Genomic DNA, 115343 nt, shown 5'->3' with positions numbered 1-115343 from the left:
GGTACCTATACCCCTCGGTTGGACGACAAAGGGCGACTGACGTTGCCTGCGAAGTTCCGGGACGAGCTGGCGGGAGGGTTGATGGTCACGAAGGGACAAGACCACAGCCTTGCCGTGTATCCCAAGGACGAGTTCACCGCGCTCGCGCGGAGAGCCGCGGCCGCTTCCCGATCGAACCCGCAGGCCCGCGCATTCGTCCGGGCCTTGGCGGCTTCCTCCGATGAGCAACGTCCGGACGCACAGGGCCGGATCATGCTGTCGCCCGAACACCGCCGCTACGCCAATCTGACCAAGGATTGCGTGGTGATCGGCTCGGTCGACTTCCTCGAAATATGGGACAAGACGGCGTGGGATTCCTACCTCGCCGAGCACGAGGAGGATTACTCGCAGGCCAGAGACGAGTCGCTGGGCGGGATCTTCTAGCCCGCAGCGAGGCGAGTGCCCTGCGGCCTCTGCCCGACACCGACCCTGACGTACTTCCCCAACGCCAGGTGCGGTGCTTCGGTCAGAGACCACGGGGCATTCGCGTAACTTTCGAAGGTCCGATTCGCAAGCGACCCTGCGCGGCCGTGCGAAGAACGTGAGGCAGGAAATTCCGGGAGGTCCAGGTGCACCGAGGCAGTGACGGCCCCCGCCATGTTCCGGTTCTCCTGCATCGCGCCGATGAAATCCTCGGTCCCGCACTGCATTCCGATGGCGCGGTCTACATGGACTGCACCCTGGGCCTCGGTGGTCACGCCGAGTACTTCCTGCGGACCTATCCGAACATCCGCCTGGTCGGCCTGGACCGCGACACCTCCGCGCTGAAGCTGGCCGGGGAGCGACTATCCCCGTTCCGCGACCGGATCACCCTGGTGCACACCAGGTACGACGGCATCGCCCATGCCCTGGAACAGGCCGGACTGCCCGAGAAGTCCTCGGTCAACGCCATTCTCATGGACCTGGGTGTGTCCTCCATGCAGCTGGACGAGGCCGAACGCGGCTTCGCCTACTCCATCGACGCGCCCCTGGACATGCGGATGGACTCCAGCACCGGCCCCACCGCCGCCGACGTGCTCAATACCTACAGCCACGGCGAGCTGGCCCGGGTCCTGAAAATCTATGGCGAGGAACGCTTCGCGGGCAAGATCGCCTCCGAGGTGGTCCGCCGCCGCCAGCGCACGCCGTTCACCACCAGCGCGCAACTGGTGGAACTGCTCTACGACACCATTCCCGCCGCCGCCCGCCGCACCGGCGGGCATCCGGCCAAGCGCACCTTCCAGGCGCTGCGCGTCGAGGTGAACCGGGAGCTGGAATCGCTCGAGGCCGCCCTGCCCGCCGCGCTGGACGCGCTGGCGCCCGGCGGTCGGATCTGCGTCATGAGCTATCAGTCCCTCGAGGACCGCGTGGTGAAGACCGAGCTGGCCAAGCGGTCGGCCTCGCGCACCCCGCTGGACCTGCCGGTCGAATTGCCCGGCATGGGACCGGAATTCAAGATCCTGACCCGCGGCGCGGAGAAGGCGACCCAGCAGGAGATCGACGAGAACCCGCGCGCCGCCCCCGTGCGTATGCGGGCGGCGGAACGGATAGCAGGGGAGGACAATTCGTGAGGCTCGGCGTACACACGTGGCGAGGGACGACCCGCTGGATCGGGGCCGCGCTATGACGATTCAGAAGCAGGCGGCGGGCCGGGGGGCTCGCCGGGTGCAGGCCGCCGAGCGCGTGAAATCGGGTGCGGCCCAACGCGCCTACGCCAAGCGGCGCAATCGCGAGGGCGGCAGGACCGAGATCCCGGGTATGCGCCGCGGCCGCCGCAGCGACACCGTGCCGCGTGGCCGCATGTCCTTCGTGGCCACCATCATCGCCCTGCTGGGCTGCGGTCTGGCCCTGACGCTGCTGCTCACCACCCGCGCCACCGAGGACTCCTACCAGCTCGGCGATCAGCGCCGCGCCAACCAGAAGCTGTCCGACGAACGCGACGCCCTGCAGCGCGAGGTCGCCGCCGCCGACTCGGCCCCCGAATTGGCCCAGCGCGCCGCCGAACTCGGCATGATCCCGGCCAAGGACCCGGCCCGCCTGCTGATCGGCCCCGACGGCCAGGTCACCGTGGTCGGCACTCCGCAACCCGCCCAGGGCTCCCCGGTCCCGCCGCTGAACACCACCCCGCCCGCCGCCACGGTCGCGCCCCCGAAGCCGGGCCAGCCCCAGGCCGACCGCGTCGTCCCGGTGACGACCACCCCGGCCCCGTCGAGCACCCCGGCCGCCCCGACCACCACCGCCGCGAATCCCGTTCCGGCGGCGACCATCCCGCAGAACCCGCAGGTCCAGGCGAACGGGGCACCGCGATGACGAACGGACTCGCTTCATGAGCCCTACCCGCGCGGGGCGCGGGCGCGACTCGGGGCGCGGCAGGACGACCACCACCCGCAGCCGAAGCGGTTCCGGCCGTGCGGGTTCCGGTCCGGGCCGCCAGTCCAGACCGCGGCCCGCTCCGGGCCTGGATTCGGGTACGCGCTTCCGGTTCGGAGTGGGCCGCGTGGTCATGCTGGTGGCGTTGGCCGTGGCGGCCATTCAATTGCTCTGGGTGCAAAGCATTTCCGCGCCGAAACTGTCGGCGGAGGCGGCCAGTCAGCGCACCGTGAAGGTGGCCGATCCCGCGACCCGCGGCGCCATTCTGGACCGGTACGGAAAATCCCTCGCCTTCACCATCGCGGCCAAGGCCCTGACCTTTCAGCCGGTGCGGGTGCGCAAGGATCTGTCCGACGAATACGACAAGAAGCCCAATTCCGCGCCCAAGCCCGATGATCGACTCGCGGCCATCGCCAAATACATTCACGACAAGCTCGGTAAGGACGCCCCCGAGAAGGACATTCTCGACAAGCTGAAGAGCGACGAACCGTTCGTATACCTGGTGCGGAATGTCGATCCCCGGGTCGCGGCGGATATCAATCTGCAGTTCCCCGAGGTCGGTTTGGAACGCCAGGACATGCGCGAATATCCCGGTGGCTCGCTGGCCGCCAATGTGATCGGCGCGACCGGCTGGGACGGGCACGGTCAGATCGGCCTGGAGTCCTCGATGGACGCGCAGCTGGCCGGATCCGACGGTTCGCTCACCTACGACCGCGGCTCCGACGGCGCGGTCATTCCCGGCTCGTGGCGCGACCGCCAGCCCGCGGTCAACGGCTCCGGCGTCGAGCTCACCCTGGATTCGGATCTGCAGTATTACGTGCAGCAGCAGGTCCAGCAGGCCAAGGATCTCTCGGGCGCGGGCGCGGCCTCGGCGGTGGTGCTGGACGTGCATACCGGCCAGGTGCTGGCCATGGCCAACGACAACACCTTCAATCCGGCCATGGATCCGAACACCTGGTCCACCACCGATCTGGGCAACCCGTCGGTGCAGGAGGTCTTCGAGCCCGGCTCGGTGAACAAGATCGTCACCGCGGCCGCGGCCATCGAATACGGTGTCACCACTCCCGATGAGGTGCTGGACGTTCCGGGCAGCATCAGCATGGGCGGCGTCACCGTGCACGACGCGTGGGTGCACGGCAACGCGCCGTACACCACCACCGGCGTCTTCGGTAAGTCGTCGAACGTGGGCACCCTCATGCTGGCCCAGCGGGTCGGCGAGGATCGCTGGTACGACATGGTCAAGCGTTTCGGCATCGGTCAGCGCACCGGCGTCGGACTGCCCGGCGAGAGCGCGGGCGTGCTGCCCGCGCGCGATCAGTGGTCGGGTTCCACCTTCGCGAACCTGCCCATCGGCCAGGGCCTTTCGATGACCACCCTGCAGATGACCGCCATGTACCAGGCCATCGCCAATGACGGCGTGCGGATTCCGCCGCGCATCGTGAAGGCGAAGATCGCCCCCGACGGCGTCCGCACCGAAGAACCCCAACCCGACGGCGTCAAGGTGGTGAGCCCGCGCACCGCACAGACCCTGCGGCAGATGTTCCAGGCCGTGGTGCAGAAGGATCCCAATGGCGGCAACCAGGGTGGCACCGGCGTCCCGGCCGCCATCGAGGGCTATCAGATCGCGGGCAAGACCGGCACCGCCCAGCAGGTCGATCCGAAGTGCCACTGCTACTCCAGCGACCGCTACTGGATCACCTTCGCGGGCATGGCCCCCGCCGACAATCCGCGCTATGTGATCGGCATGATGCTGGACGCGCCGGTGCGCAGCTCCGACGGCAGCGGTGGCGGTTCGGTCGCGCCGCTGTTCCACAGCATTGCCTCGTGGCTGCTGCAGCGGGATCGCATCCCGCCGTCGCCGCCCGCCAAACAGCTGATTCTGCAGGCGAGTTAGAGCCGAGTTAGAGCAAGGAACACATGATCGTGATGTACGCCGCCGCCGGTGTGGGTACCGGCGGGTGACCGAACTACGCCGTGCCGATCGCACGGCGATCGAACACAGGTAACCTGACACGTCGATCCGGTCAGCCGGACGATTCATGCATATGACAGTCACCCCGGAGAGGAGCTTCGTGCCCGCGCAGTCCAGCCCGCAGGTGCTTCGGCCCGCTGCCAACGCAGCGACCAGCCTGCGTCAGGTGGCAGAACTGACAGGGGCGCGCAGCGCTGACACCGCGGAGGTGCTGGAGAACATCCAGGTCACCGGCATCGAGCAACGCTCCAATGCCGTTCTGCCGGGCGATCTTTTCGCGGGCCTGGCCGGGGAGAAGGCCCACGGTGCCCGCTTCGCCCACGACGCGGTCGAGCGCGGAGCCGCCGCCATCCTCACCGATCCGGCGGGCGCGGACCTGATCGGCGCGATCGCCGTCCCCGTCCTGATCCACGACACCCCGCGCGCCGTGCTCGGCGAGTTGTCCTCGGCTCTTTACGGTGACCCGTCTCGCAAACTCCGCATCGTCGGCATCACCGGCACTTCCGGCAAAACCACCACCTCGTATCTGGTGGAGGCCGGGCTCGCCGCCGCCGGGCTGCGCACCGCGCTCATCGGCACCATCGAGACCCGCATCGGCGGTGTCCGGGTGCCCTCGGCGCTGACCACGCCGGAAGCGCCGCAGCTGCACGCCATGTTCGCGCTCATGGTCGAGCAGGGCGTGGACGCGGTCGTCATGGAGGTGTCGAGTCACGCGCTCGCGCTGGGCCGGGTGGACGGGGTGTCCTTCGCGGTGGGCGCGTTCACCAACCTGTCGCAGGACCACCTCGACTTCCATTCCGACTTCGAGGATTACTTCGCCGCCAAGCGCCGCCTGTTCATTCCGGACGGCCGCTCGGAGGCCGCCACCGCGCGTCCGTCGGTCGCCGCGCGCAAGGCCGTCATCTGCATCGACGACGAGTGGGGACAGCGCCTGGCGGCCGACGTAACCGACACGCTCGCTGCGGAATCCGGCGACACCGCCGCGCGCCTGCTCACCGTGGCGACGCGCGCCGATGTTCCGGCCGACTGGACCGCCGGTACCTCGACCACCGGACCCGGCGGCACCCAGGAATTCACCGCCGCGGGCCCGGGTGTCAATGTGGATGTGCGCCTGCGGCTTCCGGGCGCGTACAACATCGCCAATGGCCTGCTGGCCGTCGCGGTCTGCGCGGCGGCCGGGGTCGACGCGGAGACCGCCGCCGCGGCGCTCGGCGACGTCGATGTCCCGGGACGCATGCAGCGGGTGGACCGGGGTCAGGAGTTCTTGGCCGTGGTGGATTACGCGCACAAGCCCGCCGCGATCGAATCGGTCGTGGCGACCCTGCGCGCGTGGTTGGCCGAGCAGGGGGAGGGGCGTCTGGCGGTAGTGGTGGGCGCGGGCGGTGATCGCGATACGGCCAAGCGGCCCTTGATGGGTGCGGCGGCGGCGCGCGGCAGCGACCTGGCCATCATTACCGACGACAATCCGCGCAGCGAGGACCCGGCGGCCATTCGCGCCGCGGTGCTCGCCGGTGCCGACCAGGTGCCGGGCGCGGAACGCGGTGAGGTCCGGGAGGTTGGGGACCGGGCGGCCGCGATCAAGGCCGCCGTCGACTGGGCCCGGCCCGGCGACGTGGTGTTGATCGCGGGCAAGGGACATGAGACAGGGCAGGAGATTTCAGGCGTGAAGCATCCGTTCGACGACCGCGAGGTACTCGCGGCCGCCCTGTCGGAAAAGACGAGGGACCTGACGCATTCATGATCGAGATGACTTTGCGGGAGATCGCGGAGGTCGTCGGCGGCACGCTGCACGACGCCCCGGACCCCGAGGCGAAGGTCACCGGCGCGGCCGAATTCGATTCGCGCCGGGCGGGTTCGGGTGACCTGTTCCTGGCGCTGCCGGGCGAGCACGCCGACGGCCACGACTTCGCGGCGCAGGCCGTGGCGCGGGGCGCGGTCGCGGTGCTGGCCGCCCGGCCGGTCGGGGTCCCGGCCATCGTGGTGGCGCCCCGGCCCGGCAATACGCGTGCCATCGCACTCGCTCACGACACCGACGGCTCGGGTGCGGCCGTGCTCGACGCCCTGGCCAAACTGGCCCGCGTCAGCGTCGACCGCCTGGTCGCCGCGGGCACCCTGACCGTCGTCGGAGTGACCGGCTCCTCGGGCAAGACCTCCACCAAGGATTTGATCGCCGCCGTCCTGGCCCCGCTGGGACCCGTTGTGGCCCCGCCCGGTTCGTTCAACAACGAGATCGGCCATCCCTGGACCGCCCTGCGCGCCGACGCCGACACCCGCTTCCTGGTGCTCGAGCTCTCCGCGCGCGGTCCCGGACATATCAAGGCGCTCACCGAGATCGCCCCGCCCAGCATCGGCGTCGTGCTCAATGTGGGCACCGCGCACCTGGGCGAGTTCGGCAGCCGCGAGGCCATCGCGCAGACCAAAGGCGAACTCGTGGAAGCCCTTCCGGCCGACGGCCTGGCCGTGCTGAACCTCGACGACCACCTGGTCGCGAAGATGGCCGAACGGACACAGGCCCGGGTGGTCACCGTCGGCCAGGCCTCGAACGCCGATGTGCGCGCCTCCGACGTCACCCTCGACGATCAGGCCCGCGCGCGATTCACCCTGCACGCCAACGGCGAATCCGCCGATATCCACCTGGCCGTGCACGGCGAGCACCAGGTCGGCAACGCGCTTTCCGCAGCCGCTGTCGCCCTGGGCCTGGGCGCGGACCTCGCCACCGTCGCGGACGCGCTGTCCGGCGCGACCGCCGCCTCGGCCCGCCGCATGGACGTGCGCACCCGCGCCGACGGCGTCACCGTGGTCAACGACTCCTACAACGCCAACCCGGATTCGGTGCGCGCGGCCCTCAAGGCGCTGGTCACCATGTCCAAGGCGGGATCCGAGCCGCGCCCGAGCTGGGCGGTACTCGGCGAAATGGGTGAGCTGGGCGAGGAATCCGTCCTCGAACACGACAAGATCGGCCGCCTGGTGGTGCGCCTGGACGTGGATCGCCTCATCGTCGTCGGCCAGGGCCGACCGGTGCGCGCCATGTTCCAAGGCGCGGTGCAGGAGGGCTCCTGGGGTGAGGAGGCCGTCCACGTGCCCGATATCGACGCGGCCATCGCGCTACTCGACGAGGAGTTGGAGCCCGGTGCGGTGGTCCTGGTGAAAGCCTCGAAGTCCGTGGGTCTGTGGACCGTCGCCGAGCATCTGCTGGAGGCCGCGCGATGACCCAGATCCTGCTGTCGGCGGCCATCGCGCTGACCGTCTCCATCCTGCTGACCCCCGTGGTCATCCGCTACTTCGCCAAACAGGGCTTCGGACAGGAGATCCGGGTCGACGGCCCGGAGAGCCACAAGGCCAAGCGCGGTACACCCACCATGGGCGGCGTCGCCATCATCATCGGCATGTGGGCCGGATACCTGGGCTCGCACCTGATCTCCATGACCTACGGCGAACCCGGCCCCTCGGCCTCGGGCCTGCTGGTCATGGGCCTGGCCACCGCGCTGGGCTTCGTCGGCTTCCTCGACGACCTGATCAAGCTGCGCAAGCAGCGCAATCTGGGGCTGACCGCGGCGGGCAAGTACATCGGCCAGCTCACCGCGGCCGTCGTCTTCGGTGTGCTGGCACTGCAATTCAAGAACATGCACGGCCTCACCCCCGCCGACAAGCACCTGTCCTACACCCGCGACATCAATACGGTGTCGATGGCCGTGGTGATCTTCCTGGCCTTCGTCTGCCTGCTGGTGGTGGCCTGGTCCAACGCGGTCAACCTGACCGACGGCCTGGACGGTCTGGCCGCGGGCTCCATGAGCCTGGTGCTCGGCGCGTACATGATCATCACCTTCTGGCAGTGGCGCAACGCCTGCTCCGCGCACGCGGTGGCGGGCTGCTACAACGTGCGCGACCCCCTGGATCTGGCGCTGGTGTGCGCCGCGGGCGGCGCGGCCTGCATCGGCTTCCTGTGGTGGAATGCCGCGCCCGCCAAGATCTTCATGGGCGACACCGGCTCGCTCATGCTGGGCGGTCTGCTCGCGGGTCTGTCCATCACCACCCGCGCCGAGCTGCTCATGGTCGTGATCGGCGCGCTGTTCGTGGCCGAGGCCGCGTCGGTGGTGCTGCAGGTGGCGGTCTTCCGCACCACGCGCAATCGCCTGTTCAAGATGGCACCGTTCCATCACCACTTCGAGCTGAGCGGGTGGGCCGAAACCTCGGTGATCATCCGGTTCTGGTTGCTGGCCGGCATGGCCTCGGCAATCGGTCTGGGCCTGTTCTACAGCGAATACCTCTCTGCGGCAGGGTGAGTGAGCAGCAATGTCCGAACATTCTCCGAGGGTCCTGCGTTCACCGGGGCCCATGCTGGAATTCCTGCGTGGCCGTGATGTGCTGGTGGCCGGTTGGGGCGTCTCCGGGCGCTCGCTGATCGAGCCGCTGCAGGACATCGGCGCGCGACCCATCGTCACCGACGGCGGCGGCAAGGCCCTCGCGGAGGCCGCCGAACTCGGCCTGGGCACCGCCACCACCGCCGATCTGCTCGAACCCGACGCGCTGCGCCGCTTCGCGCTGGTCATCACCAGCCCGGGCTGGCGGCCGGACTCCCCGGTCCTGGTTTCCGCTGTCACCGAGGGCATTCCGGTGTGGGGCGATGTGGAGTTCGCCTGGTGGGTGGATCAGGCCCGCATCTACGGTCCGGTCCGCAAGTGGCTGGTGATCACCGGCACCAACGGCAAGACCACCACCACGCAGATGACGCACTCGATTCTGCGCGCGGCGGGCATCCCGTCGGTGGCATGCGGCAATATCGGCCTGCCCATCCTGGACGCGCTGCGCCGCAATCCCGGTCCGCAGGTGCTGGCCGTGGAACTCTCGTCCTTCCAACTGCATTGGGCTCCGTCGGTGCGGCCGGAGGCGGGTGTCGTGCTGAACGTGGCCGAGGACCACCTCGACTGGCACGGCGGCCTCGACGCCTACGCCGCCGCCAAGGCCCGCGCCCTGACCGGACGCGTCGGCGTGGTCGGCCTGGACGACGCGGTCGCCGCCGCGCTGGCCCGAAAGTCCAAGGCGCGCCGCACCGTCGGCTTCCGCATCGGCGTGCCCGCCGACGGCGAGCTCGGCGTGGTGGACGGCAAACTGCTCGACCGCGCCTTCACCAAGGCCGCCATTCTGGCCGAGACCGGCGATATCAGCCCGCAGGGCCCGGCCGGGGTGGCCGACGCGCTGGCCGCGGCCGCGCTCACCCGATCCATCGACGTGGCACCGCAGTTCGTCAAGGAGGGCCTGCAGGAGCACAAGGTCGGCCCGCATCGCGCCGCCTTCGTGCGCGAGCTGTCCGGCGTCGAATTCGTCGACGACTCCAAGGCCACCAACCCGCACGCCGCGCGCTCCTCGATCCTGGCCCACCCCAATGTGATCTGGGTGGCGGGCGGTCAGCTCAAGGGCGCCAGCGTCGAGGACCTCATCGAGGAGTGCCGCGAGCACCTCGTCGCGGCCGTGCTGTTCGGCCAGGACGCGCCGGTGATCGCGGCCGCACTCGCGCGACACGCCCCGGATGTCCCGGTCGTGGAGCTGAATTCGGGGGACGATGCTCGGATGGGTGACCCCTTCACCGAGATCGAACCCGAAGCGGTGATGGCACGCGCGGTGCGCGTGGCGGCCGGATTCGCCAGTCGAGGCGACACCGTGCTGCTGGCCCCGGCCGCGGCGTCGTTGGACATGTTCGCCGACTACACGCACCGCGGACGCGCCTTCGCGGCCGCCGTGCAGGCCCTGGACGAGAAGGACATCGGGAGAACCGAATGACGACGGCGACGCCGCGGCGGGTCGGAAACCAGGCACCGCGTGCGCGAACCGGATGGTTCGGAGCATGGCTGGCCCGCCCGCTGGCGTCGTATCACCTGGTGGTGACCATCGCGGTGCTGCTCACCGTGCTGGGCCTGGTCATGGTGCTCTCGGCCTCGAGCGTCGAGTCGTATACCGGTGGCGGATCACCGTATTCGCTGTTCATCCAGCAGGCGATGTTCGCCGCACTGGGCGCGGTGCTGTTCTACATCGCCCTGCGCATCCCCATGCGGGTGATGCGCGCGCTGTCCTTCCCGGTGTTCGCGCTGTCGGTGGTCCTGCTGGTGCTGGTCCTCATCCCCGGCGTCGGCACCAAGGTCCAGGGCTCGCAGCGCTGGTTCGACCTCGGGTTCGTGTCCGTGCAGCCCTCGGAGATCGCGAAAATCACACTGGTGGTGTGGGGTTCGCACCTGCTGGCCTCCCGGCAGAGCGAAAGGGCCGGGTACAAGGACATTCTCATGCCGCTGGTGCCCGCGGGCCTGCTGGTGTGCGCGCTGGTCATGCTGGAACCCAACCTGTCCACCACCATCGCGCTCGGCATCGTCATGTCCGCGCTGCTGTGGTTCGGCGGGCTGCCGCTGCGCATGTTCGTGACCATCGCGGTGTCCGGCGGTGTCGCCGCAGCCATCCTGGCGCTCTCGTCGGGATACCGCTCCGACCGCATGCGCGGGTTCTTCAGCCCGGGCGACGATCCGCAGGGCATCGGCTACCAGGCCCGCCAGGCCATGTATTCGCTGGCCGACGGCGGCATCTGGGGGCGCGGGCTGGGCCAGTCGCGCGCCAAGTGGAGCTATCTGCCCAACGCGCACAACGACTTCATCTTCGCCATCATCGGCGAGGAGCTCGGATTCCTCGGATGCGCCCTGGTGCTCGGGCTTTTCGCGCTGTTCGTCTACACCGGTCTGCGCATCGCCTCGCGCTCGGTGGACCCGTTCATTCGCCTGCTCACCGCCTCGGCCACCACCTGGATCACCGGCCAGGCCCTGATCAATGTCGGCTACGTCGTGGGTTTGCTGCCGGTGACCGGCCTGCAGCTGCCGCTGGTCTCCGCGGGCGGCTCCTCGCTGGCCATCACCCTGTTCATGTTCGGCATCATCGCCAATGCCGCCCGCCACGAACCCGAGGCGGTGGCGGCGCTGCACGGCGGCGGCGACGGCCGCTTCAGCCGTCTGCTGCGGCTGCCCAAACCCGAAATGTATTCGCCCACACGGGCGAACGCGGCCCGCGCCCGAGCCAAGGCCAAGCCCAAGCCGAAGGGCAAGGTCAAGCCCCCGCCGCAGAAGCGCGCGCTACCATCGGGCCGAGGCCGGGGCGGCTCGGAAGCGGCGTCGCGGCGATCGATAGATTCGGATTCGGCCCGGCGCAGCAGCCGCTCCACGGAATCGTGGCGCAGCACTCGCGCCTGGGAACCCAACTATCCGATGAAACACGCCAGGGAACGGGGTAATTCGAGGTGACAGTGGAGCGGCCGGACAGCGATGCGCCCACCGCGACGCAGCCCAGCGCAGGAGTGCACACCGATTTACCCGACCATCTGCGACGCGTGCACATGATCGGCATCGGTGGGGCCGGTATGTCCGGTATCGCCCGAATTCTGCTGTCGCGTGGCGGCATGGTGTCCGGCTCGGACGCCAAGGAGAGCCGCGGTGTGCTGGCCCTGCGGGCGCGCGGCGCCCAGGTGCGCATCGGCCACGACGCCGGGGCCCTGGATCTGCTGCCCGGCGGACCCACCGCCGTGGTCACCACCTACGCCGCCATCCCCAAGACCAATCCCGAACTGGTGGAGGCACACAAGCGCGGCGTGCCCGTGCTGCTGCGCCCGGCCGTGCTGGCCTCGCTCATGCAGGGCCACAAGACCCTGCTGGTCTCGGGCACGCACGGCAAGACCTCCACCACCTCCATGCTCGTGGTGGCGTTGCAGCACTGCGGACTCGACCCGTCCTTCGCGGTCGGCGGTGAGCTCAACGAGGCGGGCACCAATGCCCACCACGGCACCGGCGGCATCTTCGTGGCCGAGGCCGACGAGAGCGACGGCTCGCTGCTGCAGTACGCGCCGGATGTCGCGGTGGTCACCAATATCGAATCCGACCACCTGGACTACTTCGGCACGGACGCGGCCTACGTCCAGGTCTTCGACGACTTCGTGGATCGGCTCGAACCGGGCGGGCGGCTGGTGGTGTGCCTGGACGATCCGGGTTCGCTCGGCCTGGCCCAGCGGTCGGTCGCCAAGCTGAAGGACGATCCGCGCGGCATTCAGGTGATCGGTTACGGCTCGGCCGACATCGCCGATTCCGGTGTCCCCGTCGGCGCGCGGCTGCTGTCCTGGGAACCCCGCGATGTCGGCGGCGTGGCCGTATTCCAGCTCTCCGACGAGTCCGCCCCGCGCACACTGCGCCTGTCGGTGCCCGGCCGCCACATGGCCCTCAACGCGCTCGGCGCGCTGCTGGCCGCCCGCGCCACCGGGGCCGATATGGGCGAAATCATCCAGGGCCTGGAGGGTTTCGGCGGTGTGCACCGCCGCTTCCAGCTCACCGGCCGGGAGAACGGCGTGCGCGTCTTCGACGACTACGCCCACCATCCGACCGAGGTGCGCGCGGTGCTCTCGGCCGCCGCCGAGCTGGTCGCCCAGGAGGCCCGCGACGGCGCGCGCTCGCGGCCCGGTCGGGTGATCGTGGTCTTCCAGCCCCACTTGTACAGTCGCACGGCCACTTTCGCGACCGAGTTCGGCGCGGCGCTCTCGCTGGCCGACGAGGTCGTGGTGCTCGACGTGTACGGCGCGCGCGAGGAGCCGCTGCCCGGCGTGAACGGCGCGCTGGTGGCCAATGCCGTCACCAAACCCGTGCACTACCAGCCGGATATGTCGCGGGTCGGCAAGCAGGTGGGCGCGCTGGCGCGGCCCGGCGATGTGGTGATCACCATGGGCGCGGGCGATGTGACCATGCTGGGCAGCCAGATCCTGGACGGTCTGCGCGCGCGACCCGGCCACGGGCGGTGAGCCGGAGATGAGCGAGGGCGGGGGAGAGGACGCCGGGAGCGAAGACGTCACGTATCGGCCGAGCGCCTGGCGATCCCGCCGAGTCCGTCTCGGCGCGCTGGTCGGTGTCGTCGTGCTGATCGCCTTCGGCCTTGTCGCGTATTTCACTCCGCTGCTGTCGGTTCGGACCGTCCGCGTCGATGGTCTGGCCGCCGTTCCGGAGCAACAGGTTCTGGACGCACTGCGGGTACCGGACGGTCGCTCGATGCTGCGGCTGGACACCGACGCGCTGGCCGAACGCGTCGCGCACCTACCCAAGGTCCGATCCGCCCGCGTCCAACGGGTATTCCCGTCGACCGTGCGGGTGACCGTGGTCGAGCGCACCCCGGTGTTGTACTTCGACAGCCCGGATGGGACACATCTGCTCGATTGCGACAGCGTGGAATTCGCGATCGAGCCGCCGGGACCCGGAGTGCCCAAACTCATTACCGACCATCCGGGCGGTTCGGATCCGGTGACCAGGGCCGCGGTCGCGGTCATGGCCGCCATTCCGATACCGCTGCGTGACCAGTTGGGCGTGGGAGCGGTTGTGGCCCGCTCGGTTTCGGATATTGCCCTGGAGTTGCGTGACGGCCGTACGGTGGTGTGGGGAGGAACCGCGGACTCCGCGCGCAAGGCGGCGGTGGTCGGACCCCTGCTTTCCCAGCCGGGCAAGGTATTCGATGTTACGAGTCCGAATCTGGTCACGGTAAAGTGAGCGATACCCATTGGGCCGCCGAAATTTTCGGTGGTTTGCCGGAAGGGCACCGTCGGTTCCGATCCAGGACCGGAGGGCAACCGTCCACGATACGATGCTCAGGTGGGTCGGACGAGGCGAATCACACAAGATTCTGACACTCGTTTCGGCGCGCCTGCGCTAGTAACGCGGTGGCTGCGAATACCGTTCCGCACCAGTCGGATACTTGACATAACGCTGAAGCTATGGTTGAGGGTTTATCGGACCGAGACCATAACGCCGGAGTTTTGCCAGTAACCGAAGACGACAAGCTGTTTCAGATCGAAGGAAGGCGAGAGCCCATGACGCCCCCGCACAACTACCTTGCTGTGATCAAGGTCGTCGGTATCGGCGGCGGCGGCGTGAATGCCGTCAACCGGATGATCGAACAGGGACTCAAGGGAGTCGAGTTCATCGCGGTCAACACCGACGCGCAGGCTCTGCTGATGTCCGATGCCGACGTGAAGCTCGATGTCGGCCGGGAATTGACCCGCGGCCTGGGCGCCGGTGCCGATCCCGAGGTCGGCCGCAAGGCCGCCGAGGACCACAAGGACGAGATCGAAGAGGTCCTCAAGGGCGCGGACATGGTCTTCGTGACCGCCGGTGAGGGCGGCGGCACGGGCACCGGCGGCGCGCCGGTCGTGGCCTCCATCGCCCGCAAACTCGGCGCGCTCACCATCGGCGTGGTGACGCGGCCGTTCTCGTTCGAGGGCAAGCGCCGCAGCAACCAGGCCGAGGCGGGCATCCAGGCCCTGCGCGAGTCCTGCGACACCCTCATCGTCATCCCCAACGACCGCCTGCTGCAGCTGGGCGACGCGGCCGTCTCGCTGATGGATGCCTTCCGTTCCGCGGATGAGGTGCTGCTCAACGGTGTTCAGGGCATTACCGACCTGATCACCACCCCGGGCCTGATCAATGTCGACTTCGCCGACGTCAAGTCGGTCATGTCCGGCGCGGGCAGCGCCCTCATGGGCATCGGTTCCGCGCGCGGCGAGGGTCGTTCGGTCAAGGCGGCCGAGGCGGCCATCAATTCGCCACTGCTGGAAGCCTCCATGGACGGCGCGCACGGCGTGCTGCTCTCCATCGCCGGTGGTTCGGACCTCGGTCTGTTCGAGATCAACGAGGCCGCCTCGCTGGTCCAGGAGGCCGCGCACATCGAGGCGAACATCATCTTCGGTACGGTCATCGACGATTCCCTCGGCGACGAGGTCCGCGTCACGGTGATCGCGGCCGGATTCGACGGCAACGGCCCGTCGCGGCGCATCGAGCCCTCGGTGAGCCGCTTCAGCAGCACCGCCTCCACGACCAGCTCGGCCTCGGCCGGATCGGTCAGCCGCGCGAGCGAATACAGCTCGACCCGCGCCGCCGAGCCCGCCCGCCCGGTGGAACCGCCGCAGGCTCCGGCCACCCCCGCCCCGGCCCCCGTGGCCGAGCGCGGCCCCGCGCCGTCCTACAGCGCCCCGCGGCCGTCGGTCGATCCGACCATCGGCGGCAACAGCCGCGGCCACATCCAGCCGCCGGACGCGGACGACGACGATGTCGACGTGCCGTCGTTCATGCGTCGATAGGCCAAGGCAGACACTGGAATTCGTCGCGAACGCGCCCGCCCCCACCATGGGGGCGGGCGCGTTTTTCGGATAGCCCGCCGGTGGCTACTACCCTCGAACCCATGACATCAGCGGCACCTGTTTTCCGGACCAGACGGGTAGTGACCACGCGCGCGGGCGGCTTCTCCGCGGCCCCCTACGACTCGTTCAACCTGGGCGACCACGTGGGCGACGATCCGGAGGCGGTGCGGCGCAATCGAGTTCGCCTGGCCGAGAATCTCGGCCTGGCACCCGATCACCTGATCTGGATGGAACAGATCCACGGCCGCAACGTCGAGATCGTCGACGGCCCGCGCACCGAGCCGGTACCCGCCACCGATGCGCTGGTGACCACCCGGCGGGATTTGGCGCTGGTGGTGCTGACCGCCGACTGTGTGCCGATCCTGCTTTCCGACGACGAGGCCGGGGTCATCGCCGCCGTGCACGCGGGCCGCATCGGCGCGCGCATCGGCATCGTCCCGAAGGTCCTCGAGGCCATGGTGTCGGTGGGCGCGCGACCCGAGCGCATCGGCGCGTTCCTCGGCCCGGCGGCCAGCGGTCGCCAGTACGAGGTGCCCGCCGCCATGCGCGCCGACGTCGAGGCGCACCTGCCCGGCAGCGCGACCACCACGGCCAAGGGCACGCCCGGTCTGGATCTGCGCGCGGGCATTCGGCGACAGCTGGAAGCGGCCGGTGTGGGCGCGGTGGCCGTGGACCCGCGCTGCACCATCGAGGACAAGACGCTGTTCTCGCACCGCCGCGGCGCGCCGACGGGGCGACTCGCCGGTGTGATTTGGATGTCATCCGAAGGGGTTTCAGAATGACCGAGAGTTCTACCGGCACAACGGGATCGGTTGCGACGGGAGTCACAGGCCACGGGGACCGCGTCGAACAACTGAAGACCTCGCTGTCAGCTCTCATCGAGCGAATCGACGCAGCGTGCGCGGCCGCGGGGCGTGACAGGGGCTCGGTCCGCCTGCTGCCGGTCACCAAGTTCTTCCCCGCCTCGGATATCGAGATCCTCTATCACCTCGGCCGCCGCGAGTTCGGCGAATCCCGGGAACAGGAGGCCGCCGCCAAGGTGGCCCAACTGGGACACCTGTCCCAAATACGTTGGGAATTCATCGGCCGCCTCCAGCGCAACAAGGCCAAAGCCGTTGCACGCTGGGCAGATACGGTCTATTCGGTCGATTCGGACCGGCTGGCCAGTGCCCTCGACACGGGCGTCAAGGCCGCTCTCGACGACGGCACCCGCACCACCCCCTTGCGCGTGCTGCTCCAGGTCTCCCTCGACGCCGATCCCGCCCGCGGCGGCGTCCGCGACGCGGCCCTGCACGCCCTCGCCGATCAGGTCGCCGCCTCGGAATCACTGCAGCTCGCGGGCCTGATGGCGATCCCCCCGCTGGATGTCGAGCCCGATGCCGCCTTCGAGCAACTGGCCCGCATCCACGCCGCATTAACGACCGTCCACCCCGAAGCTATGGAACTGTCGGCGGGCATGTCCGGCGACTTGGAGTCGGCCATCCGCCACGGATCCACGTGCGTGCGTGTCGGTACTGCCCTGATGGGCGCGCGACCGATAACCTCGGCGTAGCAAAGAAACCTCACCAGTCACATTTGAAACATATGCTTGGTGACAGATGAGGTCTGAGCAGGACAACACCCCAGGCCAACCGGGGCCGAAGGAAGGTCGACCAGATGAGCACGCTGCACAAGTTCAAGGCGTACTTCGGGATGGTTCCGCTCGAGGATTACGAAGACGACTACGTCGACGACCGCGGAGCCGCCCGGAGCGCCGATGAGCGTGGCCAGCGTCGTCCCCGCGCCTACGGGGAACGCGAGCGCGACTACGACCGGTACGCCGAGGACCGCTACGACGACGAGCCCGCCTACGAGCCGTCGTACAAGGCCCCCTACAAGCCGGGCTACAGTGCCGTCTCCCGCCGCGACGACTACGTCGACGACCTCCGCGAGCGCGATCACCGCGACCGCTACGACGCCGACGACCGTTACGAACCGCCGCGCCGTCCCACCCGCATCGACACCGCCCCGTCCAGCCGCACCCGGTCCGTGGGCGGCAGCGCGCCCATGGTGCGCGGCAGCACCCGCGGCGCGCTCGCGATGGACACCGACGCGGAGCGTCGCATTGAGGAGCTGCGGGAGCAGGAGCGCCGGATCGAGGCGGCCCGCCGTCCCCAGATCTTCGAGGACGGAGGCACCTTGTCCAAGATCACCACGCTGCGCCCGCGCACCTACGCGGAGGCCGCCATCATCGGCGAGCGCTTCCGCGACGGCACCCCGGTGATCATGGATCTGGTCGAGATGAGCAACTCCGACGCGCGTCGGCTGGTGGACTTCGCCGCGGGTCTGGCCTTCGCCCTGCGTGGTTCGTTCGACAAGGTCGCCACCAAGGTCTTCCTGCTGTCGCCCGCCGACGTGGACGTCTCCGCCGAGGAGCGCCGCCGCATCGCCGAAAACGGCTTCTACAACCAGAAGTAACGGGACCCAACTCTCGGGATTCGCGGGGCCGCGCCCACGGCGGGTGCCCGGGAGTCGGGTGGGGTGAGAAGTAAACCGAGGCAACGAATTACGTTGCGTCTATGGGGGTTGCGACTTTGTCGCGGGGGATTGCGCGGGGAGGCGCGGGGGATTGTGGGGGAGTCTTGTGCCCGAGTTGTCCGGGTATCCGAGTGCCACAGTGTGTGTCGGTACGTCCGACCGGTAGTCATAGGCTGTCGGCCCAGCTGTGACCGGGGCGATCAGTGTTTCTATTTTGCCGATCATGAGATCTGAGGCAGAGTGGTCGGGTGGACCTGTTGACGGTGTTGAACCTGCTGCTGTTCATCTTTTGGCTGCTGCTGATCAGCCGAGTCATCGTCGAGTTCATCCGCAGCTTCGCGCGAGACTGGCGTCCGACTGGCTTCGTCGTGATCCTCCTGGAGGTGATCTTCACGATCACCGACCCCCCGGTGAAACTTCTGAGGCGTTTGATACCCCCAGTGAATCTTGGGGGAATTCGGCTCGATCTGTCCATTATGGTCCTGCTCTTTATCGTGTTCATCTTGATGACGATCACGGGCCAGGCAGGGCAGTCGATAGCTCAGGTGTGACAGAATGGGCCGAAAGAAAGCTTGCCCAGATCTACCGCTAGATCTCCATACGAAGCGTGAAGGGATCGTTCCATGCCGCTGACCCCCGCCGATGTTCATAACGTCGCGTTCAGCAAACCACCGATCGGGAAGCGCGGATACAACGAGGACGAAGTCGACGCCTTCCTCGACCTGGTCGAGCAGGAGCTCTCACGCCTCATCGAGGAGAATGCTGATCTTCGCCAGCGCGTTGCCGAGTTGGACGCGGAACTGGCTGACGCCAAGAAGAATCGGGGCCCCGCGGTCCAGACCGTGAAGGCGCCCATCGCGCCGGAGCCCATCAAGGCCGCCCCGCCCGCGCCCCCGGCTCCCATGCCCGCGCCCGCCCCGGTCGCCGCCGTCAAGCAGGACGCCCCCTCCGCGGACGCGAATCTGCAGGCCGCCAAGGTGCTTTCGCTGGCTCAGGAGATGGCCGACCGCCTCACCTCCGATGCCAAGACCGAGGCCGAGCAGCTGCTGGCCAACGCCAGAGCCAACTCGGAGCGACTGGTCAGCGACGCGCGCACCCGCTCCGAGGCCATGATCGCCGACGCCCGCCAGAAGGCCGAGGCCATGCTGTCCGACGCGCAGACCCGCTCGGATTCCCAGCTGCGCCAGGCCAAGGAGAAGGCCGACGCCCTGCAGGCCGACGCCGAGCGCAAGCACACCGAGATCATGGCCACCATCACCCAGCAGCGCAGCGTGCTGGAGAGCCGCATCGAGCAGCTCAAGACCTTCGAGCGCGAGTACCGGGTGCGGCTGAAGTCCTACCTGGAGTCGCAGCTCGAGGAGCTGGAGAACCGTGGCTCCGCGGTTCCGGTCGACGGCGGCGAGTTCGGCGCCGACGCGTCGGGCAACGGCGCACTTCTCAAGGGCAGCAAGTAAAGTCGTAACTACGGCCCGCGATGCCGCGTCGCGCCGGGTGACAGCCCGGTCGGTGCGTCATCGTCGCCAACCTTTCCCGTCCTTCGATGGCCGAGCCCGCAACGGCCCGAGCCAGCGAAGCCCAGCGAGGGGGTGGTGCACTTGCTCGTGGTGACGCTCGCGCTCGCCGCCGTGGGTTTCGGCCTGCTGGTGACCGCACTGACCACCGGTTCGGTGATCTGGGCATGGGGCTGCATCATCGTGTGCGTCATAGGCGCGGTGCTGCTGCTCGTCAGTGCGTTGTCGCTGCGGACCGAGAACGACGAGGAAGCCTCGTCGAGACCGGGTGGCAGGCACGCGAAGCACTGAGCAAAGCTTCTATGGAGACTGTCGGGGTGGGTCCGCGGAATAACCGCTGGACTCGCCCCGCTAGTATGGAGACAGCTTTACGGCGTTGATCCGGCTATCACCGGGGAGTCTTCGGAAGAACGGCGGGCCTCCCGCTCAGTAGAACCGAACGGGTGAGCCCGTCATAGCTCGCAACGAGAGGCTTGGTCGCACAAGGGTTTTCGCTCCGAACGACCGGGCAAGCGGGGTGGTACCGCGGTTGCGGCGCACGGAGCGCCGGGATCGTCCCCGTGCCCACACGTGATGGCACGAGGAGACGAGAGGCCGCCATGGCGGACGAGACCACCACCCGAAGCGCGTACCCCCGCGTCGAGCTCAGCAAGACGACCGGCCAGGTGTCCTTCCCCGAGCTGGAGCAGCGGGTCCTCGACTACTGGGCCGCCGACGACACCTTCCGTGCCAGCATCGAGAACCGTTCCGATGCAGAGGAATTCGTCTTCTACGACGGTCCACCCTTCGCCAATGGGTTGCCGCACTACGGTCATCTGCTCACCGGATACGTCAAGGATTTGATCCCGCGATTCCAAACCATGCGCGGGAAGAAGGTGGAACGACGATTCGGTTGGGATACTCACGGCCTCCCGGCGGAAATCGAAGCCGAGAAGCAGCTCGGTATCACGGACAAATCACAGATCGATGCCATGGGCCTCGCGGAATTCAATGCCGCGTGCAAATCCTCGGTGCTTCGCTACACCAACGAGTGGCGTAACTATGTGACGCGTCAGGCGCGCTGGGTCGACTTCGACAACGACTACAAAACCCTCGACCTCGACTTCATGGAATCGGTCATGTGGGCGTTCAAGTCGTTGTACGACAAGGGGCTGATCTATCAGGGCTTCCGGGTGCTGCCCTACAGCTGGTATGAGCAGACGCCGCTGTCGAATCAGGAGGCGCGCCTCGACGACTCCTACCGGATGCGCCAGGACCCGGCGGTCACCGTGGACATGGTGCTGCGGGTGGCGGCCGATCATCCGCTCCACCAGCTCGACGGCGCGAACGCGCTCATCTGGACCACCACACCCTGGACCCTGCCGTCCAACCTGGCGATCGCCGTGCACCCGGACCTGACCTACGTGCACGTCGAGGGCAAGGACGGCAAGCGGTACGTGCTTGCCGCCGAACGGCTCTCGCACTACACCCGCGAGCTGGGCGAGGAGCCCACGGTGCTGTCCGAGCATTCGGGCGCGGCGCTCGAGGGCCTGGACTATCTGCCGCCGTTCGACTTCTTCCGCGGCCATCCCCGTGCCCACCGCGTGCTCAACGCCGACTACGTGACCACCGACTCCGGCACCGGCATCGTGCATCTTGCGCCCGCCTTCGGTGAGGAGGACATGGATGTCGCCTCCGCCAACGGGATCGAGATCGTGCAGCCCCTCGACGCGGGCGGCAAGTTCACCTCCATGGTGCCGCCGTACGAGGGCCTCATGGTCTTCGACGCCAACCCGGTCATCATCAAGGACCTCAAGGCCGCCGGAAAGCTGTTGCGGCACGAGACCATCGAGCACTCCTACCCGCACTCGTGGCGGTCGGGCCAGCCGCTGATCTACATGGCGGTGCCGTCCTGGTTCGTGGCGGTCACCAAGTTCCGCGACCGCATGGTGGAGCTCAACAAGGAGATCACCTGGGTCCCGGAGCACATCCGCGACGGCCAGTTCGGCAAGTGGCTGGAGAACGCGCGCGACTGGAACATCAGCCGCAACCGGTACTGGGGCGCGCCCATCCCGGTGTGGATCTCCGACGATCCGGCCTACCCGCGCGTGGACGTGTACGGCTCGCTCGATGAGATCGAGCGGGACTTCGGCGTGCGGCCGGAGGATCTGCACCGGCCCGGCATCGACGAGCTGGTGCGCCCGAATCCCGATGACCCGACCGGGAAGTCGATGATGCGGCGCACGCCCGAGGTGCTCGACTGCTGGTTCGAGTCGGGCTCCATGCCGTACGCGCAGGTGCACTACCCGTTCGAGAACAAGGAATGGTTCGAGGGCACCGCCGACGCTCCGGCCCACAGCCCCGGCGACTTCATCGTCGAGTACAACGGCCAGACCCGCGGCTGGTTCTACAACCTGCACGTGCTGTCCACCGCGCTGTTCGACCGCCCGGCGTTCAAGTCCGTTGTGGCGCACGGCATCGTGCTCGGCGACGACGGCCTGAAGATGTCCAAATCCAAGGGCAACTACCCGGACGTCAACGAGGTCTTCGACCGCGACGGCTCCGACGCCATGCGCTGGTTCCTCATGGCCTCCCCGGTGCTGCGCGGCGGCAACCTGATCGTCACCGAGCGCGGCATCCGCGAGGGCGTGAGCCAGGCGCTGCGTCCGCTGTGGAACGCGTGGACCTTCCTGCAGCTGTACGCCTCGACCCCCGGCACCTGGCGCACGGACTCGAAAAACGTGCTGGACCAGTACATCCTGGCCAAGCTCGCGCAGACGCGCGATGTCATGACCGACGCGCTCGAGGTCTACGACATCGCCACCGCCTGTGACGAGCTGCGCACCTTCGCCGACGCGCTGACCAATTGGTATGTGCGCCGGTCGCGTTCGCGCTTCTGGGAAGAGGACCGCGACGCCATCGACACCCTGCACACGGTGCTGGAGGTGACCACCCGCCTGGCCGCACCGCTGCTGCCGCTGCTGACCGAGGTGATCTACCGCGGCCTCACCGGCGAGCGCTCGGTGCACCTGGCCGATTGGCCGAAGGCGGACGAACTGCCCCACGACGCCGAGCTGGTGTCGGCCATGGACGAGGTCCGCACGGTCTGCTCCACGGTCCTGAGCCTGCGCAAGGCCCAGAATCTCCGTGTGCGCCTGCCGCTCTCGGAGGTCACCGTGGCCGCCGCCGACGCGGAACGCCTGCGTCCCTTCGTCGACCTGATCGCCGACGAGGTGAACGTCAAGCGCGTCGACCTCACCACCGATGTGGCCGCCCACGGCCGCTTCGAACTGGTGGTCAACGCCCGCGCCGCGGGCCCGCGCATCGGCAAGGACGTCCAGACGGTCATCAAGGCCGTCAAGGCCGGGGAGTGGACCGAGGCCGCCGACGGCACCGTCTCCGCCGCCGGAATCGCCCTGCTCCCCGAGGAATACACCCAGCGCCTGGTCGCCGCCGAGCCCGACTCCACCGCCGCCCTCCCCGGCAATGCCGGTCTGGTGGTGCTGAATTCGCTCGTCACCGAGGAACTCGAGGCCGAAGGCTGGGCCCGCGACCTCATCCGCGACCTCCAGGAAACCCGAAAGTCCCTGGGCCTCGACGTCTCCGACCGCATCACCGTGATCCTCGACGTCCCCGCCGAGCGGTTGGCGTGGGCCGAAACCCACCGCGACCTCATCGCGGGCGAAATCCTCGCCACCACCCTGAATTTCGGTGCGGCAGGCGCAGACGCCCCCGAAATCGTCGGCGGCGTAAAGGTCTCGATCACCAAGGCATAGTCGCCACGACCACGTCGGGCGGGGCCGAAATCGGTCCCGCCCGACGCGTTTTCACACCGGGCGCGGGCGCAGGCCGTCGAGAATCGGGTCGACCAGGCTCGCGACGTCCAGGATGTCGCCCTGGCCGAGCAGGAACCTCAGATAGACGGGGCCGTAGAGCATATTGGTCATGGTCAGGATGGGGAGGTCGTCGCGAATCTGACCGGCGCGCATGGCGGTTTCGAGGCGGCGCGCGGCGTTCCGCGCGCGGGGCTCGGTGAAGGTGTCGCGGACGGTCTGCAGGAGTTTCGGATCGTGCTGGGCCTCGGCGATGACGCCTCGGTAGACGCACCCGACGTCACCGGCGAGCATGCGCGACAGTCCGGTGATCTGGGTCTTCAGGTCGGCGGCGATGTCGCCGGTATCGGGAAAGTCCGTGGCGGAACCGATTTGGTCGTTGATGGCCTCGAGGGCGATCGCGCCCTTGGAGGGCCACCAGCGGTAGATGGTCTGCTTGCCCACGCCCGCTTTGGCGGCGATGGCCTCGATGGTGAGTTTGCCGTAGCCCTTGCTCACCGCGAGTTCGAAGGTCGCGTCCAGGATCGCCTGATGGGACTTGGGATTGCGCAGTTCGGGCTTGGGGGGCTGGGGCATGGGTTCAGCATACTCGCGAACGAGACGGAACGTCTCGTCTTGACAAGCGTTGGGACGCGGCCTAATTTACTTCATGAGACGAGACGGACCGTCTCGCCGGAAGTTCGGAACACGGTCGCTAGGAGCGAACAATGACCACCATCGCCACCACCCCCGCCGCGAATGTCGCCACCCCCGTTGTGGTTCCGTCGGTGCACCGGCGCGCGCTGATCACCTGGCTGGCCGTGTACCCGACCATCACCATCGCCCTGGCGCTGCTGGGTCCGGAGATGGGCAGCCTGCCGGTCTTCGTGCGGACGCTGATCCTGACCGCGATCGTGGTGCCGGTCTCGGCCTACCTGCTGATCCCCCTGCTGATGAAGGCCAACCACCACCTGACCCTGCGGTGGAACCGCTGATCGTCGGCAAATCTCGAGCGGCCCGTCTGGATTCCAGACGGGCCGCTTCTTCATGCCAAGTGACATGCCTCTCGAGACACGCCAGCCAAGGTTCTCTTGTGACGCATGTTGCACGTGCGATACAACGGCTATTAGCTAGCTAACGCTCATGTTCGAAGGCAGTTCCCGCGGTATCGCCGATGAAGGGGCGCGCACATGGCTCGAAGGCAGCTCGGAAGAGTCCGGAACATCGTCACGACGATGGCGGCACTGGCCGTAGCGGGGGCACTGTCGGTGGGAACCGCGTCTGCGGATACCGGCTCCGCCTCGGGTTCGTCCTCCGGTAGCGCCTCCGGCTCGGCCTCCGGCAGCGCGAGCGGCTCGGCGCAGATCCCCCTCGCGAGCCCTCGCGCCATGGTAGCCCTCGGCCTGGCCACCACCCAGACCGGCAAGCCCTACCGCTGGGGCGGCACCGGCCCCGACGACTGGGACTGTTCGGGCCTGGTGCAGTGGGCCTTTCGCAGCGTCGGCATCGATATGCCGCGCACCACCTGGCAGCAGGCCGACGCCGGGCTCGAAGTGCCTTTCGGCGCACTGCAACCCGGCGATGTGGTGGTCCTCAACGACGACGCCTCCCACGTAGGCATCTACGCGGGAGGCGGCAATATCTTGAACGCGTACGGCTTGGGTGTGCCCGTCGGTCTGACCCCGCTGGATCAGTTCGACATCTACACCATCCGCCGCTTCTACTGAATCGTCTTACTCGACAACGAGTTCCACCGGGATGTTGCCCCGGGTGGCCTTCGAGTACGGGCACACCTGGTGCGCGGCCTCGACGAGCTCGCGGCCCTTCTCGTTCTGCAGTTCCTCGGGCAGCTCGACGCGCAGCACGACGGAGATGCCGAAACCGGTCTCCTCGTCCTTGTTCAGGCTGACGTCGGCGGTCACCGAGGTGTCGCCGATCGAGACACCGGCATTGCGGGCCACGACCTGCAGCGCACCCGCGAAGCAGGCCGAGTAGCCCACCGCGAACAGCTGCTCCGGGTTGGTGCCGTCACCGCTGCCGCCGACCTCCTTGGGCTGGGCCAGCTTCAGGTCGAGGTAACCGTCGGAGCTGACCGAGCGGCCCTCGCGGCCGACGGAGGTGGCGGACGAGGTGAAGAGCTTAGGCATTTCGAATCTCCCTAGACAGACTTGTCTGTTCCGACGAAATCCAGGGTAGACAGATCTGTCTGCTATCGTCAATACCGAAACCCGCTTGCAAAGCGAGACGATCGGGGAAGGAGTGGGTCGAGCCATGAGCGAAGCCCGTGATCGCCTGCTGGACACCGCCACTCGGCTGTTCTACGCCGAGGGCATCCACACCGTCGGCATCGACCGCATCATCGCCGAGGCGGGCATCGCGAAGGCCACCTTCTACCGGCACTTCAAGACCAAGGAAGACCTGGTCGTCGCCTACCTGGTCCGCGAGTACGCCCGCCAGCGGGAGACGCTCGAGTCCATCCCCGGCGAGGGCACCGAATCCATCGTCGGCATCTTCGAGCGGCTCGGCGAGCTCAGCCGCGGGCCGGGCTTTCGCGGCTGCCCGTTCCTCAATGCGGCCGTGGAGTTTCCGCAGTCCGACCATGCCGTGCGCAAAGTGGTCGACGACTATCGCGGCTGGTTCCGCGACCTCATGGCCGACCGGCTGCGCGCGGCCGGACACACCGACGTCGACGACGCCGCGCGCATGCTCCTGATGACCCGCGACGGCGTGACCATCAGCGGGGGAGTGGGAGACAACGAGACGGTCCGGGTGGGCATCCGGACCGCCTTGTCGCAGTTGGGTATTCGGTCGAACTAGACGCCGACGGCCTCTTCCATCTCTTCCTCGGCATCCTCGCTCCGTACGACCGGGGCCGCGTGCCGGGGCTCGGAAACCGCTGCGGCCTGGCGCTTTTCCGCGGCCGCCGCAATGGCCATCAGCACCACGCCCGCCGCGAACCAGATGACCAGGCTGGCGATCCGGCTGCCGAGGCCCGCGCTGTCGAAGTACAGCAGGCTGCGCGCGCCCTCGACGAATCCGGCCCCGTTCCAGAAGTGGTGCAGCGTCCCGAAGAAATCGTTCTGCAGCCACGGGCTGTAGACGCCGCCGGAGCTGGTGAAGTTCAGCATGACGAACAGCACCATCATGCCCAGGGTGGTCCACCGCTTCAGGAAGGTGTGCAGGCCGATGCCGATGGCCAGGATGCCCGCCGAGTACAGCCACGACATGGCCCAGATCGCGGCGGCGTCATGGTCGACCACGTGGAAGACCGGACCCGCCAAGACCAGTCCGATCAGGCTCACCAGCAGCGAGGTGCCCAGTCCGATCAGCGCGCGCACCCGCATGGACAGGCCCGCGCCCGCCGCGCCGATGGCCGCCACGCTGCCGTAGGACCCGATGCTCAGCGCGACCAGCAGGAAGAAGATGCCCTGCGCGGTCGGGTCGCCGGAGCTGGGCGTGGTCACGTCGGTGGTCGTGGGCTGGGTGGCACCCTGCTGGACGGACACCTGATGAAAGACCGCTTCGACCGCCATGGCCGTCGTATCCGATCCGGCCTTGGCGACCAGCACTTCCGGCTTCTGCGGATCCGGCACGTACGCCCCCGCCAGATCCCGGTGCCGCAGCTGATCGACCGCCTCGTCCCGGCTCGGCACGGTGATCACGTCCAGCGCGTCCCCGCCCTTGTCCTTCATGGTCTGCGCCAGCACCTTCACCTGCGGGCTGTCGCCGACCACGGCCACGGCCAGATGATTGGGCTCGGGCTGATGGAACGCGCCCAGATACGCCAGTCCCATGCCGAGGCACATGAGCAGCGGGGTGAGCAGGTGGGTGGCGACATGCCGGATCTGATGCGAGGCCATAGGTTTCTTCTCCAATAGTTGGTAAATACAACCAAGCGAGGTTGTAGTCTACAACCATGAATGGTCACCCGGCATTCCCCGGCCGCGCCGATGCGATCGAGGTCATACAGCGCGAGCTCACCGCCTTTGCCCGGAGAGCCCGCGGGCGCGCCACCGAACTGCACCCGGAGCTGTCGCTGGTGGCCTCGAGCATCCTGGACCTGGTGATCGAGCGGGACGGCTGCCTGGCCGCGGATCTGGCGGGGCACTTCCACCTGGACAAGTCGACGGTCAGCAGGCAGGTGGCGGCGCTGGAACGGGACGGGTACCTGGCGCGGGACGTCGATCCGTCCAATCGCCGCAATCTGGTGCTGCGGGCGACACCGGAGGGCAAGCGAGTCGCCCGCGCGGCTGCCCGGAGTCGGACGGCCGCCTTCGCCGAACGGTTCCGCGACTGGGACGACGCGGATATCGACCGGCTGGCGCAGTACCTGGTCCGCTACAACGCCGCCGACGAATAACCCCGCGGCTCAGTCTGTTTCGGGCAGGTCCAGTCCCTTGGCCAGCACCGGCCACGACGCCCGCAGCGCGTCCTGCCAGTACCCCCACGAATGCGTCCCCGGCTTGGCGATGTCGAAGGTCGCCGGAATCTGCAACTCCCGCAGTCGCGTCTTGAGGTTCCGTGCGCACCAGTCACTGGCCGCCTCCAGAATCCCGCCCACCAGGATCTGTTGCGGCAGACCGCCGTCCGCGGGCCCGAGGCTGCGCACATCGGCCACATTGTCGTGCCGTCCGGGCAGGCCCGAGCCGTTGGAGACGTAGATTCCCATGCCGCGCAGCGCCTCCGCGTGCACGTAGGGGTCGTTGGCGGCCCACTCCGGATCATCCATCGGCCCGTACATGTTCACCGGATTGCCGCCGCCGATGGAGATCACCAGATTGGCGAACTTCTGGCCGACCGGATCGCTGATCTGCGCGCACCCGCTGTAGGCGGCGACCGCCCCGTACAGGCCGGGCGCGGCGATGGCCAATTGCAACACCGAGGTCCCGGACATGGACATGCCCGCGATGGCGTGAATCCCATTGGTGTCCAAGGCCGCGTCGACCAGCGGCGGCAGCTCCTCCGTGAGGAAGGTCTTCCATCTGGGCTGCCCGAGCTTGGGATCGGGTGTGCGCCAGTCGGTGTAGTAGGTGAACGCGCCGCCGATGGGCATCACCACGTTCACGTTCTTGTCCTCGAAGAACTGCGTGGAGTCGGTGTTCCGCTTCCAGGTGGCCGTATCCAGGCCGCCGCCAGCGCCATTGAGCAGGTAGAGCACCGGCCGCGGCTGGGAGGTGTCGGCGGGGCGCTGCACCTCCACCGTGATGTCGGTGTCCATGGCCGCCGAATGCACGTGCAGCGTCAGATTGCGGGCGTCGTGCACCTCGAAGGACCGAATGCTGGAACCGTCGTCGGCGACCGGGGTCGCGGCCAGGGTGGCGGTACTGGTGATCGGGTCGGGCGGTGCCCCGGAGGCCGTGCCCGCGGGCAGGGCCATGGTGAAAGCGCTGACCAGAGAACAACTTGCCGCCGCGAGCGCTGCCGCTCGGGTACCCAAACCGCCTAGCAAAACCGACCTTCGATCCACCGGGTGTCCCGACCCCGGATGGATGATCGCCGAAACCTGCCCCCATGTTTCGGGTTTCGACAAAATCGGTGATGTGATCTATTCGGCTACGAGTTGACGCAAGAGCGGACCGTACTCCGGATGCGCCAGCGCCGAGGCGAATTGGGCGGTCAGATAGTCGGCCGGGTTGCCGGTGTCGTACCAGCGACCGCGAATCACCTGCCCGTACACCGGGTTCGAGGCGGCGAAGATATTGATGGCGTCGGTCAGGTAGACCTCGCCGGTGCGGTGGGTGTACCAGTCGTCGACCTGCTTGCGCAGTTCCTTGATGATGCCCGGCGTGACCACGTAGCCGCCGATGGCCGCGAACGACGACGGCGCGTCGGCGGGCTTGGGCTTCTCCTTGAGGCCGCTGATCCGCATGAGCCCCTCGCTCACGGTCTCCTCCACCACCGGCACGCCGTAGCGCTGCGATTCGGAGGGATCCATGGGCATGAGCGCGAGCACCGGCGCACCGGTCTTCTCGTAGGCGTCCACGAGCTGCTGGGCGCGCGGCACCTCGGCGACGAACACGTCGTCAGGCCACAGCACCAGCAGCGGCTCGTCCCCCAGGTGACGCGCGGCATTGAGCACGGGCGTGCCATTGCCGTAGGGGCCGTGCTGGTCCAGGTAGGTGATGTGTCCGGCCCGGCCGAGCTCGCCGACCTCCTCGACGGCATCGGCGTAGGCGGCCTTGCCGTCGGCACGCAACTGGGCGACCAGCGCGGGGTTGGGGCGGAAGTGATCCTGGATCAACGACTTTCCACCGCTGACCACGATGGTGATGTCGGTGACGCCGGAGGCCACCAGTTCGCGGACGGTGTGTTCGATGACCGGCTTGTCGCCGACGGGGAGCATTTCCTTGGGAATCGCCTTGGTCAACGGCAGCAGCCGCGAACCGATACCGGCGGCGGGAATCACGGCCTTGCGAATGGTCATGGCTCGATCATCACACACGTCGCAGGTCGTACCTGTCGGTAGCCGGGCGTAAATTTCCCGTTGTGAACACTGCCGCCGCTGCCGCAAACCGGGACATTGTGCCTGGTGGAGCCGGTAATTCGGGGTCGCCGGGGGTGAGCGTGTCACTGGACACACCGGCAGCGGACTCGCGGCAAACCACCGGCGGACTCCGAGTTTCGGGCCAGCGCCGCTGGGTGCTGCACATAGATATGGACGCGTTCTTCGCCTCGGTCGAGCAGCTCACCCGCCCGACGCTGCGTGGCCGCCCGGTCCTGGTCGGCGGCATGGGCGGGCGCGGGGTGGTGGCGGGGGCCAGTTACGAGGCGCGGGTGTACGGTGCGCGCTCGGCCATGCCGATGCATCAGGCCAAGCGGCTGGTCGGGGTCTCGGCGGTGGTGATTTCCCCGCGTGGGGCGGTGTACGGCGAGCTCAGCGGTCAGGTCTTCGAGACCCTCCGGACGAAAATCCCCGTCCTGGAAACCCTCTCCTTCGACGAGGCGTTCGGTGAGCCCGCCGAACTGGCGGGCGCCACCCCCGACCAGGTCCTCGAATTCTGTGAGGCCCTGCGCACCGCCGTGCGCGAGCGCACCGGCCTGGTCGCCTCGGTCGGCGCGGGCAGCGGCAAACAGCTCGCCAAAATCGCCTCCGGCCTGGCCAAACCCGATGGCGTGCGGGTGATTCCGGCCACCGAGCAGGACAAGTTCCTCTCCGCCCTCCCGGTCCGCAAGCTGTGGGGCATCGGTCCGGTGGCCGAAAGTCGTTTGCGCTCATTGGGAATCGAGACGGTGGGCGCGCTGGCCGCGCTCCCGGAGTCGGAGGCGTCCTCGATTCTGGGCGGCAGCATCGGCGTGGCCCTGCACCGGCTCGCCCGCGGCATCGACGACCGGCCGGTGGCCGAGCGCGCCGAGGCCAAGCAGATCAGCGCCGAAACCACCTATGAGACCGACATTCTCAATCTGGCCCAGCTGCGGCCCGCGATCGAGGCCATGGCCGCCTCGGCGCATCGGAGGCTGACCAATGACGGCCGGGCGGCACGCACGGTGGTGCTCAAGCTCAAGAAGACCGACATGAGCATCGTGACCCGCTCCTCGACATTGCCCTATGCCACCGAGGATCTCGCCACCCTCACCGCCGCCGCCCAGCGCTCGGCCCTCGATCCCGCCGAGATCGGTCCGATTCGCCTGGTGGGCGTGGGTTTCGCGGGCCTGTCCGAGATTCGCCAGGAATCCCTGTTCCCCGAACTGGATCAGACCGTGGACCCGATCGGCGCGGTCTCCGAGGAACCCACCCTCGCCCTGCCGGACAGCCCGGATCCCGTGGTACCGCCCGCGACTCGCTCCTACACCACCGGAACCTGGTACCCGGGGCTCGATGTCGAACACCCGGAATTCGGTCACGGCTGGGTGCAGGGCGCGGGCCACGGCGTGGTCACCGTTCGCTTCGAAACCCGTTCGACCGGACCGGGTCCGGCGCGCACCTTCCCGGCGGATGATCCCGACCTACGCAGGGCGGACCCCCTCGACAGCCTGCGTTGACGCTGTTAAGACAGGTTTGCGCCAATTATGAGGATTCGGACTGAAAATGGCGCGTTATCGCTTGCGAAGGCGGCTTCTTCGACCCCGCGTTGGTAGTGTCGCGCTCGTTGTCGAACGGACCTACTCGAACGCAAAGGACGAGCAGTTGAAGCTTCAGAAGACTGGACGCATCGCGGTCGCCGCACTCGCGGTGGTGACCGTCCTCGGGCTGTCGGCGTGTGGGAGCGGTGACAAGAAGGACAGCAAGCCCACCAAGGCCACCACCTCGAAGACCACGGCCGCGCAGACGAGCTACCCGGCGGCCCCGACCGCCGCGGATCTGAACGCCGAGCTGCAGAAGGCGCTGGATCCGAATGTGCCGGACTCGCAGAAGCTGGACATGATGCAGGGCGTCCAGGCCGATCCGAGCCTGCCGAGCCGCCTGGCGGACGCCTACAAGCAGAACAACGCCACCATCACCGTCACCAATGTGACCGATCTCGGCAATGGCACCATCACCGCCGACGCCCAGATCGCGGTCAACGGTGGCCAGCCGCAGCAGGCCGTCGTGCCGTTCGTGGCCGAGGACGGCAAGTGGAAGGTCCAGAAGGAATGGATCTGCAACGCCCTGTCGCTGGCCAACCAGACCTCCCCGGCCTGCAGCTAGTCCCCAGGTGACGGGCCCGGCATCCGAAATCCGAGATGCCGGGTTCGTCCTCTCTTAGCGGACGATTATGAACTCCGCTTAGGATCTCCGGTCGTGACCGACGTGTTGGAGAAGGCGGGGCAGGATTCCGCCGGGAGTGCTGGTGCTGAACCCGAGAGACGAATCCGAGGGGGATGGGCCCGGCCGCTCGCTCTGATCGCCGGATTGATCGCCGTTGTTTCCGCGCTGGCCGTGCCGCTGCTACCGGTCGTCGTGGATCACACGACTCTGACGTGGCCGCAAGGCAATTCGACGCAGAGCATCGAGGCTCCGCTGGTGTCGTACGCGCCCGCCGCTTTCGACGCCACCATCCCGTGTTCGGCTGTGACACAGCTGGGTTCGAAGGGCGGCACGCTGGCCGCGACCGCGCCGAACGGTGCGCCGGATCTCGAACGGTACGGCTTCGTGGCGCGGGTCACATCGGGTGGCAAGCTGGAAGCGATCACGCACCACAAGACGCTGGTGAGTGTTCCGGTCGAGGAGCTGCCCGCGGGGTGCGCGCTCACCGTCCACTCGGACTTCACCTCCACCACCGCGACGCTGTCCGGTTCCACGGTCGCACCGGTCACGCTGAACGGCGATTACCGCCCGCAGATGGTCGGCATCTTCTCCGATCTGACCGTCTCCGACGGGGCCAAGGTCACCGCGCAGGTGGACAGCCGGTTCAGCTCCACGCCGAGCACGATCAAGAAGATCGCCATCTGGACCGCGATCATCGGCACGATCATCGCCCTGTTCGCGGTCTCGCGACTGGACCGGTTGGACGGACGGCGCAATCGTCGCTTCCTGCCGCAGCATTGGTGGACCTTCAAGCCGGTCGACGCGGTGGTGCTGGGAACGTTGATTCTCTGGCACTTCATCGGCGCGACCACCTCCGATGACGGCTACCAGTACGGCATGGGGCGGGCCTCGATTCACGCCGGGTACATGGCCAACTACTTCGGCTACCTCGGCGTGCCCGAAAACCCGGTCGGCACACCGTATTACGACCTGATCGGCCGCCTGGCGCAGATCTACTCGGCCAGCGCGTTCGTGCGTCTGCCCGCGCTGCTGGCAGGCATTGTCATCTGGCTGGTGCTCAGCCGCGAGGTGATTCCCCGGCTGGGCGCGCGGATTCGGCGCGACCGGGTCGCGGTGTGGACGGGTGCGCTGGGCTTCCTGGCGATCTGGCTGCCCTACAACAACGGTCTGCGGCCGGAACCGCTGGTGGCGCTGGGGCTTTTGCTGACCTGGGTGTCGGTGGAACGGGCCATCGCGACCGGTCGATTGCTGCCCTACGGCATCGCGATCACCTTCGGCGCGTTCGCCTGCACCGTCGGTCCGTCGGGAATCATTTGCTTCGCACCGCTGCTCGCCGGTATCCGGCCGATGTGGCGGATACTCGACCGGCGCGCAAGCGCATTGAGCAAGGCCGTTCCCGCCGGTTCGGGCGGCTTCACGGTCCTGCGCACCCGCTTCGGCGCGTATCTGACCCTCGCCGCGCCGCTGGTCGCGGCCGGTGCGGTGGTGCTGTCGATCATGTTCGCCGATCAGCCGCTGGCCTCGATGTTCGAGATGAGCCGGGTACACGACCTGATCGGTCCGAATGTGCACTGGGACGCGGAATACATTCGCTACCAGTACCTTTTCATGCCCACCATCGACGGCTCGCTGGCGCGGCGCTTCGGGATGTTCGCCTTCTGGATCGGCCTGCTGGTGTGCGCGTTCGTGCTGCTGCGCAAGGGCGGCCGGATCCCGTTCACCGCGCCCGGACCGGTCCGGCGCGTGCTGGGCACCGGTGTGGGCGTCATGCTGCTGATGATGCTGACACCCACCAAGTGGACCCACCACAACGGCATCTACGCCGGAATCGCCGGTGTCGTAGCGGTTTTGACGGCCGTCGCGGTCGGTCCGAAGGTCATGCGCTCGCCGCGCAACCGCGCGCTGTTCGCCGCCGTCATCGCCTTCGCCCTCGCGATCTCGTTCGCGAGCATCAATGGCTGGTGGTACGTCTCGAACTGGTCGATCTCCTGGAACGACAAGTCGCCGGTGCTGGCCGGGATCGAGGTCGACAAGATCCTGCTCGTGGCCGCCGTGGGCCTGCTCGGTCTGGCCGGTTGGTTCCATGTGCGGGCACCGCAACAGCCCGGCCCGCACCGGATCTCGAAGCTGGGTTGGCGCTTCGTCTCTATCCCACCCCTGACCGTGGCGGCGGCGTTCATGGTGCTGTTCGAGGTGGCCTCGCTGGCCAAGGGCGCGATCGCCCAGTACCCCGCCTACTCGCTGGCCCGCTCGAATATCGATGCGGTGCTGGGCAAGCCGTGCGGTCTCGCCAATGACGTGCTGGTGGAGGAGAACCCGAACAAGAGCATGCTGAAGCCGCTCAACGGCGACGCGCTCGGCACCTTCACCGCGGACGCGGTCGGCTTCACCCGGACGGGCATCGCCACCGATCTGCGCGCCGATGACGAGGTCGACACCGGCGGCAATGTCTCGGCGGCCGTCAGTGGCCGCTCCAGCACCACGGTCGACGGAACCACCACCGCGCCACTGCCTTTCGGACTCGACGCCGACACCCCGGTGCTGGGCAGCTACAACAGCACCGAGGCGGTCTCGACCCTGACCACCGGCTGGTACGCCCTGCCCGCGCAGCGCGACAGCGCGGGCATCATCGCCATGGCCGCGGCCGGACGCATCTACTCGGTCAACAAGGACGGCGTGGTGACGCCGGGCCAGAAGGTCGAGATCGAGTACGGCGTGCCCGGTCCCGACGGTTCGGTGGAACCGCAGGGCCGGGTCCTGCCCATCGATATCGGTCCCGCGCCGACCTGGCGGAACCTGCGGGTGCCGCTGAGTCAGATTCCGGCGCAGGCCACCGCGATTCGCGTGATCGCCGAGGATCGCGATAGCGACGGCAAGCAGTGGGTGGCGCTGACCCCGCCGCGCATTCCGCAGACCGTCACGCTCGAGGACTATGTGGGCCGGGACAAGCCCGTGCTCCTGGATTGGGAAGTGGGACTGCAGTTCCCGTGCCAGCGGCCGTTCGATCACCTGGACGGGATCGCCGAGGTGCCGGACTACCGCATCCTGCCCGACCGCGGCGGTGCGGCCATGACGACGCTGTGGCAGAGCCATGACGGTGGCGGCGCGTTGGGCTGGAGCTCGATGCTGTTGCGGCCGGTCACCCTGGCGACCTTCCTGGCCAACGACCCGCGCAACGATTGGGGCGAGTTGCAGATCCTGGATCGGATCGATCACTCGGCGCAGACGGCCAAGCCGATCGTGACGACGGAGACGCATTCGGGGTTGTGGAATCCGGGTCCGATCAATGTCAATGGCTGGCAGTAGGCCGTAAAACGAGCCGCCCCCGTCTCTTCGCGGAGACGGGGGCGGAGTCGTATTCGGGTCCTGTGTCTTACGGCCCCGCCGCCCCCTGCAACTTGCGCACCTGCGCCGCCGTCATCGCGCTGAGCTGTTGCGGGTCGGGCTCTTTCGAGTCCGAGTACGCGATCTGCACCACCGTCGAGCCGACCAGAACAATGGTCACGTCGGTGTACAGCGTCATTCCATCACTGGTGGTTCGCACCTGGAACGAGGTCGACCCGTCCCCGGCCTGCGGCTGATTCAACCCACCCAGCCGGAAGTCCACCTTCGTATTGTCGGCGTCCTTCCCGGAGTACTTGGTACACCCGGCGAGCAGCCCCTGCGCGGTGGAAAACGCCTGCGCCGCTCCGCCATTCGCGTACGACGCGGCATCGATGTCCACCGACGCGAAGTTCGAGCCCGCGAACTGCGCCGCGACCTGCGCGACCGCCCCCGGTGCCTGAGTCCCGATCTCCGCCAGCACCTTCGCGCACGGGGCCGGATCGGTCTTGGCTCCCGCGCCACCGGTGTTGCCCGGCGGCGGGTCGTCCAGCGCCGTGAATCCGGCGGGCAGCTGCGACACGTCCAACAGATCCGACCGCAAGGTGTACTGATCCAACGCCGGTGCCGCCGTACCCGGCGTCTTGGGCGTCACCGTCGGCCCCAGGCTCGGCAGCGGCGGCGCGGAATCCTTGTTCCCGCAGGCGGTGACCGTCAGCGCCAGCGCACCGGCCAGCAGCGCCAGCCGTGTCACGCTCCCCACTGCACCTCCGTGCGCAGGGTCTGGCGCAGCGTCACCGCGCTGCGCGGGTCGCGGTAGGTCTGATTGCCGCCCACCTCGACCGCGCCGGAAACCGGCAGCGGCAGGCCGAGATCCACGGTGACCTGTCCGGTGCCGTGCATGAGGTAGTCCACGATCTCGAGTTGGCCCGCCTCGTTGGGCAGCTTCCAGATGGTGGATTTCGGCGTCTGCGTCACATTCAATTCGATGGTGAGCAGGTTGCCGTCGCGGGCGGTGAGGGTGGCGGTGGTCACCTGCTCCAGCGGCACGGTGTCGGAAACCTGTTGCCGCACCGTCCATACCGCGCCCACGCCGACGGGCTCCTCGGGGAAGGCGATGGACTGGTACACCGCCTGATAGAACGACTGTTCCAGCGCGGCGCGCGCGGTATCGGAGGTGGCGGGCTTGGGGGCCAGCTTGAGCGCGGTGATCGCGCCCAGTTCGTTCACGTCGAAGCCGACCTGCGAACCGTCGGCGGGCAGCAGCGCCTTCGCCAGGTTCGGATCGGGGGAGGTGACATTGCCGAGGGTCAGTTCCACGCCGTCGTTACCGGCCGCCGCCACCAACGGAATGGTGACCGCGGGCGGGGAGATATCGCGCAGCGCCTGATTGTTGATCTGCTGCTCGATGTGGTGGTTGGTGCTCAGCGTCACCTGCTGCGAGGTGCCGGGCTCGAGCGTGCGCCGCAGCGGCGAGCGCGGCTCCGCGCCGGGATCGACGACGGTGGTGGTCACGGCCTCGATGGGCATGGTGACCTCTTTGTTGAACCCCACCGGCTCGGTGCCGTCGGATTCGACCGTGCGCTCGGAGACATCGCTGCAGCCGACGCCGAAGGCGGTCAGGGTCATCGCGAGTACCAGCAGCAGAACCCCCGTCCGGGTGTTGTGCGACCTGGTCCGCACCGGGGATGAAGACAACACCGTCACGTCGAACAGGTTACGGCGCGATCCTGAAAAACAGCTGGGATCACGAGGGGGACGGGTATTCGGCGTTGCTCTTCGGGGATGAGGAATGATGTCAGGGTGAGTACCGACCGGCCGCGCGAAACCGACGCAGAGGATCCAGCCGAGAATCAGCCTTTGGAGCAGCGACCCCGTCGCCTGCGGACCTTGCTGATCGTCGCGGCTGTCCTACTCGGTCTGGACCTGCTGACCAAGACCATCGTGGTCGCCACCATGACCCCGGGGAAGCCGATCTATCTGATCGGCGACTGGGCGCGACTGACGCTGACCCGCAATCCGGGCGCGGCGTTCTCCATGGCCACCGGCATGACCTGGCTGCTGACCCTGGTCGCGGCGGCGGTCGTGATCGGTGTCATTCGGATCGGACGCACGCTGCGTTCGCTGCCGTGGGCCATTGGGCTGGGCATGGTGTTGGGCGGTGCGCTCGGCAATCTCATCGACCGGTTGTTCCGCGCGCCGGGGCCGCTGCAGGGGCATGTGGTCGATTTCGTGGCGGTCGGCTGGTGGCCGATATTCAATGTGGCCGATTCGTCGATCGTGTGCGGGGCGATTCTGCTGGTCGCCTTGACGGTGTTCGGGTTCGAGCCCGACGGCTCCCGCATGCGTCGCGAGCACGCGTCGAGCGCGGAAGGGGAGGCGGCATGAGGGAGACCCGCAGCATGCCGGTGCCGGACGGGCTGGACGGCATGCGTGTCGATGCCGGGCTGTCGCGGTTGCTCGGGCTCTCGCGTACGGCCGTGGCCTCGATGGCCGAGGAAGGGGCCGTGCAGCTGGACGGGGTCGCGGCCGGGAAGTCGGATCGGCTGACCGCCGGGTCCTGGCTGGAGGTCGAATTCCCGGAGCCCAAGCGGGAACTCACGGTGGAGGCGACGCCGGTGGAGGGGATGAAGATCCTCTACGCCGATGACGACATCGTGGCGGTGGACAAACCCGTTGGGGTGGCGGCGCATACGGGTGTCGGGTGGACCGGGCCCACCGTGGTGGGCGGGCTGGCGGCCATGGGGTACCGGATCTCGACCTCGGGAGCCCATGAGCGGCAAGGGATCGTGCATCGGCTGGATGTGGGGACCTCCGGTGTGATGGTTGTCGCGCAGTCGGAGCACGCCTATACGCAGTTGAAGCGGGCCTTCAAGTACCGGACGGTGGAGAAGAAGTATCACGCGTTGGTGCAGGGGCATCCGGATCCGTCGAGCGGGACCATCGACGCGCCGATCGGGCGGGCGCGGGGGAACGACTGGAAGTTCGCGGTGACCGCGGACGGGCGGCCGTCGGTGACGCATTACGACACCATTGAGGCGTTTCAGTCGGCGTCGTTGCTTGACATTCATTTGGAAACAGGTCGTACGCACCAGATTCGGGTGCATTTCTCGGCGGTTCGGCATCCCTGCTGTGGCGATCTGACCTATGGTGCTGATCCTCGGCTGGCCGAGCGGCTCGGGCTGGAACGGCAGTGGCTGCATGCTCGGCAGCTGGGGTTCAACCATCCGGCCGATGGGCGGTGGGTGGAGATCACCAGCGAGTACCCGGCCGACCTGGAACACGCGCTGGACGTGCTGCGCGCGCACTGAGTTCAGTGGGCGTCGAGCACTGAGTTCGACGGGAGAATCCGTGGAGGCACCGACGCTGCGGCGGGCGGGGATCGCGGCCGTGGCGGTGGTGGTCGCGGTGGTGATCGTCGTGCTGGGGTGGGCGATTCCGCCTCGGGCGGCGGTGATTTCGACCGATCGGTTGGGGCCGGAGAGCGGGGAGGCGGTTTCCCGGTATTTGGATCGGGCGCGGGAGTCGTTGCGGGGAAACGACGGTGGCGGGCATTGGGCGTTGCTGTCGTTCACGCAGGGGGTCAGTGCGGAGCGGATTCCGGAATTCAGTGGGGGGCTGCGGATCTCGCAGGTGCTGTATCACGTGGCGGTGGATCGGGTGGCTACGCCGATCGTCGCGATCGGGGTGCCTGACGGCGAGCGGGTGGCGGTGGAATCGGTGAAATCCGCTGCGGCGCAGATGGAAGCGACTCCTACCTTCGATGAGCGGTCTACTCGGGTGGCGAAGCTGGTGGGTGCGCGGCTGCGGGGGAACTGCGCGTGTGTGGTGGGGATCGTTCTTCAAGGGAACCTCGATCAGCTGCGAGATCTGGCTGCTCTGAACGGGGTTCGGGCGGTGCAGGCGCTTCCGGGGGATGCTTCGGCGGGGGTTTTCGCTGTGTCGCCGTTGTTGCCGGAGCAGGTGGAGTCGGCGAGTCCCGCACCCGATGATGGGCCCGTTCCCGACAACTGACTAGGGCTGGATGGCGAAATCTCTTGGTAGCTGGGGATTTACACAGCGTGTTGCTTTGATCGTGCTGTCGTGTCATGGGGGTCGAAAGTATGATCGAAATATGACCGGGATCGCTGATGACGTGCTCTTCGCCACCGAGGTGGTGGAGGAGCTGCGCGCGGTGCACTCGGAGATTGCTGCCTTGCAGGCCAAGGAAGTTGAGTTGATGACGCTGCTGTATCAGGTGCGGCGTGCGGAGCAGCTGGATCTCGGCGTGGGGGAGTTGTATGCGGGTGAGGACGCGGCCACCGAGATCGGGATTGCGCTCAAGGTGTCGCAGCGGTCGGCGGATGGGCTGATCGGGCTCGGGTTGGGGCTGGAGAACCGGTATCCGCACACCCGGGAGGCCTTCGCGGCGGGGCGGATCGATCTGTCGCAGGTGCGGGCCATCAGTGACACGTTGACCAACGCCCCGGAGGACATGCTCGCGGAGTTGGAGCCTCGCCTCGCCGACTACGCGGAAAAGTCTGAGCCACAACGAATCCGACGGACTGGACGCCGCTGGATGCTGGAGTCCGATCCGGAGGGCCAGGCCCTGCGGCGCAAGGAGGCCGAGGCCGAGCGCTTCGTATCCGTTCGCGCCGCCGATAACGGCACCACCGAACTCGACGGTGTCCTGACCGCCCATGGCGGCCGCACCCTCTACGAGCGCCTGCGCGAAATGGCCGTCACCGAATGCTGCGGCAACGACCCCCGCACCATGAACCAGCGCCGCGCCGACGCCCTGGTCGCCCTCGCCGACGGCAGCGGCCGCCTGATCTGCCAATGCGGCAACCCCGACTGCCCGCGCCTGCCGACCGAGCCTGTCCCTACTCCGCGCAAAACCCTTGTCCAGGTGGGAGTCTCGGCCGAAACCCTGGCAGGCCTGCAAGACAACCCCGCCCTCCTCTCAGGTTTCGGCGCGATCGACGCCGACCTGGCCCGCCAACTCGCCCGCCTCGCCAAGATCGACCTGATCCCCGAGAACCCCACCGCTGAAATGACTTCCGAGTCCACCGGAAAGTCTTTCGTGTCCACCGGACGGACTTCGAACGCGACCGGACAGCCCTCCACCGCGGAGCACCGCTATCGCCCCTCGGCGCGCCTCACCGCCCGTGTCCGCGCCCTCGACGGAACCTGCCGCGCCCCAGGCTGCCAGGTCCCGGCCGCAGACACCGACCTCGACCACCAAGACCGATTCGACCACCACAACCCCACCACTGGCGGCCCCACCACCGAATCCAACCTCGGTGCCCGCTGCCGCCGCCACCACCGCCTCAAGACCCTCGCCGACAACGGCGCGAACCGCTGGCAGATCACCCACCGCCCGGACCGCGTGGTCGAATGGTGCACGCCCTCAGGTGATTCCACCACTACAACCCCCGAGGGAACACCCTTCCTCTTCCCTTCGGTGCCGGTACCACCCGTCACCGCCGCCGGTGTCCCGGACGTCCAACCCACCGGCTCCCTCCTCGACCCGGGTCCTCTCGTCAACGAGTTGATGGACCTGGTCCAGGCCTACTGCACTCCCTCCCAACGCCGCGCTCACCGCCGCGCCCGTCACAACATGTGATTCACCCGCCCGAGGCCGTGTAACTCGGGGGAAGACTACTTGCGTGCATGTCTGCCAACGGGCTTGCTCTCGGAGTGCAGGTACCGGAAGTGTGGTCACCTCGCCTGCCCTACCGCACTTGGGCTGACGCCCGGCTGGGAGCCGCAACTCACCTCCCAGCCCACGGACTGCACGGATCACCTTTTAGAGATTTACGCCAGACGGACACTCTTGGATTCCCAAGCGGTGGTGAACATCTCGTGGAGGGGGATGGGGGGATGGATGGTGGTGAAGGGGGCGATTATCTCTTTGTCGTCTATGCGGACCAGGTGGGTGGGGAGTTTTGCGGTTTCCATGGGGAGGTGGGGTTTCGGGAGGTTTTCTGTCCACGGGCCGGGGATGAAGGCGGTGCGTCCGGCTCGTGGGCGCTTGTCTTCTACGGCGAGGCCCAGGGAGGTCAGTTCCTTCTGAGCCTTCTTGTGTACGGCGGGGGTCCAACCGTTCCAACGGCGGACATTGCGGTCGGTGGGGCGGGCGAGGGTGAGCAGTTGGAGGTAGAGGGCTGCGGCGTCGGAGGTGGTACCGGTCGCGGCCGATACCTGTTGTACCAGTTCGGGGACGCTTTGGCGGGGGTTGGCTTCGTAGTGGCCGGGCGCGACGGGAGTGGTGGCGGCCCTCTCGACCATTCGTGCCAAGCCCGTGAGAAGGGTTTCTTCGCAGCGGATGTCGTGAGCCACTTCGGTGTATCCATGGTCCGTGCACGTCCGCAGGCTCGCGGAAAGTTTCTCCTGATCGGTGAGGGCTGCGGGACGGAGGAAGATCGACCTTTGCCAGTCGTGTCCGTCGACTATGACGAGACCATCGTCGTAGACGATCCGGTCATAGGGCGCGTCATCGTGGGTGTTCGGCCCGAAATGCTCGGGGGTGACACGTGTTCGGCTGAGCGTCACGAGCAGTTTCGGGGCTTGCAGGCGCTCGTGTAGGCGCTCGTACAACTCGGCGATTCCGGTGCTGGCAGGGTCGCCCACGGGACGTTCGGTGAGTGCCCATGCCAACGCGGTGGCCAGGTCGCGGTATGGATTCCAGCGCCCGAAGTTCTGACGGTGGGAACCAACCTGAAACACCTGCAGCCAGCTGTCCCGGTACAACCGCAGCTCGCACCGCGTATCGGTCTTGGCGATCGGTGACGCGCCGGGATGCGCCAGTGCCAGTGCGTAATTCGGGTGCAGGCTCGTGGTGGCCTCGAGTTCGGCCGTGAGGTCTTCGGGGACGTGTAGCCGCGGACCGATAATGTCGTTCCAGACTTCGGCCATGCGTTCCGCGGCCGCGAGTTCGCCTGCCTCGGTCCACAATTCGGCCGGGTCGTCGGGTATTCCGGCGGCGAGGATGCGGCGACGGCCGGACCATCCGAGGTTTGCGGTCAAGCGTTCGTGGAGGTCGGCGACCTCGCGGGTGGCGCGGTATGGCTTGGTGCGCAGCATCTTCTGGTGCTCGTCGTACAGGTGCGCGTAGCCGCCGCCGAAGTGGCAGCGGCGGGGGAGGCCGTCAAGGACCAGGCGGGCGATTGGTTCGCGCATGCCGGTGCGCTCGGCGAAGAGTTGGACGGCCTTCTCGCCGGGGATGCGCGGGCCGTTGTGTGCCAGGAGGTCCAGGATTCGCTCGATACGGGTGGCGTCGTCGCGGGCGATCGTGACGGTGTCGGAGGATCCCAGCCGCCACTCGCCGGGCTGCGCGAACGGTTGTGCGGCCCAGGTGCGTAGCAGTGCCACCAGGGCGGTGCGGTGGTCGTCGGGCGTGCGGCCGTTGATGGCTCGCCAGGCGACGGCGTCGATATGGCCCAGGAGTGGCGTCCAATCGATCGGCGGGGCGGGCGGGCTCATGCGGCGCAGGGTCTCGTCGATGGCTCCGGCCAGGAAGCGGCCGTCCGCGGCGATGGCGGTGATGGTGGCGGGCAGGACGCTGGGCTGGGCGTCTCTGGGTTGGTCGAGCAGGCCGAGCAGGGCGGGGAGGAGATCGGAGTCCGGTGCGGCGGCGGGTGGGGTGATGAGGTTTCCGGAGCGCATGGTCGCGACCCGCTGGGAGAGTCGTTCGCGAGCTTGGGCCAGGCGGGCGGCCCGGTCGACTTGGCCGCGCACGTCGTCGGCGAGTGTGGGGTCGGTTATGCCGGGCGGAAGGACAGCGTCGGTGAGGAATGCGCGTACGGCCGCATCGTCCAGGGTCCGCAGTGCTCGGGAGCCCTCGGTGTCGCGGGGAGTCAGGAAGTGCCAGAACGCGGGTGGTGGGTAGGAGGCTACCGACCCGGGGTCGGCGCGGACCTCCCAGAGCGGACTCGAGCCATCGTGCACGCGCATCGGGGCTATACCGCTGGTGCTGTAGGTGGAGCCGTAGTCCAGGAGCAGATCTGCTTCACCCTCGGGGAAGCGGACGATGGCGATGGGATCGGGCGCACCACGTCCGCCCGCGTAGGTGGCGCGGCGGCCGTCGGTGCCCTCGAGGACGTAGCCGGTCCAGCCACCACGGTCCCGGAGGACTCGGTAGCCGGTCATACCGGCCGCCGCGCCGAGCGGGGAGGAGGTGACGCCCTCGGGTAGCCGGGCGTAGGACAGCAGCTGGTTGACCAACTCCTTGTCCGCGGGGACGTCGTATTCGGTGAAAAAGGCTGGTGGAGAACCGAGTTCCGCGCGGGTACCGGTGGTGGGATCGATCTCGGCCCAGTACTGCAGGCCGGACCGGTAGCCTTCGAGGCTCCAGATCCGTTCGCCGTCGCTGAGCTGGAACACAGTGTCCGCGACGCCGATGCGGTCGCCGGGGCGGAGGATCCGCTGGCCGTCGTGTCGACCGTCCGGGGTCGCGAATTGGTACCCGAGCCCGCCGTCGTACTTGTGGTGACACGAGGCCATGCGGTAAGACTCCGCGGGCGAGAAGACCTCGCCGGGTGCGCTGGCCCAGAATGCCTGTTCGGCATAGCGTTTGGTGGCGCTGTAACCGATCAGGAAGTCGCCGCCCGCGTAGAACACCACGTGTGACTCGGTTTCGCAGGGGAGCGTGAAGCTGGTCTCGGCCACGATGCCGTGCGGGTCGATGACTACGGCGCGGTCTTGGCCGTAGAGGGTGAGCATGGGCCAGGTGGCCGTCATGCCGTGGACGCGGCCGAGCGTGGCGAAGGCCTGTTCCCAGGCGGGCCAGTGGAATTCGGCGGGAATCCCGGCGCGGAGGGTGCGCAGGAGCGGGCCGGTGCCGTCGAGGGCGGCCAAGGCCTCTTCGATGCCGTCCAGTGCCTGTACGGTCGGCAGGTCCAATAGGTCGTCGAGTTCGGTGAGGGCCAGTTCGGCGTCGAGGAGGCCGCCGTTCGCGACCCGGTCGATGAGGGCGACGATGCGGGCGCGTACCGAGCGTTCGATGCCGGGATTGTGTGGCAGCCGGACGATGGCGGTGCTGGTGGTTTCGCGATCGGCGTGCACGGTGCTCTCGAGTCGCGGGCCGAGCACCGGATCGGCCGCCAGCGCGATCAGGTCGCGCTGGGATTCCGCTCCCCAGAAGTGCAGTTTCTCGCCGTCCGAAACGTCCACGCCTACGCCTGCCGCCAGCAGTGCGTCGGCGACGTCCGCGTCGATGTGGACGTGCCGGTATCGGCCCCACGACAGGGAGACACGCTCGCCGGATTCCTTCAGGCGCGGGCCGATTCGTTCGATCAGGTCGAACAGTTCCGGCGGCATGGGCTGTTTGGTAACGCCACCGTAGGACACCTGCACATAGCAGTACATTCCGAAGAAGCGGCTGATCCAACCGGCCAGTCCCGCCGGGGGAAGGACCGTTCCGTCGGCCATTCGGTCGATGGCTCCGGCGGCGTCCAGCAGGCGAATGAGCGCCGCGCCGTCGGTGGCGGTGGCCGGGAAGAGATTCAGCAGTGGCGCTACGTCGTCCACCGGGCATTGGGCGAAAACCCTTGCCGCACCGTCGAGCAGGCCGTCGGGGACCTTGGCCGACGTGCACACCCCGAGCACGTCGGCCAGCACCCTGGCGTCCTCCTCGATACCGAGTTCGGCCGCCTTCGCCGAGGCGCGTACTCGCCGGTGCAGATCCGCGCCCAGCGCCGCACCGCCCTGCGCGAGGGCCATCAGTAACCGCACGAACTCGTGATGAGCCTCGGCGGCGGATCCCACGGTCGCCAGCCAACGCTGGTGCACCGCCACCTCTTTGACCGGGAGCGTCCCCGCACGGGCGAAGAGCAGCGTGTTCTCCCGGTGGTAATCCACGTGCACCGGTAGCGAGTGTTCCCGCTCCGCCGCCCTCGCGAGGCCATACACGCTGATCGCCGCGGTCCGGTACCGCGTGTCCCACTGCGAATGGCCCGCGCTGGCACTCATCCAATGCCCGACCATGTCCCAGAACCACGGCCGATGTCCCTCGGGCAGTTCCCGTGCCCGCCAACTGATCTCATCCACGAAAGCCCCCGGCTTCCGGGCCTTCCGAAACCCAGCGACAAGCGTCTCGACCAGTTCCTCGGCACTGTCGATCACCCCCGGATCGAACTGTCGTACCCACTCCAGATAGAGCCTCGAGTTCAGCGGATCGGACGGCGGCAAGATCGACATGCCGCGAATTCTCGCAAAGGGGACCGACATTCAGGATCCGCGTCGCGACCTACCCGCGCCGACGGCTAGGTCACGGCGAAGTGCCAGCGGGTTGCGCCGTGGGGTTCGGTTAGGGCTACGCCTACTGCTGTGTGGGGGGTGAAGCGGTAGAGGTGCCAGGGGGCGGGGCCTGCGCTTTGGGCGCTGTAGGGGGCCGTTACCGTGTCGCCTTCGCGTTGGGCGGGCCAGCCGGAGGCTCGGTAGGCGGCGGTTACGCGGTCTAGTTCGGTGGGGTCGGTGATGCGGTGGGCTTCGCCGGTGAGGGTTAGGTCGACGTCGGGGAAGCGGAAGGACAAGGTGCAGGCGGGGTTTGTGGTTAGGTTGCGGGATTTGCGGGTGGTGGGGCCGCTGGTGAAGTAGAGGTGGCCGCCCGATTGGATGCAGCCGATGCCTGCGGAGCTGGGTTTGCCGTCGGGGGTTACGGTGCCTAGGAATTGGGGGGTTTCAGGGAGGCCCACTCCCTTTTCGACTGCCTGTTGTACCTGCTCCCAGGGTAATTCGCCGGTGCCGTAGATGTTGAGGTCCTGGGCTGATATCGGGTCTGGGAGCATCGGGTCCTCCTCGAATCAGAAGGTGGCGGGGCGGAGTTGGGCTATGGCGCGGGTGTCGCCGTCTACCGCGAACCAGAGGGTGATGGCGTCGTTGGTGCGGGCGGTGTGGATGTCCAGGGGCTCGCCGTAGCGGATGGGCTTGTTGTATTCCAGCACGAAGCGGTGGGGGGATCGGGTGAGTTCGGGTGTGTCGGCGGTGAATTCGTGGACGGCGTGCCAGTAGGCGGTGTTGGTGATGTGTTGGAAGTGGTCGGTGTCGGTGCGGCGCAGGGGGAATCGGGTGCCGGGGGTGGCGGGGAGGGGGGTGTCGAGCCATTGACGCCAGCGCAGGCGGTGGTCGTCGGTGGTGGTGCACATGAGGTCGAAGAATTCGTCGGCCACGCGGGAGGGGGCCATCGTGTCCTTGTTCATGTGGATCCAGAAGCCCTCGGTCTCGATGAGGCCGCCGGTGTCGGAGTCGATGCGTACCCGCATCGTGCACCAGCGTGGGGAGATGCCCGAGCACCAGCGGCGGATGCGGAGTTGGGACGGCCAGGTCACGGGGCGCAGGACGTCGATGACGGTGCGGCGGCAGATCCAGTGCGGATGCGACTCGAGGGCGTCGCAGTGGATCAGGTGGTCGACGCCCGCGTCCTGGAGGTGGCGGGCGATGCCGTCGACGCGGAGGTATTGGTGCTCGTCCATGTCAACGGTGCCGAGGCGGCGGGTGACGTCGAAGATGTGGCCCGAGGTGGGGACGGGGGCCAGGGCCCGGGTGATCGGGTGGGAGTCCATCAGGGTGGGACGGTCTTCGAGCTGGTTCATCATGGGCAGAACCTCCGGATCATCCATCCGTCGTTTTGTGCCCCCGAGCGTAGTGTGCCAGCCGTCCGGACCCCTGCCGCCCTGCCGAGTAACGTCGTGGTTGATCGATGTGGACGCATCGGAGCGGAAGAGGCGAGCGCACATGGAATTGACGCCGGAGCAGGCCGATCGGGCCGCGGGGGTTTTGCTGGGCACGGCGGCCGGTGACGCGTTGGGGGCCGGGTACGAGTTCACGCATCCGGGGCCCGAGGTGGAGATCCGGATGAAGGGCGGCGGGGCGTTTCGGTGGGCTCCGGGGGAGTGGACCGATGACACCGCCATGGCGGTCGCGGTGGCGCGGGCGGCGGCGAAGAACGCGGACATCTGTGGTCCGGAGGGGCTGGACGCGGTGGCGGCGGAGTTCGTCGCGTGGTGGGATTCGAAGCCCAAGGACATCGGTAATCAGACGCGGCAGGTGCTCGAGTGGCGCGACCGGAGCGGGCGGGCCATGCAGATGCGGGCCCACGATCTGGACGGACTGAAGGCGGGCAATGGGTCGCTCATGCGGACCGCGCCGGTGGCGCTCGCCTATCTCGACGATGCCGAGAAGTGCGGGAAGGCAGCGAAACTCGTCAGTTCGCTGACCCATTACGACATGCAGGCCATGCAGGCGTGCAAGTTGTGGACGCTGGGCATTCGGCACGCGGTTCTGTACGGCACCTACGACGGTTTGCGGGAGGCGCTCTCGCAGGTGGACACCGGATTCTGGGAACCGTTGCTGGACAAGGCGGAAACCGGCAGCCCGGCGGATTTCCCCAAGAACGGGTGGGTCGTGCACGCCCTGCAGACGGCCTGGTGGGCCATTACGCATGCCGAAACCCTGCCCGGCGCACTGGAACTCGCGGTGCGGGCGGGTGGGGACACCGATACGACGGCCGCCATCGCGGGCGGGCTGTTGGGGGCGCGGTGGGGTGCGTCGGCGGTTCCGGCCGAGTGGGTGGAATTGCTGCACGGGTACCCGGGGTATCGCGCCGATGATCTGGTGGCGTTGACGCGGCAGATCACTCAGCGCTGAATGTCCTAGTCCGGCAGGCGAACTACCCCGTCCAGGTAGCGGCGGCAGCGTCCGGTCAGACGGACGCGGTCGTCGGACAGGTGGCAGCGCAGGGAGCCGCCGCGGCGGCTGAGCTGGCGGGCGGTGAGGGTGGTGCGGCCGAGTTCGCGGCTCCAGAGCGGGGCCAGTTGGGCGTGGGCGGAGCCGGTCACCGGATCCTCGGGGACGCCCTGGCCGGGCGCGAAGACGCGGGAGACGAAATCGACCTCGTCGCCTTCCGCAGTGAGGATGGCCGCCCGCTTCATGGCCGGGAAGATCGAGAAGTTCGGGCGGGCGTCGCGGACTTCGTGTTCGGCGGTGAGGAACAGGATCACGTCGGTGCCCTCGAAGGCGCGCAGGGGCCGGACGCCCAAGGCGTGGGCGAGTTGCTTCGGAATATCCTCGTGCACATCGATTTCCACCGACGACACCGACGGCAAATCCAAGACGAGATCATCGCGGTCGCGGTCCACGCGTAACCAGCCGCTGCGCGTGTAGAAGTGGACGCGGTCCGCGCCGGGATGCATATCGTCGAGGATCTGCGCGGCCGCGGCCATGGTGGCGTGGCCGCACAGCTCGACCTCGACGCTGGGGGTGAACCAGCGCAGGTGGAAGGCGGGCGAGTTGTCCGGCGGCGCACCCGCTTCCGGCGGCAGGGCCGAGGTGTAGAAGGCCGTCTCCGCGAGGTTGTTCTCCTCCGCTAGCCGCTGCAGCAACTCGTCCGGCAGCCAGGACAACAGCGGCATGACCGCCGCGGGGTTGCCCGAGAAGGGGACGTCGGCGAACGCGTCGAGCTGATGCAGCAGGACCTCCATGGGGCACAAGGTACCGGCGAAATACACGCCTGCCCAGGACGATGCCGCCCCCGGCGAGCCAAACCATGCGACCAGTTTGGATGTTAAGCGCGTCAGTCCTTTTCGACGAGTTCGGGGTGTTGGGTGTGCGGCGACTCGCCGAGGAACTTGGCGCTCAGCCACCACGCCGCCTCGACCAACACGATGCCGATCGCACCGCAGACCACCGCCGAGGTCGTCAGCGCCACGTTCGACGGATCCAGCTTGAAGAAGTGTCGAGTGAACGGCACCGTGAACAGGATCAGGTATCCCGCAACGGAACCCGCGACGAGCAGGATCTTCCACCAGTTCCACGGGCGCGCCACGATGGCCAGCACCCACACCGCGATGATCAGCAATGTGATGAGCGCGGTAGTGCCCGCCTGCACCTTCGCGGTGGTGCCCGCGTCCGGACCCTTGTAGGCGATCAGGTACGAAATGAACGTCATCACGCCAATCACCAAACCGGACGGTACGGCCAATCGCATGACGCGGCCGACGAATCCGGTGCGGGCGCGCTCGTTATTCGGCGCGAGGGACAGGATGAAGGCCGGGATGCCAATGGTGAACCAGGCGGCGATCGTCACGTGGCGCGGCAGGAACGGATAGCCGATGGCCTTGTAGTGGAAGATCTGCGAACCGATGCCCGCCACGCCGACCAGGAACGCCAGCACCACCGAGTAGACGGTCTTGGTGAGGAACAGGTTCGAGACCCGCTCGATATTGCCGATGACGCGGCGGCCCTCGGCGACCACATAGGGCAGGGTCGCGAACTTGTTGTCCAGCAGCACGATCTGGGCCACCGAGCGGGTGGCGGGGCTGCCCGAACCCATGGCGACGCCGATATCGGCGTCCTTCAGCGCGAGCACGTCATTGACGCCGTCGCCGGTCATGGCCACGGTGTGGCCGCGCGACTGCAGCGCGGAGACCATGGCGCGCTTCTGATCCGGGCGGACTCGGCCGAAGACGGTTTGGTGGTCGAGGACGTCGGCCAGTTCGTTCTGGTCCTCGGGAAGCTTGCGCGCGTCGACCGGGTGGTCGCCGCCCGGCATGCCGAGCGAGGTCGCGACCGCGCCGACGGAGACGGCATTGTCACCGGAAATGACCTTGGTAGAGACGTTTTGGGACGCGAAGTAGTCGAGGGTGGCCTTGGCGTCGGGGCGGACCTTCTGCTCGAGCACGACCAGGGCGGCGGGGGTGACCGTGCCCGGCGCGTCCTTGGCGTCGACCGGCCGGTCGCTCTGGGCCAGCAGCAGGACGCGTAATCCCTTCGCGCCGATTTCCTGTGCGGTGGCGGCGATTTCGGAGTGCGGGTCGAGGAGCACGTCGGGTGCGCCCATGAGCCAGTTGCCGTGGTTGCCGTAGGACATGCCGGACCACTTCTTGGCCGAGGAGAAGGGGGCGATGGCGGTCGAGGGCCAGCCGGGGGAGGTGGGTTCGGCTTCCTTGATGGCCAGGACGCTGGCGTTCGGCCGGGGATCGTCGGCGGCGATGGCGGCCAGGACCTGGCGGAGTTCGGATTCCGGAATATCGCCCACCGCACGGACTTCCGACAGGCGCATGCCGTTCTCGGTCAGTGTCCCGGTCTTGTCCGCGCAGACCACGTCGACTCGCGCCAGCCCCTCGATCGCGGGCAGCTCCTGCACCAGGCACTTGCGCGCACCCAGCCGGACCACGCCCACCGCGAACGCGATCGACGTCATCAGTACCAGGCCCTCCGGCACCATCGGCACCAGTGCGGCCACCATGCCGTTGACCGCGGGCCGCCAGGACTCCTTCGACGAGACCAGCTGGTTGTAGATCGACAGCAGTCCCGCCGGAATCAGCAGGTAGGTAATGACTTTCAGGATGGTGTCGATACCGCTGCGCAGCTCCGACTTGACCAGCGTGAACTTGCTGGCCTCATCGGCGAGCTTGGCCGCGTAGGCGTCCTTGCCGACCTTGGTGGCCCGGTACGCGCCGCTGCCCGACACCACGAAACTGCCCGACATGATCGGCGCGGCAATGGTTTTGTCGATGGGGTCGGCCTCGCCGGTGAGCAGCGATTCGTCGACCTCCAGAAGTTCGGATTCGACCACCTCGCCGTCGACCACGATCTGATCGCCGGGGCCGAGCTCGATAATGTCGTCGAGCACGATCTCCTGCGGCGCGACCGCGGTGGCCTTGCCCTCGCGGCGCACCATCGGCTTGGCCTGCCCGACAATGGCCAGCTTGTCGAGGGTGTTCTTGGCGCGGATCTCCTGGATGATGCCGACCGCGCTATTGGCGATGATCAGCAGGCCGAACATGCCGTCGATGATCGAGCCGGTGGCCAGCACCAGGATGAACAGCACGCCGAGGATGGCATTGATGCGGGTGAAGACGTTGGCCCGGACAATGTCGCGGACCGACCGGCTGGCCCGCTCGGGCACGTCATTGGTCAACCCGTCGCGTCGCCGCTGCTCGACCTCGGCGGCGGTGAGCCCCGGGGCGGGTGGACTAGCTGCCTGCGCAGTAATCGACATGCCCTCCACAGTAAAGGGCGATCAAAGAAACTGGGCTGTTGCTGGGCGTCACGCGCCGGGCGGGGTGTGGGGATGATCCTATGAATCGGCTGTCGTGAGGTTCATTGCGCGGGCTAACGTAATCGGGTGGCCGAAGGACGAGTGAGCGTCGATAGCGCGCGGGCAGAGAGTCATCTCCAGCGAGACTCGGGCGTCGCCTTCGGGGTCGGGGCCTATTTCATCTGGGGGTTGTTCCCGGCGTTCTTCGGATTGCTGTCGTTCGCGAGCCCGGGGGAGGTGGTCGCCGAACGAATCCTGTGGACGCTGGTCGTGTCGCTGTTGGTTTTGACCCTTGCCGGGCGGCTGGGTGAGCTGCGCCGCATCGATGCCCGGACCTGGCGGCTGGCGGCCGCGGCGTCGGCGGCCATCTCGATCAACTGGGGTGTGTACGTCTACGGCGTGATCTCGCATCACGTTGTCGAGTGCGCGCTGGGGTACTTCATCAATCCGCTGGTCACGGTCGCGTTCGGGGTGGTCATCTTTCGTGAGAAGCTGCGTGCGCCGCAGTGGGTCGCGTTGGGGCTGGGTGCGGCGGCGGTGATCGTGCTGACCGTGGATTACGGGCGGCCGCCGTGGATCGCGTTGATCCTGGCGTGCTCGTTCGCGACGTACGGGCTGGTGAAGAAGGTGATCCGGCTCGATGCCCTGCCCGGTCTCGCGGCCGAGGGGTTGGCGGCGGCTCCGTTCGCGCTGATCGTGGTGATCGTGATCGCGCTGACCGGGAATGCGACGTTCGGCACCTCGGTCTCGCACACCGGGCTGCTCATGCTCACCGGGCCGGTCACGCTCGTGCCACTGGTGCTGTTCGCGCTGGCGGCACGGCGAGTGCCGTTGTCCACCATGGGAATTCTGCAGTACCTCACACCCGCGCTACAGCTGACCTGGGGTGTCGCGGTGGGGCACGAACCCATGCCCGCGTCGCGGTGGGCCGGATTCGCGTTGATCTGGTTGGCGCTGGTCGTTTTCACCGGCGATGCGGTCCGGCGTTCGCGTCGCACGGTGCCCGCCTGATACGGCGAAACCGCACACCCCTCATCGGATGTGCGGTTCCGCCGGGCAGGTCAGGGTTTACGCGCGCCCTGCGCCTTCTCCACGAACTCGTTGGTGTAGGTGGCATCCAGATCGATGCGATCCTTCACCGGCGACACATTGCGCGAATACTGCGACAGGATCCGCAGCACGTTCTCCGCCCCTTCGCGTTTCATCAGTCCGTCACCGTTGAACATGCTGATCGAATCGGTGATCGACTTGACGTACAGCTTCGGATCCCCGCCCGCGTACTGCGCGGGCATCTTGGCGGCGATCTCCTCCGGCGTGTGCGACTTGATCCAGCCCAGCGTCTGGACGAAGGCGTTCGCCAGCTTCTGCACGATGTCCGGATGGCTCGCGACGGTCTCGCAGCGCATGTACAGCGAGGCGGCGGGGTAGAGGCCGCCGAGCGCCTCGCGGGTGCCCTGCTCCTTGCGCATGTCCACCAGGATCTGGGCGTCCCCGGAGGTGACCATCTTGGCGACCGTGGGGTCGGTGGTCATGCCCGCGTCGATGCCATTGTGGTTCATGCCCGCGATGAACGTCTGTCCCGCACCGACTTTCACGCGGGTGTAGTCGGAGGTCTGCAGTCCGGCCTGCCCGGCCAGGGCCTGGGTGAGGAAGTCGGTGGACGAGCCCAGCGACGTGACACCCAGATTGCGGCCCTTGAAGTCCTTGGGGGACTTGATGTCCGCGGCGTCCTGCTTGGACACCAGCTCGACTTCGCCCGGCACATCGGCGAATTGCACGACCGTCTTCAGACACTGGTCCTTGGCCTGCAGGTCGATGGTGTGGTCGTAGAAGCCGACCACGGCCTGCACGTCGCCGGTGAGCAGCGCCGTTTCGGCGGTCGCACCGGACTGCTCGCCCAGCAGCTTCACGTCGATGTCATTGGCCTTGAAGAAGCCCAGCTTCTCGGTGAGCATGGCGGGCAGGTAGATGACCTTCTCCAGGCCGCCGACCATGATGGTGATCTGCGGGCGGCCATTGGCCATCGGGATCGTGCGGGAGTCGCGGCAGCCGGTGACCAGCAGCAGCGAGCTGATCGCCAGCAGGATCAGGGCGAGATGCTTGCGGTACCTCATGGCTCAGATCCCGTGCGCCGAGGACGACTGCGAGGGACGCCATTTCAGCAGGCGGTTCTCCGCCAGGCCGATCAGCCACTCCGCCACCAGCGCGACGACGGTGATGATGATCATGCCCGCGTAGATGCCCGCCGCGTCGAAGGTGCCCTGCGCATTGCTGATCAGCAGGCCCAAACCCTTGCTGGCACCGGCGTATTCACCGACCACCGCGCCGATGAGCGCGAAGCCGAAGGCGGTGTGCAGCGACGACAGGATCCAGGTGGTGGCGCTGGGCAGGACGATGGAGCCCAGCACCTGGCCGCGGCTCGCGCCCAGGATGCGGGCATTGTTGATGACATTGCCGTCGACCTCACGCGCGCCGGTGAAGGCGTTGAAGAACACCGCGAAGAACACCAGGACCACGACCGTGGCCACCTTCGACTGCAGGCCCAGACCGAACCAGATGATGAACAGCGAGGCCAGCACGATGCGGGGAACCGCGTTGAGCGCCTTGATGAACGGGGCCAGCACATCGGCCCAGTAGCGGGAGCGGCCCAGCAGCACGCCGAGCACGACACCCGCGACGGTGCCGATGGCGAAGCCCAGCACGGCCTCCTGCACGGTGGTGTACAGCTGTAGCCAGATGGAGCCGAATTGCGTTCCCTTGGTGAACCATTCGACCAGGCGGTCCCAGATGAGGGAGGGCTTGGAGTAGAAGAACGGGTCGATCCAGTAGGTGGCGGTGAGCTGCCAGGAACCGAGCCAGGCGAGCACGATCAGGGCGCGCAGGGCCCAAGTGCGGATCTTGTTCTTGCGGGCGTTATTACGAACGCGGGAGAGGATCTGGTCCTCGGTCTCCACCTCGAATTCGGGTGCGGTGGCGGCGGTCTGCTCGATGACGTTATGCGACACGAGACGCTCCCTTCGTGCGCGCCGCCTCGACCTGATCGCGCAGCGTTTCCCAGATTTCCTTGTAGAGGTCGCGGAATTCCTCGGTGAGGCGGACTTCCTCGACATTGCGGGGGCGGTCGAGGGTGACCTTGAAGTCACCGCAGACCGTCGCGGGGGAGGCGGTCATGACGACCACGCGGTCGGCCAGGGCGATGGCCTCTTCCAGGTCGTGGGTCACGAAGATGACCGCGGCGTTCGTACCCGACCACACGCGCAGCAGTTCGTCCTGCATGAGCTGGCGGGTCTGCACGTCGAGCGCGCTGAACGGCTCGTCCATGAGGATGATTTCCGGGTCGTTGACCAGCGTCTGCGCCAGCGCGACGCGCTTGCGCATGCCGCCCGACAGCTGATGCGGGTAGTAGTTCTCGAATCCGGCCAGGCCGACCGTGCGCACCCCGCGGGCCGCGCGCTCGCGGGCCTCGGCCTTGGTGACGCCCCGGAACTTCGGTCCCAGCGCCACATTCTCGAGCACCGACTTCCACGGCAGCACGGCATCCTGCTGGAACATGTAGCCGACGCCGTCCGGGATGCCGCGAACATCCTTGCCGCGCACCAGGGTTCGACCGGCCGAGGCGGGCTCGAGGCCGGAGACCAGCGACAGCGTGGTCGACTTGCCGCAGCCGGTGGGGCCGACGACGGCGACGAATTCGCCCGCGGCGACGGTGAAGTTGAGATCGCGGACGGCGGTGTGAATGCCGCCGTTATTGCCGGGGAACCGCTTGGTCGCGCCACGCAGTTCGATCAAAGGCGCGTCGTTGCGCTCAGTGGTCGGTGTGCTCATTACTGCTCCTGTTTCCAATGCCACTTTCGCGGCGTTGGACAGAAGCTACGTGCGCCGGGTCACACTCGGCCCGGTTGTGTGCGCAAGTCACACAACTGACGATTCGACCGTTTTGTGCATTCTGCTCAGGCGTTTGCGCGCTGTTGTCTACACTGTCGCCCGTGTTCTCGCTCGGCCCCCGCTCCGTCCGTCTCCGGACCCAGATCCTGCTCTTGCAGATCGCCGTGGTGGGGCTGACGCTGGGACTGGCATTCGGGGTCTTCGCCTACGTGAGCGGTGAGCGCCTCTCCAACGAATACGGCCAGCGCGCCCTGGCCATCGCCCGCACCGTCGCCTCCGACCCGCAGGTCCGCGCCGAGGTCGCGCGCTACGCGGACAGCCCGGTGCAGACCGGACCGGCGCTCAGGCAGGAACTCGCCGCCGGGAATTTAGAAGGCATCGCCGAGAGCGCGCGCCTGCGCACGGATGCGCTGTTCGTGGTGATCACCGACGATGCGGGCATCCGCCTGGCCCACCCCGACCGCTCCCGCCTCGGCGAAAAGGTCAGCACCGACCCCTCCCGCGCCCTGGCCGGATCCGAGGTCGTCATCCAGGAACACGGCACCCTCGGCGAATCCGTCCGTGCGAAAGTCCCGGTCCTGCGGCCGGATTCAGTATCCGCGCCCGCGCCTGCGGCCCAGAACGCGCCCGGGGCTGCGCCCGCGCCCGAGACTGGATCTCCGGGGACTGGAACTGTGCCCGCGCCAGGGGCGGGGGCCGAATCGAGCACCGCGGCCGCGCCCGCGGGCCAGCCTCGGGAGCGCGTGGTGGGCGAGGTGAGCGTGGGAATCTCGACGGCGGCGGTGCGGGATCAACTCCTGCGGGACCTCCGCCGGGCGGGGCTGCTCATCGGTGGCGCGCTGCTCGCCGGTATCGCCGGATCGGTGTTGCTGGCCCGTCGCTGGCATGGTTTGACGCTCGGTTTGGAACCTTCCGATCTGGCCGATCTTGTGCGTGAGCAAGATGCGGTTCTGCACGGCATTGGCGAGGGTGTGGTCGCCGTCGACTCGAGCTGGCGGATCACCGTCGTCAATGACGAAGCCCGCCGCCTGCTCGGTATCGACCCCGCGCCGGGCAGCGAGGTCGATGCGATCGGGCTGACTCCCCGTGTGCTGCAAGCCTTCCGGGACGCGGATGGTGAGCCGGTGCAGGCGGCGGTGGGGGAGCGGATCGTGGTGGTCACGGCGCGCACCGTCACCCGCGACTCGCGAGCCCTCGGCGCGGTCCTGTCCGTCCGCGACCGCACCGACGTGGAATCCCTGACCCGCCAACTCGACGCGGTCTCCACCATGAGCACCGTCCTACGCGCCCAGCGCCACGAATTCGCCAACCGGCTACATCTGCTCAGCGGGCTGCTGCATACCGACCGGCCAGACGAGGCCACCCGCTACCTTGACGACCTGCTCGGCACCGGCCCGCTGGGTGCGACCCTGCCGGGCCTCGACGCCATCCGTGATCCGTACCTTCAGGCGTTCCTCGCGGCCAAGGCCGCGCATGCTCGCGAGCGCGGCGTCCAGCTCCGGCTCGGCCCGAACACCTGGGTCGACGCGAATCTCTCTGCCCCCGTTGATGTCACCACCGTGCTCGGCAACCTGATCGACAACGCCATCGACGCCGCCGCGGCGGACGGCGCGTCCGAACCGGTAGTCGAGGTCGAGTTGGTACGGGATGGGGAGACCTTGCACATCGCGGTCGCGGACAGTGGGGCGGGCGTCGCGGCCGAATTGATGGATTCTCTGTTCGCCGAGGGAGTTTCGACCAAGGCCGGTGGCGGCCCCGGCGGGCGGGGGCTGGGTCTGGCGCTGTCTCGGCAGGTGGCGCGGGCTCGGGGTGGGGATGTGCGGTTGGCCGATCCGGGTGGTGATGCCCGCCGTGATGCGGGCCCGGACGAGACCCCTTTGGCCGGAGCGGAATTCATTGCCCGGATGCCGGGTGTGTTATCGGAAGAGGAGGCGGCGTGGGCCGCGGAGAACTGAGCGTATTGGTCGTCGATGACGACTTCCGCGTGGCGAATTTGCATGCCGGGATCGTCTCGGCCCTACCGGGATTCACGGTCGAGGCGACGGTGAACAGTCTGGCCGCCGCGCGGGCCGCGATTGCCGAGCACACCTTCGATCTGGCACTGGTGGATGTGTATCTGCCCGACGGGTCGGGTGTCGAGTTGGTGCGCGAGATCGGGTTCGACGCCATGATGCTCACGGCCGCAACGGAATCGGGGACGATCCGGGCGGCATTGACGGCCGGGGCGCTGGGGTATCTGGTGAAGCCGTTCGATCACGCCGCCCTGGCCGCGCGACTGGCCGGATACGCGCGGTACCGGCGGATCCTGTCCGCCCCGGAGGTGACCGCGGCCGATGTGGATCTGGCCCTGGCGGCGCTGCGTCCGCAGGCGGCTGCGACCGCCGGTGGCGTGACGCTCGCACCCGCCTCGCACACGAAAGACCTGGTGCTGGAAGCGGTTCGGGCCGCCGACGTACCCATGTCCGCCGCGCAGGTATCGGCGGCGATCGGCATCTCCCGCGCCACCGCCCAGCGCTACCTGGCGACCCTGGTCGGTGCCGGTGACCTGCGGATGCAACTGCGCTACGGCTCCACCGGCCGCCCCGAGCAGGAGTATTCCGCGCCCCGGCGAGTGTGATCGTTCGCACGGGAGACTTGGCGAATTCCGTGGCGAATGGTTAACGTCGAAGCGGTGGCGATGCTCCTGTCGGCCGACTTGTACCGGTCCAGGGTCGGGATCGTCACGAGTACAGGAGAATTCCTATCACTATCCAGTTCAACCACACGATCGTCGCGAGCAAGGACAATCGAGTCTCCGCCGAATTCTGGGCGGACATTCTCGGGGTGGAGGCGGGCAAGCCGTATGGTCCGTTCATTCCGATTACCGTCGGTAATGGCGTCACCTTCGACTTCGCCAACCTGCCACCGGGTTTCGAGGGCGAGCCGCAACCGCAGCATTACGCCTTCCTGGTGTCCGAGGACGAGTTCGACGCGGCCTACGACAAGATCAAGCGGTACGGCATGACCTATTGGGCCGATCCGCGTCAGCAGGGCGTCAATCAGATCAACCACAATGACGGCGGCCGCGGGATCTATTTCCTCGACCCCGTCGGGCACTACATGGAGCTGATCACCGTCCCGTACGGCGGCTGGCCGCAATAGGATTCACGCGGATACCGCCGTGCCGATCACGCGGATACCGCGACGCCCAGCGTGAGCGCACCCCACGGTTTGGGGCCGTCGGGCTGGTAATAGCGGTCGATATCGCGGATCTCGAATCCCGCGGATTCGATCAGGCCGCGAATATCGCGGTTGAGGTGGCAGCCACCGGCCACCGCCTTCTGGAGCGGATTCAACCGGTTCTGCCACTTCGCCACACCGGCATCCGGTGCGAGACCGTGCTCGACGAAATGAAAAGTGCCGCCGGGCACCAGAACCCGGCGCACCTCGGCGAGCGCGGTCTCCGCATCGGGAATGGTGCACAGCGTCCAGGTGGACAGGGCCGAATCGAAGCTGTTGTCCGCGAACGGCAGGTGTTGGCCGTCCAGGCCGGACCGCTCGACCGGCACCGGCGAGGCCGCCACCCGCTCGGCGGCCATGCGCCAGCCGAGATCGGCGGGCTCGATCGCGCTCACGGATTTCACCGTGTCCGGATAGAACGGCACATTGCGTCCCGAGCCGAAGCCGATCTCGAGCACCCGCCCGTGCAGGCCGGAGCAGATGCGCTGGCGTTCGGGATTCAGGTGCTTGGTGCCGCAACACAGGTCGACGAGGTGCGGCAGCACCCGGTCTTCGTAAATTCCCACGCCACCACTCTGCCCGAAATGTCAGTGTGCGGGCGGGAAGCGCTGGGTCAGCCAGTCGGTGACATAGGTCAGCACCTGCGGATCGATGGTGGTCTCGATGGTGGCGTACTCCTTCGGGCTGCCCGTATCCGCGGGCTGCATCAAATGATTGAGCCCGTCGAAGACGTGCACGGTGGCGTCCGGGTCCGCGGCCAGCAGGCTGCGGGCCGGGCCCTCGCTCTGGGAGGCGGGCACCTGCAGATCCTTGGTGCCGTAGAAGGCGAGCACCGGCATGCGCAGGGCCCGCAGCGCCGGGGCCGGGTCATAGCCGACGAGGGCGGCCATGTAGGGCGTCACCAGCGCATTGATGTCGTCCTCGGAAAGCTTCTTGTCGACCGGGAGCTCGTCATTGTGCTGTCGCACATAGTTCTTGGCGGCCGTCAGATCCCCAGACCGCAGCAGCGTGGCCAGGGTGTCGGAGAAGCCGACCTGCTTGTCGACCTCCTCGGGGCTCGCGCCCTCGGCGGTGAGGATGAGCCGGTTCTGCAGCACCAGCACATCCGAGCCGGGCACCGCCGGGCCCGCCATCATGATCACGAACGCCACGCCGCTGTCCGGCCGCGAAGCGTAGAGCGGACCGAGGTAACCGCCCTCGCTGTGGCCCAGCAGACCGATCCGTTTGGCATCGATCTCGGAACGCCCACGCAGGAAGGTCATTCCGGCGGCGATGTCATCGGTCAGATCCTGATAGGTCGACGTGTCCAGGTCCCCGCCGGTCTTGCCCACGCCGCGCTTGTCGGTGCGCAGCACCGCGTACCCGGCGCGGGTGAGGGTGTCGGACAACAGCAGGAACGGCTTGTGGCCCAGGATCTGCTCGTTGCGGTCGTTCGCCCCGCTGCCATTGATCAGCACGACCGTCGGGAACGGGCCGCCGGTGGTGGGTTCGGTCAGTGTCCCGGCAATGGTGATATCGCCGCTGCGATAGCTGACGTCCTCGGACTTGTACGGGAACGGCGGCTTCGGCTCCTGCGGGCGCGGCGGTGTCTCGACCTTGCCGCGGTCCAGGTTCAGCGGGAACGACTTGCCCGCCTGGGTGAACGTGCCCGTGATGCGGTCCGCGCCCTTATCGTATTTGCCCTGGTACGAGGGGTTTCCCGGAAACTTCGTGATCGAGAAGGACACGGCGTCGGCATCGGCCTTCACATCGCTGAGCGATTTCTCCTGCACACCCTGCGCCGGAATGTCGATGGTGGCCTTGCCATCGTTCGCGAAGCTGACCCCGACGGCCAGCGGATGGTCGGGGATCTCGATGTTTCCGTGGAAGTCGCCGGTCACCCGGGGTGGGGCGGCCGCCTCCTGTTTCGTCGAGCACCCTGCCACCAGGGCGACGACGGCGAACACAGCCAGCAGTACCGACCGCAGCGTACGCATGGAGTTCAGCGTACGCACCCGCGCGCGATAACGAGCCCATCCCGAACCGGACACTCGAAATAACCACTGGGGCAACGGCAATAACTTCCGCCCCCGCGTCATTGCCCCGCCTCACCCACCGCTCGTACCGTGGGATGGGTGAGCAATGACGCTTCCTCGACGGGTCTCGTGGACCTGCCCGGCTCGGTGCGCGGCTACGCCAGCGCCGAATTCGGTCCGCTGGTACGCACTTTCGCGCGGCTGGTCGGTGGTCGTCCCGGCGCGGGCGGCGCGCTCACGGTGCATCTGCGGGGTGAGCCGCTGGTCGAGATCTGGACCGGCGAGGCCGCGCCCGGCCGGGAGTGGGACGCCGACACCGGCTCCATCGTCTTCTCGGCCACCAAGGGTATTTCGGCCACGGTCATCCACCGGCTCGCCGACCGCGGGCTCATCGACTACAACGCCCCCGTCGCGCACTACTGGCCCGAATTCGCCGCCAATGGCAAGGAGCGAATCACGGTGCGGCAGGTCCTGTCCCACCGGGCCGGGCTCTACGGGCTGCCCGCCATCGCGCGCGGACTCGACGACGTGCTCGATCACCGCATGATGGAAGCGCAGCTGGCCGCGGCCAAACCCGATCACCTGCTGGGGATTCCGACCTATCACGCGCTGACCTACGGCTGGCTGCTGGCGGGTCTGGCGCGGGCGGTCACCGGGCGCGGGATGGCGGAATTGTTCCGGACCGAGGTCGCCGAACCGTTGGGGGCGGAGGGAATTCACCTGGGCATGCCGCCCGCTGGCTCGCCGACGCGCGCGGCGGTATTGCAGGGGAACAAGCTGTCGGCGGTGGGCACCAACTACGTCTCGCTGGTCCTGGGTCGCGCCTACACGCTGCCCGGCGCGCTGGGCGCCGCCGCGCGCGCCCTGTTCCTGCCCGGCCTGGATCTGCTGCTCGAGGGTGATGAGCCGCCCATCCTGCGCACCGAACTCGGTGCGGGCAATGGCGTCTGCACCGCCACCGGTCTGGCCACGGTGTACGGGGCGCTCGCCAATGACGGTATGCACCGGGGTCGCCGGTACCTCTCGCCGGAGACCATCCGGGCCATGCGGCACGTCGAGACGTACGCGCTCGACCACGCCCTGTTCTACATCCCGATGATGTGGCACATGGGATATCACTCTCTGCCCGTCCCCGGTGCCCGCGCGGGCTTCGGGCACATCGGTCTCGGCGGATCCTTCGGCTGGGCCGATCCGCGGCAGGGACTTTCGGTCGGATTCGTGCACAACCGCCTCGGCATCGGTGCGCAGAGTCTGGACCAGATCGCGTCGGCATGGGTGCTGCCGCTGGTGGTGCGGGGCGCTCGCGCGGCGCGCCGCACCACAACCCAGATCGAGCCCGCGGCGGCGTCGGTGGCCTAGCGAGCGGTGCGATCGGTGGCCCAGATCACGACACGCGCACACCGCCACGCCGATCTCGTGACCCGCCCCCGCGTGCCTTCGGAACCTGTCGGCGGGTGCCCTTAAGATGGCCGAGTGTCAGCCTCGTCGGGATCATTCGTTCATCTCCACAACCACACCGAGTACTCGATGCTCGACGGCGCGGCGAAGATCACGCCCTTGTTCAAAGAGGCGACCCGGCTGGGTATGACCGCCGTCGGCATGTCCGACCACGGCAATATGTACGGCGCCTCGGAGTTCTACAACTCCGCCAAGAAGCAGGGCATCAAGCCGATCATCGGCATCGAGGCGTACATCGCTCCGGAGTCCCGGTTCAACACCAAGCGCGTGCTGTGGGGCGACCCGTCGCAGAAGTCCGATGACGTCTCCGGTTCGGGTTCCTACACCCACATGACCATGGTCGCCGAGAACGCGACCGGTCTGCGCAACCTGTTCAAGCTGTCGAGCCTCGCCTCCATCGAGGGTCAGCTCGGCAAGTGGGCGCGCATGGACGCCGAGATCATCGCCGAGTACGCCGAGGGCATCATCGCCACCACCGGCTGCCCCTCGGGCGAGGTGCAGACCCGCCTGCGCCTGGGCCACGAGCGCGAGGCCCTGGAAGCCGCCGCCAAGTGGCAGGAGATCTTCGGGCCGGAGAACTTCTTCCTCGAGGTGATGGACCACGGCCTGTCCATCGAGCGCCGGGTGCGCGAGGGCCTGCTCGACATTGGCAAGAAGCTCGGCATTCCGCCGCTGGCCACCAACGACTGCCACTACGTGCACGAGTCCGACGCGGCCAATCACGAAGCGCTGCTGTGTGTTCAGACCGGCAAGACGCTCTCGGACCCGACCCGCTTCAAGTTCGACGGCTCCGGCTACTACCTCAAGTCCGCCGAGGAGATGCGCGCCATCTGGGACGCGGAGGTCCCCGGCGCGTGCGACAACACCGTGCTCATCGGCGAACGCGTGCAGTCCTACGAGGACGTCTGGAAGCATCGCGACCGGATGCCCATCTTCCCGGTGCCCGAGGGCCACACCCAGGCCAGCTGGCTCGAGCACGAGGTGATGAAGGGCCTGGACCGCCGCTTCCCGAGCGGTCCGCCGGAGGAATACATCCAGCGCGCCAAGTACGAGCTCGGCGTCATCAACGAAATGGGCTTCCCCGCCTACTTCCTCGTCGTCGGTGACCTCATCACCTACGCCCGCAGCGTCGGCATCAATGTCGGCCCGGGCCGTGGTTCGGCGGCCGGTTCGCTGGTCGCCTACGCCATGGGCATCACGAACATCGACCCGATTCCGCACGGTCTGCTGTTCGAGCGCTTCCTCAACCCGGAGCGCGTGTCCATGCCCGATATCGATATCGACTTCGACGATCGCCGTCGCGGTGAAATGGTCCGCTACGCCACCGAGAAGTGGGGCAGCGACAAGGTCGCCCAGGTGATCACCTTCGGCACCATTAAAACCAAAGCGGCGCTGAAGGACTCGGCGCGCGTGCAGTTCGGCCAGCCGGGTTTCGCCATCGCGGACCAGATTTCGAAGGCGCTGCCGCCGCCGATCATGGCCAAGGACATTCCGCTCTCGGGCATCATGGATCCCGAACACGAGCGGTACAAGGAAGCGGCCGAGGTTCGTGAGCTCATCAATACGAATCCGGACGTCAACAAGATCTACGAGACCGCGCGCGGGCTCGAGGGTCTGATCCGCAACGCGGGCGTGCACGCCTGTGCGGTCATCATGTCCAGTGAGCCACTGACCGACGCGATCCCGGTCTGGAAGCGCGCGCAGGACGGCGCGATCATCACCGGGTGGGATTACCCCTCCTGCGAGGCCATCGGCCTGTTGAAGATGGACTTCCTGGGCCTGCGCAACCTCACCGTCATCGGTGACGCGCTGGTCAATATCAAGAACAACCGCGGCATCGAACTCGACCTCGACACGCTGCCCCTCGAGGACCCGGCCACCTACGAATTGCTCGCGCGCGGTGACACTCTCGGCGTGTTCCAGCTCGACGGTGGCGCCATGCGAGACCTGCTGCGCCGCATGATCCCCACCGGCTTCGAGGACATCGTCGCCGTGCTCGCGCTGTACCGCCCGGGTCCCATGGGCATGAACGCGCACAACGACTACGCCGACCGAAAGAACGGGCGGCAAGAGGTCAAGCCGATTCACCCCGAATTGGAAGAGCCACTCAAGGACATCCTGCGTGATACCTACGGCCTGATCGTGTATCAGGAGCAGATCATGCAGATCGCGCAGAAGGTCGCCGGGTACTCGCTCGGTCGAGCAGACATTCTGCGTCGCGCCATGGGTAAGAAGAAGGCCGAGGTCCTCGAGGCCGAATTCGAGGGCTTCGAAAAGGGCATGCTGGAGAACGGTTTCTCCAAGCCCGCCATCAAGGCGCTGTGGGACACGATTCTCCCGTTCGCCGGGTACGCGTTCAACAAGTCGCACGCCGCCGGATACGGTCTGGTCTCCTTCTGGACCGCCTACCTCAAGGCCAACTACCCCGCCGAGTACATGGCCGGTCTGCTCACCTCCGTCGGTGACGACAAGGACAAGGCCGCCGTCTATCTCGCCGACTGCCGCCGCCTGGGCATCCAGGTGTTGCCGCCCGACGTCAACGAGTCCGAACTCGAATTCGCCTCCGTGGGCAAGGACATTCGCTTCGGCATGGGCGCGGTGCGCAATGTCGGCGCGAACGTGGTCGCCTCGATCATTCAGGCGCGCAAGGAGAAGTCGAAGTTCACCGACTTCTCCGACTACCTGAACAAGATCGACGCCATCGCCTGCACCAAGAAGGTCACCGAATCCCTCATCAAGGCAGGGGCTTTCGACTCGCTCGGGCATCCGCGCAAGGGCCTGATGCTGGTGCACTCCGACGCCATCGACGCGGTCATGTCCACCAAGAAGGCCGAGGCCATCGGGCAGTTCGACCTGTTCGGCGGGCTCGACGAGGGTGACGAGTCGATCGCCAGCGTCTTCAATGTGAAGGTCCCCGACGAGGAGTGGGAGACCAAGCACAAGCTCGCGCTGGAGCGGGAAATGCTGGGCCTGTACGTGTCCGGGCATCCGCTCAATGGCGTCGAGCACGTGCTGGCGGCCCAGTCCGACACCCAGATTCCGGCCATTCTCGAGGGCGAGGTCAAGGACGGCGCGCAGGTCACCATCGGCGGCATCTTCGCCAATGTGACGCGGCGCGTGAACAAGAACGGCCTGCCGTGGGCGTCGGCGCAGCTCGAGGATCTCAGCGGTGGCATCGAGGTGCTGTTCTTCCCGCAGTCGTACTCGGTGTACGGCATGGACGTCACCGAGGACGCCATCGTGCTGGTGAAGGCGCGGGTCAGCGCGCGCGACGACCGGGTCTCGCTCATCGCCAACGACCTTGTGGTGCCGGACCTTTCGTCGATCGGCGTGGACAAGCCGGTGTCGGTGGTGATTCCGACCCGGCTGTGCACACCGGACAAGATCGGTGAGCTCAAGCGGGTGTTGAACCGGCATCCGGGCACCGCCGACGTGCACATCCGGCATGTCGGCTCCCGCGACCGCACCACCACGCTCAAGGTCGCCGACAATCTCCGCGTCTCGCCGTCCTCGGCCTTGATGGGCGATCTGAAGGCACTGCTGGGCCCGGGCTGCCTGGGCGGCTGACGCGGTTACCGGGAGATAGCCCGGTACCCCGGTAGGGTGCTGGACATGGCGACAATTGGGCGTTTGCGCTGTCTCGTCGGAATTTTCGCCGTCGGGTTGCTGACTGGCTGCGGGAGCAGCCAGCCGCACCATGTGGTCACCACGTCACTGCCGCAGCAGCCCTCGGCCAGCGCACCCGCCGCCCCGGCCGCGGTCACCGCGAGCCCGAACGGTCTGCTGCTGCACGGACAGCCGTGGTGGCCCGCGGGATTCAATGGCCCGCAGCTGCCCACCGACTACTCGGTGAACTTCGGCTGCGGGGCGCAGGTGGATCTGGACGCGTTCTTCGCCAAGGTGCCCGAGCACGCGCTCATCAGGTTCCCGCTGTTCCAGGCGTTCGCGGTGAACAAGAATTCCAGCGCGCTCGACTTCGGGCCCACCGACCGGGTCTTCGCGGCCGCCGAGAAGTACGGCCGCCTGCTGCTGCCGGTACTCGCGGCGCAGAGCGGCGACTGCGGCGACGAGGTGTTCAAGCAACGGCAGTGGTACGTGGACGGGTGGAAAACCACCAGCCACGTGCCCGGCCGCGCGGTCATGAGCTTCCAGGACTGGGTGCGCACCGCCGTGGATCGCTGGCGCGGCTCGCCGGTGGTGGCGGGCTGGGAGCTGGTCGGCGAGCCCGAGCCCAGCGTCTGCCGCGGCACCCAGTGCGATCTGCGATTCCGCACCTGCCCCAACGACTCCCAGCAGGTGCTGCGCACGTTCATGGACGAGGCGGGCAAGGACGTACGCGCGCTCGATCCGCACCGGCTGATCTTCGCGGGCTATGTCGGCGGCAGCCAGTGCGGCACCGCCGGTGACGCGTTCAGCTATGTCAGCGCGTCGCCGAATATCGATGTGGTCGAATTCCACGACTACAACGAGGACGGCGTCCCCCTGCCCGGCGGCCCCAACAATGGCCTGGCGCGGCGGCTGACCCAGTCGCGCGACCTCGGAAAGCCCTTGCTGGTGGCCGAGATCGGCGAGTACGCCGGGTCCTGCGAAACTCTCGACGACCGCCGCGACAGTCTGGCCCGCCGCATCGACGGCCAGCGCCAGGCGGGTACGGCGGGCGCGCTGTTCTGGGCGTTCGTTCCCGACCCGCGACCGGACCAGTGCACCTACGACATCGGTCCCGACGATCCGCTGTGGGGGCTGGTCGCCGAGCGCACTACCGTCGGCTGATCAGCTGCCGATCACCCGGTACAGTCGCCAATTCGGCTGACCGGCACCGTCATTGGGGACCTCCAGCTCCAAGGTGGCGATCTGCGCGCCGTTCTCGTACATGGTCGGGTAGCGGCGATTCACCGCGTCGGAGGTGCCGCGGCCGGAGTTCGGCACCGCCAGAATGTATTTCACGCCTCGTTCCAGCGGGCGGTTCAGGGTCTGCACGAAATCGCGGTCGGAGGGAATGACGAAGCGGTCCGGGTGTTTCGACGCGATCTGCACCGCGAAGCCGTAGACGGTGTCCATGACAATCGAGCCGCGCGGAAGATTCATGGCGTCGAGGTGGTCGGCCAGTCGGCGCTCGGCGGCGAAGGTGTAGGCGATGTGCTCGGCGTCGAGATACTTGTTGCTGGTGTCGGTGGGGTCGGGGAAGAGCACGGCGCGCAACGCGTACTCCTGCACCGCCATGAGCTGACTGTTCATGCCGCGCGCGGTGATCGGCAGCGACACCACGAGCACCAGACCTACCAAGGCGGCGGCCATGGTCGCGAGGCTCGACGATCGCGGCTCGTCGTCCACCGGTGGTTGCGGTTCGGTCGCGAACGCGCCGAGCCTGCGGCTGGGTACGGACCCTCGGGCCGGTGAAATCAGCAGCGCCAGTATCACGGTCAGCGGGATCACGGCCACATAGAACCGCAGGAACGCGAAGGTCGAACCGGTTGCGTAACTGAGCATCTGGAAGCCCAACACCGATCCGCACAGCAGCATCGGCACCACCGGCGTCAGCTCCCGCCGCCGCATGGCCAGCGCCCCGACGATCGGCAACAGCAGCGGCAGCGCGGGCGCGAGGATCAGCATCGCCCCGATCGAGTACTGCGCCGCCGCCAGCGGATGGTGCGGCCCCGTCGCCCCCTCCTGCGCCAGGATCGCGGAATTGCCGTACTGCGAGGTGAACTGCTGGAACGCCTGCCCGGTAATGAGCCAGCTGGTGGCCGCCCACACCACGAACGCCAACGCGACCGGGGCCGCGACCAGCACCAGATCCATTGCCGCGCCAGCGAATCGGTGATCGACGCCACGACGTCGGTAGTAGCTGAGCGCGAAGACGAACACCCCCGCGGTGGCGGCCGGGGCCAGGGCGTCGTAGCGGGTCAGATAGCCGAGGCCCAGCGCGATCCCGCACGCCACCAGATCGTGCACACCGTCGGTGGTCACCCAGCGCATGAGCCGCCGCACCGCCCAGCACAGGCAGAACAGGAACAGCGCCTCGCTCATCCCATTGCCGCCGTAGAACACCACCATCGGATTCAGCGCGAACACGGCGGTGACGAGCGCGCACAGCCACACCGGCACACCGCGATCCCGGCCGATGCCCCACACCATGACCACCGCGCCCGCCATGAACAACGAGGTCATCAGCACGCCCGACAGCCCCCAGCGGGTGATCGCCGGAACCCAGCGCGCGAACGCCACGAACGGCAGCTGCGCCAGCGCGGTGAGTGGGGTGAACACGAACCCGATGGCCGACAGGTGCGGATCCCGGCTGAACAGCGCCGAATCCGTGGCCGAGACGCGGCTGAGCGCATCGCCCATCAGATATCCGCGACCGGCGGTGAGGAAGCCGCCGGTGATCACGTACAGCAGCGTCGACGCGGCGAAGATCGCGCGCGGCACCCGGTCCATGCTCACTCGGCGGCCTCCGTGGACGTGCCCAGCCCGTGAAAGGTCTTCTCCCAGTAGGACGGATTGCGGATCAGCTGCCAGCAGCCCTTGGTCGCGGCAATGGCCATCAGGAGCCAGTAGCCGGGCGAGACCAGACACGCCACCAGCAGGTCGGGGCGTCCGTTCTCGCGGCAGGCGATCAGATTCATGTACACCGTCACCGCATTGCCGAGCACCAGCGCGATGAGCGCCGGGAAGTACACCGCGGCCGGGAACACCTGCTCGATGATCTGCGGCTGACCGAAGATCCAGGCCAGGGTGACGAACCAGAACAGCAGATTCAGGCAGGCGATGATCGGCGTGCCCGCCAGGAACAGCGTGAAGCGCAGGAACGCGATCGGCCCGATCTTGCGCCACAATTCGACCGGCCGCCGGGCGTGCACCAGCCAACTCTGCAGATAGCCCTTGTACCAGCGCGAGCGCTGCCGAATCCAGTTGATCGGATCCGGGTTCGCCTCCTCCAGGGTGGTCGAATCGATGACGGCCGTGGAGTAGCCGCGCGCCGCGATGCGCACGCCCAGGTCGGCGTCCTCGGTGACGTTGTAGGGGTCCCACGCCCCGATGGCGGTGAGCACATTGCGCCGGAAGTGATTCGAGGTGCCGCCCAAGGGAATCGGCGCGCTGCTGCGCATCAGCCCCGGCAGCAGGAACCCGAACCAGAGCCCGTAATCCATGGTGAACCAGGCGGTGAGCAGATTCTGCCGGGCATTGTGGAACGCCAGCTTGGCCTGAATGCACACCACCGACCGCGGCAGCTCGGCGAAAGCGGCCACCACGCGGCGCAATTGGAGCGGATCCGGGATGTCCTCGGCGTCGTAGATGGTGACGATATCGCCGGTGGCGGCGTGCAGTCCGTAGTTGCACGCCTTGGGTTTGGTGCGCGGGTCGGCGGCGGGGACCAGCACGATGGTGATGTGTTCGCTTCCGGCCGAACCGATTCCGGCGGCGTGGGCGGCCTCGATGGTCGGGGTGTCGTCCTCCTCGAGCAGCAGCAGGGCCTGCAACCGGTCGCGGGGGTAGTCCAGGCCGTTGAGGGCCGCGATGAGATCGCCGACCACCTCGGGCTCGCCGTAGGCCGGGACCAGAATCGTGTACGGCGGCAAGCGATCCTCCGGGAACTCCCGGGCGCGATCGTCGTCGACGTGCAGGATGGCGTCGCGCGGCATGCCGCGCGCGAAGATCACCACGCGGTCGACCATGACGGCGGTGTAGCCGAGCGTGCAGGCCGCGACCAGCGCGACCAGGGTCCATTTCGGGGCCAGCACCGCGCACACCGCCACCACCGCCACGCCCGCCAGCACCGTATTGCGTTGCCACGGGAGAAAAGCCACCGACGCCGAGGACATCGGGTCCGTCTCGCGCAGCCCGTGCACGGCGGCGTGCAGCGCGTGTGAGCGCTCGGACTCCGTGGCGAGACCCGCGAGCTCGGCGCTCATCCGCCCGCTCCGAGGCGGACGATCTCCCGGGCCACGGTGGTGAGCATGTCGCGGTCCTTGTACTCCGACTCCGCGTCCTGCTTCTCGGTCTCCGGATCGATGGACACCGCGTTGCCGCGCAGGATCTGATGCAGCATGTTCTCGGTATTGCGCGCCACCGACGGCTCGGGCCGGGGGAATTCGGCGTCGGGCAGGTGATTGTCGGCGGAGATGAGGCTGATGCGTTCCGCGCCGCCCCGGCCGCGCCAGCGCCAGCTCAGCCAGGTCCAGCTCAACAGTCGGCGATCGTCGACCACGGTATTGAGTCGGCCGGTGACGCTGTGGCCCAGGTCGATGCGGATCGGGGCGCTGATGCGCGGCTGGGCGAGCGAGTACAGCACGAACTGCGGAAGTCGCTCGATGTCATTGGGATTGGCGGAGCGCTCGATGTCGACCACGATCCGGCGGCGACGGGATTCCTTGTCCCAGTCGGGGTTACCGCGCAATGCCACCATGAAACGGCGCGTCCAGGAGGTTCCGGGACCGAAGTAGCGCGGTGCCCAAGGGTATTCGCGCTCGCTGAGCACCTGCCACCCCGGCGGCACGGCGGGTGCGTCGGCGATCACCAGCGCGGCGAGGTCCGGATAGTCCACACCGTATTCGTGTGGCACCGGAATGGGCGCGATCAAGGCCGTCGCCACCACGGCCGTCGCCAGCGCGCCTCGCGAATACCCGGCGGTGAGCGGGCGCACCGGACGATCGAGCGGCTTCACCGTCGACCAGTTTCGATGGTTCAAATACATGATCGTGGTCGTCAGGTACACCGCGAGAATGGTCGGCACCGCCTGATACACCAGCAGCGGCGCGTTCGGGAACCACCGCCACAGCACCACCAGCGCGACCGCGCCCAGCGCGAGGGTGAGCACGGCGGCCACCAGCGCCCGCCGCCAGGTGCGGCCGGATCCGATCGCCGCGGCCGCCGCCCCGAGCAGCAGCGTCGCCGTGCCGTCGGCGACCTCGCTGCCGCCCAGCAGGACCACGACCTGCCGGTAGGGCGGGGGAAACGCGGCGAGCAGCAGCAGCCAGGCGGGCCAGAATCGGAACACCGGCCGCAGCCCGAACGCCAGAATGCTCACGCTCATCAGGAACAGCGGGGCCGCGATCAGATCCAGGTGCAGCACCTCGTACTGGTAGGGGTAGCGCAACACCAGCAGCCCGAGCAGCGCCCCCGACAGGGTCAGACCGATCAGGCCCACGATGACATCGGTCTGGCGGTCGTAGATGGGCAGTTCGTCCCGGTGCCGCAGGGCGATTCCGATGGCCGCGAACACCGTGACCACGGCCAGCACGAAGACGTACCCGATATCGGAATCGTGGCGCAGGTCGCCGATCAGCTCGAGCCAGGTGTACCCGAACGCGATCAGCGTGCACAGCAGCACGATGACGAACCGGACCATCGTGCGCCAGTGCAGGCCGTCCCACAGGTGACGGGCCCGCGCCTGCGCCTCCAGGCTCGCGGTCACGCTCATGTCAGCGAGAACGCTTGCGCGGCAGCAGGATCACCAGCGCGGCGAGCAGACCCACCGCCAGTGCGATGCCGCCCGCGAGGGCCAGTCGGGCGGCCACCGGAATGGGGGAGTCGCTCTTACCCGCCGCCGCGATCTGCTCGCTGATCCCGGCCGCCGGATCGAAGAACTCCGGCTCGCGGTCGCCCGCCTGCAACAGCACCGGGCCGGACAGGCGGAAGGATCGATCCGGGTCCGCCAGCAGCCAATTCAGCAGGCGGTCCAGATGTTCCGGCGCCTGGGTCGAGGTGCCGACCAGCACGGTGCGCTTGCCGGTCCAGGTGGCCTGCAGGGAACCGAACGACAGGGGCGGGCGCAGCTCGATCTTCGTCTCCAGATCGGCGTCGTCGCCGTACACGATCAGGGTGTCGCCGCTGCGGTCCAGCGGCAGCACGATCGAACCCGGTACGCCGCCGTTCGACGCCACCAGCACGGCCGGTCGGTCACTGCCCGCGGCGGTATCGAAGGACACCAGCTCGGGTCGCAGCGGCACCGAGGTCAGCCGCTGCACCGCCACCAGCATCTGGACGGCACGGACGGTGTCGGCGAAGCCGGGCGTCTGCAGGCCGACCTGCACGCCGGGCATCAAAGCCTGTGGCACCGCGCCCAATCCACCGGGCACCGGCGGCCGCGCCGCACTGCTCTGGACCTCGCCGTCGGGGTTGATGGTCAGCGTGACCGGTTGCTCCAACCCGCACCCGTGGGTGAGACCGGCCTGCTGCAGGGTGACCGTCACCGTCGTGAACCGGGACAGCAGCTCGTTGGGAATGTCGACCCACTGGTCGAAGCGGCCGGACGGATCCACCGGCCACGCCGCGATCTGGCGATCGCCGATGGTCACGGCCAGCTGGCCGTTGAGGGTGTCCGGCAGCGGAGTGTGGTTGCCGTGCAGGTTGACTCGCACATTCTTCGACGGGCGGCCCAGCCGGGTCATGTCCAGCGCGAAATCCACCCGGACATAGCCGATGGCGGTGGCGCTGAGGCGATTCTGGCCGAGCTCGGCCAGGGTGAGCGCGTCCGGGGCCAGCTGCGGAGTCACCGGGACGCCCAGCGCGGTGGCCGAACCGGCCATGGCGGCCCGGGCCAGATCGCTGGTGAGCAACTGGATCTGGGTGGGCAGCGAGGATTTGTCACCGGAGACGGTCAGCAGTGGCGTGGGACCGCCGGTGACCGAGATTCCGGCATCGGAGCCCTCGTGGATCGCGATCTGGCGCTCCAGGAACGCGGGCGGGTGGTCGGGACCGGTTGCGCCCGAATCCATTCGGCGCACCTCCACCGCGACCGGCTGATTGGCGTAGCGGGCGACGGCGGCCGTGGTCAGCGACAGCGCCGCGGAACTCTCGAGCTGCGAGGGGTTGGGCGGGAGGTAGACGGTCAGCCGATCCAGGACCGGCGGCAGGAATTCGGCGACGGTCGTGGGCTGGCGTTCCTCGCCGAAATAGGTGACGGCCACATCGCTGAGCGTGAGCGGCTGGCCGATCCAGTCGTCGGGGCAGATACCGGGCTCGGGCAGCAGCGAGGAGGTCAAAGTCACCGGGACCGCGTCGCCTCGAACCTCCGCCCCCGCCAAGGGGATTCGAATGGGCGCGCGCGGATCCTGCGGCAAGTTCACCCGTTCCAGCAGCCGCTGCCCCGAATGCGCCTCCAGGGTGCCGCGCGCCAGGGTGGGCGGGAGCTGCACGGTGCCGGTGATCGCGGTGGGGGCCAGGCCGGGCAGGATCGGCAGGCTCAGGGCGATCTCGTGGGTCCGGCCCTGGAATTGCAGGGTCTTGCCGAAACCCAGGCTGGCCAGGGGAATCGCGTGATCGCCCGGGTCGGCCTGGGCCGGATGCGGGAGGGCGATCATCGGGAGCGTGGCCAGCAGCAGGGTGAGCAGGGCGGCACGCACTCTCATGAATGGTCTCCTGTGTGGGCAACCGCGGTGGTATCAGCGCCGGACGGGTGTGTCAGCGCCGGACGGGGTGTCAGAGCCAGGTGGGATCGCCGAAAACCGCTCCGCTGTCATCGGTTTCGGCGGACTTCGCGTAGATGTAGGTGTACTGCCGGATGGAAACCGGTCCGGCGCACTGATTCACGGCGATATGGAAATCGCGAATGATGACCTGCACCGTCTTGCCCGGAATCAGGTCCTTGGTCGCGATCTCGAGATCCTTGACCTCACCCGGGGCGAGGTTGACGGTCACGGGCACCTGGATATTGGGGCCGATGATCGCCAGCGAGGGTGTCTGCCCGACCGTCGCGCTCGGCAGGTAGACCTGCGGAATGGCGCCGAGGCTGCTGTTGGGCAGGGTGACCGAGCAGCCCACGTGATAGCCGGTCTTGAGTTGGCCGCCCGCGATGCCGTCGACCCGGGCGTAGGCCATATTGCTGACCAGGGCCTCGCGGGTGGTGCCGACCTGGTTCAGGGGCGCGATGCGATTGATGAACTCGTCGCGGTCACCGACGGTGAAGCTTCCGAAGGTCGATTGATAGGTCCGCTCGTGCGGGGCCAGCGTGATGATGTCGGCCCCCGCGGGCTGCGCGCAGCACAGGGCGGCCCCGACGGACAGCAATGAAACGCCCACAGTGGACAGCCGCATGCCCTGACGGTAATAGGCAAAAGGAATAACGTGCCCGAATGACACGTAACGGAATCAGGCGCGGGCGAAGGCCAGCAACCAGCGGGCAGCGGCCACGGTCGCTCCGGCGAGCACCGCGATCTGCACCGAACCGGTGATCAGGGCGAGCGTCAGGCACACCACCGCGCCCGCGAACAGGGCCTCGAGCTTGTACATCGGCCAGGCTGTCCCGGCGATGTCCACGGTCGGACGCGCGGGGGCCCGCTCGGTGTCCGTAGGGTGAACCACTGCCATACGGTCAGGGTAGACGGTGACACAAAGTTCGGGCAACCGAACTTGCTGTCGGGAACAACACACGGCGGGCAATGGTTACGCAGGTCATGCCACTTAACGGAGAGTACGAACCCAGCACGTCCGACTGGGCCCGTGAACAGGCCGAACAGTACGAGGAATCGCAGGGGGCCGAGGGCACCAGCCTGCGCGGCGTTCCGGTCGTGCTGCTCACCACCGTCGGCAACAAGTCCGGCAAGCTCCGCAAGACCCCGCTCATGCGCGTCGAGCACAACGGCGAGTACGCGGTCGTCGCCTCGCTCGGCGGTGCGCCCAAGCATCCGGTCTGGTACTGGAACATCAAGGCCCAACCCCACGTCGAGCTGCGCGACCAGGACGTGGTCAAGGACTATGACGCCCGCGAGGTCACCGGCGAGGAGAAGGACCTCTGGTGGAAGCGCGCGGTCGAGGTCTGGCCGGATTACGCCGAATACCAGAAGAAGACCACCCGCCAGATCCCGGTCTTCGTCCTGACCCCGCGCGACTGAGCTTCGCCCGCCGCGATACCGGGAAGCGCGGCGGTCGATGGAAGATGCCCCGGCCGCATCGCGGCCGGGGCATCTGATTCCAGCGCGGCGCGTGCTCCCAGCTAGCATGTTCGGGTGTCTGATCCGCTCGCTGTAGCTGAGAAAGTGTCCGGTCCGCTGCCCGAATTGAGCGCGGACGAGATCGACGCGGCTGCCAAGCGAATTTCGGACATTATCGAGCCGACGCCGCTGCAACGGATTCCGCGGCTGTCGGCGCTCACCGGGGCCGAGGTCTACCTCAAGCGCGAGGATCTCACCGCCGTGCGCAGCTACAAGCTGCGCGGCGCCTACAACCTCATGATGCAGCTCACCGCGGCCGAGAAGGCCGCGGGCGTGGTCACCGCCAGCGCCGGAAACCACGCGCAGGGCGTGGCTTTCGCGTGCAAGGCCATGGGCGTGCGCGGCCGCATCTACGTTCCGACCACCACCCCGAAGCAGAAGCGCGACCGAATCCGCGTCCACGGCGGCGAATTCGTGGAACTCATCGCCATCGGCGACACCTATGACGCGGCCGCCGCGGCCGCCGCCGACGATGTCGCGCGCACCGGCGCGACCATGGTCCCGCCCTTCGACGATCCGCGCACCGCGGCCGGGCAGGGCACCATCGCCGCCGAATTCCTCGAACAGCTCGGCACCCAGCCGGATCTGGTGGTGGTCCCGGTGGGCGGCGGTGGCTGCCTCGCGGGCATTGCCACCTATCTGCGCGAACGGTCGCCGCGGACCGCGATCCTGGCGGCCGAGCCCACCGGTGCGGCCTCCATGACGGCCGCGCTGGTGGCCGGGGGTCCGGTGACCCTGCCCGAGATCGATCCCTTCGTCGACGGCGCGGCCGTGCGTCGCGTCGGCGCGGTCGGGTATCAGGCGGTCGTGCGCTTCGGCGGCGCGGTGCGCTCGCACGCCTCGCTGCCTTTACTGACCAGCACCGAAACCCGCACCGGCGCAGGGTCTTTCCGCATGATGCATGTGGACGAGGGTGCGATCTGCACGGCCATGCTGGAGCTGTATCAGAACGAGGGCATTGTCGCCGAGCCCGCGGGCGCGCTGGCGGCGGCGGCCCTGCGCGAGGTCGAGGTCGAGCCGGGATCGACGGTCGTGGTGCTGCTGTCGGGCGGCAACAACGACGTCTCGCGCTACGGCGAGGTCATCGAGCGGTCGCTGGTGCATCAGGGGCTGAAACACTATTTCCTGGTGGACTTTCCGCAGGAGCCCGGCGCGCTGCGGCGCTTCCTGGACGAGGTGCTCGGGCCGGACGACGACATCACCCTGTTCGAGTACGTCAAGCGCAACAACCGCGAAACCGGTGCGGCACTGGTCGGTATCGAACTCGGGAGCCCGGAGGGGCTGGAGTCGCTGCTCAAGCGCATGGACGAGGCGCCGATCCAGTGCGAGCGGCTCGACCCGAACTCGCCCGCCTATCGGTACCTGACCTGAGCGAGTATCCGACCTGACTCACGCGTGGAGCAGGTAGCCCGCCGCCGAACTGTGAATGATCTGCGGCTCGCCCAACTTTCGGTCGAGCCGCGTCATCACCTCGTCGATGCCGGTGGTCGAGGTGGGGTCGGCGCAGAAGGCGGCGATCTCGGCCGAGGTGACGAGGGTTCCGGCGCGGGCGGCCAGCAATTCCAGGGCGCAGAATTCGCGCGTCGTCATGGTCAGCAGCACGCCGCTGCGGCGCACCCGGCGGCGTAATCGGTCCACCACGAGGTCGCCGACGGTCAGCACCGGCGTCGGCTGCGGCTTGCGCAGCGTGCACAGGGTACGGACCCGGGCGGCCAGTTCGGCGAGCGAAAACGGTTTGGGCAGATAGTCGTCCGCGCCGCCCGCATAGCTCTCGGTGCGGTCGGCGGGGCTGTCGCGCGCGGTGAGCAGCAATGCGGGTGTGCGAACACCCGATTCCCGTTGCCGCCGAACCAGATCCAGGCCGTCGCCGTCGGGTAGCCCGCGATCCACGATCAGGCAGTCGTAGAGCCGGGCCCCGATCTGCGCGCTGGCGTCGGTGAGATTGCGGGTCAGATCGACGGTGAATCCGGCCCCGCGCAGTCCGTCGGCGACCCGTTCGCCCAGCTTCTCATCGTCCTCACACACCAGAACGAATACGCTGCGGGCGGTCACTCCATCGTCGGACATGGGCCTACGGTGCCACAGTGATCATGAACGAATCGTGAGCGATCGCGGAGCGATCGGCGGTTGTTAACACCGAACGGGCGGGTACTTGTCCGGGCGCGTATTCGAGTTAACGGGTGCGTGTCGGGGGGACGATTAATCGGGTAGTTCACTACGCGTGAAACCGAACGGTCAGGACGGGAGGCTGGCGTTCATGAAAAGGCTGGTGGTGTGCTGTGACGGCACGTGGAAAGCCGAGTCGAGCACGACGGTGTCGAACATCGTCAAGATCGCGGAGACGGTGCGGCTGACCGGGGCGGACAGGGAGGGGAAGTCCGTCGGTCAGCGCATCTACTACGTATCGGGGCCCGGCTCGCGCGGATTCATGTCGGATCGGTTGCTCGGCGGGGCCTTCGGGCTCGGGCTCGAGGCCAACCTGTCGGCGGCGTATTGGCAGCTGGCGCTGAACTGGGAGCCGGGCGACGAGATCTTCATCTTCGGCTTCAGCCGGGGCGCGTACACCGCGCGCAGCCTGGCGGGGATGATCAATCGGCTCGGAATCCTGAAGTACGACGCCATGATTCACGGCAAGTACCCGAAGGCGCTCGAGATCTACAAGACGCGCAAGAAGGATCCGAAGGCCGCCGATCCGCCGGAGTGGGAGGAGTTCCGTTCCCAGTACTCGCATCCGGAGCGGCCGACCATCAACTTCCTCGGGGTGTTCGACACCGTCGGCGCGATGGGGGTGCCGGGGCTGACCGCGTGGAAGCACCGGTTCCACGACGTGAACCTGTCGCCGATCGTGCTGTGCGCGCGGCAAGCGCTGGCCATCGACGAGCGGCGGCGGGAATTCGCGCCGTGCCTGTGGGAGATTCCGGAGGAGGACAGGCGGCTTCACGACCGGCCCGACCGGGTGAAGCAGGTCTGGTTCGAGGGCGTGCACAGCGATGTCGGCGGTGGCTACGCCGACTGCGGGCTGTCCGACATCACCCTGCGGTGGATGATCGCCGAGGCCGAGGCCGAGGGGCTGGCTTTCGACCACGACCGCCTCGACACCCTGCTGGCGGAGTGCCCGTTCGACGCCGCCCACCTGCACGATTCGCTGAGCGCCGGATTCCGGGTGCTCAACTACGTGCGGCTGGCGGTGAGCTGGAACAGTCCGCGCTTCTACCGCGACTCGTGGCGCAAACTGTTGCAGCCGGAGGATCAGGACAGCTTCCTGGCCTCCACGGTCCCGGACCGAAAGGGCTACCGCCCGGCCAATATTCACCGCTGGTGTGAGCACAGCCGCGGCCCGGTGCCGCCCGATCTCATCGAACCCATCGACCTGGTTCCGCTCCCGCCGACGGATACCCGAGTGTTGTCGAGCTAGTCATGCTGATTTCCTCGCTCCGGACCGCCGTCGCGGGGCTCTCCTCGCATCGGCGGACTCCGGGGGGAGGTGTGCGCGGCATGGGCGCGACCGGGTTGGTCGCCGGGTCCGTCCTCGCCGGGTATGTGATTCAGCGTCGGCTGGGCGAGGGCGGGATGGGGACCGTGTACCTGGCCAGGCATCCGGAGTTGGCGATGCCGGTGGCCTTGAAGGTGCTGAAACCGGTGGTGGCCGATGCCGCCGGGGCCGCGCAGTTCCGGCGCGAGGCGCAGTTGGTGGCGAATCTTCAGCATCCGAACATCGTGGATATCAAGGACTTCGGTGACGATCACGGAACGCTGTGGATGGCAATGCAGTACGTGCCCGGCGGCGACCTGGCCGAGTTGATTGCCCAGCATCCGCGCGGCATCGAACCGGGGCGGGCGGTGCGGATGGTCGCGGCGGTCGCGGACGCGCTCGACTACGCGCACGCCCACCAAATAGTGCATCGGGATGTGAAGCCCGCCAATATCTTCCGAACCACCGGGACGGGTGATGCGGACTGGATCCTGATCGGTGACTTCGGTATCGCGCGCAGCCTCGCGGAGGGGGACACCGTGACGGCCAGCGGGCGATGGGCGTTCTCGCAGCCATACGCGCCACCGGAGCAGCGACTTGGATGCCCCGCGGGCCCCCGCGCGGACGTCCACGCCCTAGCGGTCACCCTGTACCAATTGGTAACCGGCGAGCTACCTCGCCAACTACCCCTTCCCGCCCGAGATTCCGGCCTCCCCGGCACCCTCGGCCCGGTCCTGGCCAAGGCCACCGCGTGGAACCCGGCCGACCGCTACACCAGCTGCGGCGACCTGACCCGAGCGGCCGCCGCCGCCATTCGCCCCGGCGGTTCGAGACGCAGGCTCATGACCGCTATCCAAACCGCCCTTCGCGTGTGACGCGTGGACCCCGTCGGGTGTGACGCGTGGACCTCTTCGGGTGTGACTCGTGGACAATGTCCCCATGGTCGAACTCGTGCTGGTGCAGGGCGATATCACCGAGCAAGCGGTGGATGCCGTCGTGAATGCCGCGAACTCCTCCCTGCTCGGCGGCGGCGGTGTCGACGGAGCCATCCACCGCAAGGGCGGCCCGGCGATCCTCGCCGCCTGCCGCGACCTACGCGCCTCGCACTACGGCAAGGGCCTGCCGACCGGGAAGGCCGTGGCCACCCCCGCCGGAAACCTCCCCGCCCGCTGGGTAATTCACACCGTCGGCCCCGTATGGTCGCCCCAGGACGACCGCTCGGCGCTACTGGCCTCCTGCTACCGCGAATCCCTCCGAGTAGCAGACGAACTGGGCGCCCGCACAGTGGCCTTCCCAGCCATCTCCACCGGCATCTACGGCTGGCCCCTCGACGACGGCGCCCGCGTAGCCATCGAAACCGTTCGCGCCGCCGACACCGCAGTCCGTGAAGTCCGCTTCGTCCTCTTCAGCCCCGACGCCTACAAAGCCTTCACCGCCGCAATCTAACCCCGCCCCTCCGCCCTGGCCGTTCCGTTCGCTTCCGGTCCGGAAAACCGGGCCATAGGCGCTGACGTGCGAAAACCGACCTACCGGAGACATCGGACATACCGGTACCAATCCGCATCGCCCAACAATCGAAACATGTTGAACCACATGCGATTGCGCAAACTCACCACGCGGATAACAGGAATCGTCGCGGCCGCAGCCATGGCTGGGATGGCGGTATTCGCCGCCGTCGACGAAGCACCATTGGCACGCGCCGACGTCCCGGGCGACTGCCTCGTCGTCGACAACGAGACAGGCGCCTTCCAACACGTCACATTGAACTACCCCTACATCAGCGGCAGCTGGGACATCACCCCCGGCGAACGATCAATCCTCTTGGCAGACGGCACTCCCGTGATCTCCTCGGACGGCTACTGGGATGTTGGCAGCAGCCCTTACTACAGTGGCACCTGGACCTACGACCCCTACGCCAACACCACCTGGGGCTGCAACGGCTCCGCCGTCCTCACCTGGTACAGCTAGCGAATCGGCCCACCAGTGCAGGACTTTCGGCGGGCCGAGATAGCCTCGGCCCGTTAATCTTCGATCGCATCCGGCCCGGGTGATGCTTACGGAATCGCGATCATCTCGGGATGCAGCAGGATAGTCGCCGCGGCGTTGGTGAGGTCTTCGTATCGGCCGAATGTCGTGTCGAAAAAGGTTCGCAAGTAGGCGCGTTGCAGATCGAGCGAGTCCTGCGGGGCGATGGTGCCGACCACCTTGGCGGCGAAATCAGCGGGCATGATGCCCGCAGCAGTTAGCGCGGGAACGATCGCCTGGTTATCGCAGAACGAGAGGTGCTGCGAGCCGTCGAGCCGGAGTTCCATTTTCGGTCCGCGATCGTTGGCCCAGAACTGCTGCCAGCTGGGATCCTGGGCGCGACCGTGATCGGTACTGCCGATCAAGACGAACGGGCGGTCCAATCCGTCTGTGAGCACCGAACCCATCAGGGTGCCATCCAGATCCACCCCGGCGGCCACGCGCCGATCGTCGTGCATCACTTGGGCTGCGGTGGCGCCCCCGAGTGAGTGCCCGAACATCGCTATCTTGGAAAGGTCCAGTATTCCGGCAAGATTCGCGGGCAGCGGATGCCCGTCGGCGTCCGGGTCGATACCGGCGCTGATGTCGGTCAAGCGGTCGAGAATGAATCGAGTGTCAGCGACGCGGGTCTGGATCGCCTGCCCGATCTGCGCGTTGACCTCGTCGGCATCCGCTCCTGGTAGCAGCACGCTCTTTTCGAGCCGTCCGCCGGGGAATTCGGTCGCCATCGATTCGTAGGTATGACTCATGGTGACCACGACGAATCCGTGGCTGGCGAGATCCTCGGCCTGTGCGGTGCTGGTCTCCCGCGGCAGGCCCATGCCGGGAGAGAACAAAACGATCGGCCGCCGCCCAGCAGCGCTGTTCGCCGCCGCGTCGACGTGACCGTGGCTCGATCCCAACGGCAACGATCCCACGATCGGCAAGCCAGCCTTCGCCAACCCATCGGTGTAGACCCGCCACATTTGCTCGGAAACCCAAGGCCGCAACGGTATCGCCGCCGAATCGGCAGCGGGATACCAGATGCTGACCATCAACTCGCGTGCCCGCGCCGGGACGTACGGATCGAGACGAGACGCGTCGACCAGATGGAGATCGACCACGCCGATCGATTCCGAGCCAGTCGCCTCAGGCAGCGTGATGAGGGACGATTCCTGTTGCGCCGCTACCGGTTCAGCTCGGCCAGCAACACCGAACACTGCACACGCCGAGCACAGCAGGACTATCAACAATAATCGAAAACCCCTGTCCAACACGCTGATCCCCTCCTCAGTCCAGGCGTTGCTCGCCATCGCCCGGCTCAGCCTAGCCGCGTCTCTACACAGACGGCTTAGCCTGAAGGCCACGCGTCGATGGGACGTTCGTCGGGCGCTCCACAACTTTGTTCGACCCAGGCGCCGGACGAGCGCAGATCGTCATCGAGGAACGCGCGGAACTGCCGGACCCCGCGGACTCCAGGGCCCCGACAACGTCGACGATTTCGGGGGGGCGCACCTACTTGATCTTCGGATGCCGATCATTGGGCGGTAGTCAGCCGAGCTCCTTCAGTAGGTAGCAGTCGGTCTCCACCAAATCCTTCTTGACTCCAAATTCATCCCACACGCTGTACTCGGTAGTTGCCACGAGGCCGGTGTCGATATACCCGAGTCTCTTATAAAGGCGGAGTGCGTCTGCGTTGGTGACCTCGACTGCCAGACCGACATGAGTGAGGCCACGGGCCAGGACGCGTTCCTCGACGGCCGCTATTAGTGCCGTGCCGATCCCCTGGTTGCGCGATACTGCCGCGATCTGCAGGAAGCAGAGTTCCGGACAGTCAGGGAATGCGACGCGCGCGGCGGGATGAATGGGACCGGTCCAGTTGATGACGCAAGTGCCGCATGGCATCTCGTCGATCCACGCGACCAAAAGGGTCCCCAACCCTTGCTGCTGGCGTCGGAAATGGGCCTCGTGCGCCCGATTCTCGCCGGTCGGCAGGCAGTGTTCCAAGAACTCGAGGTCCTGCTCTCCGCACTCGCGGATCATCACCTGAAGGAGGCTACCCTGCCACGGCAGGTACTTCGGTCGTGCGGCCTGGCGAAGAGTTCGCCGATCACTGCCGTCAGGGTTCACCTGCGTAGCCACTCGGGTAGGACGGGGTGGGTGGTGTCTACCGTATGGTCTGTTGGGTCATGTTGATCTTCTTACTGGCGGTTGCGGGGTTCGCCTTCCTCGATTCTCTTCATGTTCTGAACATAGGGATCACTGCGGCGGTGATTGTGGACAGTCGGCTGAGTCGTCGCTCACCTGTGCCGGGGGTGTTGAGCTTCATTGCGGGGATCTTTGTCGTCACAACCGCTTTCGGGATCTTTACCGTACTTGGGTTGAGCTTCCTGACAGATCTCGTCCATTTCGACATCACCCCGACTGTTCGCTACTGGGCAGAGCTCGTCGTCGGTGTCGTCTTGCTGGTTCTCGGCGGAATTCGGTTACCGGGCGGTGCTGGTGGAGCGATGCCGCCTTGGGTGATCGAGGCGCGACGGAAACCTTTGCTGCTCGGGCTGGTTGGCGCCGGTATCGGCCTGGGGCAGGCGCCGACTGCGGTCCCGTACCTGGCCGCGCTGGCGATGCTCACAATGAGAGAACCACGTCCTATGCTGTGGCCGTTGATCGTGGCTGGGTACTGCCTGATCGCGCTGTTGCCGCCGATTCTCGTGTTGTACACCGCGACACGACGTTCAGCCCGTGCGCGGCAGTTCTACCGCACTTTCATCCGGGCGTTGAACCGTTTCGGTCCGATATCGGTTCGTGTGCTCTTCCTGATCTTCGGCACCCTGCTCGTTGTGGACGGGCTCCGGAATTACTCGGCGCTGTACTGATCCCCGTGGGCTCGGTGCCAGGCAGGTCGTTCTGATTTCGGTTTGTGAGAGAGCTCTGTGGCGGCACTGATGAACCGGACAGAAATGGTCGATTCGTGTGCGGCGGAGGTGTTCTGCGTTCGGTCTCGCCCGTAGCGTCGGAGACCGCGCAGCGTTGCCGCCTGAATGGCTGTCATGCTGCGCGACAAGCCGTTTCGGGTGAACAGGGGAGTGCGTTGTCTGCGACGGGAGATTTGTGATGTTCATCCGTCTGGGAGACGTGGTTCATCGGTTTCGTTGGGTCGTCATCGGGGTCGTCGTGGGTGCGCTGCTCGGTCTCGGTGCCTATGGGCTGGGACTGGATGACCACCTCAGCCCGGGCGGGTTGGATGATCCGACATCGCAGGCGGCCGAGGCCGCGCAACTCAAGGACCGTGCGTACGGACGCAGCCATCTCTCCGATGTGCTGGTCCTCTACACCGCTCCTGACGGCGGCAGCATCGATGATCCGGTGTTCAGTCAGAAGATCGTCGACAATCTCAACCGGTTGCCGCGCGAGCACCCCGACCAGATCAGCAAAGTCAACGGTGCCTATTGGAAGACCGACACCGGCGAGTACGCGCCCAAACTGATGGGCTCGCCCGACAAGCGACACGCCTTCGCCTCGATCGCCATCAAGGGCGAGGACGACGCGACGACCATGCGGCATTTCCGGGAAGTCAAGGGCGTCTTCGCTATCGACGGTGTCACGGTGCAGGTCACGGGTCTGCAGCCGATCGGGGGCGCGCTGTTCGACACGATGGCCCAAGACCAGCGGCGGATGGAAGTGCTGGCGTTGCCTGCGGTGGCGATTCTGCTGTTCGTCGTCTTCGGTGGCATTGTCGCCGCGTCGCTTCCGTTGATCGTCGGCGGCCTCACCATTGTCGGCGCCACCGGCATCGTCATGGTGATCACGAAATTCACCGACGTGAATTCCTTTGTCAGCGCAGTCGTTTCGATGATCGGCTTTGGGCTGGCCATCGACTACGGCCTGTTCATCGTCAGCCGCTTCCGCGAGGAACTCGCCGACGGCTACGACACCCGCGCGGCGGTACGCCGCACCGTGATGACCGCCGGGCGCACGGTCGCCTCGTCGGCCACGATGATCATTGCCGCCAGTTCGGGCATGCTGCTGTTCCCGCAGGGATTCCTCAAATCCGTCGCCTACGGGACCATGGCGGCGGTGCTGCTGGCGGCGGTCACCGCGGTGACGCTGCTACCGGCCATGCTGTCGGTACTGGGCCCGCGCGTGGACGCATGGGGATGGAAACGACTGCGCAAGACCAAGACTGCTCACGAAGTCGAGAGTGGCTTCTGGGGTCGGCTCACCGCCTGGGTGATGCGTCATCCGCTCAAAGTGATGGTCCCGCTGACGATCGGGCTGCTGCTTCTGATCATCCCGGTCAAGAACCTGGCCTTCGGCGGACTCGACGAAACCTACCTACCGCCGAACAACCCGACCCGAGTCGCACAAGCCGACTTCGACCGAAATTTCCCTCTGCGCAAGGCCTACCCGATCGAACTGGTCATTGTCACCGACAACCCGAGCAAGGTCGGCCCGATCCTCTCCCAAGCCAACCAGGCACCCGGGCTCGCGCCACGCGCCGCGTTCGCCATCGACCAAACCCCGCCCAGGGGCACCAACGTTTGGACGACCTCCGCGGCGCTTGCCGACAGCAACAACGCCGGTACGACCATCGAATACCTGCGGTCGATGGACGTCCCCGACGGCGCACAAGTACTCGTCGGTGGTCAGCCCGCCATCCAATACGACAGCGTCGACACGCTGGTCTCGCGCCTACCGTGGATGATCCTGCTCGTTGTCTCCATCACCATGCTGCTGATGTTCTCGACCTTCGGCTCGGTCGTGTTGCCGATCAAGGCCGCATTGATGAGCGCCCTCGGACTCGGCTCCACTCTCGGAATCCTGACGTGGATCTTCATCGAAGGACACGGCGCATCGCTGCTCAACTTCACCGCAGAATCGATCACCTCGCCGGTGCTCGTGCTGATCATCGCGATCATCTACGGCCTGTCGATCGACTACGAGGTCTTCTTGCTCTCCCGCATGGTCGAAGCACGCGCCCGCGGCGCGAGCACCACCGAAGCCGTCCGCATCGGCACCGCGCAAACCGGCCGCATCATCACCGCGGCCGCCCTCATCCTGCTCGTCGTCACCGGCGCTTTCGCCTTCTCAGATCTAGTGATGATGAAATACATTGCGTTCGGCATGGTCTCGGCCCTGTTCATCGACGCCACCGTGCTACGCATGCTGCTGGTGCCGGCCACCATGAAACTGCTCGGCGACGACTGCTGGTGGGCACCAGAATGGATGAAGAAGATCCAACAGAAAATCGGCCTCGGCGAACCGATCCTCGACGACGAACTCCCCGGCGGCGGCCAAATGATCGACCTGGTCAAGACCACCCCAATCACCGACCCTGTCACCGAGCAGATCGCACTCCCTCCCGAAGGGTCCGCTATGTGGTTGTAGGGAGTTGGTGTCTCCCAGTGGCAGGCCATGCTCGGGTCAGCGGACTAGGAGGGCTATGGGGAGGCGGGCGAAGAGTTTTTCTAGGCGGGCTCGGCCGGAGAAGGTGTGGCCGGTGAGGCGATCGGTCCAGTGGCCTTGGGGGAGGTCGAGGACGGTGTCGGACCAGCCGCCTGCTTCGTCCAGGCGGATGCTGTGGCGGGTGGCGGCGACGATGACTTCGGGGGTTTCGCCGTGGCGGCCGCGGGCGTAGGAGATGAGGTGGGGGGCGCGGTCGCCGGAGGCGAAGAGGGGAGTGTAGGTGCCGCCGACGAAGCAGTCGGGGCGTTCGCGGCGCAGCCAGAGGGCGTAGGCGACGATCCACATTTTGACCGCGCCGGAGGGGTCGAGATCGGGGGTGCCGGTGAGGGATTGGAGGAGCAGGGAGCGGTGGGTGAAGTCGACGGGGCGGCGGTTGTCGGGGTCGACGAGGGAGTCCTCCCACAGTTCGCAGCCCTGGTAGATGTCGGGGATGCCGGGGGCGCAGAGTTGGAGGAGTTTTTGGGACAGCGAGTCGGTCCAGGCGTGGGTGGCGAGATCGGCGACGAATTCGCCGAGTTCGGCTCCCACCGGGCCGTCGATGACGGTGTCGATCCAGCGGTGCACCGCCGTCTCGAACTCGATATCCGGCTCCTCCCAGGAGGATTGGGTGCCCGCCTCGCGAACGGCCTTCTCCGCGAACTGATGCAGGCGCTCGCGCAGCCCGGGCACGGTGGCGGCCGGTCGGCCGTCGGCGGGCCAGACGCCGAACATGTTCTGCAACAAGAACAGTGTGGTCGCCCCGTCGGGCCCGGGCGCCATCTCCTCCCAGGTGGTGACCGAGCGCGCCCAGATGTCGGGTACCTGCGACAGCATCCCGATGCGGGCGCGCACATCCTCCCCGCGTTTGGTGTCATGGGTGGTCAGGGTGGTCATGGTGGCGGGCCAGCGGGCCGCGCGCTCGGCATTGCCGAGGTGGAATTCGATGACCGAGCACCCGAACCGTGCCGGATCGGTGCCCATCTCCTGCAGTGACACCAGCCGCGCCGCGCGGTAGAACATGGTGTCCTCCACGGCTTTCGCGGTCATGGCACCGCCCACCTGGTGGAAGCGGGTGGCCGCCTCGCCGCCCGCGGCCAGCGCGGTCACCAGCACCTGCAGCGGCGCGGTGAGTTCGGCATTGCGCCGCGCCACCTCGGCCACCACCGCCCCGACCATCCCGGCCAGCGGCGCGTAGTCGGTGCGATACACCGGCATGAACGACAGCACCTCGATGGTGGCATTGGTGAGCGCCATGGTGTCGAAGGCGTCGGCGCGCGCATCCCGCTTGATCGCCGCGACCAGTCGACGCACCTCCGGCACCAGCATGGTCTCGGCGACCGCGCGCCGAATCCGATGCTCCTGCTCGGTGAACCAGGCGCGGTCGCTGCCGTGCCCGGTGAACTGCCGCGACAGTTCGGTCAGCTGCTTCTCACCGTCCGGGTCGATGAGCACGCCACCGAGATCGGCCAGCGCGTCGTACCCGGTGGTGCCGTCGATGGGCAGGGTGGCGTCGAGCGGTTCGCGATTGGACAGCACCTTCTCCACCAGCAGCAGCCGCTGCGGCCCGATCAGCTGGCGCAGCCGCCGCAGATACTCGCCCGGGTCGGCCAGCCCGTCCGGATGATCTACGCGCACACCGTCGATCAGATCGTGCTCGCACCAGGCGGCCAGCTCCCGATGGGTGGCCTCGAAGACTTCCGGGTTCTCCTGTCGAATCGCGGCCAGCCCACCGACGGTGAAGTACCGCCGATACCCGCACAGCCCCGACTTCCAGTTGACCAGTCGATAGTGCTGCTTGTCGTGAATGCGCAGCGCGTTCTCACCGTCGGTGCCCGGCGCGAGCGGGAAGCGCAGATCGTGCAGCGCCAGCATGGGTTCCGCGCCGGACCGGTCGACGGTCAATGCCGCGGGATCGTTCTCCCCGGCCAGCACCGGCAGCGCGATCCGCCCGCCCGAGCCATTGCCCGGCGTCCAGTCGATATCGAACCAGCTCGCGTACTTGGAGTCCTTGCCGTGCTGCAGGACATCCCACCACCACTGGTTCTGCCGCGGATCGGCCACGCCCACATGGTTGGGCACCAGATCCACGATCAAACCCATACCGCGACTGCGCACCTCGTCGGAGAGCGCCTTGAGCCCGGTCGGCCCGCCCAGCCCCGCCGACACGGTGGTCGGGTCGGTGACGTCGTAGCCGTGCGTGGAGCCCCGCGCCGCCGTCATGACGGGCGACAGGTACAGATGCGAAATGCCCAGCTGCTGCAGGTATTCCGCGATGCCGCGCGCGTCCGCGAAGGTGAGCGCGTCGGGCCGCAGCTGCAGGCGGTAGGTGCTGCGCACGGGCGTCTGCCGGGCGATGGGTCCGGTGTGGTGTTCGGGCGAGCTGGTCATGGCGGTATCGATCATGCCGTACGGCGCAGCACGAGCAGACAGCGTGCGGGCACTTGCACGCTCGCGGCGGCGGGGCGAGGGGTGTCGGAGGCCGGGACGCCGGTCGGCGTCGAGCAGTCCAGGGCGATCGACCAGGCATTGCCGTAGGTCGAGGCGGGCAGGGTGAAGTCGAGTCCCGCGTCATGTGCGTTGAAGCACAGCAGGAACGAGTCGTCGACAATGCGTTCGCCGCGCGGTCCGGGCTCGTGAATCCCGTCGCCATTGAGGTACACGGCGAGCGAGCGCGCGAAGGTGGTCTTCCAGTCGTCGTCGGTCATCTCGGTCCCCGCGGGGGTGAACCAGGCGATGTCACCGGGCCCGGGCCGGGTCGGATCGAAGAAGCGGCGGCGGCGGAAGACGGGGTGTTCCCGGCGCAGCGCAATGACCCGCTCGGTGAATTCGAGCAGTTCGGCATTGGTGTGCATGAGCGTCCAGTCCATCCACGACAGCGGTGAATCCTGACAGTAGGCATTGTTGTTGCCGCGCTGGGTGCGGCCGAATTCGTCGCCGTGCAACAGCATGGGCGTGCCCTGGGAGAGCATGAGGGTGGCGAGCAGATTGCGGGTCTGGCGGGCGCGCAGGGAAAGAATCTCCGGATCGTCGGTCGGTCCCTCGACACCGCAGTTCCAGGACCGGTTGTAGTTCTCGCCGTCCCGATTGCCCTCGCCGTTGGCCTCGTTGTGTTTCTCGTTGTAGGACACCAGATCCGCGAGGGTGAACCCGTCGTGGGCGGTCACGAAATTGATGCTCGCCCCGGGCCGCCGTCCGGTCGCCTCGTACAGATCCGAGGAGCCGGTGAGCCGGGATGCGAACTCGCCCAGCGTCGCCGGTTGCCCACGCCAGTAATCCCGCACGGTGTCACGGTATTTCCCGTTCCATTCGGTCCAGGCGACCGGGAAATTGCCGACCTGATACCCGCCCTCGCCGACATCCCAGGGTTCGGCGATCAACTTCACCTGGCTCACCACCGGATCCTGCTGCACCATGTCGAAGAACGTGGAAAGCCGGTCCACATCGTGCAATTCGCGCGCCAGGGTGGCGGCCAGGTCGAACCGGAAGCCGTCGACGTGCATGTCGAGGATCCAGTAGCGCAGCGAATCCATGATCAGCTGCAGCGCGTGTGGATGCGCCATATTGAAGCTGTTGCCGGTGCCGGTGTAATCCATGTAGTGCTGCGGATCACCGTCCACCAGACGGTAATACGCCGCATTGTCGAGCCCGCGGAAGCTGATGGTCGGCCCGAATTCATTGCCCTCCGCGGTGTGGTTGTAGACCACGTCGAGAATGACCTCGATCCCGGCGGCGTGGAAGGCCCGCACCATGGCCTTGAACTCGCTGACCGCGGCGGCCGGGGATGCGCCCGCGGCATAACCGCGATGCGGCGCGAAATAGCCGAAGCTGTTGTACCCCCAGTAGTTTCGCAATCCACGATCGAGCAGGATGCGGTCGTCGAGGAATTGGTGCACGGGCATCAATTCGACGGCGGTGATGCCGAGCCGCTGCAGATGGTCGATGATCGCCGGATGCGCCATGCCCGAGAAGGTTCCGCGCAATTCCGGCGGCACGTCCGGGTGCGTGATGGTCATCCCTTTGACATGCGCCTCGTAGATGACCGTCTCGTGATACGGCCGCCGCGGTGACCGGTCATCGGCCCAGTCGAAATACGGATTGATGACCACACCGGTCATGGTGTGCCCGAGCGAATTCTGCCCGTAGTTGTACGGCGCGGAATCGGTCCCGAAGTCCCCTTCGAACGCCTTGCCATACGGATCCAGCAGCAGCTTGCTGGGATCGCAGCGCAATCCCTTGGCCGGATCGAACTTCCCGTGCACCCGGAACCCGTACCGCTGCCCGGGCCCGATCCCGGGCAGGTAGGCGTGCCAGACGTACCCGTCCACCTCGTCGAGCGGCACTCGGGTCTCGCGGTGGTCGGCGTCGATCAGGCACAGCTCGACCCGCCGGGCGACCTCGGAGAACACCGAGAAGTTCGTCCCGGCGCCGTCGTAGGTCGCGCCCAGCGGGTAGGCGGTCCCCGGCCAGACACCGAGCCTGGTCGAGCCGGGAGTCGCGGGAGCCATGCCCTGACCCTAGCGAGCCGGTTGCGCTCCCGGACCGTGTCCCCTGCGCCAACCCTGGGCGAGTCCCCAGCGCCAGCTCTAGACGAGTCTCTTGCGCCAGGTCTGCCCGACCAGATCCACGCCGAAGCTGTGATGCGGATTCGATTCGCCGAGGGTGAATCCCGCGCGCTCGTAGATGTGGCGGGCGGAGGTCAGGACGCTATTGGTCCACAACACCATCTCGGTATATCCGACATCCGTGGCGAACCGGACACATTCGTCGACCAGCGCGCTGCCCACGCCGAGCCCCCGCGCCGAGGGTTCGACGAGCAGTAGCCGCAGCCGCGCGGTGGTGTCGCTGTCGCGCATGCAGTACACGCAGCCGACCGGCTCGCCCCGGTATTCCGCGATCCACGCGCGTTCGCGTTGCGGGTCACGGGAATTCAGCCATTCGGCGACGATCTTGGCGACCAGCGCCTCGTACTCGCCGTTCCAGCCGAACTCCTCGGCGTAGAGCTCGGCATTGCGCGCGATCACCCAGCCGTGCTCGCCGGGCCGCGGTTCGCGCAGCACGACGGCGGCCGGATCGGGTTCGCTCTCGGTGTCGAGGATCTGCTCGATGGTCCGCATGGCCCCGACCAGTCGGCTGCGCTTACCGGGGGAGTGCGGGACCAACAGCTCGCCGATCTGCTCCTCGGTGCGCTGATCCAAGACCTCGAAGGCCGCGCGCCCCGCCTCGGTCAACTCCACCACCTGCCGCCGCCCGTCGGCATCCGATCTCCTGCGGGCCACCAGCCCCCGCTCCTCGAATCTCGCCAGAATCCGGCTCAGATACCCGGGATCCAGATCCAGTCCCAGCCGAAGATCGACGACCTCCGAGGCCCCGAAATTGGCCAGTTCGAACAGGATACGAGCCTCGGCCAGGGAGTACTCGGTGCCGAGCATCCCGCCCTGCAGGACTCCGATGAGCCGGGTGTAGCGCCGGTTGAACGCGCGGACGGCGGCAATGTGCTGTGCCTCGACGAGGCGGTCGGCGGTGCCGGTGGCCATGATCGATTCCAATCCTTTGACTGAGTCAAAGGATACGCCGCGCGAGCCGTTCCGCCAGGGGTTCGTGGTAACTTGAACGCCGTTCAAGCCAGCTCCTCGTAAGGACTTCCCGTGGCATTGACCCCCAGCGAGATCACCGCCCTCGACGCGGCGCACGTGTGGCATCCCTACGGCGGGTTCCCCGCCGGAACCGAACCGCTCGTCGTCGCCTCGGCGTCGGGCACCCGGCTCACCCTGGCCGACGGGCGGGAATTGGTGGACGGCATGAGCTCCTGGTGGGCGGCCGTGCACGGCTACCGGCACCCGGTGCTCGACGCGGCGCTGCTCGAGCAGTCGCGGAAGATGAGTCACGTGATGTTCGGCGGCCTCACCCACGAACCGGCCGTGCGACTGTCGCAATTGCTCGTCGAGCTCACCCCCGACGGCTTGGACAAGGTCTTCCTGTGCGATTCCGGCTCGGTCTCGGTCGAGGTCGCGGTGAAGATGTGCCTGCAATATCAACGCGCGCTCGGCCGTCCCGAGAAGCACCGCCTGATGACCTGGCGCGGCGGCTATCACGGCGACACCTTCACCCCGATGAGCGTGTGCGATCCGGAGGGCGGCATGCACGCGCTGTGGACGGATGTGCTGGAACCGCAGGTCTTCGCGAGCGCCCCGCCGGAAAGCTATGAGTCGCGGTATGTCTCGGAGCTGGAGCGGGTGATCGCCGCGCACGCCCACGAATTGGCCGCCGTCATCGTGGAACCCGTGGTGCAGGGCGCGGGCGGCATGCGCTTCCACGACCCGCGCTACCTGGCCGATCTGCGCCGGTTGTGCGACGAGCACGACGTGCTGTTGGTCTTCGACGAGATCGCCACCGGATTCGGCCGCACGGGAACGCTTTTCGCCGCCGAGCAGGCCGGGGTCCGACCGGATGTCCTGTGCGTGGGCAAGGCGCTCACCGGCGGCTACCTGTCCCTCGCGGCCGCGCTGTGCACCGCCGAGATCGCCGAGACCGTCAGTCGCTCCCACGGCGGACTCATGCACGGCCCGACCTTCATGGGCAATCCGCTCGCCTGTGCGGTCGCGGTGGCCTCGATCGAGCTACTGCTGTCGCGGGATTGGCGGGGCGAGGTGGCCGGGATCGAGGCCGGATTGCGGTCCGGCCTGGCTCCCGCCCGCGAGCTGCCGGGCGTGGCCGATGTCCGAATTCGCGGCGCGATCGGTGTCATCCAGCTCGACCATCCGGTGGACATGCGCAAGACCACCCACGCCGCGGTCGAATCCGGTGTCTGGCTGCGCCCGTTCCGGGATCTGATCTACTGCATGCCGCCGTTCATCAGCTCCCCCGACGATGTCCGCCGCATTACCGAGGCCATGTGCGCGGCCGCATCGGTCTGACCCGTGCTCAGCGCTGCTCCGGCCTCGGCCTTGCTCGGCCATTCGATCCGCCGACCGATCGCGGTTCGGCCGGCGGCGTGGTGCCCTTCTCGCTCGCGGTGCGAGACGTCAGCGGTTAGCCCGTTTTTCGCGCACTTTGTCTGAATTGTCGCTGTCGGACAAGATCTCCCAGACTTTGAATACGCAGTGGTAATCGTCGGACCAGCCGCGGGCGATCAACATGAAGGTGTCCCCGTCGCGCAGGATGGTGCGGCGGCTGATCAACTTCGGATGATCGGGAATGAACTTCGAAACGAGGTCGGGGACCTTGGCGAGTGCTTGTTCGCGGGTGCCCACCACCTCCGTGAGGATCTTCGGACTCCAGGTTTTGCTGTCGCCGAAGCCGGTCGTCTGCTCGACCACTATTGCCCATCGTGGCATCGCGCAGCCTCCTTACGATCCCCAGCATAGTCCGGCTCGCCGACACCCATGGTCTCCTGAACGGCGTTCAAGTATGCTTCCGAGCTGTGACTGCCGATCCCTTGAGCTGGCTCGACACCCGCGCCGCCGAGCGCGTGGACGCCGGACTGCGCCGCGCACTGCGCGCCCGCGCCGCCGAGAGCACGAGCATCGACCTGGCCTCCAACGACTATCTCGGGCTGGTGCGCCACCCCGCGGTGATCGAGGGAGCCATTGCCGCGGTGCGCCGCTGGGGCGCGGGCGCGACGGGCTCGCGCCTGGTCACCGGAACCACCGCCGAGCACGAACAACTGGAATCCGAACTCGCCGAATTCGTCGGCGCGGAGACCGGATTGGTCTTCGCCTCGGGGTACGCGGCGAACCTGGGCGCGGTCACCGCGCTGGCCGGGCGTGGGGCGCTGGTGGTTTCGGATGCGGGCAGCCACGCGTCGCTGGTGGATGCCTGCCGCCTGTCGCGGGCGCGGGTGGAGATCGCCCCGCATCGTGATCCGGTGGCGGTGGATCGGCTGCTGTCCGAGCGCCGCGAAGAGCGTGCACTGGTCTTGACGGATTCGGTGTTCAGCGCCGACGGCGATCTCGCGCCATTGGCGGAGTTGCACAGGGTGACTCGCGCCAACGGGGCGGTGCTCATTGTGGACGAGGCGCACGGGCTGGGTGTGCGCGGCGCGGGCGGGCGCGGTCTGGTGCACGAGTGCGGGCTGGCCGGGGAGCCCGATCTGGTGATCACCGCGACGCTGTCGAAAGCCTTTGCGGCCCAGGGCGGTGCGGTGCTGGCGAGTGAGCGGGTGCGGGCTCATCTGATCGATTCGGCGCGCACCTTCATCTTCGATACCGGCCTGGCCCCGGCGGCCGTGGGCGCGGCTCGCGCGGCGTTGGGTCTGCTGCGCCGGGAGCCCGAGCTGGCGCAGCGGGTGCTGGATCGGGCCGCCGATCTGGCCCGCATCGCCGGTGTGGGGGAACCGGATTCGGCCGTGGTGTCGGTGGTGCTCGGCGAGGCGCAGGTCGCCTACGACGCCGCGCAAGCCTGCCGCGAACGCGGACTCAGTGTCGGCTGTTTCCGGCCGCCGTCGGTGCCGGAGGGCACCTCGCGGCTGCGGTTGACCGCCCGCGCCGATCTCACCCCGGACGAACTGGCCGTCATCGCAACCGTTCTCGGCGAGGTACTGGCGCAAGCGCGTGGGCGGGAGGTCGTTTCGGTATGAGCCGCATGCTGTTCATCACAGGCACCTCGACCGATGTCGGCAAGACGATCGCCACCGCGGCCCTGGCCGCCACCGCCGCCGCGGCCGGTGTACGGGTCGCGGTCTGCAAGCCCGCGCAGACCGGGGTGGGCCCCGGCGAGCCCGGCGATCTGGCGGAAGTCACTCGGCTCAGCGGTGTTTCGCGCACCCTCGAACTGGCCCGTTACCCCGAGCCGCTCGCCCCCGACACCGCCGCCCGACGCTGCGGCCAACCGCTGCTGACCCTGGCCGAGACGGTCGCCGGAATCGAATCGTGCGCCGACGCGGATCTGATCCTGGTCGAGGGCGCGGGCGGGCTGCTCGTGCGGATCGGCGACTTCACCCTGCTCGATCTCGCCCAGAAACTCGGCGCGCCAGTGCTGCTCGTGGCGGCGGCCGGATTGGGCACGCTCAATCACAGCGAACTCACCACGCGGGCGCTCGCGGCGGCCGGTGTCGAGTGTGCGGGGCTGGTCATCGGATCCTGGCCGAGGGAGCCCGATCTGGCCTCGGAGTGCAACCGCGTCGATCTGCCCGCCGTCACCGGGGTCGATCTGGTCGGTTCGATTCCGGCGGGCGCGGGGGCGTGGAGCGCGGATGAGTTCGGGGTCACAGCCCCGTCGTGGTTCGACCCCGCGTGGCGCGCTCGGTACCTGTGCTCATGATTTCCTAACGGGCAGTCTGTCACCGTGGCCGCATGGATGAGTTGGCGGCGGTGGCGCATGTGTTGCGGCGCACCACCTTCGGGCCTTTTCCCGGGCGGGTGGAGGCGCTCGCCGGGCACGGTGTGAGCGGTGTCATGGACCTGGTGCTGGCCGCGCCCGCGTTGGAACTCGCGACACCGGTCTTCGACGAGGACGCCGAGGCCGCGGTGGACGGTCCCGCCGGACGGTGGCTGCGGGCCATGGCGGATCCGGCGGCCGGGCTGCACGAGAAGCTGGTCTGGTTCTGGCACGCGCATTTCACCTCCAGCCACGACAAGGTCGATACCTGGGAGCTGATGTGGCGGCAGCATCTGCTGCTGCGCCGCCACGCGCTGGGCAACTTCCGGGAGCTGGCGCAGGCGGTGACCGTGGACGGTGCCATGCTGCAATGGCTCGACGGTGCCGGGTCGGTGGCGGACGCGCCCAATGAGAATCACGGGCGAGAGCTCATGGAGCTGTTCACCCTCGGGCGCGGGAACTACACGCAGGCGGATGTGAAGGCCGCCGCGACCGCGCTGTCCGGGTGGACGGTGGAGGACAACGGCACGGTGTCCTTCGATCCCGAGGCCGGGAACCGGCGGCCGGTGCAACTGCTCGGGCGCTCGGTGACGACCGCGCGCGACGCCGTGGACGTGCTGTGCGATCGGCCCGAGTGCGCACGGTTCATCGCCGCCAAGCTGCACCACTTCCTGGTCGGGCAGTGGGCGTCGGAGCAGCGGGTGGGCGAGCTCGCGGCGGTATTCACGCAGGCGCGCTTGGAGATTCGGCCGCTGGTGGAGGCGATCCTGCACGACGAATCCTTCGCCGCCGCCGTGTACACCCGGCCGCGCTACCCGGTCGAATGGGTGACCGCCGCCTTCGCCGTGTGCGGAATCGACGACGCGGCAGCGGCTTTCGAAACCATGACCGGGCTCGGACAGTCGCCCTTCTATCCGCCGAATGTGGCGGGCTGGCCGCCGGGCAACCGGTGGTTGGCACCGGGGACGGCCGTGGCGCGCGCGGCGGCCGCGATCCAGGCCCCGGTGCTCGAGGAGATCGTGGGGGCCAGCGATCCGGTCGCCGCCGTCTTCGCCCGCGCCGCGATCTACGACCCCACGCCCGAAACCTCCACGGCCGCGCGCGATCTGGCGTTCGAGCTGCGACGCGAGCCGCGGCAGGCGGCGAGCGCGCTGCTCGCGCTGGCCATCACCGCGCCGGAATTCACCCTGGCATGACGCGGAAAGGGAATCTCATGATCTCGCTGAATCGCCGCACCGTGCTGCGGGCCGGACTCGGTGTCGGCGTCGTGGCGGCGGCCAGCGCGGTGGCCGGATACGAGGTGCTCGGCTCGTCCTCGACCCCGGCGTCGTGGCATCCGCCCGCGCCGGTGCGGGCCGCCGCCGTCGACAAGCGCAAGCTGCTCGTCATCGAAATGGCCGGGGGGAGTGACGGATTGTCGATGACCGTGCCCTACGCCGACTCGCGGTACCGGGAGCTGCGGCGGCGCACCGCGATCGCCGCCGACAAGGTGCACGTCATCGACGACAAGCTCGGGCTGCACCCGAACCTGCCGAAGCTCGCCGCGGCCGGTGTCACGGTGGTTCCGGGCGTGGGCACCGCCAAACCTGACCTCTCGCATTTCGAGATGCTGCATCGGTGGCAGACCGGTGATCCGGAGGGGCGGCTGCGCACCGAAACCGGATTCCTGGGCCGGTTGTGCGATCACCTCGGCGATCCCAGCGCACCGGCGGTGGGCGTCGCGCTGGGCGTCGGCTCGTCACCGGCCCTGGCCTGCGAGCGGGTCGCCACGCTGTCCGTGGATGCCGGAAACGACGGCCTGTTCCCGGTTTTCGAGGATGAGAACATCCGCGGCGCGTGGCTGGCCGCCCAGCGCGCCATGGCGCACCCCGACCGGCTGGACACTCCGCTGCTGGCCACCGCGCGCGCCGGAAGCGCCGCGGCCCTGCGGTTCTCGGACGTGGCCGCGACCCTCTCACCAGCCGCGGCCGGTTATCCCGACTCCGACCTCGGCATCCAATTGCGTTTGGCCGCACGGCTGCTCGCCGATGACAGTCACGGCCTGCGTATCGTGCACGTGCCCATGGGCGCGGACTTCGACACCCACACCGGTCACACCGACAAGTACGCGGAGCTCATGACCGACCTCGACAATGCCCTCGCCGCCTTCCGGCAGGACCTCGCCGCGCGCGGCCTGACCGACCGCGTCCTCATCGCCGCCTACAGCGAGTTCGGCCGCCGCGTCCCCGACAACGACTCCGGCGGCCTCGACCACGGCGCGGCCGGAACCGCCCTGCTGCTCGGCCCGACCAATCCCGGGGTTGCCGGAGAGATGCCCTCGCTGCGCGCCCTCGATGCCGATGGCAATCTGCGGGCCACCGTCGATATGACCGAGTTCTACGCGACCCTCGCCGAATCCTGGTTCGGCGTCCCCGCCACCGACGTGCTGCCCGGCGCGCCGCGGCCACTGCCCGGGGTCGTGGCCGTATGACCGGGACGGGTGCTGTAATTGCGCAGGTGCGGGTACTCGTTTGCGAGGACGACAGGGAGCTGGGCGACGAGGTCGCCGCGGGATTGCGGGCGGCCGGATTCGCGGTCGATCTGGCCCGCGACTATGCCGACGCGGACCTGAAGATCGCGGTCAACAGCTATGACTGCCTGGTGGTCGATCGAGGGCTGCCCGACGGCGACGGGTTGGATCTGGTGCGCGCGCAGCGCGAATCCGGGCGGCGCACGCCGGTGCTCATGCTGACCGCGCGCGACGCCCTGGCCGACCGGCTCGACGGGTTCGCCCAGGGGGCCGACGACTACGTGGTCAAACCCTTCGCCATGGACGAGCTCGCCGCGCGGGTGCGGGCGCTGTGTCGCCGTCAGGAACTCCCCGAGGCCACCCGCACGGTGGTGGGCACCCTGGTGGTGGACCGCCCGCGTCGGCGCGTGCACCGCGCCGGGACGCTACTCACGTTGACGCCCAAGGAATTCGGCGTGCTCGAGCTGCTCGCCGTGCGCGCCGGAACCGTGGTCACCCGGGCCGAACTCATCGAATGCTGCTGGGACGAAATGGCCGAGCCCGCCTCCAATGTGGTGGACGTGGTGGTCGCCCAGTTGCGTCGCAAGCTCGGGGAGCCGCCGCTCATCGATACCGTCCGGGGCGTCGGCTTCACCATCGCGCCATGAGGATGCCGCCGATCGTGCGGCGGGCGCGGCGCGCGACCCGGACCCAGCCGACCAGCCCCGGACAGCTGCGGCGCACGCGCTGGCTGCTGACCGCGCTGTTCACCGCGCTCACCGCCGTCTGCCTCATCGTGCTCGGTTCCATCGCGGCCTCCATCGACGCGCACTCGCGCGACAAGGAGCTCGACGCGGGCATCGACCGGGTGGTGACCGGACTGGCCCGCGAGGTGTATTGGAACGACGACGGCAGCCTCGATCTGGAGACCGTGCGCCTCGACGACGATCTGTCGGGCGGTTCGAACGCGGTCGCCATCCTGGTGCGGGATGCGCAGGGCACCTGGCAGGAACGATTCGCGCACAAGCGATCCGAGCTGCCCGCCGATCTGGTCGCCCCGGCCCGACAGGTCGCCGAGGACGAGGAGACGAGGTGGCAGACCGGCACCGATCGCGACGGCCATCCGGCGCGGCTGGCGGGCGCGCCGATCTGGAACTCCGAGGGAACGCCCAGCGCGGTCATCTTCGCCGCCGGTGATCCCGCGCCCGGGCAGCGCGACCATCGCAGCCTGCTCATCGCCCTGTGGGGCGGCGGGGTCGCGCTGGTGGTGCTGGCCGGTCTGGCCGGGCACCTGCTCTCGGGGGTGAGCATGCGATCGGCGCTGCGCATGCTGGACCAGCAGGAGCGATTCCTGTCCGAGGCCTCGCACGAACTGCGCACGCCCCTGGCGACCCTGCGGCTGTATCTCGATGCGGCACTGCGGGATCCGGGCGATGCGCGGCGCGCGGTCACCGACGCGCGCTCGCTGACCGACCGGATGGGCCGCATGGTGGCCGGACTGCTGGCCCGCACCCGCGCGGAAACCGGTGTGGGCGAACTGGATCTGCAACGGCTGCACCTGGATCAGCTGGTGGAGGGCGTCGTCGCGGAGTGCGGCGGCGAGGTCACCTTCGTCGCGGAACCCACGGCGGTGCGGGCGGATCCGGATCTGCTGGCGCTGGCGGTGCGCAATCTCATCGACAACGCGCTCGTGCACGGCGGCACGCCCGTGGAGGTGCGGGTCGCGGCAGGGCAGGTCCGCGTCCGCGACCACGGACCCGGGGTCGATCCGGAGTTGACCGACCCCTTCCGGCGTGGCGCGATGGGGACGCGCGGGCAGCACGGCATCGGCCTGTCGCTGGTGCGCTGGGTGGCCGACGTCCATTCCGGTTCCGTCACACTGACTTCCGCCGTCGGCGGCGGCACCCTGGCCACCCTCACCCTCCCGGAGGCCCCGGCGGACGCGCCGAACGGAGAATGAATTTGTCGTGATCTTCATCACAGTCGGCGTAGGGTGGCCGCGTGCCCTCCACCCATGTCGAGAAGTTCGTCGGTGCCCCGCGTCCGAATGTCTTCCGGGCGCTCCTGGATGCGCGTTCGGTGCGAACGTGGCTGGTCCCCGACGGAATGTCCAGTCACATCCACGAATTCGATCCGCGCGTCGGCGGGCGGTTCCGGATCTCGCTGACCTACGACCTGCCCACCGAGGCCGGTAAAACGACCGCGCACACCGACACCTTCCACGGGGTCTTCGCGCGGGTCGTCCCGAATCGGGAGGTGGTGCAGACCGTCGAATTCGAAACGCAGGACCCGGATTTGCGTGGCGAGATGACCGTCACCTACACCCTCGACGACGTCCCGGGTGGCACCAAGGTCACGGCGCGGCACGATAATTTGCCGCCGGGGCTGTGCGCGGCGGACAACGAGGTCGGTTTCCGCATGTCCTTGGCCAAGCTGGCCCAGCTCACCGAGCATGCGGCCCGGCACTGAGTCGTCTCTGGATCATCCCCCGGCAGGTGAACAGCGCGATACCAGGAGCTGACCGGCGGCGCAAGCCTGGATGAAACGCCGGAAATTCGTACAGTTGATTGGTATGGCGCTGCCGGGTTTTCCCCATCCGTCCGGTGTCGCCGATTACGACGATCGGCGGCGTCGGGAACGGCTGCGCGCGACCCGGCTCGGCGCGGGATGGGTGCGGCTGCGGCGGACCCGGCTGATCATACTGCGGCTGAGCCTGATTCCGCTGGTGGCGTTGGGCGCCTTCGCCGAATACATGGGCGTCGATGTGCTGCCCGAGCAGGCGCGGCTGGCGCGCACCGAACCGGCCGTGCTCCCCATCGCGGGACCCTCGGACGCGAAGGCGGGCGACACCGCCGTGTTCGATCTGGTCGGTCTCGGCGTGCTCGATGCCGGTGACACCGCTCGCGCGCTGCCGTCGCTGACCACACTGGGGTCGGTGTGGGCCGTGCGCTACGACCAGACCGGTATCGACACCAAGGTCATCTCGGATCTGATCGTGAAGGTCACCGAGGCCGCCAAGGTGCCGAACGTGGTGCTGGTGGGCCACAGCATGGGCGGGGTCATCGCGCTGGAGATCGCCAAGCACCTGCACGTCGGCAGCGCCGAGAAGGTGCGGGCGGTCATTCTCGACTGCACACCGGTCGATCTGGACGCCGTGCGGCCCGAAAGCCGGGACCAGGGTGAGGAAATGCTGCGCTGGATGGGCTGGTTCCCCGGGGCGCGTGAGAGCCGACTGCTGCGGCTCATTGTGGAAACCTATGCGCGCCATCAGGATTTCGTCGGCGGGCGCTATGTGATTCGCGGCGACGAATTCCGGCAGGCGGTGCGAAACGTGCTGCGCGACAAGATCCTCAACACCAATGCCGCCAGCAACGGCCTGATCGAGGCGCAGTTCAAGGCCATTGTGGCGGGCGGCGCGATCGACGATCTGCGGGCGTTGTCCAAACCCGCCGCGGGCAAACCGCGTCCGGCCATCGCGTTCATTCGGCCGCACAATCCGTACGACGATCCGATCGTGAATGTCGAGTACTCGCACAAGGTGCTCATCGACCAGGTGGGCGGGGTGGACGGGACGCTGCTGGTGGTGACCACGCACACCACCGGGCACGCCAACCCGATCGAGCGGCCGCAGGAGTACAACGCGGTCATCGCCAACCAGATCGTGCCGTTCGTGCGGCAGGTCCAGCAGGACGAGATCGGCACCGTCTCGGTCGGGCGCTGACCATCAGCGCACGGTGTCGTCGGTGACGGGGCGAATTCCCGAGGGCGGCACCAGATTCCAGCGTTCCAGCTGGGCGCGGACCTGTTCGGCGGCATCGATGTTCAAGGGCCCGCTGGTCCACAGGGCGTACGGCAGGTTCAGGAAGCGGCCCTCGGTGACGGCGCGGAGATCGCGGATGCCGGGCTTGGCGCGCAGCAGATCGATCTTCTGCTGGAAGGTCTGGGGCGGGTAGTCGACGAAGACGATGGCGTCCGGGTCGGCGGCGGCAATGCGTTCCCAGGACACCGCGGTCCAGGTGTCGGCGACGTCGGCGAGGGCATTACGGGCCCCGGCCGCCTCCAGAATCGCTTGGGGAGCACCGAATTCGCCGCTGGACATGACGGTGTCGGAGGCGCTGTCGAAAACGAAGACGGTGGGGGGCTGCTCGGGCCGAGGGGCGGATTGCAGGGCGGAGAGGCGGCGGTCGAGATCGCTCGTCACCTCCGTGGCCCGATCCGTGCGGCCGGTGATCGCGCCCAGCGCGGTGAGATCCGTGCGCAGGGCCGTCCACGGGTCCACCACGCCGCGTTCACCGTCGGGGCGGCGGCAGCTCTCGGTCAGGATGTACGGGGCGACCCCGGCGGTTCGCAGCGAATCCGGGGTCAGATTCGCGGACTCCGAGTAGCCGTAGTTCCAGCCCGCCACCATGACATCCGGCCGTTGCGCCAGCACCGTCTCTCGCGAAGGGTAATCCGGCGCAACAGAATTCAGCTTGTCCACGGCATCCCCGTAATGCTTGCGCAGCGTGTCCGCATCACGCTTCAGGCTCGACACCGCCACGGTCCGGTCTTGCGCTCCCAGCGCCAACACCATGGAGATCAGGTTCCCGTCATTGACGAACATCCGTTGCGCGGGCGACGGAAACCTCTGCTCCACACCGCAATTGCGCACTGACAGGTTCCCCGAGGCTGCGTGCGGCGACGCGCACCCCGCCAGCGCCACCGCGGCGGCGACCAGCGCCAGGACCGGACGTGCCGGGAGCTTCGAAACCTTCTTCACGACTGCCTTTCGTCATGCGGCACCGAACCGGTAGCTGCGGCGGCCCAATAGGAGCAGGAACGCGGGGGCTCCGATGAGGCCGGTGAGGACACCCACCGGGATTTCGGTGGGGCGAACCAGAATTCGGGTGGCGGCGTCGGCGACCACCAGGAACAGCGCTCCACACAGGGCGCTGGCCGGGAGCAGCACCCGATGGCGGGGACCCACCAGCAGGCGGGCGGCGTGGGGGATCACCAGGCCGACGAAGCCGATCCCACCCGACACCGCGACCAGGACCCCGACCAACACCGCCAGCAGCACGAACAGCGCGATCCGCAGCTCCCGCACGGAAACTCCGATCGAGGTGGCCGTGTCCGCACCCAGGTTCAGCGCGTCGAGCGAATTCGCCGCCAGCAGCAGTGCGACCAACGCGGCGGCGACCACACACGCGGGCAACAGGATTCGGGTCCAGTCCGCGCCCGCCAAACTGCCCAGCAGCCAGAACAACACCGACTGCGCCGCCGACGGATCACTGCTGCGGAAGATCAGAAAGCTGCTGAAGGCGGAGAAGGCGGAGCCCAGCACGGTGCCGGTGAGCACCAAACGCAGTGGGTCGAGCCCACCTTGGGCCATGGCGATCAGAAAGACCGCCGCGGCCGCCGCCAGCGCACCGGCCAACGCGCCCGCCGAAAGCGCCCACAGTCCAGCACCCGCGAACAGTCCCGAAGTAATGACGGCCGCCGCCCCGACACCCGCTCCTGAAGAGACGCCCAGTAGATAGGGATCGGCAAGCGCATTGCGCACCAGCGTCTGCATGGCCACCCCCGCCACCGCGAGCCCAGCCCCGACGACCGCCGCGAGAATCGTTCGCGGCACCCGCAATTGCCACACGATGGTGTCCAGCCCGAGATTCGCGGAAGGCTGTCCACCGAGTCGGCTCCGGAGTACACCGACCACCTCGCCGAGCGGAATGTTCTCGGCCCCGAATCCGGTCGCCACCACGATGGCGACAACCAGCAATATCCCCATGACGGGCAGGGCTATCGACGGGCGCGCACGCCTCATCGACGAAGCTCCTCCAGGCAAATCGCGGCCTCTCGAGAGTGCTGCGCGGCGGGGGAGGTCTGACTCGCACGGGCGGACCCGTGCTCACAGTGGCGCGACCGTTCCGGAATTGCACCGGATTCCCGCACCCACCGACGATGACCGGACGGACTCTACCGTCCGGAACTATTTCTCAGCGAATGCGGCTGCCCAGCAGGTGGCGGACGCCGCTGACGAACAACTGCAGGCCGAAGTCGAAGCGGGCGGTCGCGTCGGTGGTGTCGTAGAGCGGTGAATGTTCCTCGGCGAGAGCGCCTACCGAGTCCATTTGAATGCGCGACTGTTCGTCGACGGTCTGGCCGAGGACGTAGTAGAGCAGCGTGTAGGCGGCCAGGTCGGCTTCCTCGCGCGTCATGCCCGCGCGAATTGCCGCGCTGGCCAGGCGTTCCCGGCCCTTGCTGGTGGTGAGCCGGGACGCGTAGGTGGCCGAGACCAATTCGGCCCCGTCGCGGTAGGCCAGCAGGCATTCGCGCAGCCGGTGCGCCAATTCGGTCATCTGCTTGGACCACTCGTCCGCGGCGACCGGCTCGTCCATGGGCGCGAGAATGCGGTCGGCGACCGCGCCGAGCAGGGCCTGTTTGTTGGGGAAGTGCCAGTACAGCGCGCCCGGCTGGACGTGCAGCGAGGTGGCCAGGCGGCGCATGGTGAGATCCGCCAATCCGTACTGGTCGAGAATGGCGATCGCGCCGTCGACCACGTCCGTGCGATGGAGTTGCACTGAAAAACCCGACCCTCTCGTGTTCCGGCTCACGTTCCGGACTGCTAGCCTACCCTGAACACCGTTCAAGTTGCTCGGCCACACCGGCCGGACGAAGGGATTCGCGCGGATATGACTCAGGCAGCCGTCACCACCGAAGCCGGTAGCACTGCAGGCGATGACATTCTCGCCATCGCCCGCGAGCAGGTGCTCGAGCGCGGCGTGGGCCTGGATCGGGACCAGACCCTCGAGGTCCTGCGGCTCGGCGACGACCGGCTCGAGGAGCTGCTCGGTCTGGCGCACGAGGTCCGCATGAAGTGGTGCGGCCCGGAGGTCGAGGTCGAGGGCATCATCTCGCTCAAGACCGGCGGCTGCCCGGAGGACTGCCACTTCTGTTCGCAGTCCGGCCTTTTCCAGTCGCCGGTGCGCGCGGCCTGGCTCGACATCCCGTCCCTGGTCGAGGCCGCCAAGCAGACCGCCAAGACCGGCGCGACCGAATTCTGCATCGTGGCCGCCGTGCGCGGACCCGACGAGCGGCTCATGGCGCAGGTCGCCGCGGGCGTGGAGGCCATCCGCAACGAGGTCGACATCCAGGTCGCCTGCTCGCTGGGCATGCTCAACCAGGAGCAGGTCGATCAGCTGGCCGCCATGGGCGTGCACCGCTACAACCACAATCTCGAGACCGCCCGCTCGTACTTCCCGAACGTGGTCACCACCCACACCTACGACGAGCGCTGGGAGACCCTGCGCATGGTCCGCGAGGCGGGCATGGAGGTGTGCTGCGGCGGCATCCTCGGCATGGGCGAAAGCCTGGAGCAGCGCGCCGAATTCGCCGCCGACCTGGCCCTGCTCGAGCCCGACGAGGTGCCGCTGAACTTCCTCAACCCGCGCCCGGGCACCCCGTTCGGCGACCTCGAGGTGCTCCCGGCCGCCGACGCCCTGCGCGCCGTCGCCGCCTTCCGTCTCGCGCTGCCGCGCACCATCCTGCGTTTCGCGGGCGGGCGCGAGATCACCCTCGGCGACCTGGGCGCCAAGCAGGGCATCCTCGGCGGCATCAACGCGGTCATCGTCGGCAACTACCTGACCACCCTGGGCCGTCCCGCCGAAGCGGACCTGGATCTGCTGGGCGAGCTCAAGATGCCGATCAAGGCGCTCAACGAAACCCTCTGAAAAACTGGGGGTCCGGGGCCGCGGCGGCGGACCCGCGCTTACTGTAGGGATGTGGGGGTCGCAAACCCCCGCTGTCCCCCAAACGGTCGAGTTTCGGACACGAAGGATCTTTCGAGGTGGTCGTGGAGATCGAGGAGCGCTACAACCCGTTCACGGGCAAGCGGATCGTGCCGGGTCTGGAAGATCCCGTACCGGCCGCGGCCGCACTGGGTTTGGAGCCGCCGCGTTTCTGTGAGCAGTGCGGTCGCCGGATGATCGTGCAGGTCAGCCCCGACGGCTGGTGGGCCAAGTGCTCCCGGCACGGCGTGCTGGAGTCCTCGAGCCTGGAACGCCGCTAGTGGCAACCACACTCACCGCCGAGCCGGGCGGACTACGCGTCGATGTCGTGATGCGGGAAGTGCGCGCGGCGGCGGTGGTGTTCGCCGCGCTGGCCGCGGTGAGCGCGCTGGCCGGGGTGGTCTGGGCCTTCCTCGCACCCGCCGAGCAGCTGCTGGTGGTGGAGCCGGACCGGGGGACGGCCCTGACCGGCGAGAGCATGCACCGGTTCGACGCCCTGGCGATCTTCGTGCTCATCGGGATCGTATTGGGCGTCGTGGGCACGGCCGCGGTCTGGCGCTGGCGTCGGGTGCGCGGCCCGATTCTGTTGTGCGGCATCCTGCTCGGCTCCCTGGCCGGAGCCTTCCTCACCAAGGTGGTGGGCGAGGCCGTGGCCGAACAACTACACACCCGGCCCAAGCATCCGGCCGTCCATACCATCGTGGAATTCGCTCCCTCCGTGGAGGGTTGGGCCGCGCTCATCGCCCAGCCCCTCGCGGCCGCGGTGGTCGTTCTCCTGCTGACCGCGCTGAGCACCTCCGACGATCTCGGCACCGGCGAATACCTGCCCTTCGGCGGCCAGCGGCCCGAGCCGACGATCATCGCCCCGCCGCAGTACGGTTCGGCCATCAGCTACGGTCCCTACCCCGGCTCGCCCGCCGGGAACCAGTTCACCCCGCGCGATCCGGTGGTTCCCTTCGAAGCGCCCGGCGCGGTCCCCGAATCCGACTCCGCGCGCTGAGCACGGCAATATTCGCTGGAGCTTCGGCGTTGTACCCCCTACCGTGTTCGAGTTCACCGAACCGATTCACCCTGGGGGACCCCATGACATCCGCACCCGCCGACCGCGGCGCGCCCGCCCCGGCGGAACGCCCGGATCTGACCGCCTGGCGGCAACGCCACGAACTCCGCAGATCCAATGCCGCCCAACCCATCCCGAACGGCCGCCGCTACAAGCGCACCGTCAAGCACCGCAATCGCGACAATTAGCGATCCGCGTGACTCGTTGTCGCGCAGGGCACGTCGGGGATTCGCGCGTCGAAGCCCGTGATCCAGACGGGCGGGCTCTGACAGAGGAACGCGTCGAAGTCGGCTGTTTTCGCCACGAAATGACCGAGCCAGGCGACGGTGTACGCGGAGACGACGGGGTTCGGGAACATCACTTCGAAATGGTTCAGCTGTGTGCCGGGCAGTTGAACGAACATCTTGTCGCTCGCGCCGAGGGCGTTGTACGTCGGTAACGCGCACCTACCGTGGTCTTGGTGATCGTCGAACAGGCAGAGGAAGTCGTTCTCGATGCCGATCGTCAGTGTCGGCGTGGTCACCTTCGCCAGCGTCGTCGAATTGTGGCTCGCCATCGTGCCGCTGCTCGGCGGGGCGAGCGCGACGATGCCCGTGGGCTGCACCGTGGGCCCCGCCTTGGATCCCGTCGTGGGCCCCGTCTCGAGCCCGAGAGCGGCATGGAGCACCGCGCCACCCCCGTAGGACCAGCCGACCAGTCCGACCCGCTCCGTATCGATCATGCCCTGAAAGTCCTTGGAGCGGATGAGATATCCGAGCGCCTTGCCCAGCTGGTCACTGCGTGCGACCGGCGAATCCCACGGCCAGTTGCTCGCCAGGGTGACGACGAAGAATCCGTACGAGGCCAGCCGCGGGCCGAACCATACGGTCGAGCCCTCGAAGGACAGGAATCCCGGCATCACGAGAATCGTCGGAAACCGCGTGTCGCGTGGACCGTTGCCCTTGTCGGGCGGGCGCTTCGGATACCAGACCGTCCCGCCTCGGAAGCCCGGATCACTGAAGAACGGGATGGTCCCCACCTCGACCTCGAACGGTCCCGGCGAACTCGGCCCATCGGTGTGAACACCGGACCGTGGCGAAGCATCCGGCGGCTGGGCGGCCGCGACCGGTGAGACCAGCGCGCCCAGCGCCAGACCCACCGTGAGTGCGACCCGAAGCAGCCCGCGGCCTCCCATAGCGAAGGATTCAAGCCGATTCGAGTCCTTCAGGTGTTCAGCGTGCCGTCAGGTCGGCGTGCCGTGTCCGACTTGCCGTACGAGTCCGCGACCAGCAACTGGCCGAGGGCGATGCCGCCGTCATTGGGGGGCACCTGGCGGTGGGTGTAGACGTCGAATCCGTCCCGTCGCAGCAGGACCAGGCAGTTGATCAGCAGGAACTCGTTGAGGAACACGCCGCCGGAGAGGACAACGCGGCCGATGCCGGTGTCGCGGGCTAGGCGACGGCACCGCTGCCGAACCATGGTGACGACGGCGGAATGGAATCGGCGGCCGATCTCCGGGACCGGGACCTCGACGGCCAGGTCCTCCGCCAGGGCGCGGATCACCGGCCGGAAATCGACTTCGGTTGCGTCGTGGTCGAATTCGTATCCCTCGACCATGCCGAGATCGCGTTCGAGCAGACCCTCCAACTCGATGGGCCCCTGCGCCTCGTACTCGGCGTGCGAGCACACGTCCAGCAGGGCGGCCACCCCGTCGAACAAGCGGCCCATGCTCGACACCTCGGGTGAATTGATGCCGCGTGCCCGCATGGTCGAATAGACGTGCAGGCGGTCCCGCTCGAGCCGGGCGATCGCCGGAAAAGCCTTGGCGGCCATGTCGATATCGCCGAACGTGTCCAGCGCGAGCGATACCCCGGTCCGGATCGGCTCGTGCACCGCACGGTCGCCGCCGAGGAGCGCGATACGCCGCAAATGCGCTGCGCGCTCGTATTTCTCGTAATCGCCGACCAGGAACTCCCCGCCCCAGATGGTGTCGTCGAGGCCGTAGCCCGCGCCGTCGAAGATCACTCCGATGGCCGGTCCGTCGAGCCGATTCTCCGCCATGCACGCGGCCATGTGCGCATGGTGATGCTGGACGAACACCGGATCACCCGGTTCGCCGATGCCTTCGCGCGCGGTGCTGCTGCGGAACTGCGGGTGCAGATCGTAGACGCCCGCCGCGGGCCGCAGGTCGTACAGCGTCGCCAGGTGCGCCGCCGTCTTACGGTGGGCCGCAAAGGTTTCGTCGTTCTTCAGATCGCCGATGTGCTGGCTGAGATAGACCCGAGATCCCGCGGACAGCGCCACCGTGGTTTTGAGCTCGGCGCCGTAGGCCACCAGCGGAGCCAGCGGACGCCCGACGTCCACCGGGTACGGCGCGTAGCCGCGGGCCCGGCGCAGAAAGGTCGGCAGCGGGCCGTCCAACTCGGGGTGGGTGGAGAGCCGGAGCACGGAATCGTCCACCCGGACCTCGATCTCACGATCGTGATAGAGGATCACGTCGGCGATGTCGAAGAGCTGGGCGAGCGCGTCCTCGTTGCGATGGACGATGGGGTAGCCGGAGATATTGCCGCTCGTCATGACCACCACATCCAGCCCGGATTCGTCCAGGAGCAGGTGATGGTGCGGCGCGGAGGGCAGCATCAGGCCCAGATTCGGATTCCGCGGGGCGACGCTCTCGGGCACCGCGCCGGGACGCTTGCGGGCCAGGACGATCGGCCGCGCGGGCGAGCACAGCAATTCCGCCTCCGCCGTGGACAATTCGACGATTCGGTGCGCGGTGGCCAGATCCCTGACCATGACGGCGAAGGGTTTCCGGTCGCGGCGCTTGCGTGCGCGCAGGGCGGCCACCGATTCGGCATTGCCCGCGTCCACCGCCAGATGGAAGCCGCCGATGCTCTTGATCGCCGCGATCCGCCCGGCCGCCAATGCCCGCGCACAGCCGCGCAATGCGTCCTCGCCCTCGAGGACCGTCCCGTCCCGCTCGGCGAGGAACAGGCGGGGACCGCAGTCCGCGCAGGCATTGGGCTGGGCGTGGAAGCGGCGGCTCAGGGGATCGCGATATTCGCGGTCGCAGCGTTCGCACATCGGGAACGAGCGCATGGTGGTCTGCGACCGGTCGTAGGGCAGCGCGCGAATGATCGAATAGCGCGGACCGCAGTTGGTGCAGTTGATGAACGGGTAGCGGTACCGGCGGTCGGCGGGATCGCGCAGTTCGGCCAGGCAGTCGCCGCACACGTGGGTATCCGCCGGGACCAGCGCCACCTTCGCCCCGCCGTGCTCACTGGCCACGATGTCGAAGCCGTTGGCCCCCAACGGTTCCGCTGTCCGGCTGAGGGTGACCACGCTGTCGACCCGGGCCAATTCCGGAGCCCTGCTGGACAATTCCGCGGTGAACAGTGCCAGCGCCGACTCGGGGCCGCTGGCCGCGATGAGCACGCCCTCCGGGTCGTTGCGCACCCACCCCGCCAATTCCCGTTCCCGCGCGAGCTTGTAGACGAACGGGCGATAGCCCACGCCCTGAACGACGCCGGTGACCCTGATGCGCCAGGTTGCTTGTTCGGTCATGGCGCGGGGTCAGCACAGCCGGGGCAGCTCGGCGCCGCGCAACGGTTGCAGGGTCGATTCCCGACCGTCGGCGTCTCGGAGAATCACTGCGGCACCGTCGGTTTCGGTGATCTCGCCGATCGCCACGGCATGGCGTCCATACTCGTGCGCGCGCAGCGCGGTGAGCACGGCCTCGGTCGCGCCGGGATCGACGAAGATCGCCAGGCAGCCCTCGTTGGCGCAGTGCAGGGGATTGATGCCCAGCATGTCCGCCGCCATGGCCGTCTCGTGCTGGATGGGCAGCGTCGGGGTGTCGATCACGATGCCCTTGCCCAAACTGCTTGCGTACTCGTGTAATACGGCCGACAGGCCGCCGCGGGTGACATCGCGCATGGACCGGATCGATTCGGCGGGCACGGCGGCGAACAGGCCCTCGATCATCGTGTTGAGCGGTGCGCAGTCGCTGAGCACGCGGCTCTCGAAGCCGAGACCCTCCCGGATCGACAGCAGGTGAACGGTGTGGTTGCCGAGCGGGCCGGACACAATGACCGCGTCGCCGGGGCGCACGGCCGCCATCCGCAGGGGCTCCCGGGAGAAGAACCCGACCCCACTCGTATTGAGGTACAGCTGATCCGCCTCCCCGGCGCGGACCACCTTGGTGTCGCCGCACACGATCCGCACGCCCGCTTCGCGCGCTGTCTCCCGAATGGAGGTCAATACCCGAAACAGGTGGTCGAACGGCAGTCCCGTCTCGAGGATCAGCCCGAGGGTGAGGTAGCGCGGCGTCGCTCCGGAGACCGCGAGATCATTGACGGTGCCGCAGACCGCGATCTTCCCGATATCGCCATTGCCGAAGAACGGCGGGTCCACCACGAAGCTGTCGGTGGTCATCGCGATCCGGCTGCCCTCGACGGGGAGGACCGCACTGTCCTCCATCTCGCCGATGTAGACCTCGCCCAAGGTCTCCGCGATGAACGCCACGAGTTCGCCCGAAAGCGTTGCGCCGGTGCCGTGGTCGAGCTGGATCCGTTGGGTCGCTAGTGTCGTGTCGGTCGTGAGTGTCACGGTGTCTTGGTCTCCTTCCGGGGGAGACCGCCGTTCTCGTCGATGATCCGCAGCAGCTCTTCGGAATCGGCGACGGTGGCGCAGTAACCTTCGAGCCATTCGAGCGCGCGCCGCCGATCGGCCTCGGCGGCGGAGAACACGCAGTCGCTCGGTACGCCGACAATGTATCCGCGGAAGAAGGCGTCGGCCGCCGTCGTCTGGATACAGATCTGTGTTTGCAGACCGATGAGGATCAGGGTCTCGACACCGAGCGCCTGGAGCCGCTCGTGCAAATCGGTCTCGTAGAAGCCGCTGTCCTTGCTGCGCTCCTGAATGACATCGGCCGGATCCAGGAATTCGCTGATCACCTCCGCCCCCGGCGTGCCCCGCAGGGCGGGGACCCGGCCGTCGTAGCGCTCCGCGAGGGGATCGTCGGGTTCATTGAGCAACTGCAGGTGAAAGATGGGATGCCCGCGCTCGCGCATGGCCGCCAGGAAGCCCGTGACATGGGCCGTCGCCGCGGTGATGGCCGCCTGGCGTTCCGGGTTCTTCCCGACGATATCGTATTGCAAACCGCTGGTGAGGACTGCGATCTTTGACATGCCGACTACTCCACTAATTGGCTAATTCCGTTGTGCCCGAGAGGGCCTGCAATTCTCGGGCAATATTCGACCAGTTGACCGCGCATTGGTACGCGAATTCGATGATGTGTTCCCTGGCATGCGGGAGGACGGCGTCGGCCAGCTTCTCGAAATCGCCGCTCCGCACCGCCCGCAGGTGCAGCCAGCGCAGCAGCTCGCGGCCGCTGGCGCTCATCCGCAGCGCCGGGTCCCGCGACAACAGGGCCAGCAGCGCGCCGATGTCCGTTAGCTTCTCGGACGGGGGCCCGGCCGCGGGCCGATCCGGAGTGTCCGGAAGTTTGCGCTCCGGTTCCGAAGGCGCACGGGGGCTTCGGTTCTCGTGCGAGGGGAGGAGCGGATCCTCCCCGCGGCTGAGCCGGGTGCGGACATCGCGAATCGTCGACGGGGACAGGCCGACCTCCTGCGCGATACTGCGCAGCGACGCGTCGGGACGCGCCAGGATGAGCTCGGCGGCGGTGCGCCGGGCCGAGGCGGTGTCGACCGGCCGCAGGCGGCCGTCACTGCCCAGGCGGTGACTGGCCCGCGAGTCGCCGTCGATGCGGCCGCGGATCGCGGCCACCGTCTTGGCGGACAGGCCCGCGGTGGTCGCGATCGACCGATCCGACCAATGCGGATGCGTGCGCATGATTCGCTCGGCGGCCGCCCGCCGATCGTGCAGCGTCAGCGGCAGGCCGTGTGTCGTGTTTTCGCGAACCCCGACGATGAATGCGAGTTCTTCGGAACCGTCCACCAGATATGCATCAATATGTGTGAATCCCTTCAGTCGCGCGGCGCGTGTGCGGTGAAAACCGTCGATAACTCGCAGGGTGGGGCGATGCACCAGAATCGGTGGCAAAGGCCATTCCGCCTCGACCAGCCGTTCAATGTGTGAATGATCCTCACCTTCGGATCTGGGCGATCCGACAGTTACCAGCGATGCAATCTCTAAGGAGGCTCTGACGCGGTTCAATTTCGAGAAGTGCTCCAAATGAGTAGTGCCACTTGGACTTTCAAGATCAGAAAGCGAAAATTACAGCAGGCGTGTGTATTCGGCAAGGGGGGCGGCCCGGGGTGGGGTGGGCGCTGTGCTCATCCATCGTCGTCTGCCTGCGCGGTTGTGTCGAACCACAGGTCCCGGGGGCGTGCCACCGTGTGCAACTGTGTCAAAAACGCAGTTGCACACCATGATTCGCAGCAACTTCACAGATTGGGAGGCCTCGGTGTGTGGTTTCACACACTCGCGTCCCGGCCGTCCTTGTCGCCGGGTCCGGCATGTGCGGTAATACCCGTGACCGAATGTGGTTGTCGTACACGTAAATTGCGGTACATGTAAATCGAATTCACAGATCTTTTCGGGGAATCGAATGAGCTATGCCAGTCGCAAGGACGATCATGTCCGCCTGGCCGTCGCGCAGCACCGGGATTCGGCCGCCGGGCAGCGCCCGTCGCCGTTCGACGAGGTCGCGTTCGTCCACCATGCCCTGCGGGGCGGCGCGGAACACGCCGTGTCCCCGGCGACCGAGGTGGGCGGTGCGCGCTGGCCGGTGCCGCTGTACATCAATGCCATGACCGGTGGCAGTGTCCGCACCGGCGAGGTGAACCGGGGGCTGGCGATCGCCGCCCGCGAGACCGGTGTGGCGATCGCGTCGGGCTCGATGAGCGCGTATCTGGCGGACGGTGCGGTGGCCGGGACGTATCGCGTGCTGCGCGAGGAGAATCCGGACGGTTACGTCATCGCCAATGTGAACGCCAATGCCACACCGGAGATGGCGGCGCGGGCGGTGGAGTTGCTGCGCGCCGACGCGCTGCAGGTGCACGTCAACGCGGTCCAGGAGATCGTGATGCCGGAGGGGGACCGGGACTTCTCGGCCTGGCCGCGCAATATCGCGCGCCTGGCGCGGTCGCTGGACGTGCCGGTGATCGTGAAGGAGGTCGGCTTCGGGATCAGTGCCGACACCATCGCCCGACTGGCCGGGCTGGGCGTGCGGATCGTGGATGTGTCCGGCAGCGGTGGAACGAATTTCGCGCTGATCGAGAACGCTCGGCGGCGCTCGGCCGACTTCGGCCTGCTCGCGGACTGGGGTCAGTCCACCCCCGCCTGCCTGGTCGACGGAGCGGAAGTGGCGGCGGCGCAGGGGGTCACGCTGCTCGCCTCGGGCGGGGTACGGACTCCGCTCGATGTCGTCCGCTGCCTCGCGCTCGGTGCGCGCGCGGTGGGGGTGTCGGGGCACTTCCTGGCGATCCTCGAGCAGGACGGGGTGGCCGCGCTGATCGCGGAGATCACCGACTGGATCACTCGGATTCGCCAACTGATGGTGTTGCTGGGTGCGGAAACCGTGTCCGAGCTGACTCGCACCGACGTGCTGCTGACCGGTGGGGTCGCCGAGATCGCCCGGCTGCGCGGTATCGAACCCGGCGTCTATGCGCGACGCTCCCGGTGAGCCGGGGGTTGTTACCAGCGGGTAACTTGGGGCATATTATGATGCGGCGAGCGACGAACGATATTGCGTCCCTTCGTAAGTGAAAGGCCACCGCATGAGCCCCCTGCAATTGACGCTGGGCATCATCTCCATCCTGATAGGTGTCCCCGCGTGGGCGGGGTTTGTCCTGGCGATCCGCAGAATGGTGCGCACCATCCGGCTGGGGCAGCCCGCACCCGACCGCTTCTGGCCGTTCCTGCCGCGATTCGCCACCATGGTCAAGGAGTTCGCGGCACACACCCGCATGGTGAAGTTCCGGACCGTGGGCTGGGCGCACTGGCTGGTCATGGTCGGGTTCCTGATCGGATTCGTCACCGTCTTCCAGGCGCAGGGGCAGATCTTCAGCCCCACCTTCACCTGGCCGTGGGTCGGTGACACCCTCGCCTACCACCTGCTCGACGAGCTGCTGGGGCTGGGCACCATCGTGGGCGCGGTGGTGCTGATCATCATTCGGCAGCGCAACCACCCGCGCCGACCCGCGCGGCTGTCGCGCTTCTCCGGCTCCAACTTCCTGGCCGCCTACTTCGTCGAGGCGGTCGTGCTCGTCGAGGGCATCAGCATGGTCGGGGTGAAGGCGCTGGTGGAGGCCTACACCGGTGAGCATCACGCCGTCAGCGACTTCGCCAGCATGCAGATCGCCAAGGTGCTGCCCTCCAGCGCGGCGGCGGTTTCGGTGTTCGCGTTCTTCAAGCTCATGGCGGCGCTGGTGTGGGTCGTCGTGGTCAGCCGCAATATCGACTGGGGCGTGGCGTGGCACCGGTTCGCGGCGTTCTTCAATATCTACTTCAAGCGCGAGGCCGACGGCGGTGTGGCGCTGGGTGCGTTGAAGCCGATGTTGTCCAAGGGCAAGCCGATCGATATGGAGACCGCCGATCCGGACAATGACACCTTCGGTGTGGGCAAGTTCGAGGATTTCTCCTGGAAGGACATCCTCGACGTCACCACGTGTACGGAGTGTGGTCGCTGCCAGTCGCAGTGCCCGGCCTGGAATACCGGTAAGCCGCTCTCGCCCAAGTTGTTGATCATGTCGCTGCGTGACCACGGTTACGCCAAGGCCCCGTACCTGCTCGCCGGTGGGGATGAGCGTGCGCTGGCGAAGATTTCCGAGGCGGCTCGTGCGGAGGCGGAGCGTCCGCTGGTCGGTGGCGAGGACGTGGGTGGCGTCATCGATCCCGAGGTGTTGTGGTCGTGCACGACCTGTGGTGCGTGTGTGGAGCAGT

The 115343-nt window shown here is 67.7% G+C and carries 98 protein-coding genes, 1 pseudogene and 1 riboswitch (1 of these 100 running past the window's edge); of the genes and pseudogenes, 61 read left to right on the top strand and 38 right to left on the bottom strand.

The window, feature by feature from the left end; genetic code table 11:
• From mraZ to ileS, 19 genes are all read left to right on the top strand, one after another.
• A protein-coding gene (mraZ, locus tag VMT40_RS36195) for a division/cell wall cluster transcriptional repressor MraZ (protein ID WP_326313116.1) crosses the window boundary here: on the top strand, positions 1–423 show its 3' portion. The gene continues 9 nt to the left of window position 1, outside the view; the window shows 423 of its 432 coding nt (coding positions 10–432); the start codon falls outside the window, past its left edge; the stop codon is at positions 421–423.
• Positions 424–608: 185 nt separating this feature from the next.
• Complete coding sequence (gene rsmH / locus VMT40_RS36190; protein WP_326364169.1) at positions 609–1589, top strand: 16S rRNA (cytosine(1402)-N(4))-methyltransferase RsmH; 981 nt, start codon at positions 609–611, stop codon at positions 1587–1589.
• A gap of 52 nt (positions 1590–1641) precedes the next feature.
• On the top strand, positions 1642–2328 hold the full coding sequence (locus VMT40_RS36185) for a hypothetical protein (protein WP_326364168.1): 687 nt from the start codon (positions 1642–1644) through the stop codon (positions 2326–2328).
• Positions 2329–2344: 16 nt separating this feature from the next.
• Positions 2345–4282, top strand: coding sequence for a peptidoglycan D,D-transpeptidase FtsI family protein (locus tag VMT40_RS36180; RefSeq protein ID WP_442790116.1), 1938 nt, complete (start codon positions 2345–2347; stop codon positions 4280–4282).
• A 151-nt stretch (positions 4283–4433) separates the two neighbouring features.
• On the top strand, positions 4434–6101 hold the full coding sequence (locus VMT40_RS36175) for a UDP-N-acetylmuramoyl-L-alanyl-D-glutamate--2,6-diaminopimelate ligase (protein WP_326364167.1): 1668 nt from the start codon (positions 4434–4436) through the stop codon (positions 6099–6101).
• Positions 6098–7570, top strand: a complete 1473-nt coding sequence (locus tag VMT40_RS36170; protein WP_326364166.1) for a UDP-N-acetylmuramoyl-tripeptide--D-alanyl-D-alanine ligase — start codon at positions 6098–6100, stop codon at positions 7568–7570. The genes VMT40_RS36175 and VMT40_RS36170 overlap by 4 nt, the downstream gene beginning before the upstream one ends.
• Positions 7567–8643 carry a phospho-N-acetylmuramoyl-pentapeptide-transferase gene (gene mraY, locus VMT40_RS36165; protein WP_326364165.1) on the top strand — a complete coding sequence of 359 codons (1077 nt, stop codon included), beginning with the start codon at positions 7567–7569 and terminating at the stop codon, positions 8641–8643. The genes VMT40_RS36170 and mraY overlap by 4 nt, the downstream gene beginning before the upstream one ends.
• Before the next feature lie 52 nt (positions 8644–8695).
• Entirely contained in the window at positions 8696–10138 is a 1443-nt protein-coding gene (murD, locus tag VMT40_RS36160) for a UDP-N-acetylmuramoyl-L-alanine--D-glutamate ligase (protein ID WP_326364277.1), read from the top strand.
• Positions 10135–11634: a putative lipid II flippase FtsW gene (gene ftsW, locus VMT40_RS36155; protein ID WP_326364164.1), complete on the top strand. Its 1500-nt coding sequence runs from the start codon at positions 10135–10137 to the stop codon at positions 11632–11634. Before murD ends, ftsW begins: the two co-directional genes overlap by 4 nt.
• A gap of 92 nt (positions 11635–11726) precedes the next feature.
• Complete coding sequence (murC, locus tag VMT40_RS36150) at positions 11727–13172, top strand: UDP-N-acetylmuramate--L-alanine ligase (protein WP_326364276.1); 1446 nt, start codon at positions 11727–11729, stop codon at positions 13170–13172.
• A 7-nt stretch (positions 13173–13179) separates the two neighbouring features.
• Positions 13180–13908, top strand: coding sequence for a cell division protein FtsQ/DivIB (locus VMT40_RS36145; protein ID WP_326364163.1), 729 nt, complete (start codon positions 13180–13182; stop codon positions 13906–13908).
• A gap of 320 nt (positions 13909–14228) precedes the next feature.
• The gene (gene ftsZ / locus VMT40_RS36140; RefSeq protein WP_326364162.1) at positions 14229–15494 is read left to right on the top strand and encodes a cell division protein FtsZ; all 1266 of its coding nucleotides are present in this window, start codon (positions 14229–14231) and stop codon (positions 15492–15494) included.
• A gap of 101 nt (positions 15495–15595) precedes the next feature.
• Complete coding sequence (gene pgeF, locus VMT40_RS36135; protein WP_326364161.1) at positions 15596–16336, top strand: peptidoglycan editing factor PgeF; 741 nt, start codon at positions 15596–15598, stop codon at positions 16334–16336.
• Positions 16333–17106 carry a YggS family pyridoxal phosphate-dependent enzyme gene (locus tag VMT40_RS36130; RefSeq protein ID WP_326364160.1) on the top strand — a complete coding sequence of 258 codons (774 nt, stop codon included), beginning with the start codon at positions 16333–16335 and terminating at the stop codon, positions 17104–17106. Before pgeF ends, VMT40_RS36130 begins: the two co-directional genes overlap by 4 nt.
• A gap of 104 nt (positions 17107–17210) precedes the next feature.
• Positions 17211–18011: a cell division protein SepF gene (locus tag VMT40_RS36125; RefSeq protein ID WP_326313127.1), complete on the top strand. Its 801-nt coding sequence runs from the start codon at positions 17211–17213 to the stop codon at positions 18009–18011.
• Positions 18012–18319: 308 nt separating this feature from the next.
• Entirely contained in the window at positions 18320–18622 is a 303-nt protein-coding gene (locus VMT40_RS36120) for a YggT family protein (RefSeq protein ID WP_326364159.1), read from the top strand.
• 72 nt (positions 18623–18694) lie between these two features.
• Positions 18695–19525, top strand: a complete 831-nt coding sequence (gene wag31 / locus VMT40_RS36115; RefSeq protein WP_326313129.1) for a DivIVA-like cell division protein Wag31 — start codon at positions 18695–18697, stop codon at positions 19523–19525.
• Between the two features lie 141 nt (positions 19526–19666).
• A complete protein-coding gene (locus VMT40_RS36110) occupies positions 19667–19873 on the top strand; it encodes a hypothetical protein (protein WP_326313212.1) in 207 nt (68 codons plus the stop codon).
• A 308-nt stretch (positions 19874–20181) separates the two neighbouring features.
• Positions 20182–23337 (top strand): isoleucine--tRNA ligase, encoded by a 3156-nt coding sequence (ileS, locus tag VMT40_RS36105; RefSeq protein ID WP_326364158.1) that lies wholly within the window; start codon positions 20182–20184, stop codon positions 23335–23337.
• A 51-nt stretch (positions 23338–23388) separates the two neighbouring features.
• Here ileS and VMT40_RS36100 read toward each other — a convergent pair whose 3' ends face one another.
• Positions 23389–23970, bottom strand: a complete 582-nt coding sequence (locus VMT40_RS36100) for a TetR/AcrR family transcriptional regulator (RefSeq protein ID WP_326364157.1) — start codon at positions 23968–23970, stop codon at positions 23389–23391.
• A gap of 131 nt (positions 23971–24101) precedes the next feature.
• Here VMT40_RS36100 and VMT40_RS36095 point away from each other — a divergent pair, with 131 nt between their 5' ends.
• Complete coding sequence (locus tag VMT40_RS36095) at positions 24102–24368, top strand: hypothetical protein (protein ID WP_326364156.1); 267 nt, start codon at positions 24102–24104, stop codon at positions 24366–24368.
• Positions 24369–24608: 240 nt separating this feature from the next.
• Positions 24609–25100 carry a C40 family peptidase gene (locus tag VMT40_RS36090; protein ID WP_326364155.1) on the top strand — a complete coding sequence of 164 codons (492 nt, stop codon included), beginning with the start codon at positions 24609–24611 and terminating at the stop codon, positions 25098–25100.
• Positions 25101–25106: 6 nt separating this feature from the next.
• On the opposite strand, the gene VMT40_RS36085 is transcribed toward VMT40_RS36090, so the two are convergent.
• Positions 25107–25520, bottom strand: a complete 414-nt coding sequence (locus VMT40_RS36085; protein WP_326364154.1) for an organic hydroperoxide resistance protein — start codon at positions 25518–25520, stop codon at positions 25107–25109.
• 124 nt (positions 25521–25644) lie between these two features.
• Here VMT40_RS36085 and VMT40_RS36080 point away from each other — a divergent pair, with 124 nt between their 5' ends.
• The gene (locus VMT40_RS36080; RefSeq protein ID WP_326364152.1) at positions 25645–26190 is read left to right on the top strand and encodes a TetR/AcrR family transcriptional regulator; all 546 of its coding nucleotides are present in this window, start codon (positions 25645–25647) and stop codon (positions 26188–26190) included.
• Here VMT40_RS36080 and VMT40_RS36075 read toward each other — a convergent pair.
• Positions 26187–27233, bottom strand: a complete 1047-nt coding sequence (locus VMT40_RS36075; RefSeq protein WP_326364150.1) for a hypothetical protein — start codon at positions 27231–27233, stop codon at positions 26187–26189. The two genes, VMT40_RS36080 and VMT40_RS36075, sit on opposite strands and share 4 nt — an antisense overlap.
• Before the next feature lie 56 nt (positions 27234–27289).
• Between VMT40_RS36075 and VMT40_RS36070 the strand changes: the two genes are divergently transcribed.
• A complete protein-coding gene (locus VMT40_RS36070; protein WP_326364148.1) occupies positions 27290–27733 on the top strand; it encodes a MarR family winged helix-turn-helix transcriptional regulator in 444 nt (147 codons plus the stop codon).
• A gap of 9 nt (positions 27734–27742) precedes the next feature.
• On the opposite strand, the gene VMT40_RS36065 is transcribed toward VMT40_RS36070, so the two are convergent.
• The gene (locus VMT40_RS36065; RefSeq protein ID WP_326364146.1) at positions 27743–28750 is read right to left on the bottom strand and encodes an alpha/beta hydrolase; all 1008 of its coding nucleotides are present in this window, start codon (positions 28748–28750) and stop codon (positions 27743–27745) included.
• A 168-nt stretch (positions 28751–28918) separates the two neighbouring features.
• A complete protein-coding gene (locus tag VMT40_RS36060) occupies positions 28919–29797 on the bottom strand; it encodes a UTP--glucose-1-phosphate uridylyltransferase (protein ID WP_326313140.1) in 879 nt (292 codons plus the stop codon).
• 230 nt (positions 29798–30027) lie between these two features.
• On the opposite strand from VMT40_RS36060, the gene VMT40_RS36055 reads away from it, so the two are divergent.
• The 3 genes from VMT40_RS36055 to VMT40_RS36045 all read left to right on the top strand — a co-directional run bounded on the left by VMT40_RS36055 (position 30028) and on the right by VMT40_RS36045 (position 35365).
• Positions 30028–31353: a DNA polymerase IV gene (locus VMT40_RS36055; protein WP_442790123.1), complete on the top strand. Its 1326-nt coding sequence runs from the start codon at positions 30028–30030 to the stop codon at positions 31351–31353.
• A 145-nt stretch (positions 31354–31498) separates the two neighbouring features.
• Complete coding sequence (locus VMT40_RS36050; protein ID WP_326364144.1) at positions 31499–31999, top strand: hypothetical protein; 501 nt, start codon at positions 31499–31501, stop codon at positions 31997–31999.
• A 93-nt stretch (positions 32000–32092) separates the two neighbouring features.
• Positions 32093–35365 (top strand): arabinosyltransferase domain-containing protein, encoded by a 3273-nt coding sequence (locus VMT40_RS36045; RefSeq protein WP_326364142.1) that lies wholly within the window; start codon positions 32093–32095, stop codon positions 35363–35365.
• Positions 35366–35432: 67 nt separating this feature from the next.
• Here VMT40_RS36045 and VMT40_RS36040 read toward each other — a convergent pair whose 3' ends face one another.
• Entirely contained in the window at positions 35433–36143 is a 711-nt protein-coding gene (locus VMT40_RS36040; RefSeq protein ID WP_326364140.1) for a hypothetical protein, read from the bottom strand.
• Positions 36131–37078 (bottom strand): hypothetical protein, encoded by a 948-nt coding sequence (locus VMT40_RS36035; RefSeq protein WP_442790122.1) that lies wholly within the window; start codon positions 37076–37078, stop codon positions 36131–36133. Before VMT40_RS36035 ends, VMT40_RS36040 begins: the two co-directional genes overlap by 13 nt.
• A gap of 87 nt (positions 37079–37165) precedes the next feature.
• Here VMT40_RS36035 and lspA point away from each other — a divergent pair, with 87 nt between their 5' ends.
• From lspA to VMT40_RS36015, 4 genes are all read left to right on the top strand, one after another.
• Positions 37166–37768, top strand: a complete 603-nt coding sequence (gene lspA, locus VMT40_RS36030; protein WP_442790115.1) for a signal peptidase II — start codon at positions 37166–37168, stop codon at positions 37766–37768.
• Entirely contained in the window at positions 37765–38691 is a 927-nt protein-coding gene (locus VMT40_RS36025) for an RluA family pseudouridine synthase (RefSeq protein ID WP_326313146.1), read from the top strand. The genes lspA and VMT40_RS36025 overlap by 4 nt, the downstream gene beginning before the upstream one ends.
• 40 nt (positions 38692–38731) lie before the next feature.
• On the top strand, positions 38732–39394 hold the full coding sequence (locus tag VMT40_RS36020; RefSeq protein WP_326364135.1) for a hypothetical protein: 663 nt from the start codon (positions 38732–38734) through the stop codon (positions 39392–39394).
• A 100-nt stretch (positions 39395–39494) separates the two neighbouring features.
• On the top strand, positions 39495–40985 hold the full coding sequence (locus tag VMT40_RS36015) for an HNH endonuclease signature motif containing protein (protein ID WP_326364133.1): 1491 nt from the start codon (positions 39495–39497) through the stop codon (positions 40983–40985).
• Positions 40986–41176: 191 nt separating this feature from the next.
• Here the strand turns inward: VMT40_RS36015 and VMT40_RS36010 are convergent, their stop codons facing one another.
• The 3 genes from VMT40_RS36010 to VMT40_RS36000 form a co-directional block, all read right to left on the bottom strand.
• On the bottom strand, positions 41177–45559 hold the full coding sequence (locus VMT40_RS36010) for a hypothetical protein (protein WP_326364131.1): 4383 nt from the start codon (positions 45557–45559) through the stop codon (positions 41177–41179).
• A gap of 65 nt (positions 45560–45624) precedes the next feature.
• Positions 45625–46149, bottom strand: coding sequence for a pyridoxamine 5'-phosphate oxidase family protein (locus tag VMT40_RS36005; RefSeq protein ID WP_326364129.1), 525 nt, complete (start codon positions 46147–46149; stop codon positions 45625–45627).
• A 15-nt stretch (positions 46150–46164) separates the two neighbouring features.
• Entirely contained in the window at positions 46165–46980 is an 816-nt protein-coding gene (locus VMT40_RS36000) for an acyl-ACP thioesterase domain-containing protein (protein ID WP_326364128.1), read from the bottom strand.
• A 115-nt stretch (positions 46981–47095) separates the two neighbouring features.
• Here VMT40_RS36000 and VMT40_RS35995 point away from each other — a divergent pair, with 115 nt between their 5' ends.
• Positions 47096–48007: an ADP-ribosylglycohydrolase family protein gene (locus tag VMT40_RS35995; protein WP_326364127.1), complete on the top strand. Its 912-nt coding sequence runs from the start codon at positions 47096–47098 to the stop codon at positions 48005–48007.
• Between the two features lie 5 nt (positions 48008–48012).
• Here the strand turns inward: VMT40_RS35995 and VMT40_RS35990 are convergent, their stop codons facing one another.
• Together VMT40_RS35990 and VMT40_RS35985 are read right to left on the bottom strand one after the other, a co-directional pair.
• Entirely contained in the window at positions 48013–48840 is an 828-nt protein-coding gene (locus tag VMT40_RS35990) for a PhzF family phenazine biosynthesis protein (protein WP_326364125.1), read from the bottom strand.
• Positions 48841–48932: 92 nt separating this feature from the next.
• Positions 48933–51362 (bottom strand): cation-translocating P-type ATPase, encoded by a 2430-nt coding sequence (locus VMT40_RS35985; RefSeq protein ID WP_326364123.1) that lies wholly within the window; start codon positions 51360–51362, stop codon positions 48933–48935.
• 141 nt (positions 51363–51503) lie between these two features.
• On the opposite strand from VMT40_RS35985, the gene rarD reads away from it, so the two are divergent.
• Complete coding sequence (gene rarD, locus VMT40_RS35980; protein ID WP_442790121.1) at positions 51504–52412, top strand: EamA family transporter RarD; 909 nt, start codon at positions 51504–51506, stop codon at positions 52410–52412.
• A gap of 50 nt (positions 52413–52462) precedes the next feature.
• Here rarD and VMT40_RS35975 read toward each other — a convergent pair whose 3' ends face one another.
• From VMT40_RS35975 to VMT40_RS35965, 3 genes are read right to left on the bottom strand one after another with little or no spacing between them, the layout of a single operon-like run.
• Complete coding sequence (locus VMT40_RS35975; RefSeq protein WP_326364120.1) at positions 52463–53515, bottom strand: ABC transporter substrate-binding protein; 1053 nt, start codon at positions 53513–53515, stop codon at positions 52463–52465.
• A 3-nt stretch (positions 53516–53518) separates the two neighbouring features.
• On the bottom strand, positions 53519–54406 hold the full coding sequence (locus tag VMT40_RS35970) for an ABC transporter permease (protein ID WP_326364118.1): 888 nt from the start codon (positions 54404–54406) through the stop codon (positions 53519–53521).
• Positions 54396–55226 (bottom strand): ABC transporter ATP-binding protein, encoded by an 831-nt coding sequence (locus tag VMT40_RS35965; protein ID WP_326364117.1) that lies wholly within the window; start codon positions 55224–55226, stop codon positions 54396–54398. Before VMT40_RS35965 ends, VMT40_RS35970 begins: the two co-directional genes overlap by 11 nt.
• A 161-nt stretch (positions 55227–55387) precedes the next feature.
• Between VMT40_RS35965 and VMT40_RS35960 the strand changes: the two genes are divergently transcribed.
• The 3 genes from VMT40_RS35960 (at position 55388) to VMT40_RS35950 (ending at position 58427) form a co-directional block, all read left to right on the top strand.
• The gene (locus VMT40_RS35960) at positions 55388–57241 is read left to right on the top strand and encodes an ATP-binding protein (protein WP_326364116.1); all 1854 of its coding nucleotides are present in this window, start codon (positions 55388–55390) and stop codon (positions 57239–57241) included.
• Positions 57223–57903: a response regulator gene (locus tag VMT40_RS35955; protein WP_326364114.1), complete on the top strand. Its 681-nt coding sequence runs from the start codon at positions 57223–57225 to the stop codon at positions 57901–57903. The genes VMT40_RS35960 and VMT40_RS35955 overlap by 19 nt, the downstream gene beginning before the upstream one ends.
• A 125-nt stretch (positions 57904–58028) precedes the next feature.
• Entirely contained in the window at positions 58029–58427 is a 399-nt protein-coding gene (locus VMT40_RS35950) for a VOC family protein (RefSeq protein ID WP_326364274.1), read from the top strand.
• A gap of 26 nt (positions 58428–58453) precedes the next feature.
• Here the strand turns inward: VMT40_RS35950 and VMT40_RS35945 are convergent, their stop codons facing one another.
• The gene (locus VMT40_RS35945) at positions 58454–59071 is read right to left on the bottom strand and encodes a class I SAM-dependent methyltransferase (protein ID WP_326364113.1); all 618 of its coding nucleotides are present in this window, start codon (positions 59069–59071) and stop codon (positions 58454–58456) included.
• A 21-nt stretch (positions 59072–59092) separates the two neighbouring features.
• Entirely contained in the window at positions 59093–60481 is a 1389-nt protein-coding gene (locus VMT40_RS35940) for an alpha/beta hydrolase family protein (RefSeq protein WP_326364111.1), read from the bottom strand.
• 138 nt (positions 60482–60619) lie between these two features.
• Here VMT40_RS35940 and VMT40_RS35935 point away from each other — a divergent pair, with 138 nt between their 5' ends.
• The 3 genes from VMT40_RS35935 (at position 60620) to VMT40_RS35925 (ending at position 66748) form a co-directional block, all read left to right on the top strand.
• A complete protein-coding gene (locus VMT40_RS35935) occupies positions 60620–61879 on the top strand; it encodes a serine hydrolase domain-containing protein (RefSeq protein ID WP_326364109.1) in 1260 nt (419 codons plus the stop codon).
• Between the two features lie 114 nt (positions 61880–61993).
• Positions 61994–65545: a DNA polymerase III subunit alpha gene (gene dnaE / locus VMT40_RS35930; RefSeq protein WP_326364107.1), complete on the top strand. Its 3552-nt coding sequence runs from the start codon at positions 61994–61996 to the stop codon at positions 65543–65545.
• 45 nt (positions 65546–65590) lie between these two features.
• Entirely contained in the window at positions 65591–66748 is a 1158-nt protein-coding gene (locus tag VMT40_RS35925) for a beta-mannosidase (protein WP_326364105.1), read from the top strand.
• Here VMT40_RS35925 and VMT40_RS35920 read toward each other — a convergent pair whose 3' ends face one another.
• From VMT40_RS35920 to VMT40_RS35895, 6 genes are all read right to left on the bottom strand, one after another.
• The gene (locus tag VMT40_RS35920) at positions 66749–68413 is read right to left on the bottom strand and encodes an ArnT family glycosyltransferase (RefSeq protein WP_326364273.1); all 1665 of its coding nucleotides are present in this window, start codon (positions 68411–68413) and stop codon (positions 66749–66751) included.
• A gap of 2 nt (positions 68414–68415) precedes the next feature.
• Positions 68416–69888 (bottom strand): glycosyltransferase, encoded by a 1473-nt coding sequence (locus VMT40_RS35915; protein WP_326364103.1) that lies wholly within the window; start codon positions 69886–69888, stop codon positions 68416–68418.
• Positions 69885–71396 carry a hypothetical protein gene (locus tag VMT40_RS35910; RefSeq protein WP_326364101.1) on the bottom strand — a complete coding sequence of 504 codons (1512 nt, stop codon included), beginning with the start codon at positions 71394–71396 and terminating at the stop codon, positions 69885–69887. The genes VMT40_RS35915 and VMT40_RS35910 overlap by 4 nt, the downstream gene beginning before the upstream one ends.
• Position 71397: 1 nt before the next feature.
• Positions 71398–73326, bottom strand: a complete 1929-nt coding sequence (locus tag VMT40_RS35905; protein ID WP_326364100.1) for a hypothetical protein — start codon at positions 73324–73326, stop codon at positions 71398–71400.
• A 70-nt stretch (positions 73327–73396) separates the two neighbouring features.
• On the bottom strand, positions 73397–74011 hold the full coding sequence (locus tag VMT40_RS35900) for an MspA family porin (RefSeq protein WP_326364098.1): 615 nt from the start codon (positions 74009–74011) through the stop codon (positions 73397–73399).
• A gap of 54 nt (positions 74012–74065) precedes the next feature.
• A complete protein-coding gene (locus tag VMT40_RS35895; protein ID WP_326364096.1) occupies positions 74066–74284 on the bottom strand; it encodes a hypothetical protein in 219 nt (72 codons plus the stop codon).
• Between the two features lie 86 nt (positions 74285–74370).
• On the opposite strand from VMT40_RS35895, the gene VMT40_RS35890 reads away from it, so the two are divergent.
• Together VMT40_RS35890 and ilvA are read left to right on the top strand one after the other, a co-directional pair.
• Positions 74371–74808 carry a nitroreductase family deazaflavin-dependent oxidoreductase gene (locus VMT40_RS35890; RefSeq protein ID WP_326364095.1) on the top strand — a complete coding sequence of 146 codons (438 nt, stop codon included), beginning with the start codon at positions 74371–74373 and terminating at the stop codon, positions 74806–74808.
• A 114-nt stretch (positions 74809–74922) separates the two neighbouring features.
• Complete coding sequence (gene ilvA, locus VMT40_RS35885; protein ID WP_326364094.1) at positions 74923–76278, top strand: threonine ammonia-lyase IlvA; 1356 nt, start codon at positions 74923–74925, stop codon at positions 76276–76278.
• A gap of 18 nt (positions 76279–76296) precedes the next feature.
• Here ilvA and VMT40_RS35880 read toward each other — a convergent pair whose 3' ends face one another.
• On the bottom strand, positions 76297–76974 hold the full coding sequence (locus VMT40_RS35880; RefSeq protein ID WP_326364093.1) for a response regulator transcription factor: 678 nt from the start codon (positions 76972–76974) through the stop codon (positions 76297–76299).
• Between the two features lie 190 nt (positions 76975–77164).
• Between VMT40_RS35880 and VMT40_RS35875 the strand changes: the two genes are divergently transcribed.
• From VMT40_RS35875 to VMT40_RS35860, 4 genes are all read left to right on the top strand, one after another.
• On the top strand, positions 77165–78322 hold the full coding sequence (locus VMT40_RS35875; RefSeq protein WP_326364091.1) for a DUF2235 domain-containing protein: 1158 nt from the start codon (positions 77165–77167) through the stop codon (positions 78320–78322).
• A gap of 2 nt (positions 78323–78324) precedes the next feature.
• Positions 78325–79254 carry a serine/threonine-protein kinase gene (locus VMT40_RS35870; protein ID WP_326364089.1) on the top strand — a complete coding sequence of 310 codons (930 nt, stop codon included), beginning with the start codon at positions 78325–78327 and terminating at the stop codon, positions 79252–79254.
• A gap of 64 nt (positions 79255–79318) precedes the next feature.
• Complete coding sequence (locus tag VMT40_RS35865; RefSeq protein ID WP_326364087.1) at positions 79319–79825, top strand: O-acetyl-ADP-ribose deacetylase; 507 nt, start codon at positions 79319–79321, stop codon at positions 79823–79825.
• A gap of 135 nt (positions 79826–79960) precedes the next feature.
• Complete coding sequence (locus VMT40_RS35860; RefSeq protein WP_326364085.1) at positions 79961–80347, top strand: hypothetical protein; 387 nt, start codon at positions 79961–79963, stop codon at positions 80345–80347.
• A gap of 86 nt (positions 80348–80433) precedes the next feature.
• Here VMT40_RS35860 and VMT40_RS35855 read toward each other — a convergent pair whose 3' ends face one another.
• Both VMT40_RS35855 and VMT40_RS35850 read right to left on the bottom strand, forming a co-directional pair.
• Positions 80434–81696, bottom strand: coding sequence for an alpha/beta hydrolase family protein (locus tag VMT40_RS35855; RefSeq protein ID WP_326364084.1), 1263 nt, complete (start codon positions 81694–81696; stop codon positions 80434–80436).
• Between the two features lie 238 nt (positions 81697–81934).
• A complete protein-coding gene (locus VMT40_RS35850; protein WP_326364272.1) occupies positions 81935–82426 on the bottom strand; it encodes a GNAT family N-acetyltransferase in 492 nt (163 codons plus the stop codon).
• A 146-nt stretch (positions 82427–82572) separates the two neighbouring features.
• Between VMT40_RS35850 and VMT40_RS35845 the strand changes: the two genes are divergently transcribed.
• On the top strand, positions 82573–83259 hold the full coding sequence (locus tag VMT40_RS35845) for a GAP family protein (protein WP_326364082.1): 687 nt from the start codon (positions 82573–82575) through the stop codon (positions 83257–83259).
• 238 nt (positions 83260–83497) lie between these two features.
• Positions 83498–85747 (top strand): annotated as a pseudogene (locus VMT40_RS35840) (MMPL family transporter); the annotation flags it as partial.
• Between the two features lie 60 nt (positions 85748–85807).
• On the opposite strand, the gene treY reads toward VMT40_RS35840, so the two are convergent.
• The 3 genes from treY to VMT40_RS35825 form a co-directional block, all read right to left on the bottom strand.
• Positions 85808–88216: a malto-oligosyltrehalose synthase gene (gene treY / locus VMT40_RS35835; protein ID WP_326364081.1), complete on the bottom strand. Its 2409-nt coding sequence runs from the start codon at positions 88214–88216 to the stop codon at positions 85808–85810.
• Between the two features lie 11 nt (positions 88217–88227).
• Positions 88228–90333 carry a glycogen debranching protein GlgX gene (gene glgX / locus VMT40_RS35830; protein WP_326364079.1) on the bottom strand — a complete coding sequence of 702 codons (2106 nt, stop codon included), beginning with the start codon at positions 90331–90333 and terminating at the stop codon, positions 88228–88230.
• A 78-nt stretch (positions 90334–90411) separates the two neighbouring features.
• Positions 90412–91362 (bottom strand): bifunctional helix-turn-helix transcriptional regulator/GNAT family N-acetyltransferase, encoded by a 951-nt coding sequence (locus VMT40_RS35825; RefSeq protein WP_326364077.1) that lies wholly within the window; start codon positions 91360–91362, stop codon positions 90412–90414.
• 111 nt (positions 91363–91473) lie between these two features.
• Between VMT40_RS35825 and VMT40_RS35820 the strand changes: the two genes are divergently transcribed.
• Entirely contained in the window at positions 91474–92742 is a 1269-nt protein-coding gene (locus VMT40_RS35820) for an adenosylmethionine--8-amino-7-oxononanoate transaminase (protein ID WP_326364076.1), read from the top strand.
• A gap of 108 nt (positions 92743–92850) precedes the next feature.
• On the opposite strand, the gene VMT40_RS35815 is transcribed toward VMT40_RS35820, so the two are convergent.
• Complete coding sequence (locus VMT40_RS35815) at positions 92851–93144, bottom strand: hypothetical protein (RefSeq protein WP_326313183.1); 294 nt, start codon at positions 93142–93144, stop codon at positions 92851–92853.
• A 104-nt stretch (positions 93145–93248) separates the two neighbouring features.
• Here VMT40_RS35815 and VMT40_RS35810 point away from each other — a divergent pair, with 104 nt between their 5' ends.
• From VMT40_RS35810 to VMT40_RS35775, 8 genes are all read left to right on the top strand, one after another.
• Positions 93249–94403, top strand: a complete 1155-nt coding sequence (locus VMT40_RS35810) for an 8-amino-7-oxononanoate synthase (protein WP_326364075.1) — start codon at positions 93249–93251, stop codon at positions 94401–94403.
• Positions 94400–95086, top strand: coding sequence for a dethiobiotin synthase (gene bioD, locus VMT40_RS35805; protein ID WP_326364073.1), 687 nt, complete (start codon positions 94400–94402; stop codon positions 95084–95086). Before VMT40_RS35810 ends, bioD begins: the two co-directional genes overlap by 4 nt.
• 32 nt (positions 95087–95118) lie before the next feature.
• Positions 95119–96339 carry a DUF1800 domain-containing protein gene (locus VMT40_RS35800; RefSeq protein ID WP_326364071.1) on the top strand — a complete coding sequence of 407 codons (1221 nt, stop codon included), beginning with the start codon at positions 95119–95121 and terminating at the stop codon, positions 96337–96339.
• 17 nt (positions 96340–96356) lie between these two features.
• Positions 96357–97613, top strand: coding sequence for a DUF1501 domain-containing protein (locus VMT40_RS35795; protein WP_326364069.1), 1257 nt, complete (start codon positions 96357–96359; stop codon positions 97611–97613).
• A gap of 26 nt (positions 97614–97639) precedes the next feature.
• Positions 97640–98299 (top strand): response regulator transcription factor, encoded by a 660-nt coding sequence (locus VMT40_RS35790; protein ID WP_326313188.1) that lies wholly within the window; start codon positions 97640–97642, stop codon positions 98297–98299.
• Entirely contained in the window at positions 98296–99591 is a 1296-nt protein-coding gene (locus tag VMT40_RS35785) for a sensor histidine kinase (protein ID WP_326364068.1), read from the top strand. Before VMT40_RS35790 ends, VMT40_RS35785 begins: the two co-directional genes overlap by 4 nt.
• Positions 99592–99632: 41 nt before the next feature.
• Positions 99633–100100 carry an SRPBCC domain-containing protein gene (locus VMT40_RS35780; protein ID WP_326364065.1) on the top strand — a complete coding sequence of 156 codons (468 nt, stop codon included), beginning with the start codon at positions 99633–99635 and terminating at the stop codon, positions 100098–100100.
• Positions 100101–100203: 103 nt separating this feature from the next.
• Entirely contained in the window at positions 100204–101352 is a 1149-nt protein-coding gene (locus VMT40_RS35775) for a lipase family alpha/beta hydrolase (RefSeq protein WP_326364064.1), read from the top strand.
• Between the two features lie 3 nt (positions 101353–101355).
• Here the strand turns inward: VMT40_RS35775 and VMT40_RS35770 are convergent, their stop codons facing one another.
• The 3 genes from VMT40_RS35770 to VMT40_RS35760 form a co-directional block, all read right to left on the bottom strand.
• On the bottom strand, positions 101356–102390 hold the full coding sequence (locus tag VMT40_RS35770) for an ABC transporter substrate-binding protein (RefSeq protein ID WP_326364062.1): 1035 nt from the start codon (positions 102388–102390) through the stop codon (positions 101356–101358).
• Positions 102391–102402: 12 nt separating this feature from the next.
• The gene (locus VMT40_RS35765; RefSeq protein ID WP_326364060.1) at positions 102403–103434 is read right to left on the bottom strand and encodes a FecCD family ABC transporter permease; all 1032 of its coding nucleotides are present in this window, start codon (positions 103432–103434) and stop codon (positions 102403–102405) included.
• A 34-nt stretch (positions 103435–103468) separates the two neighbouring features.
• Positions 103469–103605: riboswitch (cobalamin riboswitch) on the bottom strand.
• A gap of 1 nt (position 103606) precedes the next feature.
• A complete protein-coding gene (locus VMT40_RS35760; RefSeq protein WP_326364059.1) occupies positions 103607–104191 on the bottom strand; it encodes a TetR/AcrR family transcriptional regulator C-terminal domain-containing protein in 585 nt (194 codons plus the stop codon).
• Between the two features lie 111 nt (positions 104192–104302).
• Here VMT40_RS35760 and bioB point away from each other — a divergent pair, with 111 nt between their 5' ends.
• The 4 genes from bioB to VMT40_RS35740 all read left to right on the top strand — a co-directional run bounded on the left by bioB (position 104303) and on the right by VMT40_RS35740 (position 106645).
• Positions 104303–105340 carry a biotin synthase BioB gene (gene bioB, locus VMT40_RS35755; RefSeq protein WP_326364058.1) on the top strand — a complete coding sequence of 346 codons (1038 nt, stop codon included), beginning with the start codon at positions 104303–104305 and terminating at the stop codon, positions 105338–105340.
• Positions 105341–105462: 122 nt separating this feature from the next.
• Positions 105463–105678, top strand: a complete 216-nt coding sequence (gene bsaP, locus VMT40_RS35750; protein ID WP_326364271.1) for a biotin synthase auxiliary protein BsaP — start codon at positions 105463–105465, stop codon at positions 105676–105678.
• Positions 105678–106397, top strand: coding sequence for a DUF2567 domain-containing protein (locus VMT40_RS35745; RefSeq protein ID WP_326364057.1), 720 nt, complete (start codon positions 105678–105680; stop codon positions 106395–106397). The genes bsaP and VMT40_RS35745 overlap by 1 nt, the downstream gene beginning before the upstream one ends.
• 83 nt (positions 106398–106480) lie before the next feature.
• Positions 106481–106645 (top strand): hypothetical protein, encoded by a 165-nt coding sequence (locus VMT40_RS35740; RefSeq protein WP_326364056.1) that lies wholly within the window; start codon positions 106481–106483, stop codon positions 106643–106645.
• Here VMT40_RS35740 and VMT40_RS35735 read toward each other — a convergent pair.
• The 5 genes from VMT40_RS35735 to VMT40_RS35715 are packed head-to-tail and all read right to left on the bottom strand — an operon-like array spanning position 106642 to position 112394.
• On the bottom strand, positions 106642–107631 hold the full coding sequence (locus VMT40_RS35735) for a poly(ethylene terephthalate) hydrolase family protein (protein ID WP_326364054.1): 990 nt from the start codon (positions 107629–107631) through the stop codon (positions 106642–106644). The two genes, VMT40_RS35740 and VMT40_RS35735, sit on opposite strands and share 4 nt — an antisense overlap.
• A 29-nt stretch (positions 107632–107660) precedes the next feature.
• Positions 107661–110000 (bottom strand): carbamoyltransferase HypF, encoded by a 2340-nt coding sequence (gene hypF / locus VMT40_RS35730; RefSeq protein WP_326364052.1) that lies wholly within the window; start codon positions 109998–110000, stop codon positions 107661–107663.
• Positions 110001–110009: 9 nt separating this feature from the next.
• Positions 110010–111044, bottom strand: coding sequence for a hydrogenase expression/formation protein HypE (hypE, locus tag VMT40_RS35725; protein ID WP_326364051.1), 1035 nt, complete (start codon positions 111042–111044; stop codon positions 110010–110012).
• Positions 111041–111625, bottom strand: coding sequence for a cysteine hydrolase (locus VMT40_RS35720; RefSeq protein ID WP_326364049.1), 585 nt, complete (start codon positions 111623–111625; stop codon positions 111041–111043). The genes hypE and VMT40_RS35720 overlap by 4 nt, the downstream gene beginning before the upstream one ends.
• Before the next feature lie 13 nt (positions 111626–111638).
• Positions 111639–112394: a hypothetical protein gene (locus VMT40_RS35715; RefSeq protein ID WP_442790114.1), complete on the bottom strand. Its 756-nt coding sequence runs from the start codon at positions 112392–112394 to the stop codon at positions 111639–111641.
• A 613-nt stretch (positions 112395–113007) separates the two neighbouring features.
• On the opposite strand from VMT40_RS35715, the gene fni reads away from it, so the two are divergent.
• Both fni and VMT40_RS35705 read left to right on the top strand, forming a co-directional pair.
• On the top strand, positions 113008–114084 hold the full coding sequence (gene fni / locus VMT40_RS35710) for a type 2 isopentenyl-diphosphate Delta-isomerase (protein ID WP_326364045.1): 1077 nt from the start codon (positions 113008–113010) through the stop codon (positions 114082–114084).
• A 94-nt stretch (positions 114085–114178) separates the two neighbouring features.
• Positions 114179–115343: (Fe-S)-binding protein (locus VMT40_RS35705; RefSeq protein ID WP_326364043.1), on the top strand; the 1165-nt coding region annotated here is incomplete at its 3' end.

Origin of the sequence: Nocardia sp. CDC160 (genome assembly GCF_035818795.1) — a bacterium.
Taxonomy (GTDB): domain Bacteria; phylum Actinomycetota; class Actinomycetes; order Mycobacteriales; family Mycobacteriaceae; genus Nocardia.
The sequence above is the reverse complement of the archived record's forward strand: the minus strand, read 5'-3'. Positions and strand labels throughout refer to the sequence as shown.

Coding starts and splice junctions, on each gene's coding strand:
- VMT40_RS36185 (WP_326364168.1), top strand. CDS start 1,642: ATGACGATTCAGAAGCAGGCGGCGGGCCGGGGGGCTCGCCGGGTGCAG.
- VMT40_RS36180 (WP_442790116.1), top strand. CDS start 2,345: ATGAGCCCTACCCGCGCGGGGCGCGGGCGCGACTCGGGGCGCGGCAGG.
- VMT40_RS36175 (WP_326364167.1), top strand. CDS start 4,434: ATGACAGTCACCCCGGAGAGGAGCTTCGTGCCCGCGCAGTCCAGCCCG.
- VMT40_RS36170 (WP_326364166.1), top strand. CDS start 6,098: ATGATCGAGATGACTTTGCGGGAGATCGCGGAGGTCGTCGGCGGCACG.
- mraY (WP_326364165.1), top strand. CDS start 7,567: ATGACCCAGATCCTGCTGTCGGCGGCCATCGCGCTGACCGTCTCCATC.
- murD (WP_326364277.1), top strand. CDS start 8,696: ATGCTGGAATTCCTGCGTGGCCGTGATGTGCTGGTGGCCGGTTGGGGC.
- ftsW (WP_326364164.1), top strand. CDS start 10,135: ATGACGACGGCGACGCCGCGGCGGGTCGGAAACCAGGCACCGCGTGCG.
- murC (WP_326364276.1), top strand. CDS start 11,727: ATGATCGGCATCGGTGGGGCCGGTATGTCCGGTATCGCCCGAATTCTG.
- VMT40_RS36145 (WP_326364163.1), top strand. CDS start 13,180: ATGAGCGAGGGCGGGGGAGAGGACGCCGGGAGCGAAGACGTCACGTAT.
- ftsZ (WP_326364162.1), top strand. CDS start 14,229: ATGACGCCCCCGCACAACTACCTTGCTGTGATCAAGGTCGTCGGTATC.
- pgeF (WP_326364161.1), top strand. CDS start 15,596: ATGACATCAGCGGCACCTGTTTTCCGGACCAGACGGGTAGTGACCACG.
- VMT40_RS36130 (WP_326364160.1), top strand. CDS start 16,333: ATGACCGAGAGTTCTACCGGCACAACGGGATCGGTTGCGACGGGAGTC.
- VMT40_RS36125 (WP_326313127.1), top strand. CDS start 17,211: ATGAGCACGCTGCACAAGTTCAAGGCGTACTTCGGGATGGTTCCGCTC.
- wag31 (WP_326313129.1), top strand. CDS start 18,695: ATGCCGCTGACCCCCGCCGATGTTCATAACGTCGCGTTCAGCAAACCA.
- ileS (WP_326364158.1), top strand. CDS start 20,182: ATGGCGGACGAGACCACCACCCGAAGCGCGTACCCCCGCGTCGAGCTC.
- VMT40_RS36100 (WP_326364157.1), bottom strand. CDS start 23,970: ATGCCCCAGCCCCCCAAGCCCGAACTGCGCAATCCCAAGTCCCATCAG.
- VMT40_RS36095 (WP_326364156.1), top strand. CDS start 24,102: ATGACCACCATCGCCACCACCCCCGCCGCGAATGTCGCCACCCCCGTT.
- VMT40_RS36090 (WP_326364155.1), top strand. CDS start 24,609: ATGGCGGCACTGGCCGTAGCGGGGGCACTGTCGGTGGGAACCGCGTCT.
- VMT40_RS36085 (WP_326364154.1), bottom strand. CDS start 25,520: ATGCCTAAGCTCTTCACCTCGTCCGCCACCTCCGTCGGCCGCGAGGGC.
- VMT40_RS36080 (WP_326364152.1), top strand. CDS start 25,645: ATGAGCGAAGCCCGTGATCGCCTGCTGGACACCGCCACTCGGCTGTTC.
- VMT40_RS36075 (WP_326364150.1), bottom strand. CDS start 27,233: ATGGCCTCGCATCAGATCCGGCATGTCGCCACCCACCTGCTCACCCCG.
- VMT40_RS36070 (WP_326364148.1), top strand. CDS start 27,290: ATGAATGGTCACCCGGCATTCCCCGGCCGCGCCGATGCGATCGAGGTC.
- VMT40_RS36065 (WP_326364146.1), bottom strand. CDS start 28,750: ATGGCCCTGCCCGCGGGCACGGCCTCCGGGGCACCGCCCGACCCGATC.
- VMT40_RS36060 (WP_326313140.1), bottom strand. CDS start 29,797: ATGACCATTCGCAAGGCCGTGATTCCCGCCGCCGGTATCGGTTCGCGG.
- VMT40_RS36055 (WP_442790123.1), top strand. CDS start 30,028: ATGGACGCGTTCTTCGCCTCGGTCGAGCAGCTCACCCGCCCGACGCTG.
- lspA (WP_442790115.1), top strand. CDS start 37,166: ATGAGGAATGATGTCAGGGTGAGTACCGACCGGCCGCGCGAAACCGAC.
- VMT40_RS36025 (WP_326313146.1), top strand. CDS start 37,765: ATGAGGGAGACCCGCAGCATGCCGGTGCCGGACGGGCTGGACGGCATG.
- VMT40_RS36015 (WP_326364133.1), top strand. CDS start 39,495: ATGACCGGGATCGCTGATGACGTGCTCTTCGCCACCGAGGTGGTGGAG.
- VMT40_RS36010 (WP_326364131.1), bottom strand. CDS start 45,559: ATGTCGATCTTGCCGCCGTCCGATCCGCTGAACTCGAGGCTCTATCTG.
- VMT40_RS36005 (WP_326364129.1), bottom strand. CDS start 46,149: ATGCTCCCAGACCCGATATCAGCCCAGGACCTCAACATCTACGGCACC.
- VMT40_RS36000 (WP_326364128.1), bottom strand. CDS start 46,980: ATGGATGATCCGGAGGTTCTGCCCATGATGAACCAGCTCGAAGACCGT.
- VMT40_RS35995 (WP_326364127.1), top strand. CDS start 47,096: ATGGAATTGACGCCGGAGCAGGCCGATCGGGCCGCGGGGGTTTTGCTG.
- VMT40_RS35990 (WP_326364125.1), bottom strand. CDS start 48,840: ATGGAGGTCCTGCTGCATCAGCTCGACGCGTTCGCCGACGTCCCCTTC.
- VMT40_RS35985 (WP_326364123.1), bottom strand. CDS start 51,362: ATGTCGATTACTGCGCAGGCAGCTAGTCCACCCGCCCCGGGGCTCACC.
- VMT40_RS35975 (WP_326364120.1), bottom strand. CDS start 53,515: ATGAGGTACCGCAAGCATCTCGCCCTGATCCTGCTGGCGATCAGCTCG.
- VMT40_RS35965 (WP_326364117.1), bottom strand. CDS start 55,226: ATGAGCACACCGACCACTGAGCGCAACGACGCGCCTTTGATCGAACTG.
- VMT40_RS35940 (WP_326364111.1), bottom strand. CDS start 60,481: ATGCGTACGCTGCGGTCGGTACTGCTGGCTGTGTTCGCCGTCGTCGCC.
- VMT40_RS35925 (WP_326364105.1), top strand. CDS start 65,591: ATGGCGACAATTGGGCGTTTGCGCTGTCTCGTCGGAATTTTCGCCGTC.
- VMT40_RS35920 (WP_326364273.1), bottom strand. CDS start 68,413: ATGGACCGGGTGCCGCGCGCGATCTTCGCCGCGTCGACGCTGCTGTAC.
- VMT40_RS35915 (WP_326364103.1), bottom strand. CDS start 69,888: ATGAGCGCCGAGCTCGCGGGTCTCGCCACGGAGTCCGAGCGCTCACAC.
- VMT40_RS35910 (WP_326364101.1), bottom strand. CDS start 71,396: ATGAGCGTGACCGCGAGCCTGGAGGCGCAGGCGCGGGCCCGTCACCTG.
- VMT40_RS35905 (WP_326364100.1), bottom strand. CDS start 73,326: ATGAGAGTGCGTGCCGCCCTGCTCACCCTGCTGCTGGCCACGCTCCCG.
- VMT40_RS35900 (WP_326364098.1), bottom strand. CDS start 74,011: ATGCGGCTGTCCACTGTGGGCGTTTCATTGCTGTCCGTCGGGGCCGCC.
- VMT40_RS35895 (WP_326364096.1), bottom strand. CDS start 74,284: ATGGCAGTGGTTCACCCTACGGACACCGAGCGGGCCCCCGCGCGTCCG.
- VMT40_RS35890 (WP_326364095.1), top strand. CDS start 74,371: ATGCCACTTAACGGAGAGTACGAACCCAGCACGTCCGACTGGGCCCGT.
- VMT40_RS35880 (WP_326364093.1), bottom strand. CDS start 76,974: ATGTCCGACGATGGAGTGACCGCCCGCAGCGTATTCGTTCTGGTGTGT.
- VMT40_RS35875 (WP_326364091.1), top strand. CDS start 77,165: ATGAAAAGGCTGGTGGTGTGCTGTGACGGCACGTGGAAAGCCGAGTCG.
- VMT40_RS35870 (WP_326364089.1), top strand. CDS start 78,325: ATGCTGATTTCCTCGCTCCGGACCGCCGTCGCGGGGCTCTCCTCGCAT.
- VMT40_RS35865 (WP_326364087.1), top strand. CDS start 79,319: ATGGTCGAACTCGTGCTGGTGCAGGGCGATATCACCGAGCAAGCGGTG.
- VMT40_RS35860 (WP_326364085.1), top strand. CDS start 79,961: ATGTTGAACCACATGCGATTGCGCAAACTCACCACGCGGATAACAGGA.
- VMT40_RS35855 (WP_326364084.1), bottom strand. CDS start 81,696: ATGGCGAGCAACGCCTGGACTGAGGAGGGGATCAGCGTGTTGGACAGG.
- VMT40_RS35850 (WP_326364272.1), bottom strand. CDS start 82,426: ATGATCCGCGAGTGCGGAGAGCAGGACCTCGAGTTCTTGGAACACTGC.
- VMT40_RS35845 (WP_326364082.1), top strand. CDS start 82,573: ATGTTGATCTTCTTACTGGCGGTTGCGGGGTTCGCCTTCCTCGATTCT.
- treY (WP_326364081.1), bottom strand. CDS start 88,216: ATGACCAGCTCGCCCGAACACCACACCGGACCCATCGCCCGGCAGACG.
- glgX (WP_326364079.1), bottom strand. CDS start 90,333: ATGGCTCCCGCGACTCCCGGCTCGACCAGGCTCGGTGTCTGGCCGGGG.
- VMT40_RS35825 (WP_326364077.1), bottom strand. CDS start 91,362: ATGGCCACCGGCACCGCCGACCGCCTCGTCGAGGCACAGCACATTGCC.
- bioD (WP_326364073.1), top strand. CDS start 94,400: ATGAGCCGCATGCTGTTCATCACAGGCACCTCGACCGATGTCGGCAAG.
- VMT40_RS35800 (WP_326364071.1), top strand. CDS start 95,119: ATGGATGAGTTGGCGGCGGTGGCGCATGTGTTGCGGCGCACCACCTTC.
- VMT40_RS35795 (WP_326364069.1), top strand. CDS start 96,357: ATGATCTCGCTGAATCGCCGCACCGTGCTGCGGGCCGGACTCGGTGTC.
- VMT40_RS35785 (WP_326364068.1), top strand. CDS start 98,296: ATGAGGATGCCGCCGATCGTGCGGCGGGCGCGGCGCGCGACCCGGACC.
- VMT40_RS35775 (WP_326364064.1), top strand. CDS start 100,204: ATGGCGCTGCCGGGTTTTCCCCATCCGTCCGGTGTCGCCGATTACGAC.
- VMT40_RS35765 (WP_326364060.1), bottom strand. CDS start 103,434: ATGAGGCGTGCGCGCCCGTCGATAGCCCTGCCCGTCATGGGGATATTG.
- bioB (WP_326364058.1), top strand. CDS start 104,303: ATGACTCAGGCAGCCGTCACCACCGAAGCCGGTAGCACTGCAGGCGAT.
- VMT40_RS35740 (WP_326364056.1), top strand. CDS start 106,481: ATGACATCCGCACCCGCCGACCGCGGCGCGCCCGCCCCGGCGGAACGC.
- VMT40_RS35735 (WP_326364054.1), bottom strand. CDS start 107,631: ATGGGAGGCCGCGGGCTGCTTCGGGTCGCACTCACGGTGGGTCTGGCG.
- hypF (WP_326364052.1), bottom strand. CDS start 110,000: ATGACCGAACAAGCAACCTGGCGCATCAGGGTCACCGGCGTCGTTCAG.
- VMT40_RS35720 (WP_326364049.1), bottom strand. CDS start 111,625: ATGTCAAAGATCGCAGTCCTCACCAGCGGTTTGCAATACGATATCGTC.
- fni (WP_326364045.1), top strand. CDS start 113,008: ATGAGCTATGCCAGTCGCAAGGACGATCATGTCCGCCTGGCCGTCGCG.